Below are 110239 nucleotides of genomic sequence, written 5' to 3'. Positions count from 1 at the left end.
GGGTTCGCGAACTGGTCGCGGTACTCGTCGATGAGTTCCTGCCGGCGAGCGTCGGGGTCGTCGGCGGCTTCGAGTTCGTCGCTGTAGAGTACGTTAACCGCGCCTTTCGGACCCATAACGGCGACTTCAGCCGTCGGCCACGCATAGTTGACATCTGCGCCGATGTGCTTCGAGGCCATCACGTCGTATGCGCCGCCGTAGGCTTTCCGCGTGATGACGGTCATCAGCGGCACTGTCGCCTCTGAGTAGGCATACAGTAGTTTCGCGCCGTGGACGATGATCCCGTTGTGTTCCTGGTCGGTGCCGGGCATGAACCCGGGCACGTCGACAAAGGTGAGAATTGGAATGTTGAAGGCGTCACAGAACCGGACGAAGCGGGCTGCTTTCCGAGATGACTTGATATCGAGCGTGCCCGCGTTGACGCGAGGTTGGTTGGCAACGATGCCAACCGAGTGACCGTCGAGTCGGCCAAAGCCGGTCACGATGTTTCGAGCGAACGAATCCGCTACCTCGAAAAACGAGCCCTCGTCGGCGATGCTGTCGATAACGTCGACGATGTCGTACGGTTTCCGTGGCTGGTCGGGCACGATCTCCCGAAGGTCCTCGTCTTCGCGCTCCGGGTCGTCCCAGGGCTCCAGCCGCGGCGGGTCTTCGAGGTTGTTCTGTGGCAGATACGAGAGGAGGTACCGAATATCGTCGAGAGCCTCCTTCTCGTCGGCGGCGGTGAATTGCGCGACGCCGGACTCGGAGGCGTGGGTGTTTGCCCCGCCGAGTTCGTCGAAGCCAACCTGTTCGCCCGTGACCGTCTCGATGACATCCGGCCCGGTGATGAACATGTGGCTGGTGTCCTCGACCATCATGATGAAGTCCGTAATCGCCGGGGAGTAGACAGCGCCGCCGGCACACGGCCCCATAATCGCCGATATCTGTGGAATATAGCCGCTTGCCTGCTGGTTGCGGTGGAAAATCTCGGCGTAGCCGGCCAGCGAGTCGATCCCCTCCTGAATGCGCGCGCCTGCGGAGTCGTTCAGTCCAATCACCGGTGCGCCGGTCTCCATAGCCTTGTCCATCACTTTCGTGACTTTCTCGGCGAAGACTTCGCCCAGCGAGCCACCGAGGACGGTGAAATCGTGTGCGAAGACAAACACGGTACGACCGTTGACATCACCGTAGCCCGTCACCACCCCGTCGCCGGGGTAGCTCTTCTCCTGCATATCGAAGGTGTGGGTCCGGTGGGTCCGGAACTGGTCAAATTCGGTGAACGTCCCGTCGTCGAGAAAGTAATCGATGCGCTCGCGGGCGGTGAGTTTCCCCTTGTCGTGTTGGGCCTCGATGCGGTCCTCGCCGCCGCCTTTGCGCGCCGCCTCCCGTTTCTCCCGGAGTTCGTTGATGCGGTCTTCCATCGTCATGGCTGCGTAATCCCGACCATCCTTGGCGTGTGAATGTGCCAGCGCGGGCAAAAGGATTCCGCAACGACCTGCCGAACTGTCCGTTAGCGGCCTCCACAGTGAACGAATTGGGAATTTCTGGCGACGTCTGAACCGGTCCCGGTGGTCGGGCTATTTGTACTCCCGTACACTATCGGCTCCCTGTCGCTCCGAGTTTCACATTCGATACTGCCGCATAACCATTTTTAAACTGTACAGCATTGCTGAAGATAACGGCTAACGCTGCCGGCCGCGACAGGGGGCGGTCGGCAAGTAGGTGTCCACAAATGCAATTTCCATCAGTCATCGACCGCGTTCGAACGCAGTACAGTTTGAAAATCGCAACTTCGCTCGCAGGAATCTTCCTGCTGACACTGGTTATTGCGGCAATTTTCGGCGCCCACGTGACCACCGGTCCGACAGAGACCGCCCCCCAGCGCGGAATCGCCGCAATTTCGGGGTTGATGGTGCTGTTGTTGTTGAACCTCGGACTGGTTGGAATCGTGCTCGGCGGCAATGTTGCCCTGTCGTTGCGTCGACTGAGCGAGCGCGCCGAGGCGATCGGGGCTGGAGAGTTCGACACCGAAGTCGAGACCAGCCGGTCTGACGAAATTGCCGACCTCTACGACAGCATCGGAACGATGCGCGACTCACTGGAGACGATGGTCACCGACCTGGAAGAGACTCGCTCAGAGATCGAAGACGAGCGAGAGCGTGCCGAGCAAGCCAAACAGGAGGCCGAGCGCCTCCAGCAGGAAGCACAGAACCAGAACGAGCAACTGCTGGCTATCGCTGAACGATTCTCCGAGGCCATGGAGGCGGCCGCGGCTGGTGACCTCAACCAGCGACTCGATGTCGAGACCGACGACGACGCGATTCGGGCCATCGCTGAGTCGTTCAACGAGATGCTCGTGGAACTCGGTGCGGCAGTCGCTCGCGCCCAAGACGTCGCCTCGACAGTCGACGAGCAATCGCGAGAGCTTGGGAATTCGAGCCAGGAAATCAAGCGCGGAAGCAACGACGTAGCCAATTCGATCCAGCAGATTGCTGACGGGGCCGAGACACAGACTGCCGAGTTGAAAAACGCAGCCGACCAGGTGAACCAGCTGTCGGCGACAACCCAGGAAGTCGCCTCGACGACGAGCGAAATCGCCAGCCAGTCTGACGCCGTCGCGTCGCTGGCGAACGAGGGCCGCAACGCCGCCAACGAGACCGCAACGCGGATGGACGAAACGGTCGAGCAGACCGAATCAGTCGTCCAGACGGTCGAGGAGTTGGTCGAACAGGCCGACCAGATTGAGGAGGTCATCGCAACAATCGACGATATCGCCGACCAGATCAACATGCTCGCGCTGAACGCCAACATCGAAGCGGCACGCGCCAGCGCCGACGGCGACGGGTTCGCAGTCGTTGCCGACCAGGTCAAGACGCTGGCTGGTGAGGCGATGGAAGCCGTCGAGGATATCGAGGCAACGCTGCAGACCGTCAGATCGCGGGCCGAAGAGACCGCCGACGGCATCGAGGCTGTCGACGAGTCAGTGCGCGTCACGGCGACAGATATCAAGGAAGTCGAGGGCAAACTGGACTCGATTGCCAGCGACATCAACGATGTCGACACGAGTATCCAGCAGATCACGCAGACCTCGGACGAGCAGGCCAACAGCGCACAACAACTCTCTCAGATCGTCGATTCCGTCGCGGAGATTTCCGAGCAGACCAACGAAGCGGCGACGAAAGTCTCCGCGACTGCCGAGGAGATGACCGCCTCGACGGAAACGGTCTCACAGACTGCACAGGGACTCGACGAGGAGGCTCGCGAACTCCGGTCGATTATGGCTTCGTTCGACGTGGACTCCGAGCCTGTCGAACACGCCGAGGTGAGCGACTGATGGCCGACGGGATGGTCGTCTCCGCGGCAGTAATCTATTTCGGGACTGCAGCGCTGCTAGCCGGCGGGGCAGCAATCTTTGGGCTGCTCGCGCTTCGAGAGTCTGGCACGACGCGGCGGATGGTTGCGCTTGGTGCCGTGCCGGCGGCGGCGATGGCTGTTGCCTACGTCTTCATGGGAATGGAGTGGTTGACGGTCACGACTGGCGGCCGTGAGCAGTCCGTCGTCCGCCACATCGGATACTCAGTCGTACTCGTTGCGTCGAGTCTAATCGTCAGAGAAGTTCTCTCGCTCTCACGGCGACGATTTCTCGTGATGACCGGGATTCTCCTGCTGACGCCGTGGTTCGCGCTGGCGTCGTGGCTCCCAGACAACAGTGCGCTCGAATCGGTGTTGACGCTTGCAACAGTCGGAGCCTATCTCAGCGGCGCGTACTTCCTCATCGGACCAATCACGCGGGAAGCGAAGACGGTCGGCGGGAAGCGGCGGTTGCTCTACGTGAAACTCCGGAATCTCTTCGTGCTGTGCTGGGGCGCGTTGATTCTCCAGTCTGCAATCTCCGAGCAGTCACTCGACCTGACGAATCTGTTCGTCGGTCAACTTGGCGCGAGTTACACTGACCTCGTCTTTACGCTCGGAATCGCCGGGCTGGTCGTGTCGGGAAAACAGATATACGAAGTAACGACAGCGTCCGTCGAGCGCACGTCGACAGGCGCGCCGACGACTGCACCGCCCGCAGGCGGCGACGAATAATTACTCGCTCAATCCGGCGGCGCGCGCGGCTTCTTCTGGGTCAGCCCCGTCGTGGATGACTGAGGCAATCGCTTCCGTAATCCCTTCGGGCTGGTCGTGCTGGAAAATCGACCGGCCCATCGAGACGCCAGCAGCGCCACCGTCGACCGCGCCGCGGACCATCGACAGCGTTTCGAGGTCAGTGCCCTTCGAGCCGCCAGCAATCACGACCGGCAGCCGCGTCGAGTCGACGACTCGCTGGAAGGTTTCGGGGTTGCCGGAGTAGCCAGTCTTGATGATATCCGCGCCGAGTTCTTCGCCGAGTCGGGTCGCGTGGGCAAGGTCTTCGGCGTATCCTTCTGGGTTGCTCTGGTCACGCACGTCGTGGCCGCGTGCGTAGGTCATCGCCAGCACAGGCAGCCCGTACTCTTCGGCTTCGCTGGTCAGTTCGGCAAGTTGGGTGATCTGGTCCGGTTCGTACTGGCTGCCGACGTTGAGATGCAAGGAGACGGCGTCGGCACCAGCCCGAATTGCGTCTTTGACGGTGCCCGTCTTGCGCTTGTCGCGCTCGTCAGGGCCAATCGTCGTCGAACCGTTGAGATGGACGATATAGCCGGCGTCGTTTTTGTGCTCGTGGACCCGTGGCGCAATGCCTTTCTGGGTGAGCACGGCGTCCGCGCCGCCGCGCGTGACGGCGTCAATTGTTGATTCGATGTCGGCCAGTCCTGTGACTGCGCCGAGTGTGATTCCGTGGTCCATCGGGACGATCAGGTGGTTCCCACCTGTCCCGATGCGGTCGAGTCGTGCGGACTTCCCTGCGGTCATCGTGTCACCTTCTGGCATAAGTGATTATGTTAGTTCCGGTATCGGCTACTGTTCGACGGCCGCGCCGGCCAGCGCACCCTCCTTCAGTTCGTGGGCTTTCTCTTCCAGCCGGTCGGCCACTGTGGCCGTCGAATCGCCGTTCTCGTGGCCCTCAGCGACGATATCGACAAGTGCTGAGCCGACGATAATTCCGTCTGCGCCGGCACGGACAATGCGTTCTGCGTGCTCGCCAGTCTTGATTCCGAATCCGACCGCTTTCGGCACATCCCAGTCTGCAATCCGGGCCAGCGACCGCTCGGTGTGGTCAGAGACGTCGTCGCGCGCGCCGGTCGTTCCGAGTCGAGCCTGCACGTAGACGTATCCCGAAACCTGCGCTTTCATCGTCTCCAGTCGCTCGCCTTCCGTCGTCGGCGCAACGATAAACACCAGATCAAGGCCGAACTCGTCACAGGCGTCCCGGAGTGGTTCTGCCTCCTCGGCGGGCAAGTCCGGAACGACGAAGCCCTCGATGCCGGCGTCAGCGGCGGCCTCGACGAACGACCGCGGGCCGTCGCTATCGCCGTACTGGTAGATGAGGTTGTAGTAGGTCATGCAAACAAGCGGCACGTCCACGTCAACCTCGCTGACGAACTCCAGATAGCGCTGTGGCGTCATTCCACCGTCGAGCGCGCGGACAATCGCCTCCTGAATCGTCGTTCCCTCGGCGATTGGCTCCGAGAAGGGCAGGCCGAGTTCGATTGCGTCCGCGCCGCCGCGGGCAAGTGCTTCGACGTATTCCATGGAGGCCTCGTAGCTCGGGTCGCCCGCAGCGATGTAGGGCACAAATGCTGGTTCGTCGGCGAAGGCAGCGTCGAGGCTCACAGCATTCCACCACCGATCTCGCGGAAGATGCTCATATCCGGCGCGTTGTCGAGGTCGCGGTTGCCCGTCTGCTCGATGACGGTTTCGAGGTCCTTGTCGCCACGTCCGGAGACGTTGACGACAACTGTTTCACCAAGTTCGTCGTGGTATTCTTCGAGATAACCGAAGGCGTGGGCAGTCTCCAGCGCTGGAATGATTCCCTCGTCCTGTGAGAGTCGGTGGAACGCCTCGAGTGCCGTGTCGTCGTCGACATTCACGGGCGTAACCCGGTTTTCGTCGACAAGATATGCGAGTTCCGGCCCGACACCGGCGTAATCCAGCCCCGCAGAGACAGAGTGTGATTCCATAATCTGGCCGTCACTGTCCTGCAGGAGTTTCGTGCGAGCGCCGTGGAGCACTCCCTCCTCACCGGTCGACAGCGAGGCGGAGTTCGGCGCGACGCCTTTCTCCTCATCGACAGAGAGCGAGGAGCCCCCGGCCTCGACGGCGTAGAGGTCCACCGAATCGTCGTTGACGAAGTGATGGAACATCCCCATCGTGTTCGATCCACCGCCGGCACACGCGAGCACGCTATCCGGCAGGTCGCCGGTCTGGTCCTGAATCTGCTCGCGAGCCTCCTCGGAGATGATGGCCTGGAAATCCCGGACCATGGAGGGGAACGGGTGTGGTCCGACGACTGACCCAATCACGTAGTGGGTGTTCTCGACAGTGCGCGACCAGTCTCGCATCGTCTCGCTGATTGCTTCCTTCAGGGTACCCCGGCCGGTCGTGACAGGATTAACTTCAGCGCCGTTGGTCCGCATCCGGAAAACGTTGGGTCGCTGGCGGGCGATGTCGGTCTTGCCCATATAGATCTCACAGGGCATGTCGAGGTGGGCTGCTGCCATCGCCGTCGCGGTGCCGTGCTGTCCGGCACCGGTTTCGGCGATGATGCGCTCTTTGCCCATGTACTTCGCGAGCAGCACCTGTCCGAGAGCGTTGTTCAGTTTGTGCGCACCGCCGTGGAGCAGGTCTTCTCGCTTGAGATAGACTTCAGTATCGTACCGTTCCGAGAGCTGGTCGGCCCGCTGCAGTGGGAGCGGTCGGCCGCCAAAATCCCGCATCCGCTCGCGGAACTCGTCCATGAACCCATCCTCGTTGTTGCGGACGTACCGCTCGTAGGCGTCTGTCAGTTCTTCGATTGCCGGCATCAACGCCTCCGGCACGTACTGTCCGCCGTAGTCGCCAAATTTACTATCCGTACTCATTGGTTACACATCCGTCTCTGTGGTCGTTAGCCTTCGGGTGTTCTCCGAGACATCGCCGTCCATAATCGCCGAGCCAATCAACAGCGCGTCCGCCCCAGCCGCTCGCATCCGCGAGACATCCTCGCTCGTCGAGAGACCGCTCTCAGCAATCAGCGTCACGCTTTCGGGCACCTCGGACGCCACCGACTCGAACGTCGACAGGTCGACTTGGAGCTGGGCCAAATCACGGTTGTTGACGCCGATAATCTCCGCGCCAGCGTCGAGTGCTGCCTCGACTTCTGGGGCGGTGTGGGTTTCGACGAGCACCTGAAACCCGCGCTCGCGGGCCGCAGTCACCAGTCCGTCGAGGTCATCGACAAAGCGAGCAATCAGGAGGATAAGGTCGGCTTCGACGGTGTCGAGTTGCTCCTCGCGGAGGATGAAATCTTTCCGTAGCACGGGGACATCGACCGCCGCCCGCACTGCCTCCAGCGTCTCGACCGACCCGCCGAAGTGCTCGGGTTCGGTCAGCACTGACAGCGCCGTCGCGCCAGCGCCGACCATCTCCTCGGCCAGTTCGACCGGGTCGTCGGTACGCTGGCCGTCGGTCGTCGGCGAGGTTGGTTTGATTTCCGAGATAACCGGCACTCTGCCGTCCGCTTCAGCCGCTGCGATGGCTGCCGGCAACGACCGCGAGTCGACACTGACCCGTTCGTCGCCACCGCCGCGCTCTCGTGCGGTCGCCAGAATCGACTCGACCGCCGGCGCGAGCCCATCTGTATCGTTCATTACTGAACACTAATGAACAGAGATGTACATAAGACTTGCGTACCCGAGCCGACATGCGGGGCTAGTGAACGGACAGCAGCGGACGACCGCAGAGAATGAAGTCAGTCGAACAGACCGGCAGCACGCTGTTTGGCGGCAGTCTGCAGGAGGTGGTTACTCTTCAGCCGGCTCGTCCGTCGAGTCGTCGAGTTCTGGCGTCGATGCGTCGCCAGAGGCTGTCGTGTCGTAGTCTGGCCCTTCCTTCGAGCCGAACAATCGCTCCCGGAGCGTCCGTTTGTGCCGTTTCTCCGCGAGCAGGACCGAACACTCCACCTCTTCGAGCACGTCGAGGACGAGCGAACCACGGACGAGTCGAGAGACCAGTCCCTTCTCGGTGGCACCGATGATTAACAGGGTAGCCTCCTCGGACGCGTTGGCAATCCCGCGCTGGACGTCGCCAGTATCGACTTTCAGTTCGGCGTCAGAGAGGTTGTGGTCGACGGCCCACGAGCGCAGGAACTCCCGACCTTTCTGCTCGTCGTCGGCAACGTGGAACAGTGTCACCTCGGCGTCGTTCTGGTCGGCAAGCGCACGAGCGACTGCCGCTGCGAGGTCGGAGTCTGGGCCACCCGCCGTCGGCAGCAGGATTCTGGAGGTATCCAGGTCCCGGTCGCGCAGGATGAGGAAATCACAGGGTAGCGAGTGGGCGAGTTCGTCGACAATCCCCGTCGACGTCCCGGCAGCGTGAGATTTTGGCCCCCAGCCCATCAGCGTCATGTCCGCGCCGTAGCGCCGTGCCGCACCGAATATTTCCTCGAATGGGTCGTGCGAGAGAACGACGTGAGTCTCGACATCAGCGCCGTACTCCTCGACATCTTCTTCGGCCTGGTCGAGTAAGTGGTGTGCAGCTTCGTACTCTCGCTGGTCGCGGGCAGCCTCCAGTGACGTCTGGTCAGGCACCCCGACGATGTTGACCGCGACGACGGTTCCGTCGCGCTCCTTGGCCAGCGCCGCGCCGAGTTTGACCAGGTCCTTCTCGTGGGCAGGATTCGCCAATGGAACCATCACCCGGAAATCGTTGGCCTCGGGTTGGACGGACGTTGCCGCGGACACGGCGGCGTCAGGGAGGTCTTCCGAGCGTGAGATAACCCACTCGCCGAGGACACCCGTCGCTTCGACACGCTGGCGGGCGTAGAAGAAGTACCACAGGATTGCGAAGACGACGAGCGCGCCACAGAGAACGATCACGATGGGTTTGATGAAATAAATCAGCGCGAACGAGGCGACAGCACCCACAATTGGGACAATTGGATACAGCGGGGTCGTATAATCCGGATTGTATCCCTCCGGCTCGGCCTCACGCATCACGATCAGCGCGATGTTGAGCAGACCGTAGACGACTAGGTGCAGCACTGAGCCAGCCGTCGCAAGCAACTCGAGATTCCCGAAGGTCAGGAAGACGAGAATCAGCAGGCCAGTCAGCCCAATCGCGCGGTACGGCGTTCCGAACCTCGGGTGGATGGTGTTCAGTTTGGGTGTGATAATCTTCTCTCGACCCATCGCGAAGTTGATCCGCGACGAAGAGAGAATCGACGCATTTGCCGAGGAGGCCGTCGCGAGCAGCCCACCGAATAACAACAGTCCGGTCCCGATGAAGCCAAGTGTCGTCCCGAGAATTGCGTACTGCGAGAACAGTAGTTCGGCGGCGTCAACGACCGCGGTGCTGTTGTTGCTGACGAGTTCGTTCGGGACAGCCGCCAGCAAGACCACGAGAAACAGCGCGTAGATCGTCGTCACGATGACGACACTCCCGATGACAGCGAGCGGGAGATTCCGGCCGGGATTTTTTATTTCTTCGGCAACCGAAGTGATCTGAACAAACCCGAGATACGAGACGAAGACGACTGCCGTCACTGGCAGAATTTGTCCGACTGCACCCGGCGGCGCGAGCGGACGGAGTGCGTTCAGGTCGGCGTTAAGCAGTCCAACAATCGTGAAGAGAGTGAGTATCGCGACGAGAATCGAGACGATGATAATCTGGAGGCCGCCAGTTTCCTTGGCGCCGAGGTAATTGACCGTGATGAAAAAGAGCGCGCCAATCAGCCCAATCACCTGTGCGGCTTCCAGCGAAACCGGCCCCGCACCGACCGGACCGAGGCCGATGAGCGCGTTGACGTACTCGCCGAGGCCGTACATGTAGAAGGCAGAAGCGAAGGCCAGTCCCAGCCAGTTCGCCCAGCCAGTTATTGTCCCGAACAGCGGGCCAAGCGCCCGGTTGACGTAGAAGTACGCACCGCCGGATTTCGGCATCGCAGTCCCAAGTTCCGATGCCGACAGGGCAGTGAAGATTGCGATGACACCGCCGAGGACGAACGTTCCGGCAGCGAGTGGACCGGCGCGAGCGACTGCCGTACCGGGGAGGACGAAGATACCGGCACCAATCATCGTGCCGATACCGATGGTCAGCGCCGCGAGCAAGCCGAGGTCTTTCGCGAGTTCCTCGTCGTCGCTCACGACGACTCACCTGGGGAAGAATACCAGTTCATACCCATTCACTCGCCTGAGAAGATAATCAACGTTGTGTCTTGTCTCAACTACGTGACCGAAGTCTCGCTCAGAGGACGGTCTGTGCGAGCCCCAGAAAGATGAAGAAGCCAAGCACATCTGTCATTGTTGTTATAAATATTGTCGCAGACGTGGCTGGGTCTTTCCCGATGCGGTCCAGCATAAGCGGGATTATCGTTCCGAAGAAACCAGCGATAATCAGGTTCAACACCATCGAAACGCCGAGCACGAGCCCCAGCAGTGGGCTCTGGTTGAACACCGAGGCGATGAACGCGACGAGCACACCTGTAATGAATCCGTTTCTGTCAGCTCGTCGGGGTTGAGTCGACGGGCGAACGAACGCAACTGGTCGGCGTCCATCGCAGCAACCAGCGACTGCTGCAGCGAGTCGGGAAACCGAAAGAACACGTCTCGCTGGCGAGTCCCAGACAGCGTCCCGAACTCCGCTGCCGGGTCCGGTGCTGTTGCGGCCGCCTGCTGGATGTCGTCCAACTCCATCGATATCTCTGCTCTCGTCCACCGCCCTGAAGTAAGTTGTGCGGTTCAGGGCTGCTCAACCGGCGCAAAGTACGACGCCGCAGTGGAGTCAGCTCGAAGTTCCTCGATTGTCTCGGCACCACAGCAGCCACACGTTGCCGGCGGGGCGGGCAACGCAAACACGGTCTCACAGCGCTGGCACGCGTAGTATCGAAGCCCGAGCATATTACCACGAGGGCCCGGAAAGACAAAACAAGTTGGAGTGGCGGGCTGTGCGATTCACTGAAGCCACACTTCATGAACACACCGCTATGCGCCGTTGTGGGCGTCGAAAGGCGGTCCTTTATGCCGATCCCGTCGTAATGACTGGCAATGTCAGATTTGTCCGGACGGTCGGTTGCCGTCGTCGGCGGCGGGTTCGGCGGCCTCTCGGCAGCCTGTTACCTCGCCGACGCCGGCGCAGACGTACGCCTGCTCGAAAAGAACGACCAGCTCGGCGGGCGAGCGAGTCGGCTCGAACGCGATGGCTTCAAGTTCGACATGGGACCGTCGTGGTATCTCATGCCCGACGTCTTCGAGCGGTTTTTCGCCCACTTCGACCACGAGCCCTCCGATTACTACGACCTCGAACGTCTCGACCCACACTACCGCATTTTCTTCAAGGACGGCGACCAGATCGACGTGCGTGGTGACCGCGCGGAGATGCGCGAACTGTTCGAGTCCTACGAAGCAGGCGCTGGCGAGCAGTTCGAGAACTACCTCGACACGAGCCAGACTCACTACGAGACGGCGATGGAGAAGTTCGTCTACGAGGACCGCTCCCGCCTCCGAGATTGGGTCGACCCCGAAGTGATGAAAGCAGCGCCAATCGGTCTCCAACTCACGGGGACCATGCAGGATTACGTCGACGACTACTTCGACAATCCCAAGCTGAAACAGATTATGCAGTACTCGCTGGTCTTCCTCGGTGGTGCGCCGAAGAACACGCCAGCGCTGTACAACATCATGAGCCACGTCGACTTCAACCTCGGCGTCTACTACCCCGACGGCGGCCTCGGCGCAGTTGTCGACGGCGTCGTCGAACTTGGCGACGAACTCGGCGTCACCTACGAGACTGGCAAAGAGGTGACCACAATTACGAAAAGTCGAGAGAATTTCATCGTCGAAATCGACGAGGGCGAGCAGACGTACAAACCAGAGAGCGTCGTTGTCAACGCTGATTACGCCCACGCCGAGCAAGAACTACTCCCCGAACACGAACAGCAGTACGACGAAGACTACTGGGAGAAACGCACCTACGCACCCTCGGCGTACCTCCTGTACATGGGTGTCGAAGGAGATGTGGACCCGCTCGAACACCACACGCTCGTCCTGCCGGAAGACTGGGATGGCCACTTCGAGCAAATCTTCGACGACCCAGCATGGCCCGACGAGCCAGCATACTACATCTGTGTCCCCTCGAAAACCGACGACAGCGTCGCACCGGAGGGCCACAGCAACCTCTTCGTGCTCGTCCCCATCGCGCCGGGGCTGGCTGACGGCGACGGCCTCCGCGACCAGTATCGCGAGAAGATTCTCGACGATATTGCCGACAACACCGGCGTCGACTTGCACGACCGAATCGTGGTCGAGGAGGAGTTCTCGGTGTCGGATTTCGTCGACCGGTACAACGCGACCGAAGGGACTGCGCTGGGACTGGCACACACGCTCCGGCAAACCGCACTCCTGCGGCCCAACAACCGCTCGTCGGCCGTCGATGGCCTCTACTTCACCGGGTCGTTCACGACGCCGGGCATCGGCGTTCCGATGTGTCTCATCAGCGGCCAGCACACCGCCGAAGCACTCATTGAAGACGACGCGACAGTGCTGCAGTGACAGACCAAGAACACTAACACGAAGACGCGCTTATAACAATCCGTGACAGATGTCAGTGACCGTCTGAGCGGGCTTGCGCCCTCCGAACAGACGTTCGTGGGCTATCTGTTCTGGCTCTCTCGCCCCCGCTTTTGGCTCTATCTCGCCGGACCAGTCGTCGTCGGCGTCGCCTACGGAGCCTCCTCGACGGCGGAATATTTCACACCACTGTCCGTTGCGCTGTTCGCGTACTTTCTCGTCCCTGCGAATATCTTTCTGTACGGAATCAACGACATCTTCGACGCCGATATTGACGAGGATAATCCCAAAAAGTCCGACGACGGCAAGGAGGTACAGTACCGCGGCGGCCGTGCCGTGACGGTGCTGGTGGTTCTGTCAGCGCTGGCGGCGTTTGCGTTCGTGCCGGTGCTGCCGGCCGTGGGCGTCGCCGCCCTCGGTGGCTTTCTGGTCCTCGGTGCAACGTACAGCGCGCCGCCGCTTCGATTCAAGACCACTCCCCTGTTGGATTCCATCTCGAATGGTCTGTACATCATGCCCGGACTGGTCGCGTACGCGGCGCTTGCAGGAGAATTGCCGCCAGCACTGGTCGTCGCGGGCGGGTGGCTCTGGACGATGGGGATGCACACCTTCTCGGCGATTCCAGATATCGAGCCCGACCAGTCGGCCGGTATTCAGACGACTGCAACGGTACTCGGTCACGACCGAACGCTCGCGTACTGTGCTGGCTGCTGGCTCGCGGCGGCAGTCTCGATGGGACTGGTCCACCCCGGATTCGCGGCTGTCTTTGCCATCTATCCGATGTTCATCGCCGGGATTGTCCTCGCGTCAGTCGATATCGACCGGGCGTACTGGTGGTTCCCGGTACTCAACACGATTGCCGGGGCGGCGCTGACGATGGCGGCAATCTGGAGGCTGACCTATGCCTGACCCCTCGGAGTCTGGAACCCGCGAGCACCTGCGCCGGCTGCTGTCGGACCGCCGGGCCGTCGAGCACAGCCTCGACAGCCTCGTCTCCGAGAATCGGTTTACGATTGCCGTGGTCTTCCCCGTCGTCGGGGCAGTGTTGTTGCTCGCCAGCGCCGAGGGGTTGCTCCCAGACCCGCTGGCGTTCAACCCGTGGCTCGTCCTCTGTGGGGTCGCAGTGATGCGACTGCCGCTGGTTGGTGGGCTGGCACCGCTCATCAACCGCCAGGCCGGGCTGGCGCTGGGCGCGCTGGTCGCCTACACCTACGCCATCGAGTACGTCGGCGCAACAACCGGCCTTCCCTACGGCGAGTTCGAGTACGTCGTCTCGCTGGGGCCGATGCTGCTCGGAACGATTCCGTGGGCGCTGCCGCTGTTTTTCATTCCACTGGTGCTCAATGCCTACCTGCTCTGTCTGCTCGTCCTTGGCGAGCGGGCACGCTCACGGGTGGTCCGCGTGCCGGTTGTTGCCGCGATGGTCGTCGCCATCGACCTCGTGCTCGACCCGGGGGCTGTCGCGCTTGGCTTCTGGCGCTACGAAGCAGGAATATTCTACGGCGTGCCGGCAATCAACTACGCGGGGTGGGTGCTCAGTGCAATCGTCGCAACCGTGCTTATCGATGTGGCGTTCCCACGGACAGCGCTGCTCGAACGGATTGGGCGCTGTGAGTACATGCTCGACGACATGGTGAGTTTCGTCCTGCTGTGGGGAACAGTTAACGGCATCTACGGCGCGTGGATTCCCGTCGCCATCGCGGCGGGATTCGCCGTGGCACTCTACCGGTTCGACCGATTCGACTTCCCGGCCGCCGACCGACCCTTCTGAGCGAGTCAGTGGCCGAAGGACAGCCGTGCCGTTCAGCGCCGCTGGACAGCCAGCTGAGAGTGCTGCGATCACCTATCCACGAATATTAGGCTCCTTCAAGAGTAATAAGCATATACATAACTATTATGTGGTTGTGACTCTGTCACAATCTATGGCACCGACAGGGCCATCTCACGAGGGGCAGCGAACAGGGGGACAAACAGACGAGCGGTCGTTGGACCGGCGGTCGTTTTTGCGGCAGGGAACCGTTGCGGCGGTGGGGGCCGCCGCAGTTGTCGGGACGACGGGAACGGCGGCAGCCGGGGGGTTGGTCGACGGCGAGGGAACGAAAGCCGAGGCACCAAATGACTTCCCGCGCGTGTCGACGCGAGACCACTTCGACAGTGACGGCAACCTGATCAACGGCGAGAGTGTGTGGAGCTACGATGTCGAGGGGTCGTGGCCAGGCTCGTGGGGTGAAGACACGCTGACGCTGTTGATTCACGGGTTCAAGAGTTCTGACGAGGACGACAGCGATATCGACTCCGGCTACGAGTGTCAACTCGGCCTCGAAAAGAACGGCTACACCGGCGACACCGCGGTGTTCACCTGGGACTCTGACGAGGGCGACAGTCTCGACCTGGGCTGGTCGGACGCAAAGGATATCGCCGAGCGAAACGGCCGAAAGCTGGCGAATTTCACGCAGTGGTATACGAGCGCCTACGACGTGAACGTCCGGTGGGTCGCACACTCACTCGGCGCACGGGTCGTGCTGTTTGCGCTCAAGTCGCTGACCGAGGATTACGGCCGGGCAAACGCGGTCAAGTCGGTGTCACTGCTTGGTGGCGCAGTTGCTGACGACTCCGTCTCGCTCGACGCGGGCTGGTTCGATACCGAATACGGCCAGTATATCGAGTATGCAGCCGAGCAGTGTGATAACTTCTATAAGGACGACGACAGCGTTCTGGAGTATATCTTCGAGACCCGGGAGTGGGAAGACGCCGCCGGCGAGAAAGGGTGTGCCGGCCCCGAACCTGCGAATTACACCGACTACGACGTGGCGAATATCGTTCCGACGCACTACGACTACTACGTCAGAGAGTACGGCTGTATCCCACAGGTTGTCGAGAAGTGGTAGTTATTTGACCGACGGGACAGCGTGTTCGGCGTCGCCTGACGTCGTCTCGTCGACGGGGACAGCGCTCACACGACGGAAGACAGTCACCGGGTCCGTGTATCGTCGCCAGTTCCACCACGTCTTGGCGACGAGGTAGAGTTTACGCGGAGTCGTCAGTTCCGGACGCGCGGAGAGCACGTCGTAATCCTGCTTGCGGATATACCGATGGTGTTCGGCGTACAGCACCGCCGATAGCACAACTGCGAACTGGCAGTCTTTCGGGAGGAATTCGATCCCCTCGACACCCTCGCGGTACAGTTGCTCGGCACGGCGCAGTTCTGACTGGATTGCCCGCCGGAACTCGGGAGTTGGCTCTTCACGTTTGATCTGATCGACAGTAACGCCGTACTGCTCCAGCGTCTCCATCGGGAGGTAGACCCGGTCAAGTTCGCGGATGTCCTCACGCACGTCCCGGATGAAGTTCGTCAACTGGAATGCCTCGCCAAGTGCCATCGCGTGTGGGCGGGCTTTCTCCGACTGGTCAACGTCCATAATCGTCGTCATCATGTTACCGACTGCGGAGGCCGACCCGCGCATGTACGCCGCCAGGTCCTCGTACGTTTCGTAGCGGTCGGTGTCGATATCGGAGCACATCGCGTTGATGAACTCGTTAACTTCTTCGTCGGCGATGCCCTCCTGCTCGCGGATGTCGGAAAAGGCCTCAATCACCGGTTCGTCGTGGGATGTCTCACCGAGGGCGGCCGCTCGGATGGCCTCCAGTTGCTCGCGCTGGTTGGCCGGAGACTGACCCGAACTGTCGTCGACTACCTCGTCCGCAACGCGGAAAAAGCCGTACAGCACGTATGTCTGCTCCCGGATGCGCTCGGGGAGCAGCCGTGTCGCATAGTAGAAGGTCTGACCTGTCTCGCGATGGATGGCCTTTCCTCTATCGCGCTGAGCGTTGTTCACACTGTTTTGGTTGGGCCTCGCAAAGTTAAACTTGGTTGTTGTATTGGAGTAAATTTTTCCGGTATGCGTACCGAGTATTCGGCGCCCTCGGGAGTGTACGGCGGGAATACGACGGCAGCGAAAAGGTGTCAAATCAGTCAGTTGCGTAGCCGAGCGCGGTGTCGATTCGGCCAAGTTCCGGCCCTGTTGTCTCGGACCCGACGATATACCCGCTGTCGTTTGCGAGCAGTCCCGACCCAACCAGCGGCCCGCCGTAATTGATGGTCCCGATGTCGGCCGGGACGCCGAGATGCTCCTCGATCCGGTCGAGTTCGTCGTCGGTAGATTTCGGATGACAGAGCACGCCGCGGTTGGTCGCAACGGCGGCCGTCCCAACCGTGTTCACCCCGGCAATATCGCCGCGTTCGACCGGGACGTCGAGTCCATCTTTGATCCGCTGAATTGCCTCGCGCGGCAGGTCAGGGTGGACGTACGCGCCGGTGTCGTTGGCCAGAACGACGTTGCCGGCGGCGTTGATCCGGCCCGGGAGTTCGGTAATCGGAAGGTCGACCGCTTCAGTAATTCGGTCGCGTTCGCGGTCGGTGACGCGACTGCTGACGAGCAACCCGTTCGAGTTGCCGGCAACCAGTGAGCCGACCGTACCGGACCGGCCGACCGTCGTCTCGACAGCCGGGACCGACAGCTCTTCGGCACAGTCTGCGACCAGTTCGTCGTCGAGGTCGGGCCGGACGAGCAGACAGGAATCGGTTGCTCGTGCGAAGACGCCGATATACGGCGACCCGGAGAATGCCGCGCGGAGCACCGTTACTCTGCGATTTCCGCTTCGACTGCCACGTCGCCTTCCTCCTCGAAGCGCGCGGCGCGGATGCGGACCGAACTCGGCGGCGACGTTCGACCGTGTGACCAGATTTCTTCGTTAATCGAGGGGTCGAGGCGGACGACATCCTCGTCGACGGAGAAGTGCTGGGCGAGATGTTCGCGGACCAGCGACAGCGCCTTGTCGGCGGCGTTCGTGCTGGAACCGCGGTTCGCGTCACGAAGCGGGACAGTGACGACCCGCTCCTCGAAATCACTCGCGCTCATTCGTCGGTATCACTCCGCCGCCAGTTTCGTCGCTGTGGGTTACGCATGACGTCACGGTCGGTCTTGACCATGACCCACGCCGGTACCCGGCTGTTCTGGTTTTCCAGCTTCGCCAGTCGCTTCTTTTTCGCCTTCGATTTCTTACTCATAGTAGCCGTTTCTACCCCGCGGTTGCATAAATGTGTGTCCCTTTCGCCGGAGTGTCAAACCCCGCCCGACAAACATACTGCCCCACCGCACTCAGTTCGAGTGCTCAGGTCGGTCGAGTGACTGCCGGCACTCCACAAAGTCCGCGGCGAGTGACTCGATATCCGAGGTCGCAAGTTCGCCACGGTCGGTGACATAGCAGTCAATCAACTCCGCCGGCGTCCGCTCGAAGGTTGGATTGACAACGTCGATAGCCGCCGGCCCATCGTACAATTCCTCGGGTGGTCGTGGCTCGGTTTCGTCGGTGGCTGTGGGTGCAATTTTGTCGGCTGCGGTCGCAACGGCGACCGGAATATCGAGGTCTGTGGCGACGGCCGCAGCTGGCCGCGTCCCGACCTTATTCCGAACTGCACCGTCCGGCAGGAGTGCGTCGGCACCGACAACGAGCACATCGGCGCCCCACGCCGCCAGTTGGCCCGGGAACGCTGCGTCGCTTGTCACTGTGGTCGGAATCTCAGAGGCGAATTCTTCAGCCACGGCAACGCCCTCCCTGCCCGGACAAGACTCCGAAACCAGCACCGCGTCGGGGTCGCATTCGACTACGCCTCGAACGACTGTTCCGGACCGGGAGAGTGTGGCAACGCGAGCCTCGCCGACCCACGACTGCAGAGCCGAGGCTGCCTGCGTATCCGCAGACAGAGCGCGGTCGATGCCCTCAATTACTTCCTGTTCGACGGCCGCGGGGTCAGTTCCAGCCGCGTCGATAACCTGCGCTATCCGATTTGCAAGCACAACCATCGGCGGGCGGGCGTCGACCAGTTCGCGGGCAACTGCGAAAATATCGTCGGACCGCCGCAGGTCGCTGTCCGTTGCTAACAGCGCCGCCTCGTCGCGCAGGACTTCGAGCGCACGAACTGAGAGATACGCCGACCCGTGCTCGTGGTCGTTCGTAACCGTCTCCACAGTTGGCCGAACGCGGTCGTAGGACACGTCGAGGTCCAAGACTGTGTCTCGCCGGAAGACTGCTGTCGGGCTGGTCCACTCGGACTTCGTATGTTCTCTGTCGAGTTCGACGGCCCGCGTCGGGCACTCGAACAGGTAGGGATGGACAGTCCAGCGCACGCCGAGGTCCGAATCTTCGACCCGAAAGGACTCGCCACGACGGACGAGCGTGCACGTGGTGGGGTCGATACCAGTCTCATCGCGAATCTCGGCACGAACGGCGCCGTCGGGGCCGTCGTGGTCCTCGACGTGTCCGGCCACTCCGGCCCAGTGACCCTGATACGAGCCAACGTCGTCACTCCGTTTGAGTAAGAGTACGTCGCCCTCCGTGCGCAGAAAGGCCGTAACGACCGCGCGTTCGTCCATTATTTCTCGCGTTCGACCACGAACTCGGCGAACTCCCGCAGGAACTCTTTGGCCTCGCTGTCCGCGACACCGGCGGCGTCGAGTGCTTCGAGCGCCTCGGTCGACTTCGCTCGGGCGCGCTCCGTTGCCTCCTCGGGCGTCAGGTCAGTCACCTCGACCAGCGACGGCCGCTCCATCGCGGCGTCGGTTCCCGTCGGTTTGCCGAGTTGCTCGGCGTCGGCGGTGGCGTCAAGCACATCGTCGCGCATCTGGAAGGCAACGCCAACCCGCTCGGCGTACTGCCCGAACGCTTCGACGGTAAAAGCGTCGGCGTCGGCGGCGATAGCCCCCAACTCTGCGGCAGCCCGGAACAGCGCACCAGTTTTGCGACGGGCTAGCTCCATATACTCCGCTTCGTTGACCGGTTCGCCAACCAGTTCCATCGCCTCACCCTCACCGAGTTCGACCATCGACTCGGCGACGGCCTGCATCGCGCGTTCGTTCGTCGAGAACAGTGCAAAGGCTTCGCCGATCAGTCCGTCAGAGGCAGTGATAGCGGGGCCGTGACCGAATTCAGTCCAGGCGGCTGGGGTCCCGCGGCGGAGTTCAGATTCGTCGATGATGTCGTCAATCACCAGCGAGGCGTTGTGAACGAGTTCGATGCCGACAGCATAGTCGAGTGCTTCCGAGGTGTCGCCGTCAAGCGCGTCGCAGACGAGTACAGTGACCGTCGGCCGGACACGTTTGCCCCCGGAGAGTGAGACGTGTTCCATCTCCGCGGTCAGTGTGTCTGGCTCGGTCTCCGCGAGTACCGCTTCGAGCCGTTGCTCGATGCGGTCCCGCCGTCGATTCAGATACTCCATTACCGACTGGTAGTGCCTTGAGTCGCAAGTACGTAACGGACCTGCCCGAGTGCAGGTATTGTATCCGCCGCCGCTTTTATATCCGCCTCACTCCTATGCGAAAGAGAACCACATGTACGGCAATACCCAGTTTGGTGACGAGCCGCCGGATATTGAACTTACTTCGGAACAGCGCAAACATCTCCGACAGGACCTATCGACTGTTGCAGAGCGGACACGAGACCTGCTGCCGGGCGAATTTGTCGTCGGTTCTGAACTCGTCGACGGCTCGAACGGCCCGCAAGCAACCGTCGCCGTTCAGCCGCCAATCGGCGGCATCGTCAGTGCGAACTGCAGCCTCACTGATGAACTGACAATTGACGAAACCCAGCAGGAAGACCTCGCTGTCGGCCTCGCCGCCAGTGCTGCCCTTCAGGTCAAGCAGGCCAGCCAGGGCGACCAGTCGCCAGTCGCACGGTAACGCTTATTTCCCCGACTTTCTGTGGGCAGGCGTCGGGACCGGTGGTCGATAGAACAGTGTGTACACAACAACGCTAGCCGCGGGCACGCTCGCCGCGAACAGCGCGTGTGACAGGTCCACGGCTGGAAGGAGACCGACTGTCAGCCCCACCAGTAACACGAGCCCAATGCAAGCCAGCGACAGATCGTGTCGTGTAACCGTGATTCCGTGGACCTGTGCCATCACGTGAGTGTGCGAACGCCACCTAATTAAATATTATTACCGAGAACGAAGCCAGTGTCGGCAGTGATACTGGCGGGACCAGATATACATTAGTCGGGTCGAAAAGGATGATAGATGATCGAGGCGCGGGACCTTCGCAAGGAGTACGGCGGATTCGTCGCCGTCGACGGAAGTACGTTCAGCGTCGACGGGGGAGAAGTGTTCGGCGTCATCGGACCAAACGGCGCTGGCAAGACAACGACGCTGAAGATGCTCGCTGGCCTGCTCGACCCGACCGCTGGCAGCGCAGAGGTGGCGGGCTACGATGTCAGCGAGACGGAGATGCGCCACCATCTCGGCTTTCTCCCAGAAGAATCGCCACTGTACGAGGAGATGACGCCAATTTCGTATCTCTCCTTCTTTGCGGATCTGTACGATGTCGACAGCGACGTGGCCGAGCAGCGGATTCACGACACACTCGACGACCTGAACCTCGAACACCGCCATCGCCAGCTCGGCGATATGTCGAAAGGGATGAAACGAAAAGTCGCGATTGCTCGCTCGCTGATCAACGACCCCGAAGTCCTCATTTACGACGAACCGGCGAGCGGACTCGACCCGTTGACGACCAACTACATCATCGAGTTCACGGAGCGGTTGGCCGAGGAAGGCAAGACGATAATCTTCAGCGCGCACAATCTCTTTCACGTCGAGTCGATCTGTGACCGGGTCGTCATCATGAACGAAGGGAAGATCGTTGCCCGGGGCGGCCTCGACCAGCTCCGCCAGGAGTACGGCGAGACCACCTACCACGTCTACACGACGGTCGAACTCGACGAGAGCGTCCGCGAGAACGGTCGGTATCGGGCGGTCGTCGAGAGTATGGAAGCCGTCGACTCGCTGCGGTCGGCAGCAACAGAGGCCGGGGGTGAAGTGATCGACATCCGCACAGAGGAGTCGAGTCTCGAAGAGGTCTTCCTGAACGTCGCCGAGGCCGGAACAACGGGTGACCGCTACGTCGAGGAGGGCGGACAGTGAACCCGCGGAAACTGCTCCGCATCGCCCGCTGGGAAGTCGCAAAGAACGCTGGCGGACTGGACCGCCGTACTGTCGCGATTACGGTGGTGATGATCGTCCTCTTTGCCGCCGTCTCGCCGCTGATTGCGGCCGGTGGCGTTGGGCTGGAGGATGGCATCTACCGGGTCGGCGTCGACGAGGACAGCCAGTACTACGGCGTCGCCCAGACCGACCCGACCTTCGAGATTGTCGCGGGTGCCGACGAGCGTGACCTCCAGACCGGCGAGGTCGAGTTACTCATCGACGACCGGACGATTCGCGTCGCGGATAGTCGAAAAGGCTCGGCTGCCTACTCGGAGTTCCGCGAGAGTGTCCAGCGGTACAACAACCAGCAACTGGCCGGCGAAGCGAACCAGACTGCCGCGTTCCCGGTCGAAGTGACTGTCGAGTTCCGCGAACAGTCCGACCCCAGCGGAACGGATGACCAGACCGACGACGGGACAACGACCGACGGTGGCGATGGCGGTAGCGATGGCTCAGGAGGGGCCGATGACGGCAGTACCGACGGCGGGACCAGTGATGGGTCGGATGGCAGCGGTGACGGCGGAGCGGGTGATGGGGGGACCGACGATGGCAGTACAGATGGCGGGGCCACTGATGGTTCAGGCGATGGTGGCACCGCTGGCGGAAGTGTCGGGTCGGCAGCGCCAACACTCGGACAAGACCAGCTTAGCGGCTCACCCGCGGACATCAGCCCGCCGTTCCCCTTCCAGTCGCTGGTGCTCGCCTTCGTGTTCGTCATCCCGCTGAATTTCCTGATTCAGGCCTACGGCTCGACGATGCTCTCCGAGCGACTCAACCGCCGCGGCGAACTCATTCTCGTCTCACCTGTCTCGCGGCTGGACATCATCGGCGGCAAGACGCTCCCGTACTTCCTCGGCGCGATGGCTGTCGAGGGTGTGATTGCAGTCTCGCTGTTTTACATCGCTCAGGGTGGCCTCGGCGGTGCTATCTCACTGTTCGCGGTGATGCCGATTGTCCTGCTCTTTCTCTCGGCGACGTTCCTCGGCGCGATGTTCGCACGGTCGTTCAAGGAACTGACCTTCATCACGGTAACCATCACTGTCGTCCTGACCAGCTACGCGTTCGTCCCCGCAATCTTCACCGAGTCGGGGGCAGTCGCGCTCATCTCGCCGCTGACACTGGTCGTCAGGGAGTTACAGGGCGAGGCATTGACGCTGTCTGCTGTTGTCTTCTCGACGCTGCCTCCACTGCTGACCGCCGGGCTGTTCTTCGGCCTCGGCTCCGGGCTCTACCGCGAGGAAGACCTCTTCGACCAGCGTTCGCTGCCGGGCAAAGTACTCGACGCGCTGGCGGTGCCAATTTCCCGCCCCCGCCACGTCGGTATCATGACTGTCGTGCTCATTCCGTTCGTGTTCGTCAGCCAGTTGCTCGCGATTGCCCTGCTGTTCGCCGTCCAGCAGGTGTCCGTCCAGCTCGCGACAGTGCTCATTCTGGTTGTCGTCGCCGTCGTCGAGGAGTTCGCGAAGAGCCTCCACATCTACGCCGCACACACCCACAACCGCTTCGAGCGAACGATGCGAGTAGCAGTCGTGCTCGGCATCGCCAGCGGCGTCGGCTTCTTCGTCGGCGAGAAGATTGCGCTGCTCGCACAACTCGTCGGGCTGCAGGAGGTTGCCACCGCAGAAGCCGGGCTGTCCGGCGGCATCGCACAGGGGCCGATTCTCATCGTCTTCTTGCTCGCGCCGCTGCTGTTGCACGTCGTGACAGCGACAATCTCCGCAGTGGGAGCGAAAGGAACCCGGCGCTCCTATCTCGCGGCGGTGGTGGTGGCAATCGGCGTCCACCTCGCGTACAACCTCACGGTGGTGAGTGCCGTTGCGTAACCCAATTACTGCGCTCGCCTCGAGCGCCCGAGCGACCATCGCCGGCAGAGAAATCTCTGCACTGAGTCGTGAGAAGACCATCGTGCTCGCGCTTGCGATTCAGTTGTTCATCGCTGCGTTCTCCTCGTTTCTCGTTGTTGGGTTGACTTCGCTGTACGACCCCTCCGCCGAGGGGGGCGAAATTGCGGTTGGTGTCTCCGGCGAAGAGCGAGACAAACTGATTCGCGTCGCCGAGGAGACACAGGGTGTGAGTCCAACACCGTACAGCAGCCAGGCCAGTGCGCTCGCAGCCTTCGAGAGTGGTGAACTCAACGCGGTGTTACACACGAGGCGGGTGCAAACAGACCAGGGGGTGAGAATCGCCGTCGACGCCGAGGTGCCAGCCGACAGTCTGGAGACGACGCTGGTCATCGTCCGGCTGCAGGAGTTACTGCTGGAGTTAGAGCGCCAGGAGCGGGCCGTCCGCAGCGATAGTCTGGAGTTCTCGCCGGTGGAGTTGCCCGAGGAACAGCAAGACAGCGACGACTTCACGCAGTACTTCACCTTTACCTACACCATCCTGCTGCCGCTGTTGCTGTTCCTGCCGCCGTTCATCAGCGGCTCGGTCGTGGTTGACTCGGTGACCGAAGAGTTAGAGCGGGGGACGCTCGAATTACTACGGGTTGCGCCGGTGTCGCTAACCGAGATTGTCGACGGGAAAGCGATTGGGATGATACTGATAGCACCGCTGCAAGCGTTGCTGTGGCTGGGGCTGTTGTGGGCGAACGGCATTACTGTCGCCAACGTGGGGCTGTTGCTGTTGCTCGTGACGGCGATAGCAACGCTAACGACCGCCGTTGGGCTTTTCCTCGGCCTGCTCACCGGGACCAGACAGAAGGCACAGTTGCTGTACTCGACGCTCATGCTGGTGCTGTTCGGCGCGGCGGCAGTGCTGCCGGAACACCCTGCCTCGACAGCGGCGCTGCTGGCAGTCGATAGCGCGTCGCTGGGTACGTTGGTCCACGTGGGCGCGATAACAATCGTGGCAGGCGCCACGTTTGCGCTGGTTCGGTCCTACGTCAACAGACTCGACCCAGAGTCACTCTGACTCACTCGACGGTCAGTGTAACAGTGACAGCACCGCGGTCGGCGAGTGCAGAGACGAGTTCGCGGTCGAGGTCCGCGGCGGCCCCGCTCGCGTCCACAGCGATTGTCCGGTCGTCATCTGTGTACTCACTGGTCCGGATGACAGCGCTGCGCTCGCCCTCGAAGGTCAGGTCACTGTCACCGCGGGCGGTCAACTGGTCGCTGTGCTCGCCCACCTCGATGTCGATGGTGATGGTGGCGTTGTCGTCCTGACAGGCGACAGCGAAATCGTCGTCGAACTCGGCCGGGACACAGTCGGCTTCGATGCCAACGATACAGTCCCCGGCAGGCGTGAGAAACTCATCACTGGTCAGTTCGAGCGTACTCGCGTGCTCGGCGCTGACGTGTTCGTGCCCAACGGCTCGAATCTGTTCCCGTGGCGGAGTCATCGTCAGTGCGTCCGAGAACGGGAAGTAATTACCTTGCGATGCCGCAGGCTCAGATGAGCGTCGCGCTGTAGGCCAGCATCGAGAGCACCATCAGGCCGACGAAAAACAGCGCAATGATCTGTTCACTGTTCATACCGGAGCATATAGGAGAGGATACATTAGGCTTTTCGCTCGGGCCGGGCGGCAGAATTATGCCCGTGAGCGTCGCAGACAACGTATGGCGCGAGACTCCGGTGGAGCCGTCTTCGAGTTGTTGGCAGTCTTTGTCTTCGTCTACGCCCTCCAGCTGGTCTCAGCCTTCGCTGGCCTCGTGGGGAGCCTGTTCGTACTCTCCCCGCCGGTCTCGGAGCACCCGTGGACAGTCGTGACGAGTATCTACGCACACGACGGACTCGGTCACCTCGTCTCGAACGCGATTGCGCTGCTCATCTTCGGCTGGCCAGTTGCACGCGCGACCACACGATTTCGATTCCACCTCTTCGTCATCGTCAGCGGTTCACTGGCTGGCCTCACACAGATTATCGTGACAGACGTTTCGGGGGTACTGGGCGCGAGCGGTGCTGTCTTCGCGCTGCTTGGCTATCTGCTCGCGGGCAATCGGCTGTCGAGTTCACTCGCGAGTCTCGTCGAAATTCCGACGTGGCTGGCTCTCACTGTGTTTGTTATCATCGCGGCTGTCGTGACACTGGCGACGGCGAGTCCGGGTGTCGCGCTGATTGCACACTTTGTGGGACTGATGGTCGGGCTCCTAGCGGGCCGAATCGGCGTCCTCAACCCCGGGAGTCGACGCCGGGCGTCACCAGCCAGCGGCGTCTCGTAGCAGTACGTTCAAACCATCCGGGCGAGAAGACAAACCAGATGGCTTCCGGTATCCGCGCGACCATCGCGTTCTCCGACCCCGGTGACTGTCCGATTGCGGCAACAGCAGCACAGGCCGAGACACCAATCGAGCAGGTGTCGACATCAATCGGGAGTGACACAGCCAAAAGCGTCACCGAGTTTCTGGCGCCAAGCGACATCGAGCCACCGGCAGGCGTGGAACCGGCATTCTCCTACGGGACGGAAACAATTTACCGGACTGTTCACGACGGCGAGGAGTGTTGTCCCTGTGAGTGTCTCGGCAACCGTGGCTGTCCGGTCCACCGATACAACGCCGAAGATGGGACGCTCACGCTCGTCTTTCACGCCAGTGACTTCGAGACCTTACAGACCATTGTTGGAGACCTCCGGGACCGGTATCCCCCGGTCGATGTGCAACGGTTGCTGCAGCCACCGCTGGACGGGTCGCCCGAGGGCCGGGTGTTCGTCAACCGTGGTCGGCTGACTGACCGCCAGTTGGAGGTGCTCGAAACTGCGTACAGCCGTGGCTACTTCGAGCGACCAAAACGAGCCAATGCGACCGAACTCGCAGAGGAACTCGGGATTGCCCAGTCGACGTTTACAGAGCACCTGATGACTGCCCAGCGAAAGCTGCTTGACGACGCGCTCGAAGTCGACGCTGACCGGGCATGAAATAGCTTAAGGCCACGAATATCTATGTCCATGACGAACAAGCAATGAGTTTGGCAGAGGAGACAGAGATGGTGGCTGCGGAGATTAACGAGTTTCTAAGTGGGACGGAGACGGGTGTGCTCGCGCTTGCGGACGATGACAACCCCTACTCGATTCCGATTTCCTACGGCTACGACGCTGGCTCCGAGACGTTCTACATGCGGTTGGTCTCCACCCCAGACAGCGACAAGCGGGGATTTCTCTCCTCTGAGCCGCGGGCCAGACTGGTCATTTACGACGAGAATGACACACAGACGCGCTACCGGAGCGTGGTAGCAACTGGAATCCTCGAGCAGATCGACCCCAACGAAATGTCTGTCGAGGAAATCGAACAGTACGGCGAGGCACGACGGCCACTGTTCGAGATCTGGGGACAGGGAAAAGAGGAACTCGATATCAAACTATACCGACTCAATCCTGACGAACTGACCGGCCGACGAACCGAAGTCGACCGCTAATCTTACTCCGTGAACTCGGTGCTATCGACCGCTGTTGCACAGACTGGGCAGCCGTTCGACTCGATTGCTTTGCGCATCGTTTCGTTGACATCGATTTGTTGTCCACATGCTGGACATGTGAACTCGTACTCTTTCATAGGTTGATATCCGCCTCCTGCCTGTGATTCGGGCTCTGACATCCGCAGATTACCCTCTTGATTCGGTGTATGCTGGGTTTCCAGATAGAGCTACAACCAGTATATCCGGGCTGATTCAAGTAGGGCTCGACCTCGGTTTTCGTGCTCACTTATGATGTCCGAACAGATGCGGTCAAGCTTTTAAAAGAACTCGAAATTCTCCAAAGTTGCCACAATAGCAGCCTAATCAGAGGTGCGTTCTGAAAAGTCACGTCTCAGCCCTCATCGCTGGCTGTTGAGCACGGGACTCAATCGAGAGCGCTGAATGCTTCGATAACGTCTGCGACCAGGTTCTGGTCATAGCTCCAGAAACTCTCGTACCCAGTTTCGTGTTTCGTAGGCTCCAAGGCGCTCGTCGAGGTCAGTCTCGGAGTCGATGTACACTCCGTGCGCTGGTCGTCGATGCCATCGAGATACTCCCCGAACATCGGACACTTCACGCCTCTCCGTGGAACAGTTCTGCGGCAATACTCTGCTGAATCAGCGACTGAACCTCCTCCGGTAGCTCGGCCCGTTCGACCGTCCCCGCTTCGGAATCAAACTTGACGAACCCCTCGGCAGCGAGCTTCGGCAGATGGCAGTGGTGGAGTGCGGTTCGGATTCGCTCGTAGTTCACCTGTTCGCCTGTGGTCGCCGCCCAGCCGTACAGTAGCTCCGCGAATTCGTCGACCGTTCCTCTCTCAGTGGTGAGCAGCGCGAACAGCAGCCGCCGGCGTGACGTGTCTGCGAGCACCCGGTAGAAGTCATCGCTGGCGAATTCGACCGCGGTACTGTCCACCTCCAGGTCTGAGAGCCCAACATCTGCTCTGTCCATATGTAGATGTTAGTCAATTCATAGGTAATAGATGGATGGGCTAGTTACCTAGTGCCACAACCAACGAGACCGACTCAGTCGTCAGCTTCGCCGTCCTCGGCAACAATCTCGCCAAGGCCGTCGAGCGGACGGTCGGGATTCTGCTCGTCCAGCTCTGGCGGCGAGCCGAGTTGGACGTCGTCGCTGGCGGATTCTCGGAGTCGGGTTCGGCCACGGTGGACAGAAATATCGTCGTTGAGGTGCAGATCAATTGCCTCTAGCAGCGCGTCAGCCTCCAGCGGTTGGCCGAGGCGTTCGAGGTCCTCGCGCTCGGCGTTCGGGGGGACGTTGAACGCTCGCTGTGTGATGATCGGCCCCTGGTCGAGGTCGGTCGTCACGTAGTGAGCGGTCACGCCGGCAATCCGGACACCCTCTTCGAGCGCCTGCAGATAGGCCTCTGCGCCGGGGAACGATGGCAGCAGCGACGGGTGAACGTTGATAATGCGACTTTCGTACCGGAAGACGACGTCGGGGCTGAGAATGCGCATGTACCGCGCCAGTACGATCAGGTCAGCGTCGTACTCTCCGAGCAAGTCGAGTAGTTGCTGCTCGTCCGGCGTACCCTTCTCGTCGCCGATATTGTGGAAGGGGACGTCGTACTTCTCCGCCAGTGGTTCGAGGTCGTCGTGGTTGCCGATGACGACGCTCACATCTGCGCCGAGTTCACCGCTGGCCCAGGCCTCGAAAATCGCTTCCAGACAGTGTGATTCCTTGGTGACGAGCACAGCAATCTGTTTCGTGTCACGGTCGGCAGGGAACCGGACCTGTACGTCGACGCCGAGTTCCTCGCCCAACTCGTGCAGATCCTCGCGGAGGGTCTCCTGTGTGCAGACCATGTCGGCGGTATCGACACGCATCGTCATCCGGAAGACGCCTTCACGGACCGCCTGGTCGAGGTCCTCGATATTGATGCTTCGCTCGAACAGCAGCGTGGTGACGTTGGCGATAAGCCCGGTGTCGTCCTCGCCGACGACGGTAATTTCGGTGAATTCCCGGGTCATTCAGCCCACCTCGCAACGACAATCATACTCGTAGTGAGTGGGTCTGATGTGGATAAGCTTTCGTGTTCGACGCTTCGGGTGTGCTCACTCAGCCGCCAGCACTCGGAGTTCGATGCCATCTGGGTCACTCACAGAGAACCCCTCCGCTGTGTCGGCTACTGCATACTGACTACGGTCGAGGCGGTCTCGGAGCGCACCGAGAGCGTCGGTGTCGGGGAGGACAATCTCGAACCAGTCCAGCCCGCGGCGCGCTGCTGGTTCGATTCGACCGTTCCACGTGTTCGCGCCGATGTGGTGGTGATAGCCGCCAGCGCCGAGAAATCTGGCGCTCAACATCGTCGCCTGCAGGTTGAATCCAAGCGTCTCAGTATAGAACTCGTCGACGGCCGAAAGTGAGGAGACTTCGAGATGGATGTGCCCAATATCGGTCCCGGCAGGCGCGGTGTCTGCTCCGCCTGCGGCGGCTGCGGTGGTGTCGAGGTCAAGTGGATACGTCCCCATGTCAATCCGGCCATCCGCGCCAACCGGCCACTCCTCGCGTGGGAAGTCACGGTAGATTTCGACGCCGTTGTCTTCGGGGTCGGTGAGATACAGCGCCTCGCTGACGCCGTGGTCCGAGGCACCGTCGAGTCGCCACCCTTCGCGGATTCGCTGGAGCGCCTCCCCCAGCGCCGCCCGGGTCGGAACTCTGAACGCGGTATGAAAGAGTCCGGTTTCGGACTGCTCCCGAGCGGGAGCGCTCTCGTCTTTAGTTAGAACGAGTAGCGGCGAGTCCTCGACACCGAGAACGGTCGTGTCCCCAGATTCGCTGTGGACAGTCAGCCCAACGACATCGCGGTAGAACTCCGTCATCGCGGTGCTATCTGCGACCCGTAGCGCCGTCCGCCCGATTGCAGTCTCTGGCGGGAGTGAATTCGGCGTCGATTCCATACGGCTTCTTCGGACCGGGAGATGTTGTCGGTTGTGTCCGCTGGGACGCAAGGGCGGTGTTCGCTGGGTGGTGTTTTCTTTGGCAGAAGTGGAGACTGATGGACTGCAAACAACTAGAAAGCCCCCGCCCGCTTGCCTGCCCGGGACTTGCTGCGCTCCTCGTTCCACTGCGGTGCTTGCTGCGTCCGGGACAGAGCAAGCGGACGGCCCCTTTCAGTCCCACCCGCGGTGGCCTGCGACACACGCCACAGGGTGGGACTGAAGGGGGCGTTCACGGCGCCACGCGCCGTGAGCTCGGGAGAGCTTCTCTCCCGGTGAGGTTCTCGGCGACGGCGGGCGCAGCAAGCACCCACGGCGCGCAGCAAGCCCCCCGAGTCGAGAACCTCGGGGCTTTCTGGTTCTTCGAATCCCGTTTCGCCTATTTAAACACTACCGTTCGCTGTCCCCCAAACCACAAGCGTTTTCGAGGTGCCCACCCCCACAGCAAACAATGACAGCCTACACCGCGACAATCACTGTCCGGCTCAAGTCGGGCGTCCTCGACCCCGAGGCCGAGACGACACAGCGCTCGCTGGAACGGCTCGGTTTCGAACTCGAGGATCTGCGCTCGGCCGACCAGTTCGAGGTCGACATCAACGCCGACGACGAGGCGGCGGCCACAGAGCGCGTGACCGACATGACCGAGCGACTGCTCGCAAACCCGACGCTGCACGACTACGACATCACCGTACAGGAACGATGACTGTCGCAGTAATCCAGTTCGGCGGAAGCAACTGTGACCGGGATACGGTGCAGGCACTGACCGCGATGGGTGTCGACGCAGAACTCGTCTGGCACGAGGACGGCCTCCCCGAGGAACCGAGTGGTATCGTCCTCCCCGGCGGGTTCTCGTATGGCGATTACCTCCGGGCAGGCGCGATGGCTGCCCGTTCGCCAATCATGGAAGAGGTTCGTGACGAGGCCGAAGACGGAACGCCCGTACTCGGAATCTGTAACGGCGCACAGATTGGCTGTGAATCCTCGCTCACGCCCGGCGCGTTCACGACCAACGAGAGCGCGCGGTTCCAGTGCGAACGCGTTCACCTGCGCGTCGAGAACGCCGACACGCCCTGGACAGCAGCCTACGACGAGGGCGAAGTCGTAGAGTTCCCCATCGCCCACGGTGAAGGTCGGTTCGAGATTGCAGACGACAGACTCGACGAACTCGAAGCCGACAACCGAGTTCTCTTCCGGTACTGCGACGCTGACGGCACCGTGAGCGACGGCACGAACCCCAACGGCTCGAAACACAACGTCGCGGGCGTGACTGGTGACAGCGACCACGTTGCTGTGATGATGCCACACCCGGAACGTGTCTCCTTGCCGGAGCTCGGTAGTACGGAAGGCCGCGGTGTGCTGCGCGGGTTCAAGAACTAATCTGACTGGTGCGTCACGGTTCCGTCCGGGGCGACAATCCGCGGGTCTGGGACGTCGAAATCGGGTTCACGGCCGACCGTCAGGATTCGCTCTGTTCTGGTCAGTTCTTCGGTTGCCGGGCTCGGCTTGTTGATCTCTTCGTACTCGACAGCGATGCCATCCGCAGCCCCACTCATGCGGACGACGAGCAGTTGATAGGATGGGTAAAACACCGGCGGCAACACCCCGATAATACCGTCACGGCGGTGGAGTCGCTTGAGCCACGTCCCCGTGTTGACCAGCAGGCCATCCCCGACCTCGGTCACCTGCGGGCGGTGGGTGTGGCCATAACAGAAGACCGTCGTCTCGTCGGGTTCGAGCACATCGTCCGCAGCCGCAATGTACGGTGAGGCGGCGTCGACAGTCAACTCCGTCTCGAAGACGCCAAAGCGGTCGATGGTCTGGCGAATATCGCGGCGAATGAAGTATAACGGAATCCCGATGAGGACGACCAGTCCCGCGAGTGAGATGTTGAACGCGAGCAGATACCACGCTACGGTGCCCGCCGACCCGAACTGGCGCAGCGATTCCGTCGCGACGTCGACCGGCGCAGACCAGATGCCGGCGATATCGAGACCAGCCAGCACGGCGAGAACGATCGAGATGTTGAACAGGAGCAGGAATGGAATCAGCGAGTACCGGATGAGTGGGTTCATCTCCCGGTAAAAATACTTCGACAACATCCAGATCGGCATTCGCTCGGTCGGCGTAACTGCCTGCACGTCTTTCAGCCAGTTGTACCGGCCGCGGTCCGAGAGTTTTCCTGCTCGGCTCGTGACCAGCGTGTTGTAGTAATAGCCAAGCGGCGAGGCGTGTGGGTTACCCCAATCATCGATCTGATTGTTCGGGTCGCGCTGGTGGCCGTGTTCGAAGTAAACCTCCTGCTCGCCGACGGCACGAGTCATCGACTGTTCCTGTACGAGGTCGACGTTGTACTCCCCGAAGCGCTCGACGTACTCGTCGTAGGCAGCCAGTTCGTGGTCGTGATTGCCGGGTAATAGCGTGATATCGATGTTTGCTCCTGTTTCGCGCAACTGCTCGAACAGGTCGGGATAGGCCGCTTCCAGCGCGTCGAACTTCCCGATGCCGTCGATGGTGGTGAACTCCCACAACCCGAAGGCGTCGCCGTTGATAATCAGTTCTGCGTTCTCGTCGGTCTCGGCCAGTCTGTCGAGAAACCCGAGCAGTTCCTCCAGAAAGTCGACCCGCTCCAGTTGTTCGTCACCGCCGATGTGGAGGTCGCTGATGACGTAGTACACCCGGTCGTCGTCGGCCATCTGCCGTCTCTTTTCCGCCGACGGTGATAAGTCTGCGGTCAGTAGGCCAGACGGCAACACTGTCCGCTCACCACAGAACATATATTTTTGCCGGAAAACATTAAAAAACATGAATAACCTTATGCGGTTGCAACTAATCGGCATGGCCCTCCTGTTGACCGCGACAGGTGCAGAGTTGCTCCGGGAAGGGGTCACTCAGTTGCTGTGGGCCAGCGTCCTCGCGGTTGGGGCCGCAGTCTGCGTACTTGCCTGGCGCTGGCGGCTCAAAGCCGTGTTGTCGGTTCCGTCGGTTGATGAGTTGTATGCGTTGGCGATCAGCTTGTCTGTGGTGTTACTGGTCTCTGGCGGGATGCTCTGGCTTCGAATGGTCAATGCACCACTCTACCACATCCTCGCACATGGACTGCTCCTCGGCTGGTTTATCACTCTCATCGCAGAACGAATCGATCACCGGAGGGGAGTCCAGAACGTGGCTGAGGCGTAATCACCGAACCAGCGGCATCGAGTAACTCCGCTCGCGCTTGCAGACTTCCTCCCAGGTTCGCTCGCAGTCACAGGACACTTGCTCGAACACCGAGGGGTCCTGTCGGAGGTCGAAATCCTTGATAGCGCGCTGGACGCGGTCGTCGCACTCGCCACAGTTGTGCGCGCCGCGGTCGCTGCCGTGGCCGACTGGGTCGGAGACAACAATCACGTCCTCCTCTGCAGTCGATTCGAGCACCTCGGCAACCGACCACAGCCACGGCGGGCGGTAGCCGTCGTCGAAGTAGAGCTGTTCGACCATCGTGAACTCCTGGACGTTGGTCGGATTCATCGAGACGGTGTGACAACCCTCGACGGCAGCACAGCGGCGAATCGAGCGCTTCATATCCTCGATTGCTTCTGATTCCGAGAGGAACGGCGGCTTCATCAGTAGGTACGCCTTGATGCCTGCTCCGGCCTTCTGGGCAGCTTCGGCGGCGCGCTCGAACTCTGAAAAGTCGAAATACTTGTTGATGCAGTCGTGGCGAATCTGGTCTGTGGCGGTTTCGAGTCCGACCGCAATGTCTGTCTCGACGCCGCGGTCGGTGAAGTCGTGAATTTTCTCCTCGTCGACGAAATCCGGCAGCGACTCGACGACCATTCGGTCACGGTCGGCGAACGTCTCGGCGATAGCCTGGCGCGTTTTCGCGGGAATCTCGCGCTCGTCGAGGAACGAGCCGGAGGTGTAGATTTTGATCTGGCCGGCTGGCTCGTCGGCGTTCTCTTCCTCGTGTTCCAGACAAATCTCGATCTGGCGCATCAGGTCCTCGTGAGCGACGGTGCCACCGTCGACACTCTCGGCGACGTAGCCACACATCGTACAGCCACCGGCGCGGGCCCAGCGACAGCCCCCAGTGTTGAGGATGATCGTCAGCGAGTCGTAGACGCCGTCGGGCGTGTTGTCCTCGTCAAGCCAGACCCGCGTCGGTTCGCGAGGGTCGTGGCTCTCGTCGTTGCGCCCGCGAATCTCGCGCATCGCCTGATTGTGGGCGTCCATCCCGCGCCCTTGTTCGTAGACGTCCGGACTGGGTGTACTCATTGCCCGTCATTAGGCAGCGGCTGGTTTAGACGCTCCGCTTCCCACCGCAAAACAACTAACTTAGGGGACCCGGGCGCTGAGAGGAAGTCGATGACAGACGACGGTGGACGACTGGAGCGCCTCCGCGAGCGCGTCGGCACCGCACAGACGCGGCTTCGGCGACGCCTCCAGCCAGTCATCAAGGACCAACTCACCTACTGGCCGACAGAACTCGGCCGGCGTGTCGACCTCACCGGCGAGACAGCCGTCGTTTCCGGTGAATTGCCCGACGACGAACTCATTGTCTACGTCCACGGCTTTCTGGGCGAAGGACGGTTCGACATCGCGAAGACGAGTGGCGCGCACCAAGCGGCTGCCTTCCAGGAAGCGCTCGATGCCGAGTGTTCGGCCCGAAACCGCGAGCGGCCAGCGGTCGTCCCAGCGATGTGGGATTCCTCGACGACGTGGACGAAGGCAAAGGCTCGCTCGAAACGAGCCGGCCAGAGGCTCGCAGAGTGGTTGCGAGTACAGGACCGACCGGTCCATCTGGTCGCTCACTCACTGGGCGGGCGGGTCGTTCTGGAAGCCCTCGACAACGACCCCGGCGACTGTCTCGACTCAGTCGCGCTCTTTGGCGCAGCGGTCGACCCGGACTCGGTCTGTCGAGAGTATTTTGCGGGCATCGAGGCCCTCGACGGGCCAGTCTACAACTACCACTCCGAGAACGACCAGATCGTCTGTCGACTCTATCGCGTCGGGGAAATCTCTGCGGGACTAGGCTGTCGCGGAAGCGACTGCCGCGGCGGACTATTACGTTCGTCAGGACGACTCCCGTCGAATTTCACCGATGTCGATGTCTCAGAACAGGTGCAGGGTCACCTCGATTACTACAAGCCCGCCGAGTACACGACCGCCGGCAACTGTGTCGGGGCGTTCGTCGACAATCAGCTATAACGAGGGGCCTATGTATCGCCCCCCGATAGAAAGGATATGGATATTCGAGAGATTTCGGAACTCTCACCCGACGAGCGGACCGCGATTTTCGACCGTGAGAGCGGCGTCGAGGCTGTTCGGGGCGACGTTGCCGACATCGTCGACCGCGTCCGGACAGAGGGTGACGTGGCGCTGCGGGAGTTCGCCGAGGAGTTCGACGGCGTCTCGGTGGGCAACATCGACGTGACCGACCAGGCCGAACGGGCACTCGACCGCATCGATAACGACCTCCGGGCAGCAATCGAGGACGCCGCCGAGAACATCAGCGCCTTCCACGAACGAGCACGCCCCGAAGAGTACCGCGAGGACTTCGAGGGCCGTGAACTCGGCCGCCGATTCCGACCGCTGGACCACGCCGGCGTCTACGCGCCGGGCGGGACCGCCGCATACCCCTCAAGCGTGTTGATGGGCGTTATCCCGGCGAAAGTCGCGGGCGTCGAACACATTGCGGTTGCCACGCCACCGGCCGACAACCTTCCAGACGCGACACTCGCCGCCGCGGAGATTGCCGGTGCTGACGCGGTCTATCAGGTCGGCGGCGCACAGGCCATCAGCGCACTCGCCTACGGCACCGAGACTGTCGTACCGAGCGATGTCATCGTGGGACCGGGCAACAAGTGGGTGACCGCCGCGAAGGCCGAAGTCCGCGGCGACGTGGAGATTGACTTTCTCGCAGGGCCGAGCGAAGTACTCGTCGTCGCCGACTCGACGGCCGACGCCGAACTGGTGGCTGCAGACCTTGTCGCCCAGGCCGAACACGATACCGACGCTTCGGTTGCGGCAGTGACTGCCGACGAGGACTTGGCCGAAGCGATTGTCGCCGAGGCCGACCGACAGGCCGGCGAGCGCGAGCGCGAAGAAATTATTCGTGGAGCCTTCGAGAGTGCCGCAAGCGGCGTCTTCGTTGCCCGGTCGATGAGCGAGGCCACGCTGTTCGCCGAGGAGTACGCCGCCGAGCACCTCTCGATTATCGCCGACGACGACGAGGCGCTGCTCGAGCGTATCGACAACGCTGGCTCGGTGTTCCTCGGGCCGTACAGTCCTGTGGCTGCAGGCGATTACGCGAGCGGCACGAACCACGTGCTCCCGACCGGCGGGGCCGCAAAGCGCGTCGGTGGCCTCTCCGTCGAGACATTCCTCCGGTCGACGACGGTCCAGCGTCTCTCCAAAGACTCGCTGTCTGATATTCGGGAGACAATCACGACACTTGCCCGGACTGAGGGACTGGAGGCTCACGCCGAGAGTGTCGAGCGTCGGTTCGAGAAGTGAAAGCGGACCGTGGATAATTGCAAAACGGTCAGTTGAACGGATTTTCCGGTGACTCCAGCCGTGTAACGTGGTTGACCGCGTCGAAGTCGTCGTCGAAAGCGTACAGGTACTCGATGTTTTCCCGCCGCATGTACGCGGCGATAGTTGCGTCTCCGAACGATAGTCCGTCGTACGTCTGGAACAAATCAACCGCGCCGCCGAAGTCCTTCTGTGCTGCGTGTACGACTTCGAAGCCGGCAGACTGCTTCAGACGCTCGTAGGTTTCGGTCGCCTTCGCGTGGCGCTGGCGATTGTGAATCCAGTTGAGCGTTTCGAGGACGACGTAGTTCGTCACTCGTCCGGTTGGGAGATTGCCGTGGTCCATTCCGCGGACAATCTCCATCGCAACGTCGTGGTGCTTGTCGTCAGTATCTGCCATTCCAACGAGCACGCCCGTATCGACGACCGTGACCGCCATTAGTCACGCTCTGAGAGCGCGGAATTGTTCTCGTGTCCGGTGATGTCGTGCGTTTCGGAGCCACCGCCGCCCATCGCGACTGGTTCGAAGTCGTCGAACGCACCGCGTCGCTCTTTGACGACCTCCACAGAGAGTTCTCCATCGTCGTCGATGTTCCACCGAAGTTTATCCCCCGGTTCGATATCGAGGCGTCGTCGGAGGGCCGCTGGAATCGTGACCATTCCGCGGTCGCTGACTTTGGTTTCTTCGGGAGTCCCTTCGGTCGCCATACACGACGGTACAGGCTCACTCGGCATACATGTTGCGCCACATGTGGGAGTGGTGTTTACCTCAGCAACACTGGATAGCTGATCGACCGCAAACAACCAGAAAGCCCCGGCCTGTTTGAACCATGGCCCCTCCGTCGAAACTTCTTTTAGCTAACAACCGTCCAGCGACTTGACGAGGAAGCGCTCGCTGACATCGCAGACGCCGTGACGACGCTCGCTCGCACGAAGACTCCGAATCCACGCCGAGAGTGTGGACAAGCGATTCGAGGATGGAGAGTAATTCCGCCGACAGCTACTTGATGAGCTCGCTCGGTTGTACAGCCCCGTGATCGAGTAATTCGCTATCGAACGTAGTTAGCGTTGCATCGACATCATCCGCAAGCGCAAGCAATACACAATCGAGTGTGTACAAAAGGGACTCCCGTTGGTGACTATATGCCGTAATCTGATCGCTAATCTCCGGTGCGTAAATGTCGACCTGTGTGTAGATTTCTGAAAGCAACGATTCGACCTCTTCCTGCTCTATTTATTTCTTTTTCGTCAGTACTGACCGAAGTTCTATAAGATTTAGAATTGAGGTGCAGAACTCGTGTTCTTGATTGAGAAGTTCCGTCGCCGTTTCGCCCCGAGATGGTTCATCTGTGAGACTAGCAACGAAGACGTTCGTATCGACGAAGACTTTCGTCACGGTTCTCGTTGCTCTCGCACTGCTCGAACCGAGTCAATATCGACATCTGCAAAGCGGCCGGACAATGCGTCACCGAGTTTCGTCGTCGAGTCGTTTGGTTCCTCGGAACGATCTAACTCGGGGACCGCCGCGTAGCTTCCCATGTCTCTAGATAGTTGGACTGCGAACAAATTTCTTTCTATCACCCCAATTGCCGGCCACTTGGTGTCTCGGACTGCCGACAGCAGGACCGCCAGTCATTTTGCTGTTCACGCTAACCAGCGAGCAATGAGCATCGATAGCGACACTGCTGCGGACAGTGAGCAGAGTATCGAGGACCTCGCCCGGTCACTCGGAGACGCCATCGCGGAGTTACCGGAATACCAGACCTTCCTCGAAAAACAGGCCGCCGTCGAAGACGACGAGCAGACACAGGAGCAGATTGCAGCGTTCGAGTCTGCCCGCGAGGAGTACATGCTCGCCCGCCAGCGCGGCGAGGCGACCCAAGAAGACCTGCGGGAAATGCAGGACCAGCAGCAGGAACTGCACGAGATTCCTGTCATGCGGGAGTATCTGCAGGCCGAAAACGACCTCGAACTGCGTCTGCAGGCGCTCAACGAGTACGTCAGCGACCCGCTGGATATCGACTTCGGCGAGAAGGCTGGCGGCTGCTGTGAGGACTGAAGGGCAAGACGCTTACTCTCGCCCGCCACAGGGTCGAATATGACCATCCACAGCGACTGGGGCGACTGGCTGCTTCGTGACGTTGCCGAGGCTGACCCGGACGGAGTTGCATTCTGGTATCTGGGCTGCAACGGGTTGATTCTCAAAAGTGCCGACGGGACGACAGCCTTTATCGACCCGTATCTCGGGCTGGGTGACCCACCACGAACCGTCCGGATGATTCCGGTGCCGTTCGACCCTGAAGATGTCGAGGAAGCCGACGCCGTGCTCGCGACACACGAACACTCTGACCACGTCCACGGCGAGAGTCAGGCCCCGATTCTCGAACAGACGGGAGCGACCTTCTACGGTCCCGACGCAAGCGTTGCAGTCACCGAGGAGCAGGACTGGACCGACCGCTGGGCCGTCGACGACGACCAGATTCGGACTGTTGGAGACGGCGACTCGTTCGAACTCGGCGACCTGACGATTTCGGTCCATCCAGCCAACGACCCCGACGCCGAGCACCCTGTCGCGTACGTGATCGAGCACGAAGCGGGAACGTTCGTCCACGGCGGTGACGCACGCCCCGGCCAGTTCGAGGCGATTGGCAAGAACTACGACGTTGACCTCGCAGTGCTGGCCTTCGGGTCGACGGGGATGATTCCGGACAAGCAGACCCGCGAGCCAAAGCGCACCACCTGGTACAACGACGAGAACATGCTCGTCGAAGCGGCCAACGAACTCCAGACCGAGCGACTGGTTCCGACACACTGGGACATGTGGAAAGGACTGTCTGGGGACCCGACGGCTGTCCACCATCACGCGAACAGTTTCCCATATCCAGAGACAGTGTCTGTTGTCGAAATCGGCGACCGGTTCGACCTGTGAGCAAGTCCCTCAACCAAACAGTAAATAGGTTTAATACATCGGAACCTCCCATACGAAAACATGAGTGATTCACAGGCGTACGAGGAGGTAACCGTCTCGTCGGATGGGGTGACCGTCGTCAAGCGGTTCGAGGAAGAAGAGTTCCCCGTGCCGGCAATTGCGTTCGAGTTCGAGTCTTCTCGTGACGAGTCGGTGACGGTCACGATGAGTGATACCGTCCCGGAGGGTATCGAAGTGGAAGACCTGGGCTTTCATCCGGAGTACGGCAGCGAATTCTGGACAATCGACGACGATACGATCACCTTCGAGCGCGAACTCGAGGCCGAGGGGTCGTACACGACCGTCTACGGAATTCGCGCGACAGGCAGCGACGATGTCAAACAGTTTTTGACCGAACCAACAATCGAATCCGTCGACCCACCGCTTCCGGAGGACGAAAAGGCCGACCCAGAGGACGTCGTTCCAGAAAGTGACGATGACGTCGTTAAAGACGCCATCGCCGGCGACGGCGAGATTCCCGGCCTCGAAGAAGAAGACGACGGCGAAACCGAGGACGACGAAGACGTGGCGACACTGGAACTCAACGACCCGAACGATTCGGGGGCAGCGGCGAGCGAAGGGGGCGAGCAGACGGCCGAGGGAGGGGGTGGCGAGGCAACGCTGTCAGTCGACGGCGAAAGTCTCACGGCTGCGCTCGCTGCCGAGATCCGCCAGAAGAACGTCTCCGGAGAAGACCTGAAACTGCTGCGGCGGGCACTGGATGTCGCGGCACAGGAGGACGGCGGCGGCAGTGACCGCGCCCGGATTGCACAGATCCAAGACGATATTGCTGACCTCCGTGCGTACACGAGTGCGCTCGAAGAATTCCTCGATGAGAACGGGACCGGTGACGAACTAATCGAAGAGTTCGAGCAACAACTGAACTCGTTCGACGAGCGACTCGAATCTGTCCAGTCTGACCTCGAGGCCAACAGTCAGAACGTCTCCGAGATGGGCAGCGAACTCGAAGAGATGTCCGAGACTGTCGATACGGTCGACGCAGAGGTCGACTCACTCAACGAAGAGGTCGACACCGTGAGTGATACCGTCGAATCGGTCGAGGGAGAGGTCGACACCGTGAGTTCGGAACTCGGAGAGATGGAGACGACTGTCGACGAACTCGACGCCTCGATTGACGACATCGAGGACTCGGTCGCGGAACTCCAGGAGCAGGTCTCCGACGAGGACGTAACTGGTCGAGTCGACGAGATCGAACAGCAGATCGACGACCTGCAGACCTGGCAGGAACAGATTCAGCAGACCTTCGGCGGCTGACCCCAGGAGTGACAGCGAACGACTGGTTTCTTATAGTCGGCCGTCTGATGAGATGGCAATGAGCGATTCGACCGACGAGGTGCGTGGACGATGAGCGACTCTGCTGAGGACGTTCGTGCCTACACCGTCCGGCTCGAACTCGTCGACCGACCGGGGGAACTGCTGCGCGCGCTCCAACCAATCGCCGGCCAAGGCGGAAATCTCCTTTCTATTTTCCACGAACGCGGCAATCTCACACCGCGTGGCGACATCCCTGTCGAGGTCGACCTCGAAGCGACGCCCGGCCAGTTCGACAACATCGTCGACGCACTCCGCGACGCGGGCATCAACGTCATTCAGGCTGGGGCAGAGCAGTACAGCGACGAACTCACAATTGTTCTCGTTGGGCACCTTGTCGACACAGACCTCTCCGATACACTCTCACAGATCCAGCGCTCGACCGGCGCGTCGGTACGAGATTTCTCGCTGTCTGCGCCCGAGGGCGAACAAGAAGAATCCAGTGCACGCCTCCGACTCGCGACACAAAAAGGACAGGCACGGGACGTAATTGGTGAGGTTCGGGCAATCGCAGACGAGAAGGAATTACGCGTTGTCGAACCATTGCTCGGAGGTGAGGCAGTATGAGGGTCGCCGTTATGGGCGCCGGAGCAGTCGGTACGTCGGTGCTCAAACTCGCCGAGGAGTACGGCCACACAGTCACCGCGATGGCAGATTCGAGCAGCGCGACTCTCGACGGTGACGGACTCGACGCCGAGGCCGTGCTTGACCGGAAAAACCAGAAAGGAATCGTTGGCTCTGGCGACCCTGAAGACGCCCTCGACGGCGAATACGACGTACTCGTCGAGGCGACACCGACGACGCTCGGCGACGCAGAACCCGGCTTTGGCCACCTCCGGGAAGCACTGGAACGTGACCGCCACGTCGTCCTCGCGAACAAAGGGCCCGTCGCCGAGCGCTACAGCGACGTGCGTGACCTCGAAGCCGACAGCGCGGGGGAAGTGCGCTTCGAGGCAACTGTCGGCGGCGCGATTCCGGTGTTATCGACCATCGAGAGTTTCGGCCCCGACCAGATTACCGCCGTACGAGGTGTGCTCAACGGGACGGCGAATTTCATCCTCACGCGAATGCAAAACGAGGGGCTCAGTTACGAACACGTCCTCGCAGAGGCGCAGGATCTGGGTGTTGCCGAGGCCGACCCGACGTTCGACGTGGAGGGAACCGACGCTGCGCTCAAATGCGTCATCGTCGCGAACGTCCTCGGCGATGACGAGATGACGCTCGCGGACGCAACCGTCGAGGGTATTCACGAACTCCCCGCGAGCGCGCTCGACCTTGCCGACGACGACGGCCAGACGATCCGACTCGTTGGCGAGGTGACAGACGACGGCGTTCGCGTTGGCCCGCGGCTCATCGCAGACAACAGCGCCCTCGCGGTGTCCGGCACGCAGAACATCGTCCAGTTCGACACGACCTACGCCGGGTCGCTGTACAACTCCGGGCGCGGGGCCGGCGGTCCAGAGACAGCAACAGCCGTGTTTGCGGATATCGGCCACCTCGACTGACCTGGCCGCGCGTGAATCTCGGAAAATTGCGGCTCCGTCTGTCGATCTGTTGGCGTGGGATGCGTTCACAAAACCACCAGACGGCGTTCGTATCGGGGGCGCACGGTATCGAAATGATTTTATGAACTACCGCGTAAAGATACCGGTATAGCGCCTCTGCGCGTGAGATAAATAATGAGCGACAAACCACATCAGAACTTGGCCGTCATCGGCCACGTTGACCACGGAAAGAGTACACTGGTCGGACGACTCCTGTACGAGACCGAGAACGTACCTGAGCACGTCATCGAGCAGCACAAAGAAGAAGCAGAAGAGAAGGGCAAAGGCGGCTTCGAGTTCGCCTACGTGATGGACAACCTCGCCGAAGAGCGAGAACGCGGTGTCACCATCGACATTGCCCACCAAGAGTTCGACACTGACGAATACTACTTCACGATTGTCGACTGTCCGGGCCACCGGGACTTCGTGAAGAACATGATTACTGGCGCAAGCCAGGCCGACAACGCTGTGCTCGTCGTCGCCGCCGACGACGGTGTCCAGCCACAGACCCAGGAGCACGTCTTCCTGGCTCGAACCCTCGGTATCGACGAGATGATCATCGCGGTCAACAAGATGGACCTCGTCGACTACGAAGAAGGTCGCTACGAGCAGACCAAGGACGAAGTCAACGACCTGCTCAACCAGGTTCGCTTCGACACTGACAGCGTCAAGTACATCCCCGTCTCCGCGTTCGAGGGGGACAACGTTCAGAGCGCATCCGACAATACGCCGTGGTACGACGGCGAGATTCTCCTCGAAGCGCTCAACAACCTGCCGGAGCCGTCGCCGCCGACGGACGCCGACCTCCGACTCCCGATCCAGGACGTCTACACGATTTCCGGGATCGGTACCGTCCCGGTCGGCCGTGTCGAGACCGGTATCCTCAACACCGGCGACAACGTCTCCTTCCAGCCCTCTGACGTGAGCGGCGAAGTGAAGACCATCGAGATGCACCACGAAGAGGTGCCCGAGGCCCAGCCCGGTGACAACGTCGGATTCAACGTCCGCGGCATCGGTAAGGACGACATCCGCCGTGGTGACGTCTGTGGTCCTGCCGACGACCCGCCATCGGTCGCCGAGACCTTCCAGGCACAGGTCGTTGTCATGCAGCACCCGAGCGTCATCACCGCCGGCTACACGCCGGTCTTCCACGCTCACACTGCACAGGTCGCCTGTACTATCGAGTCCATCGACAAGAAGATCGACCCGGCCTCCGGCGAAACCGCCGAGGAGAACCCGGACTTCATCCAGTCCGGCGACGCTGCTGTCGTGACGGTTCGACCGCAGAAACCGCTCAGCATCGAGCCGTCCAGCGAGATTCCGGAGCTTGGCTCGTTCGCGATCCGAGACATGGGCCAGACCATCGCAGCCGGAAAGGTCCTCTCGGTCAACGAGCGATAACATGCAGCAAGCACGCGTCCGCCTGGCTGGCACCAGCCCCGAAGACCTTGACAGTATCTGCGGCGAGGTCAAGGACATCGCCGACAACACCGGCGTGAAACTCTCGGGTCCTGTGCCGCTGCCGACGAAGACGCTCGAAGTCCCAGCTCGGAAGTCCCCCGACGGTGAAGGGACCGCAACCTGGGAGCACTGGGAGATGCGCGTCCACAAACGGCTCATCGACATCGACGCCGACGAACGCGCGCTCCGCCAACTGATGCGGATTCAGGTCCCGAACGACGTCAGCATCGAGATCGTTCTCGAAGACTGACGACGGGACATCACGCGCAGGCGTTCCCGAACGCGACCCTGTAGCGTACGTTGATTTCGCGGCGGAATCCGCCGCTTGCGGGCTCGTAGATCAGTGGCAGATCGCTTCCTTCGCAAGGAAGAGGCCCCGGGTTCAAATCCCGGCGAGTCCATTCCTTCGGTCACTTCGTTCCCTCAGTCATTCCCTCGCCGACCTTCGCAAAACCTGCGGTTTTGCTCAGTCCCGGCGAGTCCACTCGCAGCGGCCGAGTTCTACGAGGGAGCGAGACTGGACGAGCAGAGCGTGAGCGAAGCGAACGCGGGGATTTGAAGCCCTACCAATCGCGCGCAACGTAGTGAGCACGTCTGGTTCCGGGTTCAAATCCCGAGAGACGCCAACGGCGTCTCTCGTCCTTCGCAAAACCTGCGGTTTTGCTCACTCCCGGCGTCTTCGTGAACGAACCTTGTGAGTGAACGAAGACTCGAAAGACGAGCAGAGCGAGTCTTTCGGTGAGTCCATACCTCTTTTTACTCCTTCGGGTTTCCTCGGTCACCTTCGGTGACCTGCGGGAACCGCTCTCTGCTCACGGCGCGAAGCGCCGTTCGCACGGTCAGCGAAACCTCCGGTTTCGCTTGACTTGCAAAAACTAGGGGAAAAACGACCTCCGGCCTCGCGTTGCTCACGGCTTCGCCGTTCGCTTTCGAGGTCTCACTTCGTTCGACCTCACTCTGCTCGGCCGGAGTGAACCGCGCCTTCGGCGCGGATGCTGGGAACTGGGAATCAGTTACTCACCCCAGAGGCGGGAGTATGGAGTGCTGAAAGCTGAGTGATTAGTGCCACAGTCCCAATCAGGTAACTGGCAGTTCGCGCACATAGACACGGACGACTGCGAACCTGCTCGCACCGTATCTCCCGCGTCATCGGCTGGACGTGACGTGGGACGGTGACCCGATACGACTCTCTGATTCCTGACGCCAGTCACTCCTCGTGGTCAACGAGTTCCGGCGTCCCGCTGAGGATGTTGCGCATTCCGCTGAGCGGTTCGCCGACCGTAATCCCGTGTTCGGTGATATTGAACTCTCGGAGCGTGCGCTCGAAATCACCCGTTCGCTTTTTCAGGACGCCGATGGCTTTCCGGAGTTCGCCCTGGATTTCGAGATGGCGAAGAAAAACGATGTTGTCAGCAAGGTAACTGATGTTTTCCTGTGTCGCGTTGAACTCACCGGTGATAGTTTTCGTCTCGTCGATAAACAGCGTCGTCACGCCCATGTTGTTGAGATATCGACCGAGTGCGTGCATCCGCTGGAGCATCGAGTCTTCGCCCCCCTGAAGGGTTAGTCGGTAGCCCGAAATCCCATCAACCATAACGATCTGGGTATCGTGGTCCTCGACCTCAGTCCGGACCATCCGGGCGAACTCCTGCGGTGACTGCTCCAGTGCTTCCACCTCTGTGACCTGCAGCGTCCCGCGTTCGAGCATCTCCTCGACGGGGATGTTGACCGCCTGCGACCGGGTCAAAAAGGTATCTCTGCTCTCCTCGAAGAGATAGATCACCGAGCGCTCGCCGCGGCCAGCGGCCTCTTTCATGAACTGGGTGCCAAGCGTCGTCTTGCCGACGCCGGTCGGACCGCTGAAAATGCTGACCGTCCCGCGGGAGATACCGCCGCCGAGCAGTTGGTCGACCTCTGGGATACCAGAGGGGATTTGCTCGCCGGTGAACGCACGGGTGTAGTCACCGGGTTCGAGCGCGGGGAACACACGAATTCCCTCGTCAGTGATCCGGTAAGTGTGAGTGCCACTCTGTGTTGGGGACCCACGAAACTTCGGCGCACGAATCGTTCGCCCATACTGGTCGAGTTCGAGGACGACTGTCCCGTCTGTGATGAACTCGAGGTCTTCAGTCGGGAGGCTCTCCGTGTCCTGAACAGTAAACAGCACAGTCGCGTCCTGTGCTTTGAGAAAACGCATGAACCCCACAATCTGTTTGCGGAACTGGTAGTCATCAGCGGTGAGAAAGCGGAGTTGGGTTACCGGGTCGACCACGACTCGGTCGGGGCCGATCTCTGTCACAGCGTCGACAATTTTGTCGGTCAGTGGCTGTTGTTCGACCTCTGCAGTCTCGAAGACCTCGTATGACTGGTCTTCGGTGAACACGTCTGCAGTCGGACTCAAGTCGAGAAACTCGATGGCCTCGGTGTCGAATCCGAGCGCCTCAGCGTTGGCTTTGAGGTCATCGAGGTCCTCTTCGAGATTGATGAACAGCGTCTGCTCCCCCGAGTCGACCCCGTCCTGAAGGAAGTGAAAGCCCAGAATTGTCTTGCCGCTGCCAGGCTGTCCGCGGAGCATGTAACTACGGTTTGCGATGAATCCGCCGTGGAGCACCTCGTCGAGTCCGAGGACTCCAGTCGAGAGGCGGTCGGTCACTGCTGAAGTCATGAGCTACTCACACTTCGAGTGTGAGATATATAAATTGCGAATGTTTAGTAGGGTATAGCAGGTAGTTTTCCGACAATGGTGCCAGATCCGTCTGCCCCACCGGAGCGTTCGCCGCCGGAGATTGGCGAACCAGAGGCGGAACCACGGATTCTCCTATTTATGCAGCCGGGTCGTGACAGGGAACTCGTTACAGAGACGCTGAGTGAACAGTATCAGGTCGAAACGACAACTGATGTCGAGCGCCTGCAAGGGCCGTTCGACTGCTGTCTATTCGACACCGCCGAATTTCGCCGCGTTGCTGGCACGGTCCAGTCCAAGCGAGATACCGCAAGCGCCGTTTTTCTCCCGTTCGTGTTGTTGCTAGGCAATGATGATATCGACGGGGAGCCGTGGGAGTACGTCGACGACATCATCGACCTCCCCGTAGAGAAACAGACACTACACGCTCGTATCAGCAACCTCGTCGAGCGCCGCCGGACGGCCGCACAGCTGGCCATCCGCGAGCGCGAACTGACAAAGACGGTCGACGACCTCAGACTCAAGGAGCGAGCGATGGACGAGGCACCGGTTGGGATCACCATCGCTGACCGAAAGGGCAAGGACAACCCGCTGTTGTACATCAACGACGAGTTCGAGCAACTGACCGGCTACGGTACCGAAATCGTCGGAGCGGACTGCCGACGGTTACAGGGAGAAGAGACTAGCACCGAGACGACAGCAACACTTCGGTCGGCTATCGACGCGGAGGAGGCGGTATCTGTCGACATCCTGAACTACAGCAAAAACGGTCGCAAATTCTGGAATAAACTGGATATCGCCCCCCTGACAGACGACACTGGAACGGTCACCCACTATGCAGGCTTTCAGGCAGATATCACAAGCCGAAAAATCAAGGAACGCCGCGTCGAGGTCCTCAACCGCGTCCTCAGCCATAATCTCCGCAACAAGATGAACGTCATCGACGGCTACACCACAATTCTCAGGGATGCGTTTGGGGACGAAGAGATACCTGAAGCCGTCGAACACATCGAAGAAGCAACAGCCGACCTGATAGGGTTGACAGATACCGTCCAGAAAATCGAGCAGACGCTCGACACAGAGAACGTAGACCCTCCGACAGTCCATCTCGACCATCAGATCGAGCAGTTGGTCGACGCCTTCGAGGAACAGTTCCCCGACACAACCTTCGAGCTAACACAGACGGACGAGTCCTACAGGGTCTGTGTTCCAGGGCTGATGACGGCCATCGAGGAGGCGCTCGAGAACGCAGCCACACACAACGACAACAGCGAGCCAGCGGTACAGATTTCCCTGGCACGCCGTGACGACTGGATTGACGTAGAGATTACGGATAACGGGCCAGGGATTCCGAATCAAGAAATCGAAGTTCTGCGTCACGGCGAGACGCCACTGGAGCACGCCGACCGACTCGGCATCTGGCTCATTTACTGGGTCGTAAGCAAGGAAGGCGGACACTTCTCAGTCTCAGACGCCGAGCCAACCGGAACAGTCCTGGAACTGTCCGTCCCAGTCGAGTAAGTCGAAATTCACCGCAACCGACCGAGCAGTTGGTACTCCTCATCAGGTGAGTACCGGCGGAAGAGCAGACTGTTCGTGAGCACCGACACCGATGAAATCGCCATCGCACCTGCTGCCAGCACGGGCTGGAGCAGGCCCAGCGACGCCAGCGGAATCATCGACGTGTTGTAGCCGAGTGCCCAGACGAGATTCTGCTTGATTTTCTGCAGTGTTGCCTCCGAAATCCGGATTGCTCTGAGGACATCGACCGGGTCGTCGCGCATCAGCGTCACGTCTGCCGCCTCGATAGCCACGTCGGTCCCGCTGCCGATTGCCGTTCCAACGTATGCTACCGCGAGCGCAGGCGCGTCGTTGACGCCATCGCCGACCATCATCGCCCGGCGGCCGTCTTCCTGAATCGCCTCGACCGCGTCTGATTTGTCTTCGGGAAGCACACCTGCCCGAACGTTGTCGGGGTCGATCCCAACTGTTTCCGCCACAGCCCGCGCGGTCCGCTCGTTGTCGCCGGTGAGCATCATCACTTCGAGTCCGCGCTCGCGCAGTTGGCTCACCGCTGTTTTTGCGCTCTCTTTGACCGTGTCAGCGTCGGCGACCGCACCGACGAGACGACCACCGACTGCGACCAGCATCGCCGTCTTGCCCTCGCGTTCGAGGCGCTCCATCGTCTCGGTAGCGCGGCCGGCGTCGATACCGTGCTCCGAGAGGAGTCGACGGTTCCCGACCAAGACTTCTTCGCCGTCGACGGTTGCTTTGACCCCCTGTCCGGGGATGTTCTCGAACTCCTCGGGGTCGGTCACGTCGAGGTCACGCGCTCGCGCACCCTCGACAATTGCCTCGGCAAGTGGATGTTCACTGCCACTCTCGGCGCTGGCGACGATGCGGAGCAGTTCGTCCTCTGAGAGACTATCGCGAGCGAGTAGTTCGCCGCCGTCTGCTGCTGCGTCGCCGGCTGCTGGCTCGCCATCTTCGTTGAAGACGACGATGTCGGTGAGTTCCATCTCACCTTTAGTGAGTGTCCCCGTCTTGTCGAATACCACAGTGTCGACATCCTTCGCGCGTTCGAGGATGTCACCGCCTTTGAACAGCACACCGTTCTGCGCGCCAATCGTCGTGCCGACCATCGTTGCGGCGGGCGTTGCGAGTCCGAGCGCACAGGGACAGGCGATCAGCACCGCCGAGGCGAAGACAACGACGGCAAACTCGAACACTGAGACCGTCCCGCCGACAACCGCGGGACCGCCGGCGACCTGACCCCACAACGGAAGCGCGCCGACGAATCCAGCGAGCGTCTGCGGGAACAGATACCAGACGATACCCCAGAAGACAGCGTTGGCGATAACCGCTGGAACGAAATACGCCGAAATCCGATCAGCCAAATTCTGGATATCGGGCTGGCGAGACTGGGCTTCCTTGACCGTCTGGACAATCTGCTGGAGTGCGGTATCCTTGCCGACTTTCGTCGCTTCGACAATCAGTACGCCGTTCTCGTTGAGCGTCGAACCAACAACCTCGTCGCCCTCGGCCTTCTCGACCGGAACGGACTCACCGGTGACCATCGACTCGTCGACTGCGCTCTGGCCGTCGACAACAACGCCGTCGGTGGGAATCTGTTCGCCGGGCCGGACTTTCATCCGGTCACCGACCTCGATATCTTCCAGTGGGACCTCCCGCTCCGTGCCGTCCTCGACCAGCGTGGCCGTGTCAGCTTCCATCTCCAGCAATCGCCGGAGTGCCTCGCCGGCCTGGCCCTTCGACCGGGCTTCGAGGTAGTTTCCGAGTGTGATGAACACCAGGATGAGCGCCGCGGTATCGAAGTACAGATCACCGGCAATCAGGCCCGACAACACCGCAACCGAGTAGAAGTACGCTGTCGAGGAGCCCAGCGCGATGAGCACGTCCATATTGGCCCGGCGGTTCTTGACGAGCGCCGTGTAGGAGTTCTCGTAGAACGGCCGGCCGAGTCCCACCTGTACAGGAGTCGCAAGCGCGAAGGCGACCCACCCGACGGGGACGCCGAAAATTTGTTCGCCGAACAGTCCCAGCCCGAGGAGGTGGTCGGCCATAAAGACGAGTAGCGGGGCCGACAGCGCAGCACCGAACAGCGTGAGTCGGCGCTGTTTCCGGAGTTCCTCGCCGCGGGCCGCCTCACGAGCGTCACTCGAGTCGTCGCCATCCTCGCGGACTGGCGAGTAGCCCGCGTCCTCGATGGCGTCGTACAGCGCGTCCATCGAGACATCGGCCGGGTTGTAGGTCACTTGCGCTTCGTCGGTGGCGTAGTTCACCTCCGCGTCGATGACCCCCGGCGTATCTTCCAGCGCGGTCTCGTTGCTCTCCGCGCAGTTCGCACAGGTCATATCGGTGATGGCGATTGTCACCGTCTCTGAGACAGCGCCGTAGCCAGCCTCGTCGATTGCGTCGTAGATGTCGCCGAGCGAGACGCGTTCCGGGTCGTACTGGACCGTTCCCTCGTCGGTGGCGTAGTTGGCGTCAACCTCCGTAACACCGTCGAGGGTGTCGAGGGTGTCCTCGATTGTCGCCGAACAGTTGGCGCAGGACATCCCCGTAATATCGAGTTGGGATTTGCGTGTGGCCATCGTACATATTACTACGGTCTCTATGTTTAGGGAGTTTGTCGTTCAGATATCCCGGGTCAGCCCACATCAAAAACTTCGATATGAAACTCTCGGCTCAGACCCCCTCCTCCAGCCGTTGGTAGCGCTTCTCAAAGCGAGAGAGACAGGACGAACAGCAGAAGTGATACGCCTCGCCGTCGATACGGGTGGTTTCTCCCTCGTTGTCGACGGTGTTGTTGCACTCGGCACAGGTCAACGCGAACTCCACGCCCTCGACGGAGGGCGTCCACTCGACATCGTCGACCAGCGTGACACTGTACGCTCGAACGTCGATATCGTCGAGCAGGGTTTCGACCCACCCACGGACGTTCTCGGCCTCGGCGCGGGCGTAGAATTGCACCTCGCCGTCTGCGGTGACGAAGATGTGTTCGACGCCGTCGGCGTCGCGCAATCGCTGGCGGACGTGTTGCTGGGTGCCGGGCGGCAGGTCGACGCTGACCAACACCGGCACGCCAGCCCGGAGTTGTGAGCGGTCGACATCGACCGTGAAGTGGTTGATGACGCCCGCCTCCTTCAGCCGAGTCACGCGGTCCGAAACCGCTGGCCCGGACAGCCCCACCGCTTCGCCAATCTCGCTGTAGGGCAGCCGAGCATTCTCGACGAGCAGCGACAGAATCTCTAAATCTGTGTCGTCCAGTTGTGCCATAGCGGCCCTACAGACCCAAGAGTCATTACAGTTTCCCGTATTTGACTTTGGATAGCAAAGTGTTGGTGGCCAGCGTACTACAGATTCGAAAGGGGAAAACAGATAGTCATCAAGAGGCTAATATCGAAACATGAGCCGAACTATCACTGTCGACGGAATGAGCTGTGAACACTGCGAGCAGACTGTCGAGGACGCACTGGAAGACGTTACAGGAGTTACCTCGGCCAGCGCCGACCGAGAGGCTGGAACTGCGACTATCGACGGAGAGGCAACTCCCGACGCGCTCGTAACCGCTGTCGAAGAAGCAGGCTACGAGGCTGCTGAGTAACCGGGAGTTTTTCAGGTATCTAACTTCGAGCGATGAATACTCAGGCTTCGTCTTCCTCCTCTAAATCCTCATTTTCGAGTCCTTCGGGATCTATCAATTCTCGCTCTTCGTCTGTCGTAGCTGCTTCTTCGCAGATTTCATCCCCACGACACCATCTTAACCAGCGATACCAGATCCCGTTTAATTCTGCCTCTGATTTAAGATTATGACGCACTGAAGCTAATTCATTGAAGATAGCTTTGGGTGTATTCAGGGAGTTAGAGGAAGAGTCGGGTGATTGAGTTTTCGATGATTTCGGGATTAATTTGAAGCAGTTGTGCTGCGTTCTCGAACAGTTCCTCATCCACTGTGTGTTCAAGTCTGTTGATGTCTTCCTCTGAAGTCCGTTTCAGAAGATCTGATTTTATTTGGTTGTAGTCTTTGGCGTACCAGAGCAGGGCGTGGAGATCAGCTACATCTTTCACTCGTTTGTGGCTCTTATCCCGGTCTGGCAGTGACCGAGTCTTCATTGCTGCCAATATCTCCGGTGGGACAATTTTGACATCTCCGGGTGCTTCCCATGAGACATGGTCCGTTAATGGGTCTCCTTCATCGTCTTGGAAGACCGGTTTCAGCAACGGTTCCGCAGGCGGTTTGAACCCGAAGACTTCCCTGAACTGTTCCAGTTCAGCGGTATCCGGGATTAGATCTATGTATACTTGGAAGATTTCGTGCATATCGTACTGACTGGCTTCTTCCTCGCTGATCCGATCTCCGTTGTCTCTATGGAAGTTCTGGACGAAGCCAAACCGACTCTTTGTGTATCCCAACTCTTCAATCAGTGTAACAGACTTCCCAACCGGTGTATCCGGGAGATTTTCTTGTGTCCAATCCGGGTTGACATGAACGCCTAAGTCAATATCTCGTGAGCCTATGTACTGGCGTCCGTGCTCAGCCTCGAATTGAGGATTTACGTGGAGATGGACAGCCCAGCCACCCAGCAGACAGACCGGTGGTTCCGCTACGTGAAATACGGACTGTAGTTCCTGTTCGGAAAGCTCCGTAACCTGATCAACGTAGTACTGCCTCACCATTACTGCTTTCCCCCGTGGAATGACTGAATTAGTTTTTCAGCGGCTTCTTCGCAAGGACCGCCTTCATCAAGTAGATCTAGGATCAGCTGCGGGACTGAAACCGTAGTATAGCCGTCTACTACCTGTTCTTTGTAGAAGACGTGATGGTCTAAGACTCTAAGACGGGTGTTTCCGCCGCCCAGCAAGCCGTTCTCTTGGACGATTTTCAACCACTCCTTGATCTGGTCTGGAGAGATGTAGATGTCCGTTGTGGAAGTGAATAAGAGGCCTTGATGCAGATTCTCCGCTTGGTACGTCGTCAGTGCGTATCCCAAGTCTGTTTCTTCCAAGATTTGCATCGGCTGCTGAAGCGAGATTTCTAACTGATTCGGTTGAATCCGCTGCTGAAGCCACTCTCTATACAACTTCTCTGTCTCTACCACCTCTGTTTCCTGGATCAGACCTTGATCCTCCAGTTTGTCTGTATACTGCCGTGTCCATGGCTCAGAAGCATCCGCGAGTTGGGCCAAACGGTATTTTGTAAGGTCATTTCCGGTGTGATTCAGGAGAACACGGATAATCCTCTCCTTGGTGAATCCGCGTTCTCTGTCCGGTTTCTCCAGCAACGCCATGATACATTGGTTAACTCAAATACTTATATACTTAACCAATGCATTGTCTAATTCAACTACTTATATGCTCAACCAACCCAGAAAAGGAAGAGCTTGGAAACCAGCCCTGGAAACAGGTCCGACAACAGAGACAAGGGTTAGACAATCAGCCCTGAATCAGCCACTACGAATCCCTCCTTGGTTTGAGAAAAGGGTTTGAATCAGGCCGTAAACTGGAACGACTAACCCTTGTATACGGGTTTACAACAGGGAGAGGAAAGGAGGGGCTTCAGTCTATGTTGTTGACGACGTCCTGTTGACGTGCAGTAGAGCTGTGCTCGTACTTTTTTGTTGTTCTCTTGGATTTATGGCGGCATTGCTGTGCCGCTACTGCTAACCCTTCTTCCTCGGTTACGTAGGTCGCAGTACTGTGGCTTATTGAGTAAGGTGTGAGACCCCTGTTCTCCAAGTCCAGGTTAGCTTCTTTGGTAATCTTCTGGAACACGTCTCTGAACGAGTCTTTGTTGTAGCGGTTGCCGTATATCGTCAGCCACAACGCATCTCGTCCATCGTACTTCTCCCGTGTCTCCCGTTCGTCGAGCCAGCGTTTGAGGTTTTCACCGGTCTCCTCTTTCAACGCGACTATCCAGTTCTCCTGGTTCTTACTGGATTCTTCTCTGGAGATTCGGAGTGTGCCGTTTTGTGTGTCAACCCAGTAGGTGTTGGCGCGTTTAATTTCGATAGGACGTAGGCCTGCATCCAAAGCGACGTGCATTATCGAAGTATACTTGAAGGAATTAGCCTTCTCCCAGTCCTTCATCGTGATCTCTTCCTTCGGCTTCTGCAAACGCTGCGCAAGGTATGTCTTCCATCTCTCGCGTTCACTCGGGGTTACGGAATTGTAGTCGGACACCGAGCCATACTTCATGGCGGCTACCCTCATTTTCCGGCGGTCGTCCTTGCGTGGTGTACATTGTTTCACCGACGAAGCATCCGGTAACTACCGTATCTGACAAAGAAAGAGAGCCTAGGCCGGAATTTGAACTACGCGAAGACGGTCGCTCGCTCCGCTCGCGCTGCGTCTTCTCTCGATTCAAATTCGGCGTCCGGCTTTTCACGCGCTCCTGACCCATCGCTATCGCTCTGGGTTAGTCGCTTGGAAAAAGCCTAGGCCGGAATTTGAATCCGGGGTCTCGTCCTTACCAAGGACGCGCTTTACCGCGACACTCTCGGGCGTGGTTTTCGGCAGGTGTTGCCGGAGAGTGTCCCAATTCGGCCCTTCTTATGATATTATACTATCTGCGTTTTTATAAATCGTGGGGTGGGAGCGGTGTATGCCGAGCCAAGACCAATCCGTTTCGTTAATTTTCAGGGCTGAACAACCGCTTTGACAGCCTTCGCTGTTCATCCAACCAACGAAAGAAGTTCACGTCTCGCGGCTGATAGTACAGGTATGAGCGACGAACAAGACAAGAACCCCGAGATTCGCATACCAGAAAACAAAGACTCTGCGGTGAGGATGGTCGAAGAGGGCATGGAAGACGAAGAGTCGGACGAACAGAAACGGAACCTGATTCGCACTCAGTACAGGCTTATCGAGTGAACAAACTATTCTGTTGACTCTTCGGTAACGTTACTCTTGGTTTCCTCTGTCGCCGGAAGGATGTTTTCACCATAGAGTTCTCTGCTTACTTCCTCTGGTGACGAATCACGTTTCTCAGCCAATTGGCGGGCCTTCGTTGCCCGTTTTACGTCACGAATATCGTGCTTAAACTCAATCACGGGGCGCAAAGCCGATTCGAAAATATACGGTTCCTCGTCTTCTGGTGGCGATTCCTCTTCTGACGGGCCGAACTCAAAGGAACTGAAAACGTCCCATCCAAACATTTCTTGACTCGCTTCTGACGGTGATATACCGTCTCTCTCAGCCAAATAGAAGGCGAAAACTGGCCTTGGCAGTTCACGAATTAGTTCGACCGTTCCCACCCCTTCCCCATTTATGTTTCTCTCAAACACCCAATCAATGTAGAACTCATAGGCCGAGTCACTAATCCCATACATAACACGCAACATCACGAATACCTTCACTACATCTGTTCCACCCGCAACAGTTTGGTTCCAATCTCGGTACACAGCCAATCGTGCCTTGTTTTCGGTCGGGTCGGGGTCACGGGCCAAGGCCAAATCAAGAGCCGAGAGACGAATTGCCACGACGAGTACAAGCGCTATAGACAATCCCGCCGCGACTGCGGATGAACTCAATAGTTCGGAATACGGGATTAATGCGATATTAGACGGCAGAAGAGTGACCACCGCAAGCGAGAGTCCAAGAACGGCTTCACCATTGGAAAGTTGACGACCCGCTTTATCATATGCCTCACGGGCTTCCTGAGCGAGTGTTTCACGCGAATCTGTGATTTCAACGTCGCCACTCTCTACGTGTTTGATACCCCGTTCCACGATACCTTCACGACGATTTTCGATGAATCTCCTACCGGGGTAGAGACCTAATGTCGCCTTCACCCATGACATGACAGAGACGATAGCACCAAGACGACGTATCGCAGTAGCAAACTTCGAGACGACCCATCCAACACCGACTATACCGAACTCAAGTAGGTCTATCAACGCCTTCCACAATGAACCTCGAAACCAGACCAGAGCGGCGTAGAAAATGAGGATGGCAATGCCGACACACGCGACGAAAATCGGGATTCCAACTGTATCAAGAATCCAATTACCCGTGAGAACAAGGAGTACAGGGAAGACACCAAAGAAAATGGAAGCGAGCAACAAACCGAGTCCGAATAACAGTACCCCCATCTGATTACCTCGTACTGCGCTTACTCCGAAATCTCATGTGGTTGTATAGGTCAAGTACCATCACGCTGTTCGATTCCATCCATCTTGTTCTCCGGAATCTCGCCGTAGGCCTCTTCTATCATCTTCTCCCGGCTAATAGTCAGTTCTACAACCACGTTCACCAACTCGAACAGGCGAAGGGCAGTATCCCGGTCATCAGGGCTGTATATCTCGCCTGCGTGAACGTAGTCGTTGCCAGTCACTCGAACCGAGTCCAAGGCCTTCTGAATCCGCTCGTCTATGCGGCCTTCGTCAACGAGTTCCCCGATACCGTTGTAGAGGCTCTTATCTTCGTTTCCGGTCAGGTTTTGCACCAGTTTTTCCATAGCGAGACGGAGAAGTGCGGCGGCGGCCCGTGGTGAATCTTCGACAATCTGTCGGGCTTCGTTGAAATCTCCGCGTACCTCGTCTGGCATATCTTCGGTTGGCTTCGGGGCCGAAGACGCCTTTGGGTATATCATTTCATCAGCCACCCAAATATGATAGTCGTCACATTTTGAGCAGTGACCTACTTGACCGTCTAAGATTTCCTTTGTCGCCCCCGATTCATGGACAGTTAGCATTTGCCACCGTTGGTGTGCAAAGGTATCACAGTGCGGGCAATGAAATGCGTCTCCTTGTACCTGTGGGGGAACGTAATCGTCCATATTGTGCAATAGTTAGTCAGAAACGACAAAAACGTCCTGCTACCATAGTGAAAGTAGTTTGCTACCACCGAACGAATTACTGGCACGAATCACGTAGTCTCGCCCGTGACCTTCCGTATCCCTGACGAGCGCGTTCCTGAAGACGAGCCGTGGCGTGACCGTGATTTCCTCTGGCACTGCTATCATGAACGCGGGCTGTCGCCTCGAACTATCGCGTTCGAGTTGGGGGTGAACGTGAGTCGAGTCACCGTTCACGCCGAGCGCTTGGGGGTACTCCGACCGTGGCGACACGAGCCGACACTGCGCCGTCTGTACCTCAAGGAAGGCTTGTCAGCAGACGAGATAGCGGCCCGCGACGAGTTCGATTGTAGCACGACGACAGTCCGGAAGTACCTCGCTCGATACGGTCTGACCGACGAGAACGCCGACAAGGTGTCGTATGGGCGACTTGACGCTCTTTGATTCGCAGTAACGAGTCTCCGCCTCAAAATCTGTCCCGGACAATCGGAATCCGATTCTTGATTCGTTGCAGAAAATAAGACACGTCTTGTCTCAATAGAACCCGTTTCACCCGCTTCTTACCCGAGGCGTCTAACGGTCTAATCCGAGGCCCTCTACCGCGCAACAGCCAATTAAGGAATCGGACTCTGGCGAAGTATATCCAATCTTTGAACCACGACCACCACGTACTTCTGAAATAGTGGTCGAAGGTGTGGTCATACCCATGTTCTGTTACTCCGGGTAGATTCTCAAGAGAATGCTTCCTAACAAAATCTTGGGGATTAACACTACGAGTTGTCATATATATTGGTTCAGCCACCCGCCTGTTTGACAGTTGGTTACCTACAACGGCGTGAAGATATTTCACTTCGGTTGACCCCTCTTTTTTCATATCTCGTATAAAATCGCTGAAATCACGCCCTATCCAATCACCCTTGAAATTGATGGGAGCGGGCTTGCCAACACGAGATTTGCCTTCAAATGGAATATCTTCCTCTTCTGGTTGAATGGCATTAGGCCGACCACCACGGTCTAATAGTGCATTACCCCCTTGTTGTTGCATATCATCAGGTATATTCTCCTTTTCATCTATCCTCTCCATTACATTAGACCGAATCGTGTAGTATCGGTGGTCGCCTGTATCTACTTGGACAAGAGTAGCAAGTCGTAGTCGCTTCGCAACCCCATTTCCAAAGTTAGAGATATAGACTGTTGCCCTGTCACCTTCCCAATCAACGCCAGTCACTTCTAATACGGCTTCGTGTTGTGCGGCGAGTTGTTCTTGCTGTCTTTTGTATAATACGACCAATAATATCGTGAGAACTACGCTCCCAAGTCCTGCGACGATTTCACTCCATTGGAATACCCACTGTGGCGGAGCGAGTGGCGAAGGTGTAGGAGTAGGTGTAGCCATGTTAGCAGAATACCGAAGAGAGTCCATTTAAACACCGATGAATTGATACTACAGGACAATTCAGTCGGCTATCAAAGAAGCGAGAAAAATACTGAACGGAATAAAATACTAAAGAACCATTACTCGTTCTTGGTCGAAAAAGCGCCGTCTCCGACCACCACCACCACCACCACTATCCTGTTCTCGGAGCGTAGTCCATCTTTCTCGCCCTCGAAGTCTGACGCCGACGAGTGGGCCACGGTGACAGGGACGCCGCTCACGACGCCTACGCGGCCCGTATGAGCCGCTATACGGCTTCACGAGGGCATGAAGATAGCCGCTGATAATCCCTCTGAAAATGACTGTCAGAGGAAGAGCCGGAGCAAGTTCAGCGGGTCGCGGCTAACGAGCCACCGAAACTCTCGATACCCACCAGCGCCAATCGTGGTCTGTGACCTACCCGATGGACGCCGAGTTCGAGGGGGTGGAGTCCGGTCGCCGTCTCTCAAAGCGCCAACTCGGGTATGGCGCGTGGAAGGGGGGTATCCCTGTCGAGCGGGTCGAAGGGGGGTTCCTCGTAGACGGCGAACGCTACGAGCGGGTCAGCGAGTAGGGGGGTGTCCCCGTCCCCCACCAGCCGGGGCCAGTCCCGGCGGCCCCGACCACCAGTCCCCCGGTACCCCGACGGTCGTCCCCGGTGGCCGGTGGGTGTGTGATACTGTGTCACGCGCTTTGCTGGTGCGTGCTGTCTATTCGAGTGTGTACCAGTCGGGTGGCTCACCAGAGGGACGGCCCCTGTGTCCGGTAGAGGTGGGCTACACGTCTCTCCGCCTGCGCCTAAACCGTCAGTAGAGTGCCTAAGAACCGGTTTTCTCCGTTCACCCACCAGTCAAGAAAGTGATAGGTTGTCAGTCAGAGTCCGCCACCAATTTCAGAAGATTGCCATTTTGGATTATAATCTGATAATTCTATAGACGCCCCGTGGGTTTTGCGAAAACACCCCCGGTGTCGATTTGAGAGCGACCGGTAGTAGTCACACCCCCAACATCCTAAAAATCGGGTTTGAGACAATTCATTCCAAGATAGGAAATGACAAGGAGATACCGGTTCAGCCGGTTGCCCCACTACTCTTCCGGTGGCGGATTCTGTTCAAGTTCGTCTTCGAGCCGGGCTATCTTCCGCTTGAGTTGGGCGCGTTTGACTATCCGCTGTTCGTCTTCGGGGGCTTCCTCGTCGTACTTTGTCCGAGCGTACTGCAACAGCAGGGACACCTGTTCGCTGAAGTTCCGGTCGTGGTACTCCGCCAGTTCCTCTATCCAATCTTCCAAGTCTTCTTCGAGGTAGACCGTGCGCTGGCTCTTGTCGGTCATACAGGAATGTGCTTTTCGGCATTAATGTGGATTTTGGCATTAATGCCCTACAGGGCATTCTTGTTGGTAGACCACCCTTTATATGTCTGATTCGTGCCGCTACTCGAACATATGCGTTTGAAGGCCTCTTCGGCCAATCCCTGCAATATACAATACAGTTCTTGCATTACAGTGTGCGCTATGAGGGACACTCGGGAACTTGGATATGGTCGTAATCCTCGGGGTAGCACTCGATAATGGCGGACAGTTTTTCGTAGGTCACTCGTGGGTCGAACCGCTCGACTTTCTCGTATTCGCGCTTGAACCAGTTCCACGTCACGTCCCAACCGCCGACGGCAAGTAGGTGGCACGCCACCGAAACAGCCACGGACTCTTCGTCTTCGAAGTGGTCGAAACTCTTCCTCTCGACCGTGTGTTTTCGTTCCATCACCTCGGTCTGCTCCGCACTCGCTGGTGGTCGTGGCGACCCGTTCATCCCTGACTTGCCTACGTCATATCCCCACTCGTCTAACAGGCCGATAGCGGCTTCTCGACCGTCTCTTTCAAGGGTTGCGGACGCGAGGCTTGCTTCGACCTCTCCCACATTGAGGATTATCGAACGGTTGCTCTTTCCCCCAAGAATGACTACGTAGTCACCTCGCTCGTAGTCCCACTTGGGGTAGTCTTCACCTGACAGTTTGACCGGACGTGATACCGTCTCGTCGTCTCCGAAGACCGTGTACTCACCGCCACCGCCAACCATTCCAAGGACTTCGCACGGTGCGTAGTGGTACCTGCCTTCCTCGAATACGTTCTCAATCACCTGAACGATGGTCAAACTACGGGTGTCGTCCGCGTCGGCGTTCGCGTAAGGGCTGACCGGCTTGTCGGTATAATGACGCCAGTATCGTCCGTGTAGGTTCGGGTCGGATGGCGGCTGGTCATAGTCCTGAATCGCGGACTTCGTTCTCTTGCTTCCCTCTCCGGACTTCGAGTCAGTCGGGACAGTGAGAATGTTGTCGCCCACAAACGGAGACTGTCCGAACACGTCAACAAGGAAATCGTAGTATGTGTCCGGTTTCTCTACGTCGGCGTCCACTATCGCTTGAGCAATCTGCTGGTCAGTATCATTCAGTCCGACCGAGATTTTCTTGTCGCCAGTCTTCCCGTGTTCGACCCCGAGAAGCCGGAACTGGCGCTTACGGCTGTAGATACTTGCGTCCAAGATAGCATTGTTCTCGTTGTTGAACTCCGTAGCCTGTTCCTTGAGTCGGATTAGCCCCGCTTTGGACTGTATGAAGAGCGGAACGTGAGCGTGTATCGAACGGTTTCCGGAGTAGTAGAACTGGCAGTCTCGTGGCCCAATCGGGAGCACGTCGGAAATGAAATTGGCAATCCACCGTTTCATCTCTTCAAACTCGCACCCTTCGTCACGAGCGTCAGATTCCACGAGAATCGGGTTCAGAACACGACCTTCGTTCTCACATTCGTCTTGAATCTCGCGGGCGATGTTCGTCTTAACTTGATACTCTGTCCCATTGGCGACTCGCTCATTGTTTCGTTCGTGTTGACTCTCGGTCAGGAGATAGATGGGTGACGCGAACTCGGCTTCCGCAGGTATCGGTTCGTAGATTGACCGAAGACGAGGGAACTGCCGAAAATCACCGTCAACGATTCGCCCGTATCGAACGGACAGGTGGTATTTGCTCGCCGGGTCAACCGCGTTAGAGGTGTTCTCTTGTCTATGCGTTAGGGTTATATTCGTGGTGTTCGTATTACTCATTGCTGGCCTCGTTTCAGTACTCGGGAAGGCTCTCCGGGCAAGGACATCCTTCCCTTCATTGCGCTTCGAGGTCGAGCGGCGCGTTTCTGTGTTGGTGTCTATTCTGGTGTAGTATTTCTGCCCTAAAAACGGTTATCACGGCCTTTACCTTGTCATTTCGAGGTTTGAAACGATTCAATCACAGAGTTCGACCGATGAGACAATAGCGAATAACAAGACCGCTGAACCTACTACCAATTCAACGGATTTTCCGGTTGTGGAATCTCTCTCTGGTTATACTTGCTACCGGGACGAGTATCGTCACTTTCGGCACTCCCTCTACAGGGTGAGACAACCTTGTAATGACCAGAACTCTTGCGTTTTGTTGCTTGGATTTTTACGATTCCGATAGGGATATACCCGTTTACTGCGGTGATTCGGCCACGAGTATAATATTCGGGTTTGACCTGTTGGGGACGGCGATTCCCGCTGTCCACCTCAAGATATGAGGGGGTGAAAAGCGGGTGCTGGAGCAACCGACGAGCGATTCCGGCTTCTTCCGTTTGGATTCGTGCTACGTCCTGGTCGAACCTCTGTGAAGCCGCTGGTAGTTCCCCTGCCTTCGTCCAATCAATCGTCGTCTCTTTTTGAGCCGGGTCGGTACCTCGTCGTTCACCAACTGCCTCAACGAGTCGTTGCCAGTCAATATTCTCACTACTCATACTTGCGTTCCCTCTTGCTGTCGTTGTGGATGGTCGCCATGGTTGATAGTTGGTCTTCAGTGCGTCTGCCGATATTGGTGATAGTTCTCTGATTCACGTTTGAGTCGGTATTCGAGAGTAGGCCCCAATGACTATCACTCGCCAACTGTTAGAAACAGATGGAGAGTGCAGGGAAACCTGTCTCTCACTTGCTCGACGCCGATACCGGGGCCAACCTTCCACAACTGACCCGGCGGCGTCGTCCTATTCATTCGGTTTGTAGTGATGGTGGTCAGAGCACACTCATGTTTTGGGACTACGGGGCCTTAACACTTACGTCTACTGACATGATAGGGGTATCAGAAGAGAACGTAATTCATGATAGGGGTATTAGCGTTAGAGTGGGTTAAAGCGGCAATTTCCCACTTTTAATTCTCAATAGGGGTATCAGAAGAGATGAACAGAGACGACAAAATGACAGTTTATGATAATATATAGTATGTCATACTCTGATAAGGCTATTGTCAATGAATTACCTTTGGACGCAATACACACCCAAGCACTCTTCGACAACCCGCGCTCGTCGGTGTCAAGTGTGGGGTCGCCGGAATCCTTTTCAGATTTCTTACCGACTATATGACATAGAGGTAGCGGCCAGTGAGCAACCCTGTAGAATCGACGGAAAGAATCGTGCTGTGCTTCGACCGCGACGATACGGTGTCGGTGAACCCACACCCTGACCACAGAGCCGTACCGGTGGGATGGGTGCAGTATTGGAGCCATGTCGAAGAGATTCCAGTATTCGCCTCCGGCAACCAGCATTTGAGGGTCGAGGCGGAGATTCCCGGTATCAGTGAGGCTGAACACGTATGGGAAGAGTACCTCGACAACGGCGAATATGACTATGAAAACTCGCAGTTCGAGGATTATTGGAAGCCCCGAAGACGCGACGGTCTACGTCTGATTCAGGACGTTTACCAGACGGCGTATCCGGACGAAGACTTCCGCTTCGTCGTGGTTGACGACGTAGACGTTAGCGACTTAGAGGAAGAAGGCCCGTGGGAACATCACTTCCCGTGGGACTTCGTAGAGGTAGTAGAGAACGGCAACTTCGTGCTGGACGAACCACCGGAAGACGCCTTCCGAAACGACGGAGTTCCATTCAACTCCACCGACGACCCCGACTTCGAGATTGAACGTCGCACGGTAGACGAGATTCAGGACGAACTCCGTGGGTCTGACCATCTTGACGCCCCACAATAAGACGACCCAAGACCAGAATTAGACTCTTCGACAACCTCGCGTTCGTCGTCGGTCGGGTCGAGTAAGGCATGACCTCACGCTCCTTCGTCGTTCAGTAACCGGTCAGGATACAGGTCAGAAACTAACCCAATAATCTGGTATTCGAGTTTCTCAAGCGTTTCCTCAAAGTCGTGATAGAGGCCAACATCGTCTTCCCGCCATGCTTTCGTCCAAAAGTAGGTCGGTCGGCGGAGTTGTCTGCCATCTTCAAAGAGCCGGTCGGCCCACTTTGCGTACTTCTGCTTCTGGTTCTTGTCGTGGTCGAAAACAACGGCGCTCAAGTTCCCAATGTGATAGTAGTGGCCATCACCCCACCGAGCAAACTTCCCGGTACTCGTTCCTCGAAGGCCTTGTAGATTGGCGCTCAAACCTTCACCGTCCCGCCCGTATTTGCCAGCCTTTCCAACATAGAGAGGAACAACGGCCCCTTCGTCAAGCCAGTACATCAGGTAGATAAGACCATCATAGGTGTGGTCAGTCGTCTCCCAATCGTTGATTACCTTTCTTCCTTCATTTCGCACACGCTCTTCCATTCTTTCGCTTCGCTTCAGGATTCGTCTGTCATCTTTTCCGTAGTTCTTGTACTGAACGACTTGGCTATCGTCAGTCTCGAACAGAGGAATCGGGCATTTTGTATCAATATACCGGCCAGTCCATTCGTGCCAGATTTCTTTTTTGCTCGTCATAGCCGCTCCTTGTACCACGCCTGTTTTTCGCCAATACCTAATCCCTCGGTAGGAATTTCCACGCTGACACCAGTATCTTCAATCAGCGGAAGGAGTTCTTCGTAGTAGTCTTTACCAGCGTGTAGAACGAGTGTTATGTCGTCAGAGAGCAATCCTTCTTGTTCCATCTGGTCGGCCAGCGTTTCAGCCCACTCTCGTCTCTTGGCAACTCTCGCGCCACTCAATGTCTCGTCATATGGTTCGATAGGGTCGCCGTCAGGGTCAAGCAGACCATACTTTGCCGATAGAATCCACCAGTCGTCGTGATACTGCCCGGCGTAGGCCCTCATTTTATCAAAATACGGGGATGTGTAGAGTTTCTTCGGCGTGGCTGGTTCCTCTCGCTTGGTCTTGACGCAACTGACGAGGCCAATTTCACTCATAGTATGTCCCGTGAGTCATTGGTGGTGTATATGAACTTGAAGTGAAATTTTTGTTGTGCTTCTATCAGACCCTATCCAACACGGCGAGTTCGTCTTTCAATTGGTGAATAGCAGATTTTGCTTCGACGCGGTCGGTTGTTCCACCGACGATGATTTTCCCACTGGCGAAGACCAGTAGAGTGACTTCGTGTTCGGGCGGTCGGTAGATTAGGCCGGGAAATTGCTCGGGTTCGTACTCGGAGTCTTCCATCCCGAGAGCGATAGTGAGGGCTTCCAAGTTCACCTCTCGCGCGAGGTCTTCCATGAAGACCGAGGTAACGTGTCTGAACTCGTAATCGGGAACCTCGACGCCAATTTCGGACAACACCTCTTTGAATCTGGTTTCGGCTTCTGACAGAAGGTCTTCGGTCTTCGCGCCTCGAATCTGAAATGAGCCTGTCCGATAGAGAGTGTAGGCTGGCCCGCCCTCTTCTAACCGAACCGTTGCCATCCCGTTGCTCGTGAAATTGGCGTCGATAGAAGAATTAAGATGGTTCTGAAGACTGCTGACGAGGACTTCCAAATCTAACTCTCGACCGAGAGAGCCGCTTCCCATCGTACTGACGATTTCCATATCAGGGGCTTCTGGTAGACCGTAGAATCCGAGAGGTGTATATATCCCTGTCTCTTGCTCTCGAACTTCACCGGAGCAAATAACCCGTTCCCGTGAAATGGAACGTCTATGGCAATCTCTTTGGACGAACTCGAAAACCACCTCTTCGAGTGTGCAGACATTATCCGGGACGCCGTTGACCCGACCGACTACAAGGAGTTCATACTTCCTCTCGTCTACTACAAGAGTATCAGCGATGAGTTCGAGAAGCAATACGAACAGAATCTCGACGAGTACGGTGAAGACTTCGCTCGTCGGAAGAACCTCTACGATGTTCCTGTTGTCCCCGAGGGACATTCGTGGGAAGACGTTCGCGCCGTCTCGGACAACGTAGACCAAGCCCTGAACGAAGCCTTTGACGCGCTCACCGAAGAAAACCCGGAACTCAAGGGTATTTTCGAGGGAACGGACTACATCGAGGCTGACGCGCTTGGCGACGAACGGCTCGGGAGACTGGTCGAACACCTCTCGAAGTACAACTTCGACCGGGACAGCGTTCCCCCGGACATGCTCGGGGAAGCGTATATGGACTTGGTTCGACACTTTGCCGAAGAAGAAGGCAAATCGGGGGGCCAATTTTTCACGCCCCCGCATATCGTCAATCTCTGCGTTCGTCTCGTGGACGAGTTCGAGGACGGCATGACGTTCCACGACCCCACCGTTGGCTCCGGTGGTATGCTCATTGAGGCCGCCCGTTACTACCGCGAGGAACAGGGTGGCGACCCCTCGAAACTCGAACTCACCGGACAGGAAATCAATCCCGACATAGCCGCTATCGCCCGCATGAATCTCTCTATCCACGGGCTAAATGGCTCTATTTCACGCGAGGACTCGCTGGCGAGTCCGGAGTTCACCAACGACGAGGACAACGAACTGACGCGCTTCGACCGGGTGCTGGCAAACTTCCCGTTCTCGGCTAACTGGGCCAAAGACGAACTACAGGACGACCCGTGGGGACGCTTCGACTGGCACGAGAAACTCCCTCGCGCCGACCGGGGCGACTATGCGTTCATCATGCACATGGCGAAGCAGTTGAAGCGGCCCGACCGCGATGGGACGGGCGGGAAGGCGGCTATCGTCATTCCGCATGGTGTACTCTTCCGAAAGCACGAAGAGCGCTACCGGAAGCCGATGTTGGAGAACGATATGGTGGAAGCCATCGTTGGGCTTCCGGAGAATCTTTTCCAAAACAACAGTATCCCGTCGGCTATCCTCGTGCTGAATACGGACAAGTCCGATGAACGTGAGAACGAGGTACAGTTCATTCACGCCGCAGATGAAGACTTCTACAGAGACGAATCGAACCAGAATATTCTGACTGAAGAGGGTCTTGACCACATCGTTAAGAATTTCCGTAACTGGACGACTGAAGAGCGAGTTAGCCGAACGGTGTCGCTGGACGAAATCGAAGAGAACGAGTATAACCTAAATATCGCGCTCTATGTCGATACGACGGAACCAGAAGAAGACATAGACGTACAGGAAGAACTCGGGAAACTACGCGATTTACAGGCTGAACGGGACGAGATTGAATCGCGGATGAGTCAGCACATGGGGGCGCTGAACTATGAGTGAGGACGCGACCTTGGATGATTTCATCGGGACTGCCGAAGAGGGGGAATCTGAAGAGGATAGTGTCCGAGAACTTTTCGGATTGGGAGAGATACCGGCAGATTGGTCAATTGAGGCACTCGCGGATATATCTGAAATTATTCCGGGGAACTCGCCCCCTTCGTCTACATACAACGAGGAAGGTGAAGGACTTCCATTCTTCCAAGGTAACTCCGAGTTCGGCCACTTCTATCCCGAGGCAGATACATGGTGTTCGGAGCCTCGGAAAGAAGCCGAAAAGAATGATGTACTGATGAGTATTCGCGCTCCGGTTGGTGACTTGAACATCGCTGATACGAACTGCTGTATCGGTCGTGGAATTGCGGCCTTGCGACCGAAGACTCTCAATGGACTCTATCTCTTCTACAATCTTGCAGAACGAAAGCCGTGGCTTTCTCGACTTGCTACTGGTAGTACATTCAATTCCGTTACCAAGAGCGACCTACAGTTGCTTGATATTCCGGTTCCGACGCTCAAAGAACAGCGCAAAATCGCAACCGTACTTCACAACGTCGACCAAGCGATTCAGAAGACAAAAGAAATTATTGAACAAGTAGAACGGGTTCAAGATGGAGTTTTGAACGACTTATTCACACGAGGTATAGATGAATCGGGAAGAGTGCGTCCTTCGCCCGAAGTAGACGCTGAATCTTACAAGGAAGAACGTCGATACACCATCCCGTCAGACTGGCGTGTTTCTACGCTACAAGACCTCTGCGCTGAAAAAATAACCTATGGTATCGTTCAAGCAGGCCCTCATATTGATAACGGGGTTCCATACATCAAAACAGGAGACATCACCAACGGAGAGTTGGAAATCGAAGAGTTGAGTCGAACTTCAGAAGAGATTACGGAAGATTACAATCGTTCAAGACTGCAATCAGGGGAACTTGTTGTAACGATAAGAGCGACTGTGGGAGTTGTGGTACAGGTGCCACCAGAGTTAGAAGGTGCTAACCTTACACAAGGTACTGCACGCGTTTCTCCGAATGATTCTGTAGACAACCGTTTCTTGCTTTGGGCAATTCGGTCGAACGCGGTTCAGTCAATGATTGACGTTCGACTCAAGGGAACTACGTTTGACGAAATCACATTGGGGCAACTACGAAAAGTCCCAATCCCCCATCCGGCGAGTATTGATGAACAAGAGCGTATTGCCAACAAACTCGATACATTTGCAGACCAATTAGAAAACGAGAAATCATATTTAGAATCGTTGAAGTTCCTCAAGCAAGGCCTCATGCAAGACCTGCTGTCGGGAACAGTCCGAACAACCGACACTAACATAGAGGTACCTGACGAAATCGCACAGCATGGTTAGTATCCCATCTGAACAGGGTGTCGAACGCTCGCTTCTTTCGTGGCTCGACGGCGTCGGATGGGAGACACACGGGCAGGACGGCGACCGGGGCGCGAACGTTCTTAATGACGCCTACGACCGGCAGAGTCACGAGGTCGTCTATTGGGACTTACTGGCTGAACAAGTCGTCGCGCTCAATGAGGACGTGACCAGCGAAAACGTCGAGAAGTTCATCTCGTCACTGAAGCGCGACCTCGACACCGAGAACCTGATGGACGGGAACCGAGCGTTCCACCAACTGCTGACAAAGGGTAAAACCTTCTCCGTCCAACGCGACGACGGTTCGACCGAGACTGTCTACGTTGACCTGATAGACTACGCTGACCCGGAAAACAACCGGTTCCACGCTGTCAATCAGTTCTCTGTCTCCCGCGAGACAACCATTCGTCCCGACGTGAGTCTCTTCGTGAACGGGATTCCGCTGGTCACGATGGAACTCAAGAGCCAAGCACAGGACAACGACTGGCACGACGCCGTCCGTGACCTTCGGAACTACGAGAAAGACGTATCACGACTCTTCGTCCCCGGCCTGTTCAACATCGCCGCCGACACCTTTGAACTCCGCTACGGCGCGGTCGGCGCACCCAAGGAGTTCTACGAACCGTGGAACGACGCTCCCGAAGAGTTCGAGGACAGTAACGACGTGAGACAGGCTATCAAGGCTCTGTGCAATCCCGAATCTATCCTCGACCTGCTGAAGAACTTCGTCTTCTACGAGCGCCGAGCCGGTGGAGACGCGAAAATCGTTCCCCGGTACATGCAGTACTACGCGGTGAACGCGGTTCTCGACCGCGTCCGTGAGGGCGTCCACAAGCGCGGCCTCGTCTGGCACACCCAAGGGTCGGGCAAGTCGTTTACCATGCTCTATGCCGCCGAGAACCTTCTCTCGCGCCCCACCGTGGCCCGCAATCCACAGGTGTTCATCATTGTCGATACGGACAAGTTGAACTCCCAAATGCGCGACCAGTTGGCGAACCTCACCCTCGAACAGTGGACAGAGGCCGAGAGTATCGCCCATCTTGAGGAACTTATCGAACAGGGCCAAAGTGAACTGGTTCTCACGACGATTCAGAAGTTCGAGGACGTTGACCCCGACGAACAGGGCAACGACGAGGTAATCGTGATGAGCGACGAGGCCCACCGGTTCATGGAAGCCGACCTTGGCAGTCGTCTCGACGCCGCCCTTCCCGACTGCTACCACTTCGGTTTCACCGGGACACCTGTCCGCGAGGGCGAACGCCACGAAGACCGCAACACATTCCGCGAGTTCTCACCCGAGGACGAGGACTATCTTCACCGCTACTCGGTCAAGCAGGGTATCGAGGACGGGCTGATTCTTCCCGTCTACTTCACGCTCCGTCACGAAATGGAATGGGAGATAGACGAAGCAGGGCTTGACGAAGAGTTCGAGCAGGAGTTTCGTGGATTGAGTACAGACGAGAAACGCGAGTTCATTCAAAAGAACGTAACCGCTCGGACACTGGCTGAAATCGAACCTCGCGTAGACCGCGCCGTCGAAGAAATAGACCGACACTACGACGAACACGTCGCACCGAACAGGTGGAAAGGCATGGTCGTCACACCGAGCCGCCGGTCAGCCGCACTGTACGGCGAGCGGCTCATTGACCGTCGTGGCGAGGACGAAGTGGAAGTTCTCTACACGGCGACCAACGACGACCCCGACCTGATTCAGCAGTTCCACACCGACTCCGAAGAGCGCGACAGTATCATCAAGGCGTTCAAGCAGACCGACGAGGAAACCGAGGAAGTCACGCCGAAACTGCTGGTCGTCCACAACATGCTTCTGACGGGCTTCGACGCACCGATTCTGAAGACGATGTATCTCGACCGCAACCTCAAGAACCACAATCTCATGCAGGCTATCGCCCGGACGAACCGGCCTGCCGAGGGCAAGGAGAACGGTGAGATTGTGGACTTCCAAGGTGTCTTCGAAAACATTGACGACGCCCTCGACTACGACGCCGAGACGAAGGCCTACGCCGCCCGCAATAAGGACGAACTCTACGACGACCTGAAAGACCAGTTGGAAACGGTCATGGGTATCTTCGATGGCATACCCAAGGACGACACCCAAGAAGCCGCCTACGAAGCCGTCGAACGCATTAGCACCCATCCCGAGCGCCGCGAGTTCAAACAGGGCTTCCGCCGTCTACAGAATCTCTATGAAGCCGTCGCTCCGGACAAGCGGCTAATCAACGAGGGTATCGAGCGCGACTACAAGTGGTTGAGCCGGATTCACGTCGCATTCAAGCGCACGACCGGGGGCGAAGATGACCCCGAAGACGACATGCGCGAGAAGACGCGAGAGATAATCAACGAGAACGTCGAAATCACGGAAATCAAGGACGACTTCCCGACCTACAAACTCGGGGAAGAGTACCTCGAAGACGTAGAAGGGTTGGACAATCCCGGCGTCAAGGCCTCGCAGATTGCCCACGCGACCCGCGAACACCTACACCCTCGGGAGAACCAGAATCCTCGCTACAAGCGATTGAGCGAGCGCGTGACCGACATAGTGGAACGCTGGCAGGGTGATGAAATCAGTGACCCCGACGCTGTCGAGGCGCTAAAATCGGTCGAAGAAGAGGTTCTGAACGTCGAAGAGGAAGCCGAAGAGCAGGGGATGGACGACGCGGAGTTCGCCATATACACGCACCTCACAGAACAGACTCCCGACGCTATCGAGTCTGAAGAACAGGCCGAGGAAGTGGCCGAAGAAATCGTCTCACAGTTCCGCGAACGCGTTGACCGAGGATACTACGGGTGGAAGACGAACCAGCAGACCATCGCGGAAATCGAGCGTATCCTGTTGGACGTACTGGTAAAGGAGAACGAACTCGGCCACCTGATTCGAGACGACGATGGGTTCGTGGACTCGATACGGAACTACCTTATCGAGAATCATGGCTAAAGCCCACAGTCGGAATATCGACCTATTGGGGAACCCCGTCGAGTACGAGGTACGCGATAGCACCGACGCCAGTGAACCACGTATCGACGTTGACATACACGGCGTGACGGTCGTCGTTCCCGAAGGCGACGACGTTCAGCACGCAGAACTACTCAAGGAAAATGCGGCATGGGTGGTAGACCAGCAACGGAAGTACGACGCCTATCGAGAGCAAGTCCCCGACCGGACATTCGAGGCTGGCGAGCGCTTCCCATTCCTCGGAGAAGACCGGGAACTCGTTATTGAGCCACTACAGAAACACGAGGTAGACGAGGATTCGATTCGGCTCCGAAAGAGTGCCGTCGAGCAATCGTCAGTCAAGCAAGTTCTCGAAAACTTCTATCGGAGCCGGGCGCGGGAGTATCTCACTGACCGCACCGACCACTACGCCGAGCGCATGAGCGTCGAGTACGAAGAACTCGAACTCCGAAACCAGCGCACACGGTGGGGTAGTTGTTCGACTGGCGGAACGATTAGCCTGAACTGGCGGCTCATTATGGCCCCGCCCGACGTTGTTGATTACCTCGTCGTCCACGAACTCGCTCACCTGACCGAACAGCACCACGGACGAGAGTTCTGGCAGTTGGTTGGAGAACATATCCCTGACTACAAGGAGAAGGCCGAGTGGTTAGAACAGAATAGTGTACGGCTGATTTTCAGCGAAGACGACCTGTAGACAGTTACCCAATCGCGTCGGGAATTGACCCCCGAGCAGACCACGGGATGTACTTATCTGAGTAATTCGAGAGGATTCTCACTGTCCGTTCATCGTACTCGCCCGACTCGTCGTCAAGAACGGCAATAGTCTTCACTTCCGGCGCTCCGGCTTGTATGTCTACCCACTTGAACGCCGTCCGCTCGGCCATGCCATGTGATGTTGATACGTCTTCAGCATGGAGAGCGTCAAGGTATGTCGGTTTCCCGTTCTGTACATGGAAATCGACGCGATGTGGTTCTGAATCACCCTCAACATCCACATTTCGCTCATAGTGGTATCCTTTGCCGTTCAAGTAACTCCCAACCTCGTCTCGGAAGTCCGTTTGCGTGTACTGCCTGCGAGTATAGGATAGATATGAGATAGATTGGACTGCCTGAATAGCGTCCAGAAGACGTTGACCTAATCGCTCTTTCGAGGTGGTGAGTTTTATTTCGTACTTTGCACTATCCAAGTCGAAGCGTTGCTTGGTGCTACTCAATCGCTTTTCTCGCCGGGACTGGTCAAGATTAATATTCGAGAGGTAGAGGTACCCGTAGGTTTCACCCTCATCAGAGATAACATATTCTTCTCCCTCTCTTCGAATCCATAGGGTGATAGCGTCCCTATCGGCCCTCTCGAACGGGACTGTAATGCGGCACTCACCATCTTCATCGGTGATGGAAACACTCTCTTCGAACGCCGAATTGAGGGCGGGCCACACCAAGTCTTTGCAGTTAGTCATGGTCATTCAGTCCCGTTTGGTACGTTCCGCGTAGTTCTATGTTACACTCGTCGAGAAAGTCCCTAAAGGCTTGGTGAACATCGTCCGTGGCAACGTCGTCCACCGGATAGGCGTAGTCGGCTTCATGCTTTTCAGTCCAGTAATGTTTGTGCGGCTCTGTAATAACCTCACCGTCAGGGTTGGTATGTGGTGTCGATGAGTCCCACCGTCGAACCACCTTCGAACTCTTATACAGAAGACAGAAGCCGTAACTCCGACGCTTCCACGCTTTGAGAGTGAGGTTTACATCTTCGTTAAGGCAATACACCGTTGCCTCACCTTCCAGATTTGGCCCTCGTCGTTGCCACTCCCAATCCTCTTCAATCACTTTCTCCATATCGTAGATACCGTCAATTTCAGCCTTCGTTACCATGAGTGGTTATGTCCGCGTATTGAACACATTGCAACTTATAAGTCGGCCCGGAATTGAAAGTGAAATCGCTCAAACCGACAAAAATCACGGCTTGTTTCTATCAACGGTTGTCACGCCAACCAGCCGCGACTGCCAATACACGGCTTCAACGACTACCTCGTCGGCCCCGTCGGTCGGCAGACCGATAGTCGTGCTTCCGCAGTCGTCGCACCACACGCGGCGAATAACCCACCCGCCGTCGTCGTAGTGAGTGGCATACGCTCGCACAAGGTCGCCAGTTCGCGCGCCCTTGTTACATCGGTCGCAGATATGTCCTATCTCTCCGCCGTTGAGGGCCGCCGCCGGAGACGGTCGCGTCATTGGCCCACCTCAAGCGACGAGTAGGCGACGTTACACTCGTTACAGGCCCATCCACGTTGGCCGGTCACGGAGTCCAACAGCGCTCCGTAATCGAGTTCCGAGCCGCAACGGAGACACGTCGGCGTATCCGTCATTCGTCGTCACCCGTAGCGTGCGGGTTTGGCGTCTCGAAGCCGTCCCTGTAGCACGGCCAGCAGGCGAGGTCTTCGAAGAGCGGGCTACAATCGCAATCCTCGGGACGGTCGTCGTCGCGGTCGTCGCCACCGAACTCTTCGAGCGTGACGCCACCGTCAGTCGCGGCGACCTTCGGCGTCTCTTCGACGTGTTCCCCGAGTTGGGCGTCTACCTCGTCGGCGTCCACCCACGCGGGAATGGGGCGCTGACCAGTTGCGAACGCTATACGGCGGATGTGCTTGCACTCGGCTTCCCGGTACTGGTGGTCAGGACACGTACACCGGCCTTCACGGGCGTCTACGCGGTACTCTGACCCGCTCTGCGTCGTCACAGAGTACACGTCGCCCCCGACGGAAGGACGGTCATGTACTCCGTCAAGGCGCGTACATCGCGCTGTTCGAGGTCGGTACAGTCGTCCGTAGCGGAAGATTCACCTGCCGCTGTATCGAATTTGCTCATGCCTTCTTGGCTCCGTCGAGAAGGCCCCGTCCGGCGTCCTAAGCGCCGGGCGTTTTCGCGTGAATCACGCCCCAAGAGACGAGTCCTTCTCTATCTATACCTTGGACGGCAGGGATATTAAGTGTACTGCCTTAGACGGTATAGTTAACTGATTACGCGCAATAGGAACCTCTATGGGTGAAGATTCAAAACCGGGGCCAACACCGAAGGTGAGTAACGATGAAATCATCGTCTTGTTTCGAGAGACAGACGACCCCGTGCTTTCGACTGCGGAAGTAGCAGAACAGGTACCACTCAAGCGACGGGCCACCTACAATCGACTCCGGTCGCTGGCCGACGAAGGCCGATTAGAGAGTAAGCAGATTGGTGGCCGAAACACAGTGTGGTGGTTGGCCGAATCCGAGGAACTCCAACCGCAGTCGTTTGTGGAATAGTGAAACCGGTTCACAGAGAGTTATAGAGTTATAAAACGCTCTTCAGGCCCTCTGATGGTCGTGACTCTAGTTCAACCTCGAAAGGATGGATACCACTCGCCACGCGACGAACGCGCTCACAGCGCACTCACGGCGCTCTCGCGGGTCGCTGGCGGTACGCCCATCCTCGAAAGTCGGAGTAGAGCCGTCAAGACACCCATTCATTGCCGAATAGGGAACGAATGTCCGACCGGCGTTACTCTTCGTCCTGTTCGAGTTCAGCCGCGTCGAGGTCGCCGTCGAGGTACTGCCGACCCTCGTCTGTGATAATGTAGACGCCGTTTCCGAGAAATCGGATTAATCCGTGGTGCTTCAATTTCTGACAGCGCTCGTGGATGTGAGGGCGACTGAATCGAACGTATTCACTTCCTGCCATACTCGACGGTGTACCGGAGTCGTTCTCGCTCAAGAACTCAAGAATCCGCTCGTCCGCTATAGTCATCCACTCCGCCGATTTCCTCATTACTGGAGAGTCAGGGGCGTTGTCGTTACATATCACGAATCGTATACTTTAGTTAACACAGTGTAAACTACAGCAACAGTTATATGCGAAATCCGTGTCATTTACTAACAGAATTGGTGACTCTCGAATGCCTCAAGGAAACTACGTCACAGACGATACCCTCGGCAAGGTAGAGAGCGAAGTTTGGAGTGACGAGACAGTCAATTATATCGCAAAGGGAAGCGGTAACGTAAAAGCGAAATTTCAGGGGTCTACATCTAAACTCAGCAGTACGAAAGGGTGGCCCCGTATGGTGGCGACTGACCAGCGAGTCTTTATCAAAATTCCTCAAATCACAGGTAGCAAGGTCGAGGAAGTCCAATACGAAGACCTGAGTGCGGCTGACATAGGGTCAAGTGGGTTGACTGGTACACAGATTAAACTCCGAACGATACGGGGCAAGACGTACACATTCAAAGCAGACGAGCCGGGGGACGCTGAACTCGAAGAAATGGTTGACTACATTCGAGAGCAAATCAGCAACCACCAACCAGCAGAGCAAGCAACCTCGTCTGGTTCCGCGAATCGCGCAGACCTTCACAAGACCGAATCCTGTGTCGAGTGTGGTGAGGGTGTATCCGAAGGGGTTAGTCGGTGTCCGCACTGTGGGTTCAATCCGAGCGACCACAAAAAATGGAGGTGGATTCACGTTGCGCTATGTATGACGGTTGTTCTCATTCCCATTTCTCTACCGAAGGCCCGAGCGCACGCTAAAAAAGCGAAAGGTGGTGTGACTGGATAACTCGGACTGAATGTTTTTGATGGAACGCCTTGAGGTGGATGTATGACCGAACAGCCGGAATCAGGGGAACTTCTCGTCGGCTCGTACCTTCGGCTCGTAGAGGGTTGCGAACTGGTGATGTATAACCAGCGGTCGCAAAAGCAAGGCGACCAACTCGAAATTGACGTGATAGGGGTAGACAGCACTGAACGAGGTGAACGGGTCGTCTATACCTGCGAAGTTGTGACCCATATCGACGGCCTTCACTACTCGGGGACACCCGACACCGACCGATGGGAAGAGTACGGGAACGACGACTACCAGCACACGCTCGAACGGTTATGGGAGAAGTTTACCGCTGATAGAGAGTACGTCACCGAACTCTTCGACGCCGACGACTATTCCTTCGTCTACCAGTTCTGGTCGCCCGTCGTGCGCGGGAACCGTGATGAAAAGTACCTACTGACAGGTCTGTACGACATGGCCGACGAGTTCGAAGACGAAACTGGCGCGGAACTCGAACTCGTAATTAACGAAGAGTACACCGAGCGCATAGAAGCACTACGCGAGAAGGCGGGGCAGACCGAGAAGGACTACGGTGAACTCGGGTTTCGGATTCTCCAAATCCTCGAACATCTGCGGTGAAGGTGGCTATCCACCAGTAGCGGATTCGTGGAACGACCGACCCGACCGGAACTCGGTCAGTTCGTCAATTCGGTCTTCGAGTTCCTCGATTTCCTCGCGGAGTTCGTCGGCTTCCTCGCCTTCCGTCTCTGCCAGCCTGTCCTTGAGTCCCTGTAGGCGCGTCTCCTTCTCGTCTTCGTCAACGTCCGCCTTCCGGACGTACTCGCTCTCTTCGACTTCGTACACGTCGGTTTCGGACAGTTCGGTCACGTCGAGCGCTTCGTCTACCTTGTCCGAATCAACAGTCGTCAGGCGTTCCCGTTCGATACCTGCGGACTCGAAAGCGTTCAGCACTACCTCGTCGTCCTTGAGTGACCGATTCCGACGACTTGTCCGTTGGACTGACCCGAACTGACCGCTGACGGGTTGGTCATGATGTAATCGGTCGAGAAGGACAGTCCGCACGTCTTGGCGCAGGTCGTTGGCGTTGCGCTGTACATCGGAGAGAAGCGTATAGAGGTTGACGAGAGCGGGCGTTTCCACGTCTTCAAGGTGGGTTACATCGTGACGTTCGAGGGCGTCGATAAGCAACAGAGCGTCTGCATACACGTCTACATCCGGCTCTTCGCGCTCGTCGTCGCCGTCGTCGGTGTCTTCAGTCGCGTCCACTAACGGCGAGCCTGTGGGCGTCTCCGACTCGGTTAGCGTCCCTTCCCGGTCGTCTACCTCGAAGCGCGGGTGTAGCGACAGCACGGTCGCGTAAGGTTCCGCGTCTGGTGGGAGCCGGTCTAACTCGAACTCGCCGCGCGAGTCTTGGATACGACGGTGAAGTGTCTCGAACTGGTCGCGCTGTAGGGGTATCGTCTCGTCGTCGTCGCGGTACTGAATCAGCACTCGGTGTTCCTGAACGTCGGTGACGCGAAACGCCTTGCGCGAAAGTGGGGTGACGAGGGTCGCGTCCGACGGGAGTTCTTCGATGTTGTCGAGAAGGTTCTGCCATGTAGAACCGAAGGTCATGCAAGCGGGTACGAACGACCGAAATAAAACGTTCTGGTGAACTCTCGTTACCAGATTTGCTCTACAGCACTGTTCCGCGTTTCTGCGTCCGAGTGTAGGTACTTCATAGTCGTGTTCAGGCTCTTGTGGCGCAGTTGCTCTTTCGCGTGGTGCGGGCCAACGTGGTTGGCCCAATACGTCGCCACCCCATGCCGGATAGAGTACCACGAGATTTCCTTATGCTCGGGAATCGGAACGTCACCGCTCTCGATTATCCGGTGAAGGAGAGCGTTGCACGATTTGGAACTGTACGGCGACGACTTCTGCGTTAGCCACAACTCGTCTCTACCGTCGTACTTGTCCATCGACCCCCGTTCATCGAGCCAGCGTTTCAGGGCCTTCGCCGTCCGGCCCTTGATAGCACAGTTCCAATGCGCTTCGTTCTTCGTGGCCTCGTCTTTCGGGATGTTCAGTTCGTTATCTTCGAGGTTGACCCACGATACCTTCGCCCGACCAACCTCGATAGGTCGTAGTCCGGTGTCGAGCGTGACCGCAATCATGGACGGGTACTTCCATGAGTTCGCTTCTTTGAACTCCGCCGGGCCGACCTTCTCCTTCGGGATACCAAGCCGCTGTGCGACGAAGGCCTTCAGTTGACTACGTTCATCGGGCGACACCGAGTGGTAACTTTTCACCGACGAATGTTCGAGCGCGGCCTGATACAGTGGCTCGAACGCACTCCGTCGAAGGTAATCCCGCTCGTCACCGTTCGCCTGTGAGAGTTCCACGTCAAGTTCCCACTCGTAGTCCGTTCCCCGGACATGGTTGCTGAAGCGGAAGTACCGCTTAACGTCCTTGGCGTGGTGTAGCACGGTCGAGTCAATCATCCCCTCGGACTGGTCGAGAACGCGAACGAACTTGTCCGCGTGGTCGGGCGTGAACTGCGTAGTGTACTGGTTCTCGTACCGCCACAGCCACCGGAAGGCAGTTTCGAGTTTGTAGTGGGTGGATTCGAGCGTCGAACGTGCAAGGCCCTCGTGTTTCTCGGGATTCTTCCCGTAGTTGGCGAGCCACGACAGCAGTTCGTGCTTGAAGTCCCGATAGTCGTCTACCATGTTCAGTCCGAACTCTTGTAGGTCGCGCTTCGAGCGCTCGCTGACCAACGGATATTCGAACTCGTAGTCTTCGGGCGCGGGTGGAATCTCCGCCGATACGGTTTCTCCGCTACCGAGGTTGTCGAGCGGGTCAGTCCGGTTCATCGGCACCGCTCACCCCCGGAATCGCGGGACGGCGTAGTGCCTGACCTTATGGTGTCCTGACAACTATACGAATCGCAAGACGGCGACGGGGTTGCCGTGTAGTGAAACGTAACGTTCTTGAGTTCCATTTGTTCTCTCCCAAGAAGGGCGTAAAATGGGAAGAGAGGCGCTGAAACGCCGGAAGCCTAGGCCGGAATTTGAATCCGGGGTCTCGTCCTTACCAAGGACGCGCTTTACCGCTAAGCTACCCAGGCACGCACTCACAGGTTGCGGCGAGTCATCTTTGAACGTTTCGATTCACGCCGGCCCTGCTATCAATCATCAACCGACGTCGTCAGGCCGTCACTGCCGCCCTGTTCTGCGGTCAGTCCACGGAGGCGCTCGGCGTCGACGCCAGCGAGCAACTCCTCCGCTGGCGGGAAGTCGTCATCTGCCAGTTCGTCGGCCAACTCGGCAGCGAAGCCGGTGACACTCGGCGAGAGGGCACGGTTACCGACGGCAGTTCCGGCCGCCGCCGCCAGTTCCAGGGCGTCAGTTTCGAGGTTTCGGTCCAGCCCGTCCGCACCGCTGTCCTGCTGGCGAGTCTGGTCACGACCGAACGCTCGGACTGTCTCGACGGCCCGCTCGGCGGCGTCTGTCTTGGCCAGCAGATAGAAACCACGGGCAACGAGTACGTCCGCGACGAGAATATCCAGGTCAGCGTCGTCTCCGCCGCCGGTTTCCCACGGCTCGTCGTGTGCGAGTCGGCGCGTGAGGCGAAGCCCATCGTAGATCAGCTGAACGCCTGCAGCACGTTCACCGACTGGGTCTGCAAGCTCGTCACCGCCTGGCTGCGACTCGGTGTGTGCTGTCGGCGAATCAGTTGTCGCGCGTGCGAATCGAATCGTCAATACGCCTGGCACCATCGAGCTCTGGTCGAGCCATTCGGTAATCCGCTCGTGCAACCCCGCAGGTTCGACATCCCGCACGGCACCGAGCGCGGCCTGACGCGTCGCCCCGGCTTCGTCCATTACACCTGTATAGCGGGAGCAAAGGCAAAGAACTTTGGAAACAACCGCCAGAAGACTGTCCATGATTACCACAGCAGTCACCGACGGTGTCCGGGAGATTACACTCGACCGGCCCGACCGCCGGAACGCGCTGACGCGGACTGGATTGGACGACCTCAAGGCGGCAGTTGAAACGGCAACCGAGCCAGTGGTGTATCTCCACGGTGCCGGCGACGCCTTCTGTGCGGGGGCCGACCTAGAGGCGGTCCGTTCGCTCGACGAGGACTCTGCAGCGGCGTTCGCACAGCGAGGCCAGTCCGTTGGGCAGGCACTGGAATCGTACGACGGTGCTGTTATCGCAGGTGTCGATGGCGCTGCTCGGGGCGGCGGCGTTGAACTCGCGCTGGCCTGTGACCTTCGGGTCGCCACACCAGACGCGACGTTCGCCGAGAGCGGCGTCGAACTCGGGCTGTTCGGCGCGTGGGGCGGAACAGCACGACTCCCCCGAGTCGTCGGTGAAGGAATCGCACTCGATATCTCGCTGTCGGGGCGAGTGCTCGACGCGACAGAGGCCTACGAGCACGGACTGTGCAGTCGAATTGTCGACCAGCCACGGACGGTTGCCGAGGAACTCGCCGAGAACGACCCGGGTGCAATGCGAGCGATCAAGGAGCGAATCCGCGACCGAGCGGATATCCCGACCCAGCACCAGCGCGAACAGGAAGCGTTTGCGAGCCTCATCGACGCCTTCGAGGCAAAATAGTGCGAAACCACTTTGAGCAACCGCGGTGGAGTGTGTCACGAATGAAGAGAGGACAACCGGCGACCAGCAAGACACGAGCGAGCAGTCGCCTCGCGAGAGGGGCCGGGCCATGACTCGTGTCTGTCTCGTCGGAGAGTCGGAGACAAACCTGCAGTACGAACTGCTCTCCCGTGAGACTGCTCGTGACGCGCTGGCGGCGTACGACATTACCGAGCTATACGCGAACACACTCGCCGTCGAAACCGTCAGTCTCGGTGCAGCAGTCTCGCTGTTGAACGACCTCGACTGGTATCTTATCCGATTCGTCGCGGACGCCTTCGTGCTGGAGCCATCAGTCAGCGACGAAGAGTGGCTCTCTCGTGACCTCGCCACGGCAATCAGAAACGACGAGCTAACGCCAGCCGAAAGCGAGCGATTTCTCCGCGTGTACGGCGTCGACGAGGAGACGGAGCCACCAGAACTGGTCGAGCCGATGTTGGTCACCAGAACCGGCGCAGAGATTCCCGAATACGACCTGCGTGAGGTTGACCGAACCGTGACTGTCAGGGTAACTGAATCGGAGTTCGGTGCCTGAGACAACCCGCCGCCAGTGCATTACATAAGGCTTATGCGCACACTGCTTCTGTCATCTGCTAATGAGCAACTGGCGGGAACAACTGGCAGACGACTCCGAAACACGGGCGGTACTGGACTGGTTGACGGAGTTCTATCACTACCCAGTGCTGGCCGTCCTGATCGGGTTCCTTTTCTGGAATCGAATTCGGAACTGGTCAAATTTCGTCTACGAGGGGACCGTCTATTACAGCGGTAACGACTCCTGGTACAACCACCGCTCCGCAGAGTACGCCACGGAGAATTTCCTCGGGACGATGCCCTATGACCCGTGGACATTTTTCCCGTACGGCACCGCAACGGGACAGTTCGGCGCGCTGTTCGACCAAATTATTGCGCTGATTGCCCTCATCGTGGGCCTGGGCTCGCCGGGCAGTAACCTGTTCGACCACGTCGTCCTGTTCACACCAGTCCTGTTTGCCCTCGCGATTTGTGTGCCGGGGTACCTGATTGGCCGTCGCGTTGGCGGTCGGGTTGGAGGACTGACTGTCATCGGATTCATTGCGCTCGCACCAGATCGCTTACTACAGTTCACGCTGGCCGGCCACCCCCAGCATCACTCCGCAGAAGCGCTGTTTATGGCGCTGTCGGTACTCGGGATTATGGTGGCCCTCTCCGCAGCAGAAGACGAGAAACCGGTCTACGAACTGCTCGCAGCCGGTGAGATTTCGACACTTCGGAAGACCATCAGCTACTCGCTACTCGCCGGCGTCGCGATGTCGATGTACCTCTGGGCATGGCCGCCTGGCGTCTGGCTGTTCGGTATTCTCGCGGTCTTCTTCACAGTCCACCTCTGTCTCGAACACGTCCGCAGGCGCAGTCCCGAACACACGGCAGTGGTCGGGATTATCAGCCTCTCGACGGCGGGTATCCTCCAGCTTGGGTCCACGAGAACCCTCGAAATCTCCGTTACAACCCGGTCGGCCCTCCTGCCAGGGCTTGCGTTTCTCGTCGTCTTCGGGCTGATTTTCCTCGCCTGGCTCTCCCGAGAAGTCGACAGCCGGGACCTCTCCCGGTCAGCGTATCCGGGAATTGTCGCCGTGACACTGTTCGTTGGGATTGGCTTCGTTGCCCTCGTTCTTCCTGACCTGTTCAGTTTCTTCTTCTCACAGGTCGACCGTGTCTTCGGGTTTATTACCTCGCCCGGGACGGCCGCCGGAACAATTGGCGAGGCACAGCCGCCGGCGGACCCGCAGGCGTACTTCTACGAGCGATACGGGCTCGGTATCGTGACCGCCGTCATCGGCGCTGTTATCGTTCTCGGGCGGCAGGCACTCAAGAAAGAACCCGAGAGTCAGCAGCTACTACTCGTGTTCTGGCTTGCGTTCATGGTCGCTGCGACACTGACCCAGACACGGTTTGGGAACTATCTCGTCGTGCCGATTGGCGCACTCAACGCCGTCCTCGCTGGCTTCATGATCAAGACCATCGGGACACCAGACAGCGATGAATCCACCATCGAAGTCTATCAGGTGCTGACTGTCGCCCTCGTCGTGATGGTGATGTTCGTGCCGCTGATGGGACTGCCCTACGTCGGACTCGACCGGACAGCCACGGACCGAGCGGACAACCTGAGTCAACCAGGCAACGTCATCGTCTGGGACGAGAGTCTCACCTGGATGGAAGAGAACACGCCCGAACCTGGGAAGTACAACAATCCCGATGGCGAGGTAATGGACTACTTCGGTAAATACGACCGGACAGACGACTACGATTACCCTGAGGGGTCCTACGGCGTGCTGTCGTGGTGGGACTACGGCCACTGGATAACAAACCGGGCAGAGCGGATCCCGAACGCGAATCCGTTCCAGCAGGGCGCACGGCCCGCCGCTGACTTCCTGCTCGCACAGAACGAGTCTGAGGCACTCACACACCTCGAAGAGGAATTCGACGAGGGAGAAGATGCAGAGACGCAATACGTAATGATCGACTGGCAGATGGTCGAGACTGAAGGACAGGTCGGCGGGAAATTCTTCGCACCGGTCCAGTTTAGCGAGGAGTACAGTCGAACTGACTTCTACCAGCGTGTCATCAACCCGGAATCACAGATCACCTCCGCCAGCGGTCTGTTCAGGGCGACTGAGCTCATCGCACACGACCAGCGCTACTATAACTCGATGGTCGCACGGCTGTACCACTATCACGGCAGTTCGCGTGCGCCACAGCCAATCGGCGTCGACCGACGGCCAACCGTCCAACAGAACGTGCAAGGCTTCCAGAGTATGAGCGAGGCGCGAGAGTGGGCATCTCAGGCGGAAACGCGGCAGGTTGGTGGTGTCGGCGTGCTCCCAGAACAGCGGGTTGAAGCACTTGATCACTTCCGGGTCGTTCACATGTCTGAGACATCGGCGGTACCACGCGGGGACACCTCGGACGCACAGGAACTCGCAAACAAGGGCGTCAGCTTTGCCCGGACATCGGTTGTCCAGCGTGACCTGCGGCGGTCGGGAATTGTCGGTGCCTACCAGAGCCGATTCTCCGGGCTGTTCGGCGGCCAGAATAACAGTAGGCAGCTACAGGCACTCGCACAACAGCAGGCCCAGCAGGCGCTTACCGGAACGAATCCGAAGTGGTTGAAAACCTTCGAGCGCGTGCCCGGCCAGACCATTCAGGGCGAGAACGGTCCAGAGAACGGGACACTGACACTCAGTGTGCCAATCGAGCCAGCAAACGGCAACGAGTTCCAGTACACCCAGCGCGTCCAGACAGACGAGAATGGCGAGTTCAGCACGACTGTGCCGTACTCGACGACGGGATACGACGAGATTGGTGTCGATAACGGACACACGAACGTCAGCGCCCGCGCGAACGGCACCTACCAGATCAGCGCCAGCGGTGCGGACGGCACGCAGTTCAGCGCCAGCGGCATCGAGGTGACCGAGGAGGAGGTAGTCACCGCGGATACTGAGCCGACGACAGTCGAACTCACACAGCAGGAGCCTGACGCTGGCAACGATTCCGAGGTTGTCGAATCCGCGGCTGTCAGCAACCCGGCCGATGAGGTGTCGGTCAGTCTCGCTGGCAACGTCACCGTCACCAGTAGTTCGGACGCAATCGAGGATACGACGGTGACCGCCGACGGCGAGGCCGTCGAAATCACCGGCGTTGACGCGAGTGGCGACAGCACAGTCCGGTTCACGCTCAACCGCAGCATTCAGGCCGGTGAGTCAGTCGAACTGAGCCACGCGCCCGAAGCCAACCAGCCGAGTATCGTCGTCGACGCCAACAGCGTCGGGTCGTTCACCGTCGCTGTCGAGAACAACGTCGGCAGTTGAACGCGGCAGACAACGAATTACGTAACTGGCACCGAAGGATCGACAGGACAGTGCAAGACCCGACTCAGCTGAGTTCGTTGCTCTTTTCGAGACCGTTGAGGTGCCAGTCTGAGCACCACGAGCATCCGGCGTGGAGAGGTGGGCTATCGTGACGACTGAAGAGGTGAGCGAACAAGAGGCAACAGAGGGCGAAAGCTCCAAACTGCGCGGATTGCTGGTCGTCTACTGCAAGGGGCTGGCGATGGGCAGTGCCGACGCCGTGCCGGGTGTCTCCGGCGGCACGATTGCGCTCATCGTTGGCATCTACGAGCGACTAATTGCCGCGCTGACTGCGCTGGACCCAGCAGTGCTTGGCTATCTCCCTTCCCTCCACCAGGCAGACGCTCGGAGCGCACTGATTGCCGACATTCGCGACATGGACGTGCCGTTTTTGCTCGCCCTGGGTGGCGGGATGGTGACGGCAGTCATTATTCTTGCTCGCGTCGTGGAAGCCGCACTCGAAACGGTTCCGGGGCCGACCTTTGCGTTCTTTTTCGGGCTGATCGGCGCGTCGGCAATCGTGCTCGCCGAGCGGGAGTGGTTCGGCGATACGAGACAGGTCATCGCGTCCGTTGCCGGATTCACGATTGCCTTCATTGTCGCGGGAATCTCCGGCGGCACGGGTGTCCCAAGCTCGTTCCCAATCTTGTTCGTCGCCGGCGCGCTCGCGATTAGTGGGATGTTGCTCCCGGGCATCTCCGGTGCGTTCATTCTCCTCTTGCTGGGGCAGTACAACACCATGACGAGTACCCTCAACAGATTCGTCGACGGATTACTACGGGTCGTGATTGACGGCGTTACTGCACAACTGCTGCAGGATAGCATGGTGATCGGGACCTTCCTCTCCGGTGCTGCCGTCGGCGTCTTTACTGTTGCCTACGCAGTCAGGTGGGCTCTCGAGAACTACCGCCGAGCGACGCTTGCCTTTCTCGTGAGTCTGATGGTTGGCTCGCTTCGACTGCCAGTCGTCGAAGTGCTTGCTGCCACCGGACGAGCGCCAGCCGACATCCTCGGTGTTGTCGTCGCTGCCGTGGTTGGCGCTGCTCTCGTACTCGCGCTGGACTGGTCGACGGCAGACCTCGAATATTGAGTAAACATCATTGCGTGTCAGCCCCCACAACCAGATATGACCGACGAGATTTCTGCACTCGCCGAAGCAGTGAGAGGGGCCGACTCAGTTGTGGCATTTACCGGAGCCGGAGTGAGCACAGCCTCGGGAATTCCCGACTTCCGTAGCGAAGGTGGTATCTGGGACCGGTACGACCCCTCTGAGTTTCACTACAACAAGTTCAGGGCCGACCCGGCGGCGTTCTGGGAGAAACGCATCGAACTGTACGAGGAACTGTTCAGCGGTGACATCGCGCCGAATCCCGCCCACGACGCACTGGCCGCGCTGGAGTCCGCCGGCCACCTCGAAACGGTAATTACCCAGAACGTGGACGGCCTACACGAAACCGCTGGTTCCTCCACTGTCGAACTCCACGGCAACGGCCAGCGTGTGGCCTGCGAGAGCTGTGACGGGAAAGAGCCGCTGGAACTGGCAGAGGGACAAATTGCGGACGGACAGCTCCCGCCGGAATGTCCGTCCTGTGGCGGCGTGTTGAAGCCAGACACGGTCTTATTTGGTGAGCAACTCCCGCGCGTCGCGCTCCAGCGGGCCAAACAGTACGCCCAGAACGCCGACGTGTTTCTGGCAGTTGGCTCCTCGCTGACGGTCGAACCCGCAGCGTCGTTACCCCAAATCGCCGAGCGAGGGGGTGCGACGCTGGCGATTGTCAATCTGGAAGAGACGCCAGTCTCGGAGACAGCAGCCTTCGACATTCGCGGGGATGTGACCGCGGTGCTGCCGGAGATTCAGGCGGTAGTAGAGACTAGCTGAGAAGGCGCTTCGGAAAAGGTAAGTGTTACTCGGCAATAGCCGGCGGTAGTGACAGGCCCCGTTAGACGTGCTGGCGCGTTCATGGTTGTCAGTCTGCTGGCATTCGTCGTCCCGGTGGTCGACGGCGTCGGCGAGCCAGCGGTGGCAACGTTGATGGCGATTGGCCCCTTCCTGCTGGTCGCCGCCGCCGCACTCGTCGTCGATACCGATACGGTGCTCTTCGAGCTATTTGCGCGGCCCGGTGACCGCCGCGACGGGGCGCTCTACGGGCTGGCTGGATTTTCGCTCGCGGCTGCTGGGACGGCTGTGTTAGCTGTGGAGTTCGAGTTGCCAGCCGCCATCTACGTCGGAGCAGTGCTTTTGCTTTCGGTCGGCAATCTCGTCGGCCAGGCTGTGCGATACTGGACCGGCGACCCGTTTCTCGCAACCGCTGGCTTCGTCGGCGGTGGCTTTCTCGCCGGCAGCGCAGCCCAGGCAATCGCAACCGGTGTTGCAGCCCTCCCCGGAACGTGGCAGACGATTGCCTTTCTCGCTGCCAGCGGGAGCCTGCTCGCGGCACTGCTCCGAGAAGTACTGTTCAAACGTGATGACGTGCTCGTAATGGTCAGCGTCGTCTTGTTGCTGTGGTTTCTCGGCGCGCTCCCGGTCGAGATCTCGACGACGCGGATCGCTGTTGCGCTGGCTGTGACTGTCGTGCTCGGCTACGCTTCCTTCGCACTCGATACCGCCTCACTGCCCGGCATGTTAACCGGCGTCTTGCTGGGGTTGTTGACAATCGTCCTCGGAAGTTACGGCTGGTTCGCAATGCTGATTGCCTTCTTCGGAATCGGTGGACTGGCCTCGAAGTACCAGTACGACCAGAAACTCGACCGCGGCATCGCCGAAGAGAACGAGGGCGCACGCGGCAGCGGGAACGTCCTCGCGAACTCGCTGGTCGCGCTGTTTGCCGTCGTCGGGGCGGCAGCCAGTGGGCGTCTCGGTGTCCCGGAGGCAATCTTTTTCTTCGCCTTTGCCGGCGCAGTCGGCGCAGCGCTCGCCGACACCCTCTCCAGTGAAGTCGGCGGCCTGTTCGACAACCCACGGCTGATCACGACCCTCCGTGTCGTCGAGCCGGGGACTGATGGCGCAGTGACCTGGCAGGGCGAACTTGTCGGGGCCGGCGGGGCCGCAATCGTCGCGGGCATTGCCTTCGTCGCCTTCGAGCCCGTCACTGCGCTGGGAGCCGGAGTCGTCGTTGCTGCCGGTGTCGTCGGGATGACCGTCGATAGCCTGCTCGGCGCGACAATCGAAGGCTGGCTCTGTGGGAACCAGGGCGTCAACTTCCTCGCAACGCTGGCGGCTGCACTCGCTGGCGCACTGCTCGCAGCCGGGGTCGGACTCACACTCTAATCATGAACGTGACACGGACAACAGCAGTTGACGGTGACCGCCTCCGTGCGATTCAGCAGGAGGTACTTGCTGAACCCTGGCGGGAGTTGCTCGACTGCGCGCTCGGCGGGTTTCCGCCGCTGTACGTCGCAGTTACTGACCGGCCGGTTGGCTACGCTATCGTGATGCCCGGACCGGAGGAGACAGTGTATCTCACAGAGTTGGCAGTTGACCCCGACGAGCAGCGACAGGGCTACGGCTCAGACCTGCTCGAGTATCTCTGTGCCGACCAGCGCGAGGACGGCTACGAACGGCTGGCACTGACAGTCCGTGTTATCGACGACGACGCCCGGCAATTTTACGATGACCACGGCTTTTCAGTCGAAGAACAGTTGCCGGAGGAATTCGAGGACGGCGACGGACTGTTGCTTATCCGCGAGCTCTAGTATTCGATGTCGGCAGCGGCGTGAACGCGGACATCTGCTGGCTGTTTGACGAACTCGCCGGTCTCGGCACCGACGATTCGTCCAACACCGCGCTGTGCGCAGATATCGAGCAGTCGCTGGGTCACAGGGCCATCGAGCACAACAGTGTGTGGAACGTCCGTGGCGTCTTCGATGGCTGCGAAGGCGTCCGCAGCGTCTACCTCAGCGAGGACGGCGAACTCAGCGTCGAGCAGTCGGACAGTGCCAGCGCCGGCCTCGATTACAGCCTCGATGTTGTCGCCCAGTGTCGCTGGTTTTTGCCTGGTCTCCTCGGCAGTCTCCTGTTGGTCAACCGCCTCGTCGTCGGCTGGAGTCGCCGACGGTTCCGCGGCCGTCGCGTCCGGGTGCGCGGCCGAGTGCCCATCAGACTGGACCACAGCCTCTGTCTCCGCTTGACTGCCAGCAGCATCAGTTCCGGGTTGGGGCTCAGTGTCAGTGACTGGCTCCTCCGTCACAGTGCCGCCGTCTGTCGGTGCGAACGCCTCACGCGCGGTCATTTCCTCGGCAACCTGCTCGTAGGGAACCTTCTTGCGGAGTGCGGCCATGATTGCAGCGCGGTCGAGGTCTTCGACGGAGCGGTCTCGGGGTGCAAAGGCGACGTAATCGACGCTGCCCACCTGTTCGAGTTCTCGCAGAATCAGGTCGCCACCTCGGTCGCCGTCGAGAAACGCTGTTGTCGTCCGGTCCTGTGTGAGTCGGGCCACTTCGTCGGGAACGTCTGTTCCTTCGACGGCAATGGCATTTTTGACGCCGGCAGAGAGTAGTTTCCGCACGTCGGCACGGCCCTCGACGACGATTATCGCGTCGCTGTCAGCGACACGTGGGCCGGCCGGAAAGCCACGATACTCGGTGATTTCAGATTCGCGGACGCGTTCGCGAACTTCTTCGACGAGGCGCTCGCTGGTGAGTTGTTCGTCCTCGAAGGCGGCGAGCAACTCCGTCGCGCGGTCGACAATCTCACGGCGCTTGGCGGCCCGAGCGTCTTCGATTTTGATGACCGAGCAGTTCGCCCGGCACGGGCCAACTCGCTCGATTGTTTCGAGTGCAGCAGCCAGCACGGCCGTCTCTGCGCGGTCCATCCCGCTTGCGATCTGTACCGTCCCGAACGAGCGCCCACCCTCAGAGTCGATGTCGACATCGATTCGGCCGACTTTCGAGGCGTCCTGCAGGTCCCGGAGGTCCATATCTTCTCCGAGCAGTCCCTCTGTCTGGCCGAAAATCGCGCCGACGACATCACTCCGCTCGACAACCCCGCTGGTGCGAACATCCGCGTGAATGATATACTTTGCTGAGTGTGGCATATGAGTTGACTTTCGTCGGACGAGACGCTATTGTTATCAATAGATACGTCTGGTAGAGTCATATAAGTGGCGGGACAGAACCGTCTCTCACTCGATTTCGCGGAGTCTGGCCACACCGTCGATTTCGTCGATAACAGACTGGACTGGTTCGGGGACATGCTGTCGCCAGTCGCCGCCGGTGACCATCTGGTCACGAATCTCACTGCCTTTCAACGCCTCGCGGTCGAACATCTCGGTCTGTTTGACCTCGATGCCGGACTCCGAAAATAGCCGGACGACAAGCGGATTGTTCGAGTAGGCGACGTCGAACTCCGGTGCCATGCTTTGGACGTGACTGACCCACACTGAGTTGCGGTCCATGTCTTCGATGGGAACGACGTAGTCAGTGAGATCGTACGGCTCCAGCGTCTTGCGGACCATCATGACGCGTTCGCCTGCAGTGAAGGGATTGCGTCTGGTGTGTGATGCGTCCGCGCTGCCGATGCCGACGACCAGTTCGTCGACATCCGCGGCGATACGTTCGACGAGTCTGCGGTGCCCGCTGTGAAACGGCTGGAACCGACCGATCAGACAGCCTCGGAAGGGAGCCATTACCATCTGGTTTGGACGCAGATTATATGAATGGTCGGTGTTCGACACAACAACCCATTTGGCAAGTAGAGAGGCTCTCAAACCCATTTTGCCGTTCAGGGACGTGATAGTGGGGAGAAAGTATATCAGTAGACAGCCCTTGAAAACAGGTATAGTAACCACTGTATGAGCAAGGAATCAAATGGCCCGGAAACCGACCGGGAAATGGACGCCGACGAGGTCTCCGACGCCGAGGAGGAATCGGCCAGTTCGGCAGTCGACGCCGACACTGCTGGCTCTCCAGAGGACGAGTCGGAGACCGAGACGGTGAGTGAAGCGGACACTGACCCACCAGCGGACGACCCCGCCGGTGAAGACAGTGAAACGCACAGAAACGGGACCTCCGACTCCCAGGGGTATGCACCCGAAGACGGCACAATGCCGGACCCGAAAGAGACCGAAACGGTCGCCGGTGACGCCGACAGTGAAAACCCCCTCGACGAAGCCCTCGGGAGCGACGTCGACGAGGATATGGAGATCGACGAGGAGATCGAAGACGACGACCTGCTCGGCGGCCTCAAAGTCGATACGTCCGACGGAATCAGTGTCCCTGACCGACTGGTCGACCAAGTCATCGGACAGGACCACGCCCGAGATATCGTCCTGAAGGCGGCCAAACAGCGCCGTCACGTCATGATGATTGGTTCGCCCGGAACAGGGAAGTCGATGCTGGCCAAGGCAATGAGCCAGTTGCTCCCCAAAGAGGAGTTGCAGGACGTGCTCGTCTACCACAACCCCGACGACGGCAACGAGCCAAAAGTCCGGACGGTTCCGGCCGGAAAGGGCGAACAAATTGTGGAGGCCCACAAGGAGGAGGCGCGCAAGCGCAACCAGATGCGGACGGTGATCATGTGGATCATCATTGCCCTCATTCTGGGATACGCCCTGATCATCGTCGAGCAGATTCTGCTCGGCATCCTCGCTGGAGGGATCATCTACCTCGCGTTCAGGTACATTTCCCGTGGCAACGACGCGATGGTGCCGAACCTGTTGGTCAACACCGCAGACCAGCAGACCGCGCCGTTCGAGGACGCGACGGGTGCCCACGCCGGTGCACTGCTGGGCGACGTTCGACACGACCCGTTCCAGTCCGGCGGCATGGAGACGCCGAGCCACGACCGTGTTGAGCCTGGTGCGATCCACAAGGCCAACAAGGGCGTGCTCTACATCGACGAGATCAACACCCTCGACATTCGGTCCCAGCAGAAGCTGATGACCGCAATTCAAGAGGGTGAGTTCTCGATTACCGGCCAGTCCGAGCGCTCCTCGGGTGCGATGGTCCAGACCGAACCGGTGCCCTGTGACTTCGTCATGGTGGCCTCGGGGAACATGGACGCAATGGAAAACATGCACCCGGCGCTGCGCTCGCGGATCAAAGGCTACGGCTACGAGGTGTACATGGACGACACCATCGACGACACGCCGGAGATGCGCCGGAAGTACGCCCGCTTCGTGGCCCAGGAGGTCGAAAAAGACGGTCGCCTGCCACACTTCACGCGGGAGGCGATGGAAGAGATCATCCTCGAAGCCCAGCGCCGTGCGGGCCGAAAGGACCACCTCACGCTCGAACTGCGTAATCTCGGTGGCCTCGTCCGTGTCGCGGGCGACATTGCCCGTGCAGAGGGCAAAGACCACACCGAGCGCGAGGACGTGCTGCAGGCGAAGGGCCGCTCGCGGTCCATCGAACAGCAGCTCGCCGACGAGTTCATCGAGCGCCGGAAAGATTACGAACTCACCGTCAACGAGGGCGGCGCAGTCGGCCGGGTCAACGGGCTGGCAGTCATGGGCGAGGACTCCGGTATTGTCCTGCCCGTGATGGCCGAAATCGCGCCCTCGCAGGGCCCAGGCCGAGTGATTGCCACCGGCCAGCTGAAGGAGATGGCTGAGGAGGCCGTCGAGAACGTCAGCGCCATCATCAAGAAGTTCTCCGACCAGGACATCTCGGAGAAGGATATCCACATCCAGTTCGTCCAGGTCGGTGAAGGCGGCGTCGACGGCGACTCAGCCTCGGTGACGGTCGCGACAGCAGTAATCAGCGCACTCGAGGATATCCCAATCGAGCAAAACGTGGCGATGACTGGCTCGCTGTCAGTCCGTGGCGACGTGTTGCCGGTCGGCGGTGTCACGCACAAAATCGAGGCCGCCGCGAAGTCCGGCATCGACAAGATCATCATCCCGAAAGCAAACGAACAGGACGTGATGATCGAGCCCGAGTACAAGGAGCAAGTCGAGATCATTCCGGTCTCACACATCTCCGAGGTACTCGAAGTCGCACTGGCCGGCGAACCCGAGAAGGACTCGCTGGTCGACCGACTCAAATCGATTACCGGCCGCGCGCTCGAACAGCGTGAAGTCGGCGCAGGCGGCAGCCCAAGCCCACAGTAACTGTGGCACAGCCGGTCCCGTTTCTTCTCGTTGCGGCGACGTTGACGCTCGGATTACTTGTACTCGCACGACAATCAGCAGACCTGCTGCAATCTGGTTCGGAGTCTGTCGCTGACACTGACAACCCAGCGAAGACCGAGAGTGAAGCGGTCGCCCAGTCGTCGAATGCAGTCATCGAACAGCCCATCGAAGGCGTTGCACAGCAACGAGCAGTGCCAAACGAAGTCACAGACCTCAGCCCCAGAGAGGAACCCACAATCAACAGCCCAACCCACCCGAGAGACGCAGAGATTCGTGACCCCGACCCGCCCCAAGAAATCGAACTGACGCCAGCGATGGTAATCGCGAACGTCGCAGCCACGCAGGGGCTGATGGCCGGCGTCATCATCGCGGCTGGGCTCTACTTCGCAATCCCAATCGACGCAGTCGGCGTCACGGCAGCGCCGCTGTCGACCGGGTTGCTGGGCGTCGGTGTCGGGGTTGGATTCGGAGTCCTGTTGTGGGCCGGGAACGAACTCGCGACGAACCTCGCCGACGCGGTTGGAGCGGCCTACGACGAGGGCGTTCGTGAGATGCTCGCACCGACATCCGCCGGTGGCTGGGTACTGCTGTTCGGGGTCGTGTTGCCACTCATCGCAATCGCGGAGGAACTGCTCTTCCGCGCTGCGCTGATTGGGGTTCCGGCCACCTTCTTCGGCGTCTCGCCGTGGCTGCTCGCCGTCGTCGCGTCGCTGGCCTTCGCGCTCGGTCACGGCGCACAGGGCCGGGTCGGGGTCGTCGTGACCGGTCTCCTTGGCTTTGTCCTCGCAGGCGGCTACATCCTTACCGGGAGTCTGCTGGTCGTCGTCGTCGCGCACTATGTGGTCAACGCGATGGAGTTTTTCGTCCACGAGTATCTGGGTCTTGACCTGTGAGCTGCGGTCGGATTTTTGTGCCTTGGTAGCACACGTTCGGTATGGTCGAGTACAGCCAGTTTCTCGACGGTATCGTCCACGAGCCAACACAGAGCGAGGGTCGGGGCTTCGACCTGACTGTCGCTGAACTCTACGAGGTGACCAGCCCCGGGCGGGTCGATTTCGGCGGCGGTGAGCTCGAAGCGGCCGACACCACGCCGCACGACAGCGAGAAGCGCAATCCCGACGACGACTACGAGTGGTGGCGTCTCGAGGCCGGCCAGTACCTGCTCGAATACAACGAGTCACTCACTGATTCGGAGATGTCGTTCACCGTCCAGACGCGGACCGAACTGCTCGAACGCGGTGCGTTTCATCCGACGCTGTCAGTGACGAGTCTTCCACGCGTCCCGCTGTCAGTTGGCGACAGCGGAATTAGACTCAAGGAAAACGCCCGTGTCTCGACACTTGTTGAGGCAACCCCTTAATGAGTGTCTTGGGCCGGGAGACGGTATCGAATTAGTCGTCAAATTCGACGCCAGTGACCTCGAAGCGAGCGCCGCCGTCGGAGCCATCAGTCACACTGATCGACCAGCCGTGTGCGTTGGCGACTTGGTTTACAATCGAGAGTCCGAATCCAGTCCCGTCCTCCACGGTCGAATATCCGGGCTCGAAGACCTCTTCGCGGTGCTTCTCGGGGATACCCCGGCCATCATCTTCGATGTAAAACCCGTCCGCCAGTTCACCGACAGTAACTGTCACCTCCGACCCGCCGTGCTCGACGGCATTCCAGAAGAGATTCTCGAAGAGTTGGCTCACTCGGCTCCGGTCGCCACGAATCGTCCGCTCGATATCAGTCATCACCGTCCCGTTGCCAGTTTCGACGTTCCGCCAGCAATCTGCAATGAGTTCAGAAATATCGATTGGGACCACCTCGTCAATCTGGTCACCGCTGCGTGCGAGTCGTAGCAGGTCATCGAGCAGTTCTTCCATCCGGTCGAGTGCACCGACCGCGTCGTCGAGATGCGGACTGTCACACTCGCTCTGTGCAAGTTCTGTCCGCGCGCTCGCGACGTTCAGTGGATTTCGCAGGTCGTGAGAGACGACACTCGTGAACTCTTCGAGGCGCTGTTTTTCCTGTTCAAGCTCTTCTTCGCGTTGTTTGCGCTCGTCGATATCGAGATGGATTCCCACTGCGCGAACCGGCTCACCCGCGTCGTCCCGGTTAACAACCTGCCCAATGTCACGAATCCACTTCCAGTCGCCGTCCGCCGTTCGCAGTCGGTGCTCGTTGTCGTAGTACTCCGTTTCGCCATCGATGTGCACCTGTAACGTCGCCATCGCGTCGTCGATATCGTCCGGGTGAATACGGTCTTCCCACGCGTCGAGGCTGGAGTCGATTTCGTCAAGTGTGTAGCCGAGCATCTCCGCCCATCTCTCGTTGAACTGCACCTCGTCAGTCCGCATGTCCCAGTCCCAGACGCCAAGATTTGCGCCTTCGACTGCGAGTTCGAGACGCGCTGTCGTTTCTTCGAGGCGTTTCCGTCGCTGTTCGCGCTCGGTAACGTCCCGGACGGTACAGACGAGGTCATCGCTGTCGGTCAGAGAGAGCGTATGTGTCTTCATGAACGTTGTTCCGTCCGCACGGACGCCTCTCGTCTTCTCCTGCCAGTGGCCTGTTTCCCTCACTGCCGGGAGCACTTCTTCGTGCCCTCGCTGGACATCATCGTCAGGGTAAACGAGTTCCCAGTGTTCGCCAACGATTTCCTCGGGCTCGTATCCATAGAGGTCAGCGTACTGTTGGTTGACGTAGCTGAAATGTTCGTCCTGGAGGATGGCAATCCCCTCCTGTGCAGACTCGATAGCTTCGAGGTTGCGCTGGTGCTCACGCTGGGCAGTGAATGCTTCGACAGCGTTGCGAACCCGATTCGCGAGCACAGCATACTGACTCGTACTGGATTCTTTCTGCAGGTAGTCAGTGACGCCTGCCGAGATAGCGTCGCTGGCAACTGCTTCGGAGCCCTTGCCGGTGAATAGAATAAACGGAAGGTCAGGGTGGTCCTCTCGAACGGTTTCGAGAAAATCGATCCCGTTCTGGCCGGGCATGTCGTAGTCAGAGATAATGCAGTCGACGTGGTTGGCCGCGAGATAATCGAGGCCTTCACTCGCGCTGGTCGCAGTCTCGACGGCAAACTGCTCGTATTCGCGTTCAAGAAACGTCCCAGCCAGGTCTGCAAAGTCAGGCTCGTCGTCCACGTGGAGTATGTGAATCGTGTCTGAGAGCAGTGTCATTGTGAGACCGGTTCTCTAATTGTAGTTAATCCAGTTACATAAGTATTCAATGCCAGCTACCTGAAAATGAGTACACTGGCAGTGTGCGTCGCTACCAGTCGCTCACCCGTCAACTGGCTCGAACCGGTAGCCACTCCAGGACTGGCTCTCTGTTGCCCGAATACTTACCGCCGGGTCGCGGAGTTGCTCGACGAAGACCGGTTCGACCGTGTCACCAACTTCGACATCGTGAGTTGTGCCACCAATGACACGGACGGTCCGCTCTTGGACCCCAAACTCTACGATGGCGAGCGGATTTGGCTCGCGCACGCCAGTTGGAGACGCGCCGACAGTCGTCCACGTGACGACCTCCCCAGTCCGGTCCGACAGGTCAAGGGTGCCAGTCTGTTCCGCTCCGCACTCGGGACAGCGAGCGTGGCCGGGATAGGTCAGATGGCCGTCCGGACACTCGTGAGCGAGCAGTTCGTCGTCGGTCATGCTCCCCTCTCGAAGATTGCCGTGGTCACACAGTTGCCAAAGCCACCGACGTTACAGGTGAGTCCACGGTCGGCGGCGACCTGACGCTTCCCTGCCCGGCCGAGCAGTTGATCGTACACTTCGACTGCCTGTGCAACACCAGTCCCCCCGAGAGGATGGCCACGGGCTTTCAACCCACCAGAGGTGTTGACGGGCAACGCACCGTCGCGGGTCGTCTTGCCCTCGGCAGCGAAGCGCCACCCCTCTCCGCGGTCAGCAAATCCGAGTGCTTCCAACTCCAGCGGTTCCAGAAGCGTCACCATATCGTGAAGCTCCATTACGTCGATATCTTTGGGTTCGCAGTCGGCCATCTCGAAGGCCTGTTGCCCGCTCTCGGCGACAGCACCCATCCACGTTGGGTCCTCGCGCTCGTGAACGACGTGGGTGTCGCTCGCGCCCGCCACACCACTCAGTTCGACGTAATCGTCGGTGTACTGCTCGGCGACCGAAACCGGACAGAACAGCAAGGCAGAGCTGCCGTCTGTCACCGGACAGTAGTCGTACAGCCTGAGTGGGTCAGCAACGACTGGACTGGAGAGTGCATCGTCGACGGTGATTTCCTTGTGGAACTGGGCGTTCGGGTTGTCGAGGGCGTTATCGTGGTTCTTCACGGCCACCTCAGCCAGACTTTCTCTGGGCACATCGTAGCGGTCGAGATACGCCCGGGCAGTCAACCCCGCAAAGGAGGGCAGCGTCACGCCGTGGCTGTACTCGACAGGATGAGTGAGCGAGGCGATGATGTCCGAGGAGTCGCCGGTGGTGGTGTGTGTCATCTTCTCGCCGCCGACGAGGAGTGTCATCTCGCTGGCACCGGAGGCGATTGACTGCCAGGCGGCGTATAGTCCTGCACCGCCAGAGGCAGATGTCTGGCCGACACGCTGTGCGTAGGCTGGCGTCGCACCGATATCAGCCACGAGCGCGTTCATCACGCCGGTTCGGCCCTCGAACTCACCGCTGGCCATATTCGAGACATACACGTGGTCAAGCGCGTCTGGGTGCACGTCTGCGTCATCAAGACAGTCGAGTGCGGCCTCGGCGAGTAACTCCTGTATCCAGGCGTCGCGCTCGCCAAAGGGCGTCATCGAGGCACTGAGTACTGCAACGTCCATACCCCACCTGCTCACCCCGGGATTGTGTCGGTTTCGGTGGCTGGGAGCCAGCGCAATCGACAGATACTTTTGGTTTGCCTAAAAAGTAGCAGTAACACGAGTGTCCCGTTGAAATGCAGCTTCTCGGGCCCCTCAATCTGTGAGTATGTCAGGACAAAAACTCGATGAGCGTGTTCGGACCGACGAGCCAGAACTAGGGTGGGAGACAGAACACGAGGTAGAAACAGAAGAGAGCGTTCTGGAAATCGACGGGCTCACGCGAGAGTACGGCATCGAGACGGCCGTCGAAGAGCTCTCGCTGTCTGTCGGCCAGGGTGAGTTGCTGACGCTACTCGGTCCCTCGGGCTGTGGAAAGACAACCACGCTGCGGATGATTGCCGGACTGGAACAACCAACCAGCGGCGAGATTACAATCGACGGAACGCAAGTCGCCAGCGGCACCGAAATAGTCCCGCCAGAGGAGCGAAACGTCGGCCTCGTTTTCCAGGAGTTCGCGCTGTTCCCACATCTGACCGTCGCCGAGAACATCACCTTCGGAATCGACAACTGGGAGACCGAGCGCCAAGAGAAGCGACTCGACGAACTGCTCGCGCTCGTCGACCTCGAAGCCCACCGCGAGAAGTACCCCGAAGCGCTGTCGGGCGGTCAACAGCAGCGCGTCGCGCTTGCTCGTTCGCTGGCCCCGGAGCCGGATATTCTGCTGCTCGACGAGCCATTCTCGAATCTCGACGTGCGACTGCGGATCGAGATGCGACAGGAAGTCCGACGCATTCTCAAAGAAGCCGGCGTGACTGCAATCTCGGTCACCCACGACCAGGAGGAAGCACTCTCTATCTCGGACCGCGTTGCAATCATTAACGACGGTCAGTTAGAGCAAATCGGCAAGCCCGAACTGGTCTTCGAGAATCCGGAATCACGCTTCGTTGCGAGTTTCCTCGGTCGGGCGAGTTTCCTCACGGGCCGGGTTCGCGGTGAGACTGTCGACACCGAAATTGGTGCGTTCGAAATCTCACAGCTCAACGGCCCCGTCGACGCGTACGACGGCGCGGAAATCGACGTGCTCGTGCGCCCGGACGACCTCGAAGCGACGCCAGTTGCCGACGCGGCCGCAGACGGGAAAATCGTCCACCGCCAGTACAACGGACCAAACTTCGTCTACGGCGTCGAACTCAACAGCGGGTCGCGACTGCGCTGTCTGCACAACCACGTCCAGACCTTCGAGTACGGCCAGCCAGTGAGTGTCTCGATTACCGCCGACCACGGACTCGCGTGGTATCCGGCAGAATAGCCGCGAAACCGATATCTAAAACACCGTCCTCCACACAGAGGAAATATGGTCACAGCCAGCGCTCCCGGCAAGGTGTATCTCTTTGGGGAGCACGCAGTCGTCTACGGCGAACCAGCAGTGCCGTGTGCGATTGAACTGCGGGCAGAAGTCACCGTCACGGAACGGAGCGAGGGGTTGCGCGTGCAGGCGAACGACCTCTCACTCGACGGATTCACTGTCGAGTACGACGGCGACGCCTCCGGACGGCCCGACATCGACGTGGCTGACTCGCTCGTCGAGGCCGCAATGGGCTACGTCAACGAGGCAATTGCACAGGTCGAGGACGCTGCTGGCGTCGACGGCAGCGGATTCGAGGTCCAGATTGACAGCGAAATTCCCCTCGGCGCGGGCCTGGGTTCCTCGGCAGCAGTCGCCGTGGCAGCCATCGAGGCCGGCACACGCGAACTCGGCGTCGAACTCCCGCCCGAGGAGATTGCTGAACGGGCATACGAGGTCGAAAACGCAGTCCAGGACGGTCAGGCCTCTCGTGCAGACACGTTCTGCTCGGCGATGGGTGGTGCAGTCCGCGTGGAAGGGGACGATTGCCGACAGATTGGGACACCAGACCTCCCCTTCGTCATCGGCTACGACGGCGGTGCGGGCGATACCGGCGCACTCGTTGCCGGCGTCCGGGCGTTACGCGAGGAGTACGATTTTGCGGCAGACACGGTCGAAGCGATTGGCGACATTGTCCGCCGAGGTGAGGACGCGCTGGCCGATGGTGACCTCGAGGAACTCGGCCAGTTGATGAATTTCAATCACGGCCTGCTTTCAGCGCTTGGCGTCTCCTCACGGTCGCTCGACGCGATGGTCTGGGCGGCCAGAGATGGGGGTTCCCACGGCGCGAAGCTGACCGGTGCTGGCGGTGGCGGCTGTATCGTCGCACTGGATGGCTCGCCGGAGACCATCACCGCACTGGAGTACACGCCCGGCTGCGAGGAGGCACTGCGAGCCGAACTCGACGGCGAAGGTGTTCGCGTGGAGGAGCAGTCGTGACGACGATTCTCAAACTCGGCGGCAGCGTCATCACCGACAAAGACGAGCCAGAAACAGTCGACGAGGACGCGCTCGCGGCGGCAGCCGAACAGATCGGCGAGTTCGTCGCTGAGGGCGGCGAGATAGTCGTCGTCCACGGCGGGGGCAGTTTCGGCCACCACCACGCCGCCGAACACGGCGTCTCCCGCACCGACGGGAGCCACGACGGGGCGGGCCTGCTCGCAATTCACCGGGCGATGGGACGGCTGAACGACGCAGTGCTCGACGCGCTCGCAGAATCGGGTGTCGACCCGCTCCCAGTTGCGCCGCTCGCTGCTGGCTTCCGTGACGCAGATGGGAACGTACGTCTCGCTGACGGTAGCGTCCGGACAATGCTCGAAGAAGGGCTCGTGCCGGTATTGAACGGCGACGTTATCGCCTCTGCCGGGGAGGGCGGGACAATCATCAGTGGAGATACGGTCGTCGTCGCGCTGGCGGCGTCACTGGACGCCGACCGGATTGGATTGTGCTCGACAGTCCCCGGCGTGCTGGACGCACAGGGAGACGCGATTGCAGAAATTGACTCCTTCGAGTCGGTGGCGGACGTGCTTGGCGGCAGCGAGTCGACAGATGTCACCGGCGGGATGGCGGGGAAAGTTCGGAGTCTGCTCGGGCTGGAGACACCAGCCTCGATTTTTGACCCCGAGAGCCTCGGTGAGTTTCTCGACACCGGAACCGCGGGCACCGTCGTCAGGTAGGCAACGAGTCCTCCCCGCAGAGGTGGTCAGCCGGCGGCGGCAAAAACTATTCGCGGATGTCGGTCTGCCGAAATGCATTTACGGGATTCAGACGTTGCCCACGATATGGCTACGACATCGTTTTCCGAGAGTTTCAAATACGGGATTCGGCTGTTCGGTCTCTTCGTCCTCATCTTGCTGTTCGGTGGCGGCGCGCTCGCCGGCGGTGCTGCCCTCGCTGTCCCAGAGATTCAGGCGTGGCGCGGAACGGGGGCCGCAGAGACACCATACATCGCTGGTGGACTCGTCCTCGCCGTGCTGGGCTTCAGTATCCTCGTCAGTGGGCAGTTTGGGCTCATCTACAAGCTGATTGCCGACGGTGTCTCGCACGGGAACGCCGACCCAGCCGTTGAGGTCACCGCCGGTCCGGCGGAATCCGAGGAGAGTGAAACAGAGGCCGACGAACAGAGCGAAAAACCGGCCGAGGAGCAACCAGGTGCTGCCGACGCGCCCGAGACTGAGCCACCACAGCAGCCAGAGCCACCCGCAGAGAACCAGCCCGCTCAGCAAGCGGAGCCACAGGCCGAGCACGAACAGGCCCAACAGGAACCTGCTAGCGCCCAGCCACAGGACCAACAGCCCACACAGCCAGCCCAACAACAGCCACAGGCTGAAGCCAGCCCAGAGGGCGGCCGTGAGCAGACTGCCGAGGAGATCGTCTTCGGGAGTGCGGACGACGAGCCACCAGCAGACGAGGACGACGAGTCGACTGGCGGGTTCGAGTTCGAGGACGAACCCGACGAACAGGCCCCTGAAGACGTCGAAACCGCCGGAAGTCCGAATTCTGATCCGCTAGCTGATAATATCGACGACGAGTAACGAACACCCAACCGACGTTCTTTTTACCCTCGCCGTGCGAGTATTCCGTATCCGAGCGAACGGTCGCCACGGGAGAAGCGGGCGACCGGCGCACCGCCACTGACGACGGCGCTGGCCTCGTGGCCGCGCCGTCCGACGGCGGTCGACCGACAGTGTCGGGACCACGGACCGGCTGATTAGTTGGCCGTGTTTGTGGTCGCCGGTCCGCCCGAGCGTGGCGATCGCCTCGGCGTGATCACAATGGAAATCGAAATTGCGACAATTGGCGGATACGAAGAGGTTGGACGACAGATGACGGCGGTACGTGCGGGCGATGACGTCGTCGTTTTTGACATGGGTCTCAACCTCTCGAAGGTACTGATCCACGACAACGTGGAAACGGAGCGGATGCACTCACTGGACCTCATCGATATGGGTGCCATCCCGGACGACCGAATCATGTCCGAACTCGAAGGTGACGTGAAAGCCATCGTGCCGACACACGGCCACCTCGACCACATCGGCGCTATCTCGAAACTCGCACACCGATACGACGCACCGATTGTGGCGACGCCCTTTACGATCGAACTCGTCAAACAGCAGATTCAGGGTGAAGAGAAGTTCGGCGTCCAGAACGACCTCGTGAAGATGGACCCCGGCGAGACGATGTCGATTGGCGACAAGAACGAACTCGAATTCGTCAACGTCACCCACTCGATTATCGACGCCATCAACCCAGTGCTTCACACGCCGGAAGGGGCAATCGTCTACGGCCTCGACAAACGGATGGACCACACGCCGGTCATCGGCGACCCAATCGACATGGAGCGATTCCGCGAGATTGGCCGCGAGGGCGAGGGTGTCCTCTGTTACATCGAGGACTGTACGAATGCCGGCAAGAAGGGCCGAACGCCCTCGGAGTCGGTCGCTCGTCGCCACCTCGAAGACGTGATGCACAGCATCGAGGACTACGACGGCGGTATCGTCGCAACGACGTTCTCCTCACACATCGCCCGTGTGAAGTCACTCGTCGAGTTTGCCGACGACATTGGCCGCCAGCCGGTGCTGCTGGGTCGGTCGATGGAGAAGTACTCCGGGACCGCAGAACGACTCGACTTCGTCGACTTCCCAGAGGACCTGGGGATGTACGGTCACCGAAAGTCCGTCGACCGGACGTTCAAGCGGATCATGAACGAAGGCAAGGAGAACTTCCTGCCAATCGTCACCGGCCACCAGGGCGAACCGCGCGCGATGCTCACCCGAATGGGCCGTGGCGAGACGCCGTACGAACTCGACGACGGTGACAAGGTCATCTTCTCGGCGCGGGTCATCCCCGAACCGACCAACGAGGGCCAGCGCTACCAGTCCGAGAAACTGCTCGGCATGCAGGGCGCACGTATCTACGACGATATCCACGTCTCGGGTCACCTGAACAAGGAGGGCCACTACGAGATGCTCGACGCGCTGCAGCCACAGAACGTCATCCCAGCCCACCAGGATATGAGCGGCTTTGCCGACTACGTCAACCTGGCGGAGAATCAGGGCTACAAGGTGGGTCGTGACCTGCACGTCACCCGGAACGGCAACCTGATCACGCTGGTCGAGTAACAATGTCCCGCCAGCAGGCAGTCGAAACCGCACTCGAACGGCGACGGCGACTGGTCAACGACGCCATCGTCGAGGACCTGCCGATTGAGGAGCCGCAACGCCTCTACGAGGCCTCACGGTACCTTCTGGAAGCCGGCGGCAAGCGACTCCGGCCGACCATCCTCTTGTTGGCCGCCGAGGCGCTCGCCGACGTCGAACCACAGTCCGAAGGCTACCGGGCGTTCCCAACCGCCGACGGTAACGAGCTAGATGTCATGGCTGCCGCAGTCAGCATCGAGATCATCCAGTCGTTCACGCTGATTCACGACGACATCATGGATGACGACGATATGCGCCGCGGCGTCCCGGCAGTCCATCGAGAGTACGACCTTTCGACGGCGATTCTGGCTGGTGACACGCTCTACTCCAAAGCCTTCGAGAACATGCTCGGTACTGGCGCGCCGGCCGAGCGCTCCGTGCGGGCGCTGTCAGAACTGGCAACGACCTGTACGGAAATCTGTGAAGGACAGTCGCTGGACATCGAGTTCGAGAAGCGGGCGGCGGTCACGCCCGACGAGTATCTCGGGATGGTCGAACTGAAGACGGCAGTGCTGTACGCCGCAGCAGCGAGTATTCCAGCAGTGTTGCTCGGCTACGACGACGCCGTCGACCCACTCCACAGCTACGGACTCGACGTGGGTCGTGCCTTCCAGATTCAGGACGACCTACTCGACCTTACGACGCCCACGGAGAAACTCGGCAAACAGCGCGGCAGCGACCTCGTCGAAGGCAAGCGAACGATTATTACCGTCCACGCCCGCGACCACGGCATCGACGTGGACAATCTCGTACCGTCGGATACCGTCGAAGAGGTGACTGAGGCCGAAATCGACGAGGCTGTCGCAAAACTCGAATCTGTCGGCAGCATCGAGTACGCTCGCTCGACTGCACAGGAACTGGTCGACAGCGGCAAGTCACACCTGGATACACTCCCGGACAACGAAGCGCACAATCTGCTCGACGATATCGCCGACTATCTCATCGAGCGGGAGTACTAAGTCGGTCAGAACGGCGTGGGCCCTGGGACGTCGATGCCGAAAGCGGCGAGCAGCCAGAGAATTCCCAGGACGACGGCCGCGATGATAATTAGTCGCCACGCAAGTTCTAGCGCGACCCGCAGGATGACGAGCACGAGCAGTATCGCGACCAGCGCCAGGAGTAGCGTCACCGGCGACCCAGCGAACGGAAGGGCAAGCATACGTCTCGATACAGGTCAACAGGCAAAGACGTTTGTGGCTGTTGTGTGTCTGGCTCCGAAACGCGACGGCGCTGTTCTTTATCGAGCGGCAAAAACGACGACCTGTGAGCCTCCGCGTCGTCGCGAAAAAAGAGGTGCTGGACGCCCACCGCTCGCACACCCTCGCAGCGACGACAGCACTGTTCGTTGTCTGGGCAGGTTTTCTGGCGGCCATACAGTGGGTGCCGACGTTTTTCCGTGACAGTGAACTCTCGACGAGTACGCTCGCGACGATGAACAGTATGCAGCAGTCGGCGGTGTTTTTCGTCCCGTTGATCGGGCTACTGCTGGGCCACGCCGCAATCGTCGACGACCGGGAAACTGGGAGCTTCAAACTCGTGTTGAGCCTTCCGCATAGAGTTCGTGGGCCTGCTCAATCCATCGACGGCCTTCCCCTACGCCGCCCGCGCGCTCGTCCCCGAGTTCGCAGAGATAACGCTCCTTCCGGAGCCAAGTGCAGTCTATCTCCAGAACTGGATTTGTTTCGTCGTGCTCGCGGCCTGGCTCGTCGTGTCGCTCAGTGGTGGCTATCTCCGGTTCGCCCGACGTGACCTCGGCTGACCGAGCCGACACCAAAAAGGCCGCCGCCGGCCAAGGTCGGGTATGGATTTCCAGGAGACGACGGAGTTGGCGGCGGCGCTGCCGGAGACGCTGGGGCCGCTGGTCGCCGACATCGACGGGACGCTCACTGACGACCAGCGGGCACTTGACCCCCGCGTGATGCCCGTCCTCCGTGGCTGGCCTGCACCGGTGATTGTGGCGACCGGCAAGGCAATGCCCTATCCAGTTGCGCTCTGTGAGTTTCTCGGCCTCGACGTGTGTGTTATCGCCGAGAACGGCGGTGTTGGGCTGGCTGGCAGAGAGGGTAGTCTCCGGTTCACTGGCGACCGCGAGGCGGCGACGGCGGTGGTCGAACAGTACCGCGAGCAGGGATACAGTCTCGGCTGGGGCGAAACAGACCTCGTGAATCGATGGCGTGAAACCGAGATTGCGGTCAGCCGCGAGTCGCCGCTCGAACCGCTCGAAGCGATTGCTTCGGAACACGGCCTCACAGTCGTCGATACGGGCTACGCGTATCACGTGAAATCGCCCGAGCAGAGCAAGGGCCGTGCACTGGAAGTCCTCGCCGAGGACCTCGACATCACGCCGACAGAGTGTCTGGCAATCGGGGACTCGGTCAACGATGTCTCGACATTCGAGGTTGCAGGGACGAGCGTTGCTGTCGGTAACGCCGACAAAGAAGCGAAATCGGCTGCCGACTACGTGACAACCGCGTCCTTTGGTGATGGCTTTCTCGAAGCAGTGGCGTGGCTCGCCGACAGGGAGCCGGAAGCTTAAGAGCGATACCGACCCAAGGGCAGGTAATGCCGGTTCCGGAACTCGACGAGCGCGCCCGGTCGTGTGCGAGTCGGCTGTTGGACAGTGACCGCGTACTGCTGGCCTCTCACATCGACGCCGACGGCCTGACCAGCGCCGCAATCGCCTCGCGGGCGCTCGAACGAGCAGGCCTCGACCACGAAGTCGTCTTCAAGAACCAACTGGACGAAACCGAAATTGCGAGCATCGCCGCACGGGAGTTCGAAACAGTTCTCTTTACCGACTTCGGGAGCGGGCAACTCGACGACATTTCCCGTCACGAGGCGGCCGGTGATTTCGTGCCAATCATTGCAGACCACCACCAGCCAGCCGACGCCGAGACCGAATACCACCTGAACCCGCTGCTCGAAGGGATCGACGGCGCGTCGGAACTCTCCGGAGCGGGTGCGAGCTATCTGCTTGCGCGGGCACTGGCCGAGGAAGGCGACCAGGAAGAAGACAATCGTGACCTGGCCGCGCTGGCGGTTGTCGGCGCAGTCGGAGATATGCAGGCCGTCGACGGGGAACTCGTCGGCGCGAACCGAACGCTCGTTGAGGAGGGTAGCGACGCCGGCGTGCTCGAGGAGAAACAGGACATCGCTATTTATGGCAAACAGACCCGCCCGCTGCCGAAACTGCTCGAGTATGCGACCGACGTTCGGATTCCGGGAATTACGAACAACGAACAGGGTGCAGTTGCCTTTCTCGAAGAGCTATCCGTCGACCTGAAGACACCCGACGGTGACGACGAGTGGCGGCGGTGGGTCGACCTGAACGACGACGAGAAACAGACGGTCGTCAGCGCACTGCTCCAGCGAGCGCTCGAACGCGGCGTCCCACCTGGGAAGGCCGAGCGACTGGTTGGAACGACCTACACCCTGACCGACGAGCAACCGGGGACCAGTCTGCGCGACGCCAGTGAGTTCTCGACGCTGTTGAACGCAACTGCCCGCTACGAACGGGCGGATGTGGGGCTCGCGGTCTGTCTCGGTGACCGAAACGAAGCCTTCGAGCAGGCGAGACGGCTGCTCGAAACCCATCGCCGAAACCTCTCGGAAGGACTCGAACAGGTCAAAGAGCAGGGCGTCGAGACGGTCGGGACTCTGCAGTATTTCGACGCTGGCGACGACATCCGCGAGACGATTGTCGGGATTGTCGCAGGGATGGCACTGGGTGTCGACGGCGTCGACGGAAGCAGCCCAATTATTGCCTTCGCCCGCAAGAACGAGGAGGAACTGAAGGTCTCAGCGCGGGGCACCGGCCGCCTTGTGGGACAGGGATTGGACCTCTCCGCAGTGATGGGTGAGGCCTCACGTGCGGTCGGCGGCGACGGCGGCGGCCACGATATCGCCGCCGGCGCGACGATACCCGACGACAAAAAGGAGGAATTTGTCGACCGGGCTGACGACCTCATCGCAACACAGGTCGGGTAGCGCAGAGACAGAAACAGTAAGGATTTGCCCGTCGACTGCCAAGGTCTGGTAATGGCCGATTTCGACCCCGAGAAATTCGAGGACAAGTACGAGCATTACTTCCCCGAACTCCAGCGAGCGTACAAGAGTGCCTTCGAGACGATGAACGACCAGTACGATTCAGAGCTGATCCACGCTATCGACCAGCACGTACTGGCCGAGAGCGAGCCGTTCTACGAGGGCGACGGCGAGTTCCGAATCGAGCTGCCAGACGACATCGAGGGCCGACTGTCGGGCGTCCTCGTCGACGAAGAGAAGCTTTCGACAATTATGGAGCGGTACGAACAGGAGATCGAGTCCGAACTGCGGACGGTGTTCGGCCTCGTTGAGTGAACGTGTGAGACCCAAAGCCTAAGCCCAACCAATACGTACCAGAGAATACAATGAGTACTGAGACTGAGAACCAGGACCCCGACGACGAACTCCGCGAGCGGATCACCAACTTCCTGCGCCGAAACTTCCCGCAGATCCAGATGCACGGCGGCAGTGCAGCGATCCAGGATCTGAACCGAGAGGAAGGGACCGTATCGATTCAGCTTGGCGGCGCCTGTTCAGGCTGTGGGATTTCCCCAATGACGATTCAGGCGATCAAGACCCGAATGACCAAAGAGATTCCCGAAATCGAGAAAGTCCACGCCGATACCGGCGCGGGCGGCAACGAAGGGATGGCTGGCGGTGCAGGCGGCATGGAGCCGTCCTTCCCGGGCGAAGGCACGGGCGACGCTGACAGCGACGAAGGACCTGACGCGCCGTTCTGATCTGAGCGCTTTTTCTGAGTTTTTTGCCCTCAGTTAGCGAAGGCCACACTCGCGCTCCCAGCCACGGAGCAGTGCTGTGAGCGTCTCGTTAACCGGGACTGCCGTCTCCTCGCCAGCCGTCTCGGCAACGTAGCCGTTGATGGCGTCGACTTCAGTCCGCTTCTCCGCGAGGATATCCTGGTGCATCGAAGAAGTGTTCTGTGCCGTTGCGTCGGCGACGTGTCGGGTCTGTTCGACGGCGTACTCGGAGGACAGATCGACACCCTCCTGTCTGGCGACACGTGCCGCCTCTCTGGCAGCCTGGTCGGCGACTGTTCCCGCCGGACCATCGAGAAGCGCACCGTTGGGAACGCGAGCGAGCGCTGTCGTTGCGTTGATTCCGGCGTTGACCGCCAGTTTCGTCCAGAGTCGGTGTGGCATCGTCGTCGAGTATTCTGTGACGAGGTCAGCCGTCTGGAACGCCTCGACAGCCCGGCGAGCGAGTGTGGACTCGCCGCCCTCGGGTGCGCCGATTTCGATGTCACCGATTCCAGTGCACTCGACTGTTCCTGCGTCGCCGCGGCGAGCACCGTACGTGCAGGTGCCAGCCAGTACGTCAGCGTCGAGTCGGTCGGCGAGTGTCACCTCGTTGCCCAGCCCGTTCTGGAGGGAGAGGACAGCGTCGAGTGAGCACTCCGCGAGGGCGTCGGCGGCAGTCGGCGTGTCGAAGCTTTTGACCGTCACGACGGCGAGGTCGGCGGTGTCTGGTGGCGTGGTGTCGGCCCGAGGGTAGGTGGTCGTCTCGATGGCACCGCTGACTCGGAGGCCATCGCGTTCGATTACGGAGACGTGGGGCTCGCGGCCGACCAGTGTCACGCCGTGGGACCGGGCGAGGACGCCGCCGACCAGCGTGCCGAGACTGCCCGCGCCGAACACACAGATATCCATCGGCTGACCATCGGTGAGCCACACTCATAGTGGTTGTCGTAAGGGGCGTGACGGTCTGGCTACTTCCCGTGGAGTAAAAAAACCGAAAAGCGGGAAGTAGACCTGACCTCAGTAGCTGGAGTTCTTCGAGCGGAGTCGCTCGATTCGCTTCTCCGTCGGCGGGTGCGTCGAGAAGATTTTCTGGAGGAAACTGCCGCTGGAGCCGAAGATACAGAGTGCGTTGACGGTATCTTCGCCTTTCATTTCCTTGCCCTGTGCACCGGAGCTAATCTTCTCGAGTGCGCGAGCCATCGCGTCGGGATTGCGAGTGTACGTGGCTGCGTCGTTGTCGGCGACGTACTCCCGGTATCGTGAGATTGCCATCACGAAGATCATCACGATCATCTGCGCGATAGTGCCCAGAATCATCCCGGCGAAGTAGGTCGCGATATTTCGCTCCCCGCCGAGGATGTACGCCCACTGGACGACGATACCGACCATCGACGCGATAGACTGGCCGAGCACCATGATGACGACGTCGCGGTTCTTGATGTGGGAGAGTTCGTGGGCGATAACGCCCTCGAGTTCGTCGTGGTCGAGCAACTGGATGATTTCCTTCGAGATAACCACGACGCCAGCACCCTTGCGGCCGACCGCGAAGGCGTTTGGAACGCCCATCTCGGCGACCATCAGCCGTGGCTTGTCGATATCCATCTCGCGGCAGAGCTGTTCTGTCGACTGCTGGATGCGAGCGTAGTCGTATCTGCCGTTGCTCTGTTCGGGCATATCTTCCGCGTCCACGCTGCGCAGCGCCATCCACTTCCCGAACTTGTACTGGAAGCCGACGAAGCCGACGCTACCGAGCAACAGGAGGGCGAGGACGGTCGTTCCGGTACCGAACGTCCACATAACTGCTGCGGCCAGCGCCGCATAGAAGCCAAACAAGATGCTTCCTGCGAGCGCCATCCGCAGTTTGAGTCCGTTGTGTCCTACCATCGTCCATTACTTCGGGATGAAGCGTAAAAAGGTGAGCGTTCGTGTGAGTGGTGACCACACGTACGGAACAACCCGACGGAGCGACGGTTTCTGTCGCGTTTTCGCTGGCCGCGCGCCGGATTCTGGTAGTTGCCAGTTTTGTCTCGCTTACTCCGCTGTTGTCTCGAAATACAGGTGTCGGTGCCGGCGACAGCCGGGGTTGAACGAGGCACCACAGTGTGGGCACTGGTCGTCGCCGTCAAGATATGCCCGCGCAGTGAGTGTCTCCCGACAGACCCCACACAGGACCGCTGGCTCGTCGAATCGCGAGCGCGGCCACACTTCGGCGTCGTGGTCGGCGGTAGCGGCGTGGCACTCGAAACAAGGGTAGTACGTCTCACAGCAGCGAAACCGGAGCGCAACGACATCCACCGGCGAGTCCCAGTGTTCGCACTGCGTCTCCGAGTCAACGGCCACGCCGCGCAACGGGACGACGAAGCGGTCGTCCGTGCCCGACGCTGTGGTCTGTCTGGGCATTGTCAGTTGTTTGCTATGGGGTGAACAAGCGGTAATAGTATTACGTTTCCACTGTATAAGTCGAAAAAGTGCCAATTTCCATATCCCAAGCGACATTCATTTTGATTACATTAACGTTCATATTATCAGCGAGCGATTTTGTCTTAACCCATCTTAAGAATCCTCGATCTGATGTCGTGTTTAGTGCTGAAGTTGCACCTCCATCAAATACTAAGTCTACAAGGGGAGGCGAAGTCCAGATGGAGCTTTATTTTAGAGTTCAGAATCGAGGAGATGATATCGGATATATTATGAGTGCAAGTATAGACCAATTTGAGTTCTATAATCGGTACTTCCCAACCGACGTGAGCAGCGGAACTGAAGCGTCGCTCTGATTGAGGAAGACGTCCGGTTCAGAAGTGTGTTAAAGCTCCCTGAACCGGACGGTGTTCTTTCGGCAGCAGA

115 protein-coding genes, 3 tRNA genes and 2 pseudogenes (1 of these 120 cut by a window edge) are annotated in these 110239 nt (G+C 59.1%); 61 read left to right on the top strand and 59 right to left on the bottom strand.

Features of this window, described 5'->3' with window-relative positions:
* Positions 1 to 1403: the 5' portion of an acyl-CoA carboxylase subunit beta gene (locus ACMGFM_RS00595; protein WP_436901724.1), read on the bottom strand. The gene continues 142 nt to the left of window position 1, outside the view; only the first 1403 of its 1545 coding nucleotides appear in the window; its start codon is at positions 1401 to 1403; its stop codon lies beyond the left edge, outside the window.
* A gap of 311 nt (positions 1404 to 1714) precedes the next feature.
* Between ACMGFM_RS00595 and ACMGFM_RS00590 the strand changes: the two genes are divergently transcribed.
* The gene (locus tag ACMGFM_RS00590) at positions 1715 to 3316 is read left to right on the top strand and encodes a methyl-accepting chemotaxis protein (protein WP_436900322.1); all 1602 of its coding nucleotides are present in this window, start codon (positions 1715 to 1717) and stop codon (positions 3314 to 3316) included.
* A complete protein-coding gene (locus ACMGFM_RS00585) occupies positions 3316 to 4068 on the top strand; it encodes a bacteriorhodopsin (RefSeq protein WP_436900321.1) in 753 nt (250 codons plus the stop codon). The genes ACMGFM_RS00590 and ACMGFM_RS00585 overlap by 1 nt, the downstream gene beginning before the upstream one ends.
* Here the strand turns inward: ACMGFM_RS00585 and ACMGFM_RS00580 are convergent, their stop codons facing one another.
* The 7 genes and pseudogenes from ACMGFM_RS00580 to ACMGFM_RS00550 all read right to left on the bottom strand — a co-directional run bounded on the left by ACMGFM_RS00580 (position 4069) and on the right by ACMGFM_RS00550 (position 10994).
* Entirely contained in the window at positions 4069 to 4872 is an 804-nt protein-coding gene (locus ACMGFM_RS00580) for a 2-amino-3,7-dideoxy-D-threo-hept-6-ulosonate synthase (protein WP_436901723.1), read from the bottom strand.
* Positions 4873 to 4917: 45 nt separating this feature from the next.
* Complete coding sequence (gene trpA, locus ACMGFM_RS00575; protein WP_436900319.1) at positions 4918 to 5733, bottom strand: tryptophan synthase subunit alpha; 816 nt, start codon at positions 5731 to 5733, stop codon at positions 4918 to 4920.
* The gene (gene trpB, locus ACMGFM_RS00570) at positions 5730 to 6980 is read right to left on the bottom strand and encodes a tryptophan synthase subunit beta (RefSeq protein ID WP_436900318.1); all 1251 of its coding nucleotides are present in this window, start codon (positions 6978 to 6980) and stop codon (positions 5730 to 5732) included. The genes trpA and trpB overlap by 4 nt, the downstream gene beginning before the upstream one ends.
* A 3-nt stretch (positions 6981 to 6983) precedes the next feature.
* Complete coding sequence (trpC, locus tag ACMGFM_RS00565; RefSeq protein ID WP_436900317.1) at positions 6984 to 7748, bottom strand: indole-3-glycerol phosphate synthase; 765 nt, start codon at positions 7746 to 7748, stop codon at positions 6984 to 6986.
* 153 nt (positions 7749 to 7901) lie between these two features.
* Positions 7902 to 10241: an amino acid permease gene (locus ACMGFM_RS00560; RefSeq protein WP_436900316.1), complete on the bottom strand. Its 2340-nt coding sequence runs from the start codon at positions 10239 to 10241 to the stop codon at positions 7902 to 7904.
* 100 nt (positions 10242 to 10341) lie between these two features.
* Positions 10342 to 10593 (bottom strand): annotated as a pseudogene (locus tag ACMGFM_RS00555) (magnesium transporter); the annotation flags it as partial.
* Positions 10594 to 10835: 242 nt separating this feature from the next.
* On the bottom strand, positions 10836 to 10994 hold the full coding sequence (locus ACMGFM_RS00550) for a hypothetical protein (protein WP_436900315.1): 159 nt from the start codon (positions 10992 to 10994) through the stop codon (positions 10836 to 10838).
* 147 nt (positions 10995 to 11141) lie between these two features.
* Here ACMGFM_RS00550 and crtID point away from each other — a divergent pair, with 147 nt between their 5' ends.
* The 4 genes from crtID (at position 11142) to ACMGFM_RS00530 (ending at position 15550) form a co-directional block, all read left to right on the top strand.
* Positions 11142 to 12644, top strand: a complete 1503-nt coding sequence (gene crtID / locus ACMGFM_RS00545) for a bifunctional phytoene desaturase/3,4-desaturase (protein WP_436900314.1) — start codon at positions 11142 to 11144, stop codon at positions 12642 to 12644.
* 42 nt (positions 12645 to 12686) lie between these two features.
* Positions 12687 to 13571, top strand: coding sequence for a prenyltransferase (locus ACMGFM_RS00540; RefSeq protein WP_436900313.1), 885 nt, complete (start codon positions 12687 to 12689; stop codon positions 13569 to 13571).
* A complete protein-coding gene (gene cruF, locus ACMGFM_RS00535; RefSeq protein ID WP_436900312.1) occupies positions 13564 to 14433 on the top strand; it encodes a bisanhydrobacterioruberin hydratase in 870 nt (289 codons plus the stop codon). The genes ACMGFM_RS00540 and cruF overlap by 8 nt, the downstream gene beginning before the upstream one ends.
* Before the next feature lie 151 nt (positions 14434 to 14584).
* Positions 14585 to 15550: a DUF726 domain-containing protein gene (locus ACMGFM_RS00530; protein ID WP_436900311.1), complete on the top strand. Its 966-nt coding sequence runs from the start codon at positions 14585 to 14587 to the stop codon at positions 15548 to 15550.
* Here ACMGFM_RS00530 and ACMGFM_RS00525 read toward each other — a convergent pair whose 3' ends face one another.
* The 6 genes from ACMGFM_RS00525 to ACMGFM_RS00500 form a co-directional block, all read right to left on the bottom strand.
* Positions 15551 to 16498 carry a phytoene/squalene synthase family protein gene (locus ACMGFM_RS00525; RefSeq protein ID WP_436900310.1) on the bottom strand — a complete coding sequence of 316 codons (948 nt, stop codon included), beginning with the start codon at positions 16496 to 16498 and terminating at the stop codon, positions 15551 to 15553.
* 133 nt (positions 16499 to 16631) lie between these two features.
* Entirely contained in the window at positions 16632 to 17300 is a 669-nt protein-coding gene (locus ACMGFM_RS00520; protein ID WP_436900309.1) for a translation initiation factor IF-6, read from the bottom strand.
* A gap of 2 nt (positions 17301 to 17302) precedes the next feature.
* Positions 17303 to 17581 carry a 50S ribosomal protein L31e gene (locus tag ACMGFM_RS00515; protein WP_436900308.1) on the bottom strand — a complete coding sequence of 93 codons (279 nt, stop codon included), beginning with the start codon at positions 17579 to 17581 and terminating at the stop codon, positions 17303 to 17305.
* Positions 17578 to 17730, bottom strand: a complete 153-nt coding sequence (locus tag ACMGFM_RS00510; RefSeq protein ID WP_299274546.1) for a 50S ribosomal protein L39e — start codon at positions 17728 to 17730, stop codon at positions 17578 to 17580. Before ACMGFM_RS00510 ends, ACMGFM_RS00515 begins: the two co-directional genes overlap by 4 nt.
* Positions 17731 to 17821: 91 nt before the next feature.
* Positions 17822 to 19096: an eIF2B alpha/beta/delta subunit family protein gene (locus ACMGFM_RS00505; protein WP_436900306.1), complete on the bottom strand. Its 1275-nt coding sequence runs from the start codon at positions 19094 to 19096 to the stop codon at positions 17822 to 17824.
* Complete coding sequence (locus ACMGFM_RS00500; protein WP_436900305.1) at positions 19096 to 19938, bottom strand: polyprenyl synthetase family protein; 843 nt, start codon at positions 19936 to 19938, stop codon at positions 19096 to 19098. Before ACMGFM_RS00500 ends, ACMGFM_RS00505 begins: the two co-directional genes overlap by 1 nt.
* Positions 19939 to 20050: 112 nt before the next feature.
* On the opposite strand from ACMGFM_RS00500, the gene ACMGFM_RS00495 reads away from it, so the two are divergent.
* Positions 20051 to 20398: a DUF5811 family protein gene (locus tag ACMGFM_RS00495; protein WP_436900304.1), complete on the top strand. Its 348-nt coding sequence runs from the start codon at positions 20051 to 20053 to the stop codon at positions 20396 to 20398.
* A gap of 3 nt (positions 20399 to 20401) precedes the next feature.
* Here the strand turns inward: ACMGFM_RS00495 and ACMGFM_RS16635 are convergent, their stop codons facing one another.
* The gene (locus tag ACMGFM_RS16635) at positions 20402 to 20620 is read right to left on the bottom strand and encodes a DUF8015 family protein (RefSeq protein WP_495849250.1); all 219 of its coding nucleotides are present in this window, start codon (positions 20618 to 20620) and stop codon (positions 20402 to 20404) included.
* A gap of 114 nt (positions 20621 to 20734) precedes the next feature.
* Here ACMGFM_RS16635 and ACMGFM_RS00490 point away from each other — a divergent pair, with 114 nt between their 5' ends.
* Genes ACMGFM_RS00490 through ACMGFM_RS00480 form a run of 3 tightly spaced genes read left to right on the top strand, consistent with a single transcriptional unit; the run spans position 20735 to position 24610 of the window.
* Entirely contained in the window at positions 20735 to 21637 is a 903-nt protein-coding gene (locus tag ACMGFM_RS00490; RefSeq protein ID WP_436900303.1) for an ABC transporter ATP-binding protein, read from the top strand.
* On the top strand, positions 21634 to 23523 hold the full coding sequence (locus ACMGFM_RS00485; protein ID WP_436900302.1) for an ABC transporter permease family protein: 1890 nt from the start codon (positions 21634 to 21636) through the stop codon (positions 23521 to 23523). Before ACMGFM_RS00490 ends, ACMGFM_RS00485 begins: the two co-directional genes overlap by 4 nt.
* Positions 23516 to 24610, top strand: a complete 1095-nt coding sequence (locus ACMGFM_RS00480) for an ABC transporter permease (protein WP_436900301.1) — start codon at positions 23516 to 23518, stop codon at positions 24608 to 24610. Before ACMGFM_RS00485 ends, ACMGFM_RS00480 begins: the two co-directional genes overlap by 8 nt.
* A 1-nt stretch (position 24611) precedes the next feature.
* Here the strand turns inward: ACMGFM_RS00480 and ACMGFM_RS00475 are convergent, their stop codons facing one another.
* Positions 24612 to 25037: a DUF371 domain-containing protein gene (locus ACMGFM_RS00475; RefSeq protein WP_436900300.1), complete on the bottom strand. Its 426-nt coding sequence runs from the start codon at positions 25035 to 25037 to the stop codon at positions 24612 to 24614.
* 217 nt (positions 25038 to 25254) lie between these two features.
* Between ACMGFM_RS00475 and ACMGFM_RS00470 the strand changes: the two genes are divergently transcribed.
* From ACMGFM_RS00470 to ACMGFM_RS00460, 3 genes are read left to right on the top strand one after another with little or no spacing between them, the layout of a single operon-like run.
* Complete coding sequence (locus ACMGFM_RS00470) at positions 25255 to 25857, top strand: rhomboid family intramembrane serine protease (RefSeq protein ID WP_436900299.1); 603 nt, start codon at positions 25255 to 25257, stop codon at positions 25855 to 25857.
* 38 nt (positions 25858 to 25895) lie between these two features.
* Complete coding sequence (locus ACMGFM_RS00465) at positions 25896 to 26549, top strand: helix-turn-helix domain-containing protein (protein ID WP_436900298.1); 654 nt, start codon at positions 25896 to 25898, stop codon at positions 26547 to 26549.
* Positions 26550 to 26593: 44 nt separating this feature from the next.
* Positions 26594 to 27046: a pyridoxamine 5'-phosphate oxidase family protein gene (locus ACMGFM_RS00460; RefSeq protein ID WP_436900297.1), complete on the top strand. Its 453-nt coding sequence runs from the start codon at positions 26594 to 26596 to the stop codon at positions 27044 to 27046.
* Positions 27047 to 27048: 2 nt separating this feature from the next.
* On the opposite strand, the gene ACMGFM_RS00455 is transcribed toward ACMGFM_RS00460, so the two are convergent.
* The 4 genes from ACMGFM_RS00455 to ACMGFM_RS00440 all read right to left on the bottom strand — a co-directional run bounded on the left by ACMGFM_RS00455 (position 27049) and on the right by ACMGFM_RS00440 (position 30006).
* Positions 27049 to 27183: a DUF7560 family zinc ribbon protein gene (locus ACMGFM_RS00455; protein ID WP_436900296.1), complete on the bottom strand. Its 135-nt coding sequence runs from the start codon at positions 27181 to 27183 to the stop codon at positions 27049 to 27051.
* 475 nt (positions 27184 to 27658) lie between these two features.
* The gene (locus ACMGFM_RS00450; protein ID WP_436900295.1) at positions 27659 to 28036 is read right to left on the bottom strand and encodes a DUF7344 domain-containing protein; all 378 of its coding nucleotides are present in this window, start codon (positions 28034 to 28036) and stop codon (positions 27659 to 27661) included.
* Between the two features lie 74 nt (positions 28037 to 28110).
* On the bottom strand, positions 28111 to 29076 hold the full coding sequence (locus ACMGFM_RS00445; protein WP_436900294.1) for a formyltetrahydrofolate deformylase: 966 nt from the start codon (positions 29074 to 29076) through the stop codon (positions 28111 to 28113).
* Between the two features lie 84 nt (positions 29077 to 29160).
* Positions 29161 to 30006 (bottom strand): VOC family protein, encoded by an 846-nt coding sequence (locus ACMGFM_RS00440; RefSeq protein ID WP_436900293.1) that lies wholly within the window; start codon positions 30004 to 30006, stop codon positions 29161 to 29163.
* A gap of 490 nt (positions 30007 to 30496) precedes the next feature.
* Between ACMGFM_RS00440 and purS the strand changes: the two genes are divergently transcribed.
* A complete protein-coding gene (gene purS / locus ACMGFM_RS00435; RefSeq protein ID WP_436900292.1) occupies positions 30497 to 30748 on the top strand; it encodes a phosphoribosylformylglycinamidine synthase subunit PurS in 252 nt (83 codons plus the stop codon).
* Entirely contained in the window at positions 30745 to 31422 is a 678-nt protein-coding gene (purQ, locus tag ACMGFM_RS00430) for a phosphoribosylformylglycinamidine synthase I (RefSeq protein ID WP_436900291.1), read from the top strand. The genes purS and purQ overlap by 4 nt, the downstream gene beginning before the upstream one ends.
* Here purQ and ACMGFM_RS00425 read toward each other — a convergent pair.
* Positions 31419 to 32738 (bottom strand): metallophosphoesterase, encoded by a 1320-nt coding sequence (locus ACMGFM_RS00425; protein ID WP_436900290.1) that lies wholly within the window; start codon positions 32736 to 32738, stop codon positions 31419 to 31421. The genes purQ and ACMGFM_RS00425 overlap by 4 nt on opposite strands.
* 109 nt (positions 32739 to 32847) lie before the next feature.
* On the opposite strand from ACMGFM_RS00425, the gene ACMGFM_RS00420 reads away from it, so the two are divergent.
* Positions 32848 to 33222, top strand: coding sequence for a hypothetical protein (locus tag ACMGFM_RS00420; RefSeq protein ID WP_299272516.1), 375 nt, complete (start codon positions 32848 to 32850; stop codon positions 33220 to 33222).
* Here ACMGFM_RS00420 and ACMGFM_RS00415 read toward each other — a convergent pair whose 3' ends face one another.
* Entirely contained in the window at positions 33223 to 34299 is a 1077-nt protein-coding gene (locus tag ACMGFM_RS00415; RefSeq protein WP_436900289.1) for an archaeosine biosynthesis radical SAM protein RaSEA, read from the bottom strand.
* A gap of 90 nt (positions 34300 to 34389) precedes the next feature.
* Between ACMGFM_RS00415 and ACMGFM_RS00410 the strand changes: the two genes are divergently transcribed.
* On the top strand, positions 34390 to 35232 hold the full coding sequence (locus tag ACMGFM_RS00410; protein WP_436900288.1) for a DUF726 domain-containing protein: 843 nt from the start codon (positions 34390 to 34392) through the stop codon (positions 35230 to 35232).
* A gap of 36 nt (positions 35233 to 35268) precedes the next feature.
* On the top strand, positions 35269 to 36540 hold the full coding sequence (gene hisD, locus ACMGFM_RS00405; RefSeq protein ID WP_436900287.1) for a histidinol dehydrogenase: 1272 nt from the start codon (positions 35269 to 35271) through the stop codon (positions 36538 to 36540).
* Between the two features lie 28 nt (positions 36541 to 36568).
* Here hisD and ACMGFM_RS00400 read toward each other — a convergent pair whose 3' ends face one another.
* The 4 genes from ACMGFM_RS00400 to ACMGFM_RS00385 all read right to left on the bottom strand — a co-directional run bounded on the left by ACMGFM_RS00400 (position 36569) and on the right by ACMGFM_RS00385 (position 38097).
* Complete coding sequence (locus tag ACMGFM_RS00400) at positions 36569 to 36997, bottom strand: type II toxin-antitoxin system VapC family toxin (RefSeq protein ID WP_436900286.1); 429 nt, start codon at positions 36995 to 36997, stop codon at positions 36569 to 36571.
* Positions 36997 to 37266: an AbrB/MazE/SpoVT family DNA-binding domain-containing protein gene (locus tag ACMGFM_RS00395; RefSeq protein WP_436900285.1), complete on the bottom strand. Its 270-nt coding sequence runs from the start codon at positions 37264 to 37266 to the stop codon at positions 36997 to 36999. Before ACMGFM_RS00395 ends, ACMGFM_RS00400 begins: the two co-directional genes overlap by 1 nt.
* Before the next feature lie 526 nt (positions 37267 to 37792).
* Complete coding sequence (locus ACMGFM_RS00390) at positions 37793 to 37954, bottom strand: type II toxin-antitoxin system VapC family toxin (protein WP_436900284.1); 162 nt, start codon at positions 37952 to 37954, stop codon at positions 37793 to 37795.
* Positions 37951 to 38097 carry a hypothetical protein gene (locus ACMGFM_RS00385; protein WP_436900283.1) on the bottom strand — a complete coding sequence of 49 codons (147 nt, stop codon included), beginning with the start codon at positions 38095 to 38097 and terminating at the stop codon, positions 37951 to 37953. Before ACMGFM_RS00385 ends, ACMGFM_RS00390 begins: the two co-directional genes overlap by 4 nt.
* Positions 38098 to 38221: 124 nt before the next feature.
* Between ACMGFM_RS00385 and ACMGFM_RS00380 the strand changes: the two genes are divergently transcribed.
* The 8 genes from ACMGFM_RS00380 to ACMGFM_RS00345 all read left to right on the top strand — a co-directional run bounded on the left by ACMGFM_RS00380 (position 38222) and on the right by ACMGFM_RS00345 (position 44264).
* The gene (locus ACMGFM_RS00380; protein WP_436900282.1) at positions 38222 to 38617 is read left to right on the top strand and encodes a YlbF/YmcA family competence regulator; all 396 of its coding nucleotides are present in this window, start codon (positions 38222 to 38224) and stop codon (positions 38615 to 38617) included.
* Positions 38618 to 38656: 39 nt separating this feature from the next.
* On the top strand, positions 38657 to 39487 hold the full coding sequence (locus ACMGFM_RS00375) for an MBL fold metallo-hydrolase (protein ID WP_436900281.1): 831 nt from the start codon (positions 38657 to 38659) through the stop codon (positions 39485 to 39487).
* Between the two features lie 60 nt (positions 39488 to 39547).
* Complete coding sequence (locus tag ACMGFM_RS00370; protein ID WP_436900280.1) at positions 39548 to 40801, top strand: hypothetical protein; 1254 nt, start codon at positions 39548 to 39550, stop codon at positions 40799 to 40801.
* Between the two features lie 90 nt (positions 40802 to 40891).
* Entirely contained in the window at positions 40892 to 41425 is a 534-nt protein-coding gene (locus tag ACMGFM_RS00365; protein WP_436900279.1) for an amino acid-binding protein, read from the top strand.
* A complete protein-coding gene (locus tag ACMGFM_RS00360; protein ID WP_436900278.1) occupies positions 41422 to 42363 on the top strand; it encodes a homoserine dehydrogenase in 942 nt (313 codons plus the stop codon). Before ACMGFM_RS00365 ends, ACMGFM_RS00360 begins: the two co-directional genes overlap by 4 nt.
* Positions 42364 to 42537: 174 nt before the next feature.
* Positions 42538 to 43803 carry a translation elongation factor EF-1 subunit alpha gene (gene tuf / locus ACMGFM_RS00355; RefSeq protein ID WP_436900277.1) on the top strand — a complete coding sequence of 422 codons (1266 nt, stop codon included), beginning with the start codon at positions 42538 to 42540 and terminating at the stop codon, positions 43801 to 43803.
* Position 43804: 1 nt separating this feature from the next.
* Complete coding sequence (rpsJ, locus tag ACMGFM_RS00350; RefSeq protein ID WP_159764203.1) at positions 43805 to 44113, top strand: 30S ribosomal protein S10; 309 nt, start codon at positions 43805 to 43807, stop codon at positions 44111 to 44113.
* A gap of 79 nt (positions 44114 to 44192) precedes the next feature.
* Positions 44193 to 44264, top strand: a tRNA-Ala gene (locus tag ACMGFM_RS00345).
* 806 nt (positions 44265 to 45070) lie between these two features.
* On the opposite strand, the gene ACMGFM_RS00340 is transcribed toward ACMGFM_RS00345, so the two are convergent.
* Entirely contained in the window at positions 45071 to 46528 is a 1458-nt protein-coding gene (locus ACMGFM_RS00340; protein ID WP_436900276.1) for an ATPase domain-containing protein, read from the bottom strand.
* 75 nt (positions 46529 to 46603) lie between these two features.
* Between ACMGFM_RS00340 and ACMGFM_RS00335 the strand changes: the two genes are divergently transcribed.
* Positions 46604 to 48067, top strand: a complete 1464-nt coding sequence (locus ACMGFM_RS00335) for a sensor histidine kinase (RefSeq protein WP_436900275.1) — start codon at positions 46604 to 46606, stop codon at positions 48065 to 48067.
* A gap of 8 nt (positions 48068 to 48075) precedes the next feature.
* Here ACMGFM_RS00335 and ACMGFM_RS00330 read toward each other — a convergent pair whose 3' ends face one another.
* Positions 48076 to 50661: a heavy metal translocating P-type ATPase gene (locus ACMGFM_RS00330; protein WP_436900274.1), complete on the bottom strand. Its 2586-nt coding sequence runs from the start codon at positions 50659 to 50661 to the stop codon at positions 48076 to 48078.
* A gap of 94 nt (positions 50662 to 50755) precedes the next feature.
* On the bottom strand, positions 50756 to 51346 hold the full coding sequence (locus ACMGFM_RS00325) for an AsnC family transcriptional regulator (RefSeq protein ID WP_436900273.1): 591 nt from the start codon (positions 51344 to 51346) through the stop codon (positions 50756 to 50758).
* Positions 51347 to 51476: 130 nt separating this feature from the next.
* Here ACMGFM_RS00325 and ACMGFM_RS00320 point away from each other — a divergent pair, with 130 nt between their 5' ends.
* Positions 51477 to 51674 carry a heavy-metal-associated domain-containing protein gene (locus tag ACMGFM_RS00320; protein WP_436900272.1) on the top strand — a complete coding sequence of 66 codons (198 nt, stop codon included), beginning with the start codon at positions 51477 to 51479 and terminating at the stop codon, positions 51672 to 51674.
* 257 nt (positions 51675 to 51931) lie between these two features.
* Here the strand turns inward: ACMGFM_RS00320 and ACMGFM_RS00315 are convergent, their stop codons facing one another.
* From ACMGFM_RS00315 to ACMGFM_RS00300, 4 genes are all read right to left on the bottom strand, one after another.
* Positions 51932 to 52747, bottom strand: coding sequence for a nucleotidyl transferase AbiEii/AbiGii toxin family protein (locus tag ACMGFM_RS00315; RefSeq protein ID WP_436900271.1), 816 nt, complete (start codon positions 52745 to 52747; stop codon positions 51932 to 51934).
* Positions 52747 to 53358 (bottom strand): hypothetical protein, encoded by a 612-nt coding sequence (locus ACMGFM_RS00310; protein WP_436900270.1) that lies wholly within the window; start codon positions 53356 to 53358, stop codon positions 52747 to 52749. Before ACMGFM_RS00310 ends, ACMGFM_RS00315 begins: the two co-directional genes overlap by 1 nt.
* Positions 53359 to 53626: 268 nt before the next feature.
* Positions 53627 to 54280, bottom strand: coding sequence for a tyrosine-type recombinase/integrase (locus ACMGFM_RS00305; RefSeq protein ID WP_436900269.1), 654 nt, complete (start codon positions 54278 to 54280; stop codon positions 53627 to 53629).
* 225 nt (positions 54281 to 54505) lie between these two features.
* Positions 54506 to 54565 (bottom strand) — tRNA-Thr (locus ACMGFM_RS00300).
* Positions 54566 to 54790: 225 nt separating this feature from the next.
* Here ACMGFM_RS00300 and ACMGFM_RS00295 point away from each other — a divergent pair.
* The gene (locus ACMGFM_RS00295) at positions 54791 to 54940 is read left to right on the top strand and encodes a hypothetical protein (protein ID WP_436900268.1); all 150 of its coding nucleotides are present in this window, start codon (positions 54791 to 54793) and stop codon (positions 54938 to 54940) included.
* A gap of 5 nt (positions 54941 to 54945) precedes the next feature.
* Here ACMGFM_RS00295 and ACMGFM_RS00290 read toward each other — a convergent pair whose 3' ends face one another.
* Complete coding sequence (locus ACMGFM_RS00290; RefSeq protein ID WP_436900267.1) at positions 54946 to 56160, bottom strand: hypothetical protein; 1215 nt, start codon at positions 56158 to 56160, stop codon at positions 54946 to 54948.
* 50 nt (positions 56161 to 56210) lie between these two features.
* The gene (locus ACMGFM_RS00285) at positions 56211 to 56615 is read right to left on the bottom strand and encodes a DUF4145 domain-containing protein (RefSeq protein WP_436900266.1); all 405 of its coding nucleotides are present in this window, start codon (positions 56613 to 56615) and stop codon (positions 56211 to 56213) included.
* Positions 56616 to 56951: 336 nt separating this feature from the next.
* Between ACMGFM_RS00285 and ACMGFM_RS00280 the strand changes: the two genes are divergently transcribed.
* Entirely contained in the window at positions 56952 to 57308 is a 357-nt protein-coding gene (locus ACMGFM_RS00280) for a lysozyme family protein (protein ID WP_436900265.1), read from the top strand.
* 22 nt (positions 57309 to 57330) lie between these two features.
* On the opposite strand, the gene ACMGFM_RS00275 is transcribed toward ACMGFM_RS00280, so the two are convergent.
* Complete coding sequence (locus ACMGFM_RS00275) at positions 57331 to 58260, bottom strand: hypothetical protein (protein ID WP_436900264.1); 930 nt, start codon at positions 58258 to 58260, stop codon at positions 57331 to 57333.
* A 442-nt stretch (positions 58261 to 58702) separates the two neighbouring features.
* Between ACMGFM_RS00275 and ACMGFM_RS00270 the strand changes: the two genes are divergently transcribed.
* Positions 58703 to 58852, top strand: coding sequence for a hypothetical protein (locus ACMGFM_RS00270; protein ID WP_436900263.1), 150 nt, complete (start codon positions 58703 to 58705; stop codon positions 58850 to 58852).
* Between the two features lie 511 nt (positions 58853 to 59363).
* Here the strand turns inward: ACMGFM_RS00270 and ACMGFM_RS00265 are convergent.
* Both ACMGFM_RS00265 and ACMGFM_RS00260 read right to left on the bottom strand, forming a co-directional pair.
* Complete coding sequence (locus tag ACMGFM_RS00265; RefSeq protein WP_436900262.1) at positions 59364 to 59609, bottom strand: hypothetical protein; 246 nt, start codon at positions 59607 to 59609, stop codon at positions 59364 to 59366.
* A 178-nt stretch (positions 59610 to 59787) separates the two neighbouring features.
* Positions 59788 to 60963, bottom strand: coding sequence for a hypothetical protein (locus tag ACMGFM_RS00260; protein ID WP_436900261.1), 1176 nt, complete (start codon positions 60961 to 60963; stop codon positions 59788 to 59790).
* A gap of 1745 nt (positions 60964 to 62708) precedes the next feature.
* Here ACMGFM_RS00260 and ACMGFM_RS00255 point away from each other — a divergent pair.
* Positions 62709 to 63314, top strand: a complete 606-nt coding sequence (locus ACMGFM_RS00255; RefSeq protein ID WP_436900260.1) for an adaptin protein — start codon at positions 62709 to 62711, stop codon at positions 63312 to 63314.
* Positions 63315 to 63388: 74 nt separating this feature from the next.
* On the opposite strand, the gene ACMGFM_RS00250 is transcribed toward ACMGFM_RS00255, so the two are convergent.
* The 3 genes from ACMGFM_RS00250 to ACMGFM_RS00240 form a co-directional block, all read right to left on the bottom strand.
* Positions 63389 to 64039: a hypothetical protein gene (locus ACMGFM_RS00250; protein WP_436900258.1), complete on the bottom strand. Its 651-nt coding sequence runs from the start codon at positions 64037 to 64039 to the stop codon at positions 63389 to 63391.
* Positions 64036 to 64461 (bottom strand): DUF6884 domain-containing protein, encoded by a 426-nt coding sequence (locus tag ACMGFM_RS00245; RefSeq protein WP_436900257.1) that lies wholly within the window; start codon positions 64459 to 64461, stop codon positions 64036 to 64038. The genes ACMGFM_RS00250 and ACMGFM_RS00245 overlap by 4 nt, the downstream gene beginning before the upstream one ends.
* Positions 64462 to 64525: 64 nt before the next feature.
* On the bottom strand, positions 64526 to 65074 hold the full coding sequence (locus ACMGFM_RS00240; RefSeq protein WP_436900256.1) for a TATA-box-binding protein: 549 nt from the start codon (positions 65072 to 65074) through the stop codon (positions 64526 to 64528).
* 108 nt (positions 65075 to 65182) lie between these two features.
* On the opposite strand from ACMGFM_RS00240, the gene ACMGFM_RS00235 reads away from it, so the two are divergent.
* From ACMGFM_RS00235 to ACMGFM_RS00220, 4 genes are read left to right on the top strand one after another with little or no spacing between them, the layout of a single operon-like run.
* Complete coding sequence (locus ACMGFM_RS00235; protein WP_436900255.1) at positions 65183 to 66688, top strand: type I restriction-modification system subunit M; 1506 nt, start codon at positions 65183 to 65185, stop codon at positions 66686 to 66688.
* Positions 66681 to 68045: a restriction endonuclease subunit S gene (locus ACMGFM_RS00230; protein ID WP_436900254.1), complete on the top strand. Its 1365-nt coding sequence runs from the start codon at positions 66681 to 66683 to the stop codon at positions 68043 to 68045. The genes ACMGFM_RS00235 and ACMGFM_RS00230 overlap by 8 nt, the downstream gene beginning before the upstream one ends.
* A complete protein-coding gene (locus ACMGFM_RS00225) occupies positions 68038 to 71016 on the top strand; it encodes a type I restriction endonuclease subunit R (protein ID WP_436900253.1) in 2979 nt (992 codons plus the stop codon). The genes ACMGFM_RS00230 and ACMGFM_RS00225 overlap by 8 nt, the downstream gene beginning before the upstream one ends.
* Complete coding sequence (locus tag ACMGFM_RS00220; RefSeq protein WP_436900252.1) at positions 71009 to 71731, top strand: M48 family metallopeptidase; 723 nt, start codon at positions 71009 to 71011, stop codon at positions 71729 to 71731. The genes ACMGFM_RS00225 and ACMGFM_RS00220 overlap by 8 nt, the downstream gene beginning before the upstream one ends.
* 4 nt (positions 71732 to 71735) lie before the next feature.
* Here the strand turns inward: ACMGFM_RS00220 and ACMGFM_RS00215 are convergent, their stop codons facing one another.
* From ACMGFM_RS00215 to ACMGFM_RS00200, 4 genes are all read right to left on the bottom strand, one after another.
* The gene (locus ACMGFM_RS00215) at positions 71736 to 72500 is read right to left on the bottom strand and encodes a DUF1828 domain-containing protein (protein ID WP_436900251.1); all 765 of its coding nucleotides are present in this window, start codon (positions 72498 to 72500) and stop codon (positions 71736 to 71738) included.
* A complete protein-coding gene (locus ACMGFM_RS00210) occupies positions 72487 to 72906 on the bottom strand; it encodes a DUF6978 family protein (protein ID WP_436900250.1) in 420 nt (139 codons plus the stop codon). The genes ACMGFM_RS00215 and ACMGFM_RS00210 overlap by 14 nt, the downstream gene beginning before the upstream one ends.
* Positions 72907 to 72990: 84 nt before the next feature.
* Complete coding sequence (locus ACMGFM_RS00205; RefSeq protein WP_436900249.1) at positions 72991 to 73266, bottom strand: DUF8112 family protein; 276 nt, start codon at positions 73264 to 73266, stop codon at positions 72991 to 72993.
* A gap of 130 nt (positions 73267 to 73396) precedes the next feature.
* Positions 73397 to 73771, bottom strand: a complete 375-nt coding sequence (locus ACMGFM_RS00200) for an SWIM zinc finger family protein (RefSeq protein ID WP_436900248.1) — start codon at positions 73769 to 73771, stop codon at positions 73397 to 73399.
* A 301-nt stretch (positions 73772 to 74072) separates the two neighbouring features.
* On the opposite strand from ACMGFM_RS00200, the gene ACMGFM_RS00195 reads away from it, so the two are divergent.
* A complete protein-coding gene (locus ACMGFM_RS00195) occupies positions 74073 to 74333 on the top strand; it encodes a hypothetical protein (RefSeq protein WP_436900247.1) in 261 nt (86 codons plus the stop codon).
* A gap of 235 nt (positions 74334 to 74568) precedes the next feature.
* Here ACMGFM_RS00195 and ACMGFM_RS00190 read toward each other — a convergent pair whose 3' ends face one another.
* Positions 74569 to 74835, bottom strand: a complete 267-nt coding sequence (locus ACMGFM_RS00190; RefSeq protein WP_495849249.1) for a winged helix-turn-helix domain-containing protein — start codon at positions 74833 to 74835, stop codon at positions 74569 to 74571.
* 127 nt (positions 74836 to 74962) lie between these two features.
* Between ACMGFM_RS00190 and ACMGFM_RS00185 the strand changes: the two genes are divergently transcribed.
* Together ACMGFM_RS00185 and ACMGFM_RS00180 are read left to right on the top strand one after the other, a co-directional pair.
* Positions 74963 to 75616 carry a PH domain-containing protein gene (locus tag ACMGFM_RS00185; protein ID WP_436900244.1) on the top strand — a complete coding sequence of 218 codons (654 nt, stop codon included), beginning with the start codon at positions 74963 to 74965 and terminating at the stop codon, positions 75614 to 75616.
* Positions 75617 to 75658: 42 nt separating this feature from the next.
* On the top strand, positions 75659 to 76240 hold the full coding sequence (locus ACMGFM_RS00180; RefSeq protein ID WP_436900243.1) for a hypothetical protein: 582 nt from the start codon (positions 75659 to 75661) through the stop codon (positions 76238 to 76240).
* A gap of 6 nt (positions 76241 to 76246) precedes the next feature.
* Here ACMGFM_RS00180 and ACMGFM_RS00175 read toward each other — a convergent pair whose 3' ends face one another.
* The 4 genes from ACMGFM_RS00175 to ACMGFM_RS00160 form a co-directional block, all read right to left on the bottom strand.
* On the bottom strand, positions 76247 to 77236 hold the full coding sequence (locus ACMGFM_RS00175) for a DUF7983 family protein (protein ID WP_436900242.1): 990 nt from the start codon (positions 77234 to 77236) through the stop codon (positions 76247 to 76249).
* Between the two features lie 47 nt (positions 77237 to 77283).
* Positions 77284 to 78474 (bottom strand): tyrosine-type recombinase/integrase, encoded by a 1191-nt coding sequence (locus ACMGFM_RS00170; RefSeq protein ID WP_436900241.1) that lies wholly within the window; start codon positions 78472 to 78474, stop codon positions 77284 to 77286.
* 182 nt (positions 78475 to 78656) lie between these two features.
* Positions 78657 to 78728 (bottom strand) — tRNA-Thr (locus ACMGFM_RS00165).
* Between the two features lie 60 nt (positions 78729 to 78788).
* Entirely contained in the window at positions 78789 to 79484 is a 696-nt protein-coding gene (locus ACMGFM_RS00160) for a DUF7114 family protein (protein ID WP_436900240.1), read from the bottom strand.
* A 61-nt stretch (positions 79485 to 79545) separates the two neighbouring features.
* Here ACMGFM_RS00160 and ACMGFM_RS00155 point away from each other — a divergent pair, with 61 nt between their 5' ends.
* The 7 genes from ACMGFM_RS00155 (at position 79546) to ACMGFM_RS00125 (ending at position 87845) form a co-directional block, all read left to right on the top strand.
* Positions 79546 to 80226: an enoyl-CoA hydratase/isomerase family protein gene (locus ACMGFM_RS00155; RefSeq protein ID WP_436900239.1), complete on the top strand. Its 681-nt coding sequence runs from the start codon at positions 79546 to 79548 to the stop codon at positions 80224 to 80226.
* Between the two features lie 109 nt (positions 80227 to 80335).
* Positions 80336 to 80800: a DUF5804 family protein gene (locus tag ACMGFM_RS00150; protein ID WP_436900238.1), complete on the top strand. Its 465-nt coding sequence runs from the start codon at positions 80336 to 80338 to the stop codon at positions 80798 to 80800.
* A 61-nt stretch (positions 80801 to 80861) separates the two neighbouring features.
* Positions 80862 to 84113 (top strand): oligosaccharyl transferase, archaeosortase A system-associated, encoded by a 3252-nt coding sequence (locus tag ACMGFM_RS00145; RefSeq protein ID WP_436900237.1) that lies wholly within the window; start codon positions 80862 to 80864, stop codon positions 84111 to 84113.
* Between the two features lie 148 nt (positions 84114 to 84261).
* Complete coding sequence (locus ACMGFM_RS00140; RefSeq protein ID WP_436900236.1) at positions 84262 to 85242, top strand: DUF368 domain-containing protein; 981 nt, start codon at positions 84262 to 84264, stop codon at positions 85240 to 85242.
* A 36-nt stretch (positions 85243 to 85278) separates the two neighbouring features.
* Positions 85279 to 86031 (top strand): NAD-dependent protein deacylase, encoded by a 753-nt coding sequence (locus ACMGFM_RS00135; RefSeq protein ID WP_436900235.1) that lies wholly within the window; start codon positions 85279 to 85281, stop codon positions 86029 to 86031.
* Between the two features lie 48 nt (positions 86032 to 86079).
* Complete coding sequence (locus ACMGFM_RS00130) at positions 86080 to 87420, top strand: DUF92 domain-containing protein (protein ID WP_436900234.1); 1341 nt, start codon at positions 86080 to 86082, stop codon at positions 87418 to 87420.
* Positions 87421 to 87422: 2 nt separating this feature from the next.
* Positions 87423 to 87845 (top strand): GNAT family N-acetyltransferase, encoded by a 423-nt coding sequence (locus ACMGFM_RS00125; RefSeq protein WP_436900233.1) that lies wholly within the window; start codon positions 87423 to 87425, stop codon positions 87843 to 87845.
* On the opposite strand, the gene dnaG is transcribed toward ACMGFM_RS00125, so the two are convergent.
* Positions 87842 to 89185, bottom strand: coding sequence for a DNA primase DnaG (gene dnaG / locus ACMGFM_RS00120; protein ID WP_436900232.1), 1344 nt, complete (start codon positions 89183 to 89185; stop codon positions 87842 to 87844). The two genes, ACMGFM_RS00125 and dnaG, sit on opposite strands and share 4 nt — an antisense overlap.
* A gap of 87 nt (positions 89186 to 89272) precedes the next feature.
* Entirely contained in the window at positions 89273 to 89776 is a 504-nt protein-coding gene (locus ACMGFM_RS00115) for a nicotinamide-nucleotide adenylyltransferase (RefSeq protein ID WP_436900231.1), read from the bottom strand.
* A gap of 204 nt (positions 89777 to 89980) precedes the next feature.
* Here ACMGFM_RS00115 and lonB point away from each other — a divergent pair, with 204 nt between their 5' ends.
* The 3 genes from lonB to ACMGFM_RS00100 are packed head-to-tail and all read left to right on the top strand — an operon-like array spanning position 89981 to position 93581.
* Positions 89981 to 92200: an ATP-dependent protease LonB gene (gene lonB, locus ACMGFM_RS00110; RefSeq protein WP_436901722.1), complete on the top strand. Its 2220-nt coding sequence runs from the start codon at positions 89981 to 89983 to the stop codon at positions 92198 to 92200.
* 2 nt (positions 92201 to 92202) lie between these two features.
* Positions 92203 to 93114, top strand: a complete 912-nt coding sequence (locus ACMGFM_RS00105; RefSeq protein WP_436900230.1) for a CPBP family intramembrane glutamic endopeptidase — start codon at positions 92203 to 92205, stop codon at positions 93112 to 93114.
* 41 nt (positions 93115 to 93155) lie between these two features.
* Entirely contained in the window at positions 93156 to 93581 is a 426-nt protein-coding gene (locus tag ACMGFM_RS00100; protein ID WP_436900229.1) for a dCTP deaminase/dUTPase family protein, read from the top strand.
* Positions 93582 to 93612: 31 nt separating this feature from the next.
* On the opposite strand, the gene ACMGFM_RS00095 is transcribed toward ACMGFM_RS00100, so the two are convergent.
* The 3 genes from ACMGFM_RS00095 to ACMGFM_RS00085 all read right to left on the bottom strand — a co-directional run bounded on the left by ACMGFM_RS00095 (position 93613) and on the right by ACMGFM_RS00085 (position 97010).
* Positions 93613 to 95385: a PAS domain-containing sensor histidine kinase gene (locus tag ACMGFM_RS00095; RefSeq protein ID WP_436900228.1), complete on the bottom strand. Its 1773-nt coding sequence runs from the start codon at positions 95383 to 95385 to the stop codon at positions 93613 to 93615.
* Positions 95386 to 95487: 102 nt separating this feature from the next.
* Positions 95488 to 95862 carry a Zn-ribbon domain-containing OB-fold protein gene (locus tag ACMGFM_RS00090; RefSeq protein WP_436900227.1) on the bottom strand — a complete coding sequence of 125 codons (375 nt, stop codon included), beginning with the start codon at positions 95860 to 95862 and terminating at the stop codon, positions 95488 to 95490.
* Entirely contained in the window at positions 95859 to 97010 is a 1152-nt protein-coding gene (locus ACMGFM_RS00085) for a thiolase family protein (protein WP_436900226.1), read from the bottom strand. The genes ACMGFM_RS00090 and ACMGFM_RS00085 overlap by 4 nt, the downstream gene beginning before the upstream one ends.
* Positions 97011 to 97155: 145 nt before the next feature.
* On the opposite strand from ACMGFM_RS00085, the gene ACMGFM_RS00080 reads away from it, so the two are divergent.
* From ACMGFM_RS00080 to idsA3, 6 genes are all read left to right on the top strand, one after another.
* Positions 97156 to 98298 carry an ABC transporter ATP-binding protein gene (locus ACMGFM_RS00080; RefSeq protein ID WP_436900225.1) on the top strand — a complete coding sequence of 381 codons (1143 nt, stop codon included), beginning with the start codon at positions 97156 to 97158 and terminating at the stop codon, positions 98296 to 98298.
* Between the two features lie 45 nt (positions 98299 to 98343).
* The gene (gene mvk, locus ACMGFM_RS00075) at positions 98344 to 99333 is read left to right on the top strand and encodes a mevalonate kinase (protein WP_436900224.1); all 990 of its coding nucleotides are present in this window, start codon (positions 98344 to 98346) and stop codon (positions 99331 to 99333) included.
* A complete protein-coding gene (locus ACMGFM_RS00070; protein WP_436900223.1) occupies positions 99330 to 100070 on the top strand; it encodes an isopentenyl phosphate kinase in 741 nt (246 codons plus the stop codon). The genes mvk and ACMGFM_RS00070 overlap by 4 nt, the downstream gene beginning before the upstream one ends.
* Before the next feature lie 105 nt (positions 100071 to 100175).
* The gene (locus tag ACMGFM_RS00065; protein ID WP_436900222.1) at positions 100176 to 100928 is read left to right on the top strand and encodes a hypothetical protein; all 753 of its coding nucleotides are present in this window, start codon (positions 100176 to 100178) and stop codon (positions 100926 to 100928) included.
* A 240-nt stretch (positions 100929 to 101168) separates the two neighbouring features.
* The gene (locus tag ACMGFM_RS00060) at positions 101169 to 102515 is read left to right on the top strand and encodes an RNase J family beta-CASP ribonuclease (RefSeq protein ID WP_436900221.1); all 1347 of its coding nucleotides are present in this window, start codon (positions 101169 to 101171) and stop codon (positions 102513 to 102515) included.
* A 2-nt stretch (positions 102516 to 102517) separates the two neighbouring features.
* Complete coding sequence (gene idsA3 / locus ACMGFM_RS00055) at positions 102518 to 103552, top strand: geranylfarnesyl diphosphate synthase (protein ID WP_436900220.1); 1035 nt, start codon at positions 102518 to 102520, stop codon at positions 103550 to 103552.
* 5 nt (positions 103553 to 103557) lie between these two features.
* On the opposite strand, the gene ACMGFM_RS00050 is transcribed toward idsA3, so the two are convergent.
* Positions 103558 to 103752, bottom strand: a complete 195-nt coding sequence (locus ACMGFM_RS00050) for a DUF8029 family protein (protein ID WP_436900219.1) — start codon at positions 103750 to 103752, stop codon at positions 103558 to 103560.
* 104 nt (positions 103753 to 103856) lie between these two features.
* Between ACMGFM_RS00050 and ACMGFM_RS00045 the strand changes: the two are divergent.
* From ACMGFM_RS00045 to ACMGFM_RS00020, 6 genes and pseudogenes are all read left to right on the top strand, one after another.
* A pseudogene (locus ACMGFM_RS00045) lies at positions 103857 to 104090 on the top strand (ABC transporter permease); the annotation flags it as partial.
* Between the two features lie 64 nt (positions 104091 to 104154).
* Positions 104155 to 104352, top strand: a complete 198-nt coding sequence (locus ACMGFM_RS00040; protein ID WP_436901744.1) for a hypothetical protein — start codon at positions 104155 to 104157, stop codon at positions 104350 to 104352.
* Positions 104353 to 104394: 42 nt separating this feature from the next.
* On the top strand, positions 104395 to 105129 hold the full coding sequence (locus tag ACMGFM_RS00035; RefSeq protein ID WP_436900218.1) for a phosphoglycolate phosphatase: 735 nt from the start codon (positions 104395 to 104397) through the stop codon (positions 105127 to 105129).
* Positions 105130 to 105155: 26 nt separating this feature from the next.
* On the top strand, positions 105156 to 106580 hold the full coding sequence (gene recJ, locus ACMGFM_RS00030; protein WP_436900217.1) for a RecJ family nuclease: 1425 nt from the start codon (positions 105156 to 105158) through the stop codon (positions 106578 to 106580).
* A 51-nt stretch (positions 106581 to 106631) separates the two neighbouring features.
* Positions 106632 to 106952: a DUF5783 family protein gene (locus ACMGFM_RS00025; RefSeq protein ID WP_436900216.1), complete on the top strand. Its 321-nt coding sequence runs from the start codon at positions 106632 to 106634 to the stop codon at positions 106950 to 106952.
* A 50-nt stretch (positions 106953 to 107002) separates the two neighbouring features.
* Positions 107003 to 107377 carry a NifU family protein gene (locus ACMGFM_RS00020; protein WP_436900215.1) on the top strand — a complete coding sequence of 125 codons (375 nt, stop codon included), beginning with the start codon at positions 107003 to 107005 and terminating at the stop codon, positions 107375 to 107377.
* A 33-nt stretch (positions 107378 to 107410) separates the two neighbouring features.
* Here the strand turns inward: ACMGFM_RS00020 and ACMGFM_RS00015 are convergent, their stop codons facing one another.
* The 3 genes from ACMGFM_RS00015 to ACMGFM_RS00005 all read right to left on the bottom strand — a co-directional run bounded on the left by ACMGFM_RS00015 (position 107411) and on the right by ACMGFM_RS00005 (position 109795).
* A complete protein-coding gene (locus ACMGFM_RS00015; protein ID WP_436900214.1) occupies positions 107411 to 108304 on the bottom strand; it encodes a ketopantoate reductase family protein in 894 nt (297 codons plus the stop codon).
* 108 nt (positions 108305 to 108412) lie between these two features.
* Positions 108413 to 109279: a M48 family metallopeptidase gene (locus ACMGFM_RS00010; protein ID WP_436900212.1), complete on the bottom strand. Its 867-nt coding sequence runs from the start codon at positions 109277 to 109279 to the stop codon at positions 108413 to 108415.
* Between the two features lie 147 nt (positions 109280 to 109426).
* Positions 109427 to 109795, bottom strand: a complete 369-nt coding sequence (locus ACMGFM_RS00005; RefSeq protein ID WP_436900211.1) for a CHY zinc finger protein — start codon at positions 109793 to 109795, stop codon at positions 109427 to 109429.
* Between the last annotated feature and the right edge of the window lie 444 nt (positions 109796 to 110239).

It is taken from the genome of Halovenus halobia (assembly GCF_051414135.1).
Classification (GTDB): domain Archaea; phylum Halobacteriota; class Halobacteria; order Halobacteriales; family Haloarculaceae; genus Halovenus; species Halovenus halobia.
This window is presented reverse-complemented; position numbering and strand designations above follow the sequence as displayed.

What these genes read in the sequence shown, in the direction of transcription:
- ACMGFM_RS00590 (WP_436900322.1), top strand. Translation starts at nt 1,715, where the DNA reads ATGCAATTTCCATCAGTCATCGACCGCGTTCGAACGCAGTACAGTTTG.
- ACMGFM_RS00585 (WP_436900321.1), top strand. Translation starts at nt 3,316, where the DNA reads ATGGCCGACGGGATGGTCGTCTCCGCGGCAGTAATCTATTTCGGGACT.
- ACMGFM_RS00580 (WP_436901723.1), bottom strand. Translation starts at nt 4,872, where the DNA reads ATGACCGCAGGGAAGTCCGCACGACTCGACCGCATCGGGACAGGTGGG.
- trpB (WP_436900318.1), bottom strand. Translation starts at nt 6,980, where the DNA reads ATGAGTACGGATAGTAAATTTGGCGACTACGGCGGACAGTACGTGCCG.
- trpC (WP_436900317.1), bottom strand. Translation starts at nt 7,748, where the DNA reads ATGAACGATACAGATGGGCTCGCGCCGGCGGTCGAGTCGATTCTGGCG.
- ACMGFM_RS00550 (WP_436900315.1), bottom strand. Translation starts at nt 10,994, where the DNA reads ATGCTCGGGCTTCGATACTACGCGTGCCAGCGCTGTGAGACCGTGTTT.
- crtID (WP_436900314.1), top strand. Translation starts at nt 11,142, where the DNA reads ATGTCAGATTTGTCCGGACGGTCGGTTGCCGTCGTCGGCGGCGGGTTC.
- cruF (WP_436900312.1), top strand. Translation starts at nt 13,564, where the DNA reads ATGCCTGACCCCTCGGAGTCTGGAACCCGCGAGCACCTGCGCCGGCTG.
- ACMGFM_RS00530 (WP_436900311.1), top strand. Translation starts at nt 14,585, where the DNA reads ATGGCACCGACAGGGCCATCTCACGAGGGGCAGCGAACAGGGGGACAA.
- ACMGFM_RS00515 (WP_436900308.1), bottom strand. Translation starts at nt 17,581, where the DNA reads ATGAGCGCGAGTGATTTCGAGGAGCGGGTCGTCACTGTCCCGCTTCGT.
- ACMGFM_RS00510 (WP_299274546.1), bottom strand. Translation starts at nt 17,730, where the DNA reads ATGAGTAAGAAATCGAAGGCGAAAAAGAAGCGACTGGCGAAGCTGGAA.
- ACMGFM_RS00505 (WP_436900306.1), bottom strand. Translation starts at nt 19,096, where the DNA reads ATGGACGAACGCGCGGTCGTTACGGCCTTTCTGCGCACGGAGGGCGAC.
- ACMGFM_RS00500 (WP_436900305.1), bottom strand. Translation starts at nt 19,938, where the DNA reads ATGGAGTATCTGAATCGACGGCGGGACCGCATCGAGCAACGGCTCGAA.
- ACMGFM_RS00495 (WP_436900304.1), top strand. Translation starts at nt 20,051, where the DNA reads ATGTACGGCAATACCCAGTTTGGTGACGAGCCGCCGGATATTGAACTT.
- ACMGFM_RS16635 (WP_495849250.1), bottom strand. Translation starts at nt 20,620, where the DNA reads ATGGCACAGGTCCACGGAATCACGGTTACACGACACGATCTGTCGCTG.
- ACMGFM_RS00490 (WP_436900303.1), top strand. Translation starts at nt 20,735, where the DNA reads ATGATCGAGGCGCGGGACCTTCGCAAGGAGTACGGCGGATTCGTCGCC.
- ACMGFM_RS00475 (WP_436900300.1), bottom strand. Translation starts at nt 25,037, where the DNA reads ATGACTCCGCCACGGGAACAGATTCGAGCCGTTGGGCACGAACACGTC.
- ACMGFM_RS00470 (WP_436900299.1), top strand. Translation starts at nt 25,255, where the DNA reads ATGGCGCGAGACTCCGGTGGAGCCGTCTTCGAGTTGTTGGCAGTCTTT.
- ACMGFM_RS00465 (WP_436900298.1), top strand. Translation starts at nt 25,896, where the DNA reads ATGGCTTCCGGTATCCGCGCGACCATCGCGTTCTCCGACCCCGGTGAC.
- ACMGFM_RS00460 (WP_436900297.1), top strand. Translation starts at nt 26,594, where the DNA reads ATGAGTTTGGCAGAGGAGACAGAGATGGTGGCTGCGGAGATTAACGAG.
- ACMGFM_RS00455 (WP_436900296.1), bottom strand. Translation starts at nt 27,183, where the DNA reads ATGAAAGAGTACGAGTTCACATGTCCAGCATGTGGACAACAAATCGAT.
- ACMGFM_RS00450 (WP_436900295.1), bottom strand. Translation starts at nt 28,036, where the DNA reads ATGGACAGAGCAGATGTTGGGCTCTCAGACCTGGAGGTGGACAGTACC.
- ACMGFM_RS00445 (WP_436900294.1), bottom strand. Translation starts at nt 29,076, where the DNA reads ATGACCCGGGAATTCACCGAAATTACCGTCGTCGGCGAGGACGACACC.
- ACMGFM_RS00440 (WP_436900293.1), bottom strand. Translation starts at nt 30,006, where the DNA reads ATGGAATCGACGCCGAATTCACTCCCGCCAGAGACTGCAATCGGGCGG.
- purS (WP_436900292.1), top strand. Translation starts at nt 30,497, where the DNA reads ATGACAGCCTACACCGCGACAATCACTGTCCGGCTCAAGTCGGGCGTC.
- purQ (WP_436900291.1), top strand. Translation starts at nt 30,745, where the DNA reads ATGACTGTCGCAGTAATCCAGTTCGGCGGAAGCAACTGTGACCGGGAT.
- ACMGFM_RS00425 (WP_436900290.1), bottom strand. Translation starts at nt 32,738, where the DNA reads ATGGCCGACGACGACCGGGTGTACTACGTCATCAGCGACCTCCACATC.
- ACMGFM_RS00420 (WP_299272516.1), top strand. Translation starts at nt 32,848, where the DNA reads ATGAATAACCTTATGCGGTTGCAACTAATCGGCATGGCCCTCCTGTTG.
- ACMGFM_RS00415 (WP_436900289.1), bottom strand. Translation starts at nt 34,299, where the DNA reads ATGAGTACACCCAGTCCGGACGTCTACGAACAAGGGCGCGGGATGGAC.
- ACMGFM_RS00410 (WP_436900288.1), top strand. Translation starts at nt 34,390, where the DNA reads ATGACAGACGACGGTGGACGACTGGAGCGCCTCCGCGAGCGCGTCGGC.
- hisD (WP_436900287.1), top strand. Translation starts at nt 35,269, where the DNA reads ATGGATATTCGAGAGATTTCGGAACTCTCACCCGACGAGCGGACCGCG.
- ACMGFM_RS00400 (WP_436900286.1), bottom strand. Translation starts at nt 36,997, where the DNA reads ATGGCGGTCACGGTCGTCGATACGGGCGTGCTCGTTGGAATGGCAGAT.
- ACMGFM_RS00395 (WP_436900285.1), bottom strand. Translation starts at nt 37,266, where the DNA reads ATGGCGACCGAAGGGACTCCCGAAGAAACCAAAGTCAGCGACCGCGGA.
- ACMGFM_RS00385 (WP_436900283.1), bottom strand. Translation starts at nt 38,097, where the DNA reads ATGGGAAGCTACGCGGCGGTCCCCGAGTTAGATCGTTCCGAGGAACCA.
- ACMGFM_RS00380 (WP_436900282.1), top strand. Translation starts at nt 38,222, where the DNA reads ATGAGCATCGATAGCGACACTGCTGCGGACAGTGAGCAGAGTATCGAG.
- ACMGFM_RS00375 (WP_436900281.1), top strand. Translation starts at nt 38,657, where the DNA reads ATGACCATCCACAGCGACTGGGGCGACTGGCTGCTTCGTGACGTTGCC.
- ACMGFM_RS00370 (WP_436900280.1), top strand. Translation starts at nt 39,548, where the DNA reads ATGAGTGATTCACAGGCGTACGAGGAGGTAACCGTCTCGTCGGATGGG.
- ACMGFM_RS00365 (WP_436900279.1), top strand. Translation starts at nt 40,892, where the DNA reads ATGAGCGACTCTGCTGAGGACGTTCGTGCCTACACCGTCCGGCTCGAA.
- ACMGFM_RS00360 (WP_436900278.1), top strand. Translation starts at nt 41,422, where the DNA reads ATGAGGGTCGCCGTTATGGGCGCCGGAGCAGTCGGTACGTCGGTGCTC.
- tuf (WP_436900277.1), top strand. Translation starts at nt 42,538, where the DNA reads ATGAGCGACAAACCACATCAGAACTTGGCCGTCATCGGCCACGTTGAC.
- rpsJ (WP_159764203.1), top strand. Translation starts at nt 43,805, where the DNA reads ATGCAGCAAGCACGCGTCCGCCTGGCTGGCACCAGCCCCGAAGACCTT.
- ACMGFM_RS00340 (WP_436900276.1), bottom strand. Translation starts at nt 46,528, where the DNA reads ATGACTTCAGCAGTGACCGACCGCCTCTCGACTGGAGTCCTCGGACTC.
- ACMGFM_RS00335 (WP_436900275.1), top strand. Translation starts at nt 46,604, where the DNA reads ATGGTGCCAGATCCGTCTGCCCCACCGGAGCGTTCGCCGCCGGAGATT.
- ACMGFM_RS00330 (WP_436900274.1), bottom strand. Translation starts at nt 50,661, where the DNA reads ATGGCCACACGCAAATCCCAACTCGATATTACGGGGATGTCCTGCGCC.
- ACMGFM_RS00325 (WP_436900273.1), bottom strand. Translation starts at nt 51,346, where the DNA reads ATGGCACAACTGGACGACACAGATTTAGAGATTCTGTCGCTGCTCGTC.
- ACMGFM_RS00320 (WP_436900272.1), top strand. Translation starts at nt 51,477, where the DNA reads ATGAGCCGAACTATCACTGTCGACGGAATGAGCTGTGAACACTGCGAG.
- ACMGFM_RS00315 (WP_436900271.1), bottom strand. Translation starts at nt 52,747, where the DNA reads ATGGTGAGGCAGTACTACGTTGATCAGGTTACGGAGCTTTCCGAACAG.
- ACMGFM_RS00310 (WP_436900270.1), bottom strand. Translation starts at nt 53,358, where the DNA reads ATGGCGTTGCTGGAGAAACCGGACAGAGAACGCGGATTCACCAAGGAG.
- ACMGFM_RS00305 (WP_436900269.1), bottom strand. Translation starts at nt 54,280, where the DNA reads ATGAGGGTAGCCGCCATGAAGTATGGCTCGGTGTCCGACTACAATTCC.
- ACMGFM_RS00295 (WP_436900268.1), top strand. Translation starts at nt 54,791, where the DNA reads ATGAGCGACGAACAAGACAAGAACCCCGAGATTCGCATACCAGAAAAC.
- ACMGFM_RS00290 (WP_436900267.1), bottom strand. Translation starts at nt 56,160, where the DNA reads ATGGGGGTACTGTTATTCGGACTCGGTTTGTTGCTCGCTTCCATTTTC.
- ACMGFM_RS00285 (WP_436900266.1), bottom strand. Translation starts at nt 56,615, where the DNA reads ATGCCAGACGAGGTACGCGGAGATTTCAACGAAGCCCGACAGATTGTC.
- ACMGFM_RS00275 (WP_436900264.1), bottom strand. Translation starts at nt 58,260, where the DNA reads ATGGCTACACCTACTCCTACACCTTCGCCACTCGCTCCGCCACAGTGG.
- ACMGFM_RS00270 (WP_436900263.1), top strand. Translation starts at nt 58,703, where the DNA reads ATGGACGCCGAGTTCGAGGGGGTGGAGTCCGGTCGCCGTCTCTCAAAG.
- ACMGFM_RS00265 (WP_436900262.1), bottom strand. Translation starts at nt 59,609, where the DNA reads ATGACCGACAAGAGCCAGCGCACGGTCTACCTCGAAGAAGACTTGGAA.
- ACMGFM_RS00250 (WP_436900258.1), bottom strand. Translation starts at nt 64,039, where the DNA reads ATGACGAGCAAAAAAGAAATCTGGCACGAATGGACTGGCCGGTATATT.
- ACMGFM_RS00245 (WP_436900257.1), bottom strand. Translation starts at nt 64,461, where the DNA reads ATGAGTGAAATTGGCCTCGTCAGTTGCGTCAAGACCAAGCGAGAGGAA.
- ACMGFM_RS00240 (WP_436900256.1), bottom strand. Translation starts at nt 65,074, where the DNA reads ATGGAAATCGTCAGTACGATGGGAAGCGGCTCTCTCGGTCGAGAGTTA.
- ACMGFM_RS00235 (WP_436900255.1), top strand. Translation starts at nt 65,183, where the DNA reads ATGGCAATCTCTTTGGACGAACTCGAAAACCACCTCTTCGAGTGTGCA.
- ACMGFM_RS00230 (WP_436900254.1), top strand. Translation starts at nt 66,681, where the DNA reads ATGAGTGAGGACGCGACCTTGGATGATTTCATCGGGACTGCCGAAGAG.
- ACMGFM_RS00225 (WP_436900253.1), top strand. Translation starts at nt 68,038, where the DNA reads ATGGTTAGTATCCCATCTGAACAGGGTGTCGAACGCTCGCTTCTTTCG.
- ACMGFM_RS00220 (WP_436900252.1), top strand. Translation starts at nt 71,009, where the DNA reads ATGGCTAAAGCCCACAGTCGGAATATCGACCTATTGGGGAACCCCGTC.
- ACMGFM_RS00215 (WP_436900251.1), bottom strand. Translation starts at nt 72,500, where the DNA reads ATGACCATGACTAACTGCAAAGACTTGGTGTGGCCCGCCCTCAATTCG.
- ACMGFM_RS00210 (WP_436900250.1), bottom strand. Translation starts at nt 72,906, where the DNA reads ATGGTAACGAAGGCTGAAATTGACGGTATCTACGATATGGAGAAAGTG.
- ACMGFM_RS00205 (WP_436900249.1), bottom strand. Translation starts at nt 73,266, where the DNA reads ATGACGCGACCGTCTCCGGCGGCGGCCCTCAACGGCGGAGAGATAGGA.
- ACMGFM_RS00195 (WP_436900247.1), top strand. Translation starts at nt 74,073, where the DNA reads ATGGGTGAAGATTCAAAACCGGGGCCAACACCGAAGGTGAGTAACGAT.
- ACMGFM_RS00190 (WP_495849249.1), bottom strand. Translation starts at nt 74,835, where the DNA reads ATGAGGAAATCGGCGGAGTGGATGACTATAGCGGACGAGCGGATTCTT.
- ACMGFM_RS00185 (WP_436900244.1), top strand. Translation starts at nt 74,963, where the DNA reads ATGCCTCAAGGAAACTACGTCACAGACGATACCCTCGGCAAGGTAGAG.
- ACMGFM_RS00180 (WP_436900243.1), top strand. Translation starts at nt 75,659, where the DNA reads ATGACCGAACAGCCGGAATCAGGGGAACTTCTCGTCGGCTCGTACCTT.
- ACMGFM_RS00175 (WP_436900242.1), bottom strand. Translation starts at nt 77,236, where the DNA reads ATGACCTTCGGTTCTACATGGCAGAACCTTCTCGACAACATCGAAGAA.
- ACMGFM_RS00170 (WP_436900241.1), bottom strand. Translation starts at nt 78,474, where the DNA reads ATGAACCGGACTGACCCGCTCGACAACCTCGGTAGCGGAGAAACCGTA.
- ACMGFM_RS00160 (WP_436900240.1), bottom strand. Translation starts at nt 79,484, where the DNA reads ATGGACGAAGCCGGGGCGACGCGTCAGGCCGCGCTCGGTGCCGTGCGG.
- ACMGFM_RS00155 (WP_436900239.1), top strand. Translation starts at nt 79,546, where the DNA reads ATGATTACCACAGCAGTCACCGACGGTGTCCGGGAGATTACACTCGAC.
- ACMGFM_RS00150 (WP_436900238.1), top strand. Translation starts at nt 80,336, where the DNA reads ATGACTCGTGTCTGTCTCGTCGGAGAGTCGGAGACAAACCTGCAGTAC.
- ACMGFM_RS00145 (WP_436900237.1), top strand. Translation starts at nt 80,862, where the DNA reads ATGAGCAACTGGCGGGAACAACTGGCAGACGACTCCGAAACACGGGCG.
- ACMGFM_RS00135 (WP_436900235.1), top strand. Translation starts at nt 85,279, where the DNA reads ATGACCGACGAGATTTCTGCACTCGCCGAAGCAGTGAGAGGGGCCGAC.
- ACMGFM_RS00125 (WP_436900233.1), top strand. Translation starts at nt 87,423, where the DNA reads ATGAACGTGACACGGACAACAGCAGTTGACGGTGACCGCCTCCGTGCG.
- dnaG (WP_436900232.1), bottom strand. Translation starts at nt 89,185, where the DNA reads ATGCCACACTCAGCAAAGTATATCATTCACGCGGATGTTCGCACCAGC.
- ACMGFM_RS00115 (WP_436900231.1), bottom strand. Translation starts at nt 89,776, where the DNA reads ATGGCTCCCTTCCGAGGCTGTCTGATCGGTCGGTTCCAGCCGTTTCAC.
- lonB (WP_436901722.1), top strand. Translation starts at nt 89,981, where the DNA reads ATGGACGCCGACGAGGTCTCCGACGCCGAGGAGGAATCGGCCAGTTCG.
- ACMGFM_RS00100 (WP_436900229.1), top strand. Translation starts at nt 93,156, where the DNA reads ATGGTCGAGTACAGCCAGTTTCTCGACGGTATCGTCCACGAGCCAACA.
- ACMGFM_RS00095 (WP_436900228.1), bottom strand. Translation starts at nt 95,385, where the DNA reads ATGACACTGCTCTCAGACACGATTCACATACTCCACGTGGACGACGAG.
- ACMGFM_RS00090 (WP_436900227.1), bottom strand. Translation starts at nt 95,862, where the DNA reads ATGACCGACGACGAACTGCTCGCTCACGAGTGTCCGGACGGCCATCTG.
- ACMGFM_RS00085 (WP_436900226.1), bottom strand. Translation starts at nt 97,010, where the DNA reads ATGGACGTTGCAGTACTCAGTGCCTCGATGACGCCCTTTGGCGAGCGC.
- ACMGFM_RS00080 (WP_436900225.1), top strand. Translation starts at nt 97,156, where the DNA reads ATGTCAGGACAAAAACTCGATGAGCGTGTTCGGACCGACGAGCCAGAA.
- mvk (WP_436900224.1), top strand. Translation starts at nt 98,344, where the DNA reads ATGGTCACAGCCAGCGCTCCCGGCAAGGTGTATCTCTTTGGGGAGCAC.
- ACMGFM_RS00065 (WP_436900222.1), top strand. Translation starts at nt 100,176, where the DNA reads ATGGCTACGACATCGTTTTCCGAGAGTTTCAAATACGGGATTCGGCTG.
- ACMGFM_RS00060 (WP_436900221.1), top strand. Translation starts at nt 101,169, where the DNA reads ATGGAAATCGAAATTGCGACAATTGGCGGATACGAAGAGGTTGGACGA.
- idsA3 (WP_436900220.1), top strand. Translation starts at nt 102,518, where the DNA reads ATGTCCCGCCAGCAGGCAGTCGAAACCGCACTCGAACGGCGACGGCGA.
- ACMGFM_RS00050 (WP_436900219.1), bottom strand. Translation starts at nt 103,752, where the DNA reads ATGCTTGCCCTTCCGTTCGCTGGGTCGCCGGTGACGCTACTCCTGGCG.
- ACMGFM_RS00035 (WP_436900218.1), top strand. Translation starts at nt 104,395, where the DNA reads ATGGATTTCCAGGAGACGACGGAGTTGGCGGCGGCGCTGCCGGAGACG.
- recJ (WP_436900217.1), top strand. Translation starts at nt 105,156, where the DNA reads ATGCCGGTTCCGGAACTCGACGAGCGCGCCCGGTCGTGTGCGAGTCGG.
- ACMGFM_RS00025 (WP_436900216.1), top strand. Translation starts at nt 106,632, where the DNA reads ATGGCCGATTTCGACCCCGAGAAATTCGAGGACAAGTACGAGCATTAC.
- ACMGFM_RS00020 (WP_436900215.1), top strand. Translation starts at nt 107,003, where the DNA reads ATGAGTACTGAGACTGAGAACCAGGACCCCGACGACGAACTCCGCGAG.
- ACMGFM_RS00015 (WP_436900214.1), bottom strand. Translation starts at nt 108,304, where the DNA reads ATGGATATCTGTGTGTTCGGCGCGGGCAGTCTCGGCACGCTGGTCGGC.
- ACMGFM_RS00010 (WP_436900212.1), bottom strand. Translation starts at nt 109,279, where the DNA reads ATGGTAGGACACAACGGACTCAAACTGCGGATGGCGCTCGCAGGAAGC.
- ACMGFM_RS00005 (WP_436900211.1), bottom strand. Translation starts at nt 109,795, where the DNA reads ATGCCCAGACAGACCACAGCGTCGGGCACGGACGACCGCTTCGTCGTC.